At 62.5% G+C, this 115,343-nt stretch carries 89 protein-coding genes, 7 tRNA genes, 9 rRNA genes and 2 pseudogenes (2 of these 107 cut by a window edge); 39 read left to right on the top strand and 68 right to left on the bottom strand.

All coding sequences use genetic code 11. The annotated features are described in order from the left end of the window. The 12 genes from Q4S45_RS00755 to Q4S45_RS00700 all read right to left on the bottom strand — a co-directional run. On the bottom strand, positions 1-713 hold the 5' portion of the coding sequence (locus Q4S45_RS00755; RefSeq protein WP_305508212.1) for a M48 family metallopeptidase. 169 nt of this gene lie to the left of the window's left edge; 713 of the gene's 882 nt are visible here — the first part of the coding sequence; the start codon lies at positions 711-713; its stop codon lies beyond the left edge, outside the window. Beyond that, on the bottom strand, positions 710-1,954 hold the full coding sequence (locus Q4S45_RS00750) for an AmpG family muropeptide MFS transporter (protein ID WP_305508210.1): 1,245 nt from the start codon (positions 1,952-1,954) through the stop codon (positions 710-712). The genes Q4S45_RS00755 and Q4S45_RS00750 overlap by 4 nt, the downstream gene beginning before the upstream one ends. Beyond that, positions 1,951-2,565 carry a methionine biosynthesis protein MetW gene (gene metW / locus Q4S45_RS00745; protein ID WP_305508208.1) on the bottom strand — a complete coding sequence of 205 codons (615 nt, stop codon included), beginning with the start codon at positions 2,563-2,565 and terminating at the stop codon, positions 1,951-1,953. Before metW ends, Q4S45_RS00750 begins: the two co-directional genes overlap by 4 nt. Next, positions 2,562-3,689: a homoserine O-acetyltransferase gene (locus Q4S45_RS00740; RefSeq protein WP_305508206.1), complete on the bottom strand. Its 1,128-nt coding sequence runs from the start codon at positions 3,687-3,689 to the stop codon at positions 2,562-2,564. The genes metW and Q4S45_RS00740 overlap by 4 nt, the downstream gene beginning before the upstream one ends. A gap of 226 nt (positions 3,690-3,915) precedes the next feature. Next, entirely contained in the window at positions 3,916-5,667 is a 1,752-nt protein-coding gene (ptsP, locus tag Q4S45_RS00735) for a phosphoenolpyruvate--protein phosphotransferase (RefSeq protein WP_305508204.1), read from the bottom strand. Between the two features lie 38 nt (positions 5,668-5,705). Beyond that, the gene (locus tag Q4S45_RS00730; protein WP_305508202.1) at positions 5,706-5,975 is read right to left on the bottom strand and encodes an HPr family phosphocarrier protein; all 270 of its coding nucleotides are present in this window, start codon (positions 5,973-5,975) and stop codon (positions 5,706-5,708) included. Positions 5,976-6,045: 70 nt separating this feature from the next. Further along, positions 6,046-6,453, bottom strand: coding sequence for a PTS sugar transporter subunit IIA (locus Q4S45_RS00725; RefSeq protein ID WP_305508200.1), 408 nt, complete (start codon positions 6,451-6,453; stop codon positions 6,046-6,048). 1 nt (position 6,454) lies between these two features. Next, positions 6,455-7,402 carry a glutathione synthase gene (gshB, locus tag Q4S45_RS00720; RefSeq protein WP_305508198.1) on the bottom strand — a complete coding sequence of 316 codons (948 nt, stop codon included), beginning with the start codon at positions 7,400-7,402 and terminating at the stop codon, positions 6,455-6,457. Between the two features lie 104 nt (positions 7,403-7,506). After that, entirely contained in the window at positions 7,507-8,808 is a 1,302-nt protein-coding gene (gene gshA / locus Q4S45_RS00715; RefSeq protein ID WP_305508196.1) for a glutamate--cysteine ligase, read from the bottom strand. A gap of 142 nt (positions 8,809-8,950) precedes the next feature. Beyond that, the gene (locus Q4S45_RS00710; protein ID WP_305508194.1) at positions 8,951-10,483 is read right to left on the bottom strand and encodes an ammonium transporter; all 1,533 of its coding nucleotides are present in this window, start codon (positions 10,481-10,483) and stop codon (positions 8,951-8,953) included. 11 nt (positions 10,484-10,494) lie between these two features. Further along, the gene (locus Q4S45_RS00705; RefSeq protein WP_305508193.1) at positions 10,495-10,833 is read right to left on the bottom strand and encodes a P-II family nitrogen regulator; all 339 of its coding nucleotides are present in this window, start codon (positions 10,831-10,833) and stop codon (positions 10,495-10,497) included. A gap of 10 nt (positions 10,834-10,843) precedes the next feature. Continuing rightward, positions 10,844-11,587 (bottom strand): TorF family putative porin, encoded by a 744-nt coding sequence (locus Q4S45_RS00700; RefSeq protein WP_305508186.1) that lies wholly within the window; start codon positions 11,585-11,587, stop codon positions 10,844-10,846. Positions 11,588-11,851: 264 nt separating this feature from the next. Here Q4S45_RS00700 and Q4S45_RS00695 point away from each other — a divergent pair, with 264 nt between their 5' ends. The 3 genes from Q4S45_RS00695 to Q4S45_RS00685 all read left to right on the top strand — a co-directional run bounded on the left by Q4S45_RS00695 (position 11,852) and on the right by Q4S45_RS00685 (position 13,096). Further along, positions 11,852-12,106, top strand: a complete 255-nt coding sequence (locus Q4S45_RS00695) for an accessory factor UbiK family protein (RefSeq protein ID WP_305508185.1) — start codon at positions 11,852-11,854, stop codon at positions 12,104-12,106. Positions 12,107-12,302: 196 nt separating this feature from the next. Beyond that, positions 12,303-12,617 (top strand): EthD family reductase, encoded by a 315-nt coding sequence (locus Q4S45_RS00690; RefSeq protein WP_305508183.1) that lies wholly within the window; start codon positions 12,303-12,305, stop codon positions 12,615-12,617. A 32-nt stretch (positions 12,618-12,649) separates the two neighbouring features. Further along, positions 12,650-13,096, top strand: a complete 447-nt coding sequence (locus Q4S45_RS00685) for a hypothetical protein (protein ID WP_305508181.1) — start codon at positions 12,650-12,652, stop codon at positions 13,094-13,096. Positions 13,097-13,133: 37 nt separating this feature from the next. Here Q4S45_RS00685 and Q4S45_RS00680 read toward each other — a convergent pair whose 3' ends face one another. Continuing rightward, on the bottom strand, positions 13,134-13,496 hold the full coding sequence (locus tag Q4S45_RS00680) for a translation initiation factor Sui1 (RefSeq protein ID WP_305508179.1): 363 nt from the start codon (positions 13,494-13,496) through the stop codon (positions 13,134-13,136). Positions 13,497-13,513: 17 nt separating this feature from the next. Then, positions 13,514-14,059, bottom strand: a complete 546-nt coding sequence (locus tag Q4S45_RS00675) for a tetratricopeptide repeat protein (protein WP_305508177.1) — start codon at positions 14,057-14,059, stop codon at positions 13,514-13,516. A gap of 148 nt (positions 14,060-14,207) precedes the next feature. Between Q4S45_RS00675 and Q4S45_RS00670 the strand changes: the two genes are divergently transcribed. The 9 genes from Q4S45_RS00670 (at position 14,208) to Q4S45_RS00630 (ending at position 21,730) form a co-directional block, all read left to right on the top strand. Continuing rightward, complete coding sequence (locus Q4S45_RS00670) at positions 14,208-14,663, top strand: hypothetical protein (protein WP_305508175.1); 456 nt, start codon at positions 14,208-14,210, stop codon at positions 14,661-14,663. Between the two features lie 151 nt (positions 14,664-14,814). Then, a complete protein-coding gene (locus tag Q4S45_RS00665) occupies positions 14,815-15,411 on the top strand; it encodes an antitoxin Xre-like helix-turn-helix domain-containing protein (RefSeq protein WP_305508172.1) in 597 nt (198 codons plus the stop codon). After that, on the top strand, positions 15,408-15,881 hold the full coding sequence (locus Q4S45_RS00660) for an RES family NAD+ phosphorylase (RefSeq protein WP_305508170.1): 474 nt from the start codon (positions 15,408-15,410) through the stop codon (positions 15,879-15,881). Before Q4S45_RS00665 ends, Q4S45_RS00660 begins: the two co-directional genes overlap by 4 nt. Positions 15,882-16,016: 135 nt before the next feature. Beyond that, positions 16,017-17,534, top strand: a complete 1,518-nt coding sequence (locus tag Q4S45_RS00655; RefSeq protein ID WP_305508168.1) for a YifB family Mg chelatase-like AAA ATPase — start codon at positions 16,017-16,019, stop codon at positions 17,532-17,534. A 49-nt stretch (positions 17,535-17,583) separates the two neighbouring features. Next, entirely contained in the window at positions 17,584-18,117 is a 534-nt protein-coding gene (locus tag Q4S45_RS00650; RefSeq protein WP_308633165.1) for a hypothetical protein, read from the top strand. Positions 18,118-18,142: 25 nt separating this feature from the next. Continuing rightward, complete coding sequence (locus tag Q4S45_RS00645) at positions 18,143-18,880, top strand: ABC transporter ATP-binding protein (RefSeq protein WP_305508166.1); 738 nt, start codon at positions 18,143-18,145, stop codon at positions 18,878-18,880. After that, positions 18,877-20,439, top strand: coding sequence for a hypothetical protein (locus Q4S45_RS00640; RefSeq protein WP_305508164.1), 1,563 nt, complete (start codon positions 18,877-18,879; stop codon positions 20,437-20,439). Before Q4S45_RS00645 ends, Q4S45_RS00640 begins: the two co-directional genes overlap by 4 nt. An 89-nt stretch (positions 20,440-20,528) precedes the next feature. Beyond that, the gene (locus Q4S45_RS00635; RefSeq protein ID WP_305508162.1) at positions 20,529-20,873 is read left to right on the top strand and encodes a DUF1840 domain-containing protein; all 345 of its coding nucleotides are present in this window, start codon (positions 20,529-20,531) and stop codon (positions 20,871-20,873) included. Next, complete coding sequence (locus tag Q4S45_RS00630; RefSeq protein ID WP_305508160.1) at positions 20,873-21,730, top strand: alpha/beta hydrolase; 858 nt, start codon at positions 20,873-20,875, stop codon at positions 21,728-21,730. The genes Q4S45_RS00635 and Q4S45_RS00630 overlap by 1 nt, the downstream gene beginning before the upstream one ends. Before the next feature lie 98 nt (positions 21,731-21,828). Here Q4S45_RS00630 and Q4S45_RS00625 read toward each other — a convergent pair whose 3' ends face one another. The 15 genes from Q4S45_RS00625 to Q4S45_RS00555 form a co-directional block, all read right to left on the bottom strand. Then, positions 21,829-23,064, bottom strand: a complete 1,236-nt coding sequence (locus Q4S45_RS00625) for an RtcB family protein (RefSeq protein WP_305508158.1) — start codon at positions 23,062-23,064, stop codon at positions 21,829-21,831. A gap of 166 nt (positions 23,065-23,230) precedes the next feature. Continuing rightward, positions 23,231-23,343 (bottom strand): 5S ribosomal RNA (gene rrf / locus Q4S45_RS00620). Between the two features lie 141 nt (positions 23,344-23,484). After that, positions 23,485-26,357: ribosomal RNA gene (locus Q4S45_RS00615) — 23S ribosomal RNA — on the bottom strand. Positions 26,358-26,586: 229 nt separating this feature from the next. Further along, positions 26,587-26,662, bottom strand: a tRNA-Ala gene (locus Q4S45_RS00610). 22 nt (positions 26,663-26,684) lie between these two features. Next, positions 26,685-26,761: transfer RNA gene (locus Q4S45_RS00605), tRNA-Ile, on the bottom strand. 90 nt (positions 26,762-26,851) lie between these two features. Beyond that, positions 26,852-28,380: ribosomal RNA gene (locus tag Q4S45_RS00600) — 16S ribosomal RNA — on the bottom strand. Together the 16S, 23S and 5S rRNA genes with 2 tRNA genes alongside form the textbook arrangement of a ribosomal RNA operon. A 415-nt stretch (positions 28,381-28,795) precedes the next feature. After that, on the bottom strand, positions 28,796-30,001 hold the full coding sequence (locus tag Q4S45_RS00595; RefSeq protein WP_305508157.1) for a TIGR02679 family protein: 1,206 nt from the start codon (positions 29,999-30,001) through the stop codon (positions 28,796-28,798). Positions 30,002-30,004: 3 nt separating this feature from the next. Continuing rightward, a complete protein-coding gene (locus tag Q4S45_RS00590) occupies positions 30,005-34,156 on the bottom strand; it encodes a TIGR02680 family protein (protein WP_305508155.1) in 4,152 nt (1,383 codons plus the stop codon). Continuing rightward, a complete protein-coding gene (locus Q4S45_RS00585) occupies positions 34,156-35,433 on the bottom strand; it encodes a TIGR02678 family protein (protein ID WP_305508153.1) in 1,278 nt (425 codons plus the stop codon). Before Q4S45_RS00585 ends, Q4S45_RS00590 begins: the two co-directional genes overlap by 1 nt. After that, a complete protein-coding gene (locus Q4S45_RS00580; protein ID WP_305508151.1) occupies positions 35,430-36,962 on the bottom strand; it encodes a TIGR02677 family protein in 1,533 nt (510 codons plus the stop codon). The genes Q4S45_RS00585 and Q4S45_RS00580 overlap by 4 nt, the downstream gene beginning before the upstream one ends. A 161-nt stretch (positions 36,963-37,123) precedes the next feature. Then, positions 37,124-37,236, bottom strand: a 5S ribosomal RNA gene (gene rrf, locus Q4S45_RS00575). A 141-nt stretch (positions 37,237-37,377) separates the two neighbouring features. Continuing rightward, positions 37,378-40,268 (bottom strand): 23S ribosomal RNA (locus Q4S45_RS00570). Between the two features lie 228 nt (positions 40,269-40,496). Continuing rightward, positions 40,497-40,572 (bottom strand) — tRNA-Ala (locus tag Q4S45_RS00565). 21 nt (positions 40,573-40,593) lie between these two features. Further along, positions 40,594-40,670: transfer RNA gene (locus tag Q4S45_RS00560), tRNA-Ile, on the bottom strand. An 80-nt stretch (positions 40,671-40,750) separates the two neighbouring features. Then, positions 40,751-42,279: ribosomal RNA gene (locus tag Q4S45_RS00555) — 16S ribosomal RNA — on the bottom strand. 685 nt (positions 42,280-42,964) lie between these two features. Between Q4S45_RS00555 and Q4S45_RS00550 the strand changes: the two genes are divergently transcribed. Continuing rightward, a complete protein-coding gene (locus tag Q4S45_RS00550) occupies positions 42,965-44,797 on the top strand; it encodes a sigma-54-dependent Fis family transcriptional regulator (RefSeq protein WP_305512013.1) in 1,833 nt (610 codons plus the stop codon). Positions 44,798-44,817: 20 nt separating this feature from the next. On the opposite strand, the gene Q4S45_RS00545 is transcribed toward Q4S45_RS00550, so the two are convergent. Both Q4S45_RS00545 and adh read right to left on the bottom strand, forming a co-directional pair. Beyond that, complete coding sequence (locus tag Q4S45_RS00545) at positions 44,818-45,207, bottom strand: DUF779 domain-containing protein (protein ID WP_305508149.1); 390 nt, start codon at positions 45,205-45,207, stop codon at positions 44,818-44,820. 15 nt (positions 45,208-45,222) lie between these two features. Further along, the gene (gene adh, locus Q4S45_RS00540; RefSeq protein ID WP_305508148.1) at positions 45,223-46,743 is read right to left on the bottom strand and encodes an aldehyde dehydrogenase; all 1,521 of its coding nucleotides are present in this window, start codon (positions 46,741-46,743) and stop codon (positions 45,223-45,225) included. Positions 46,744-47,042: 299 nt separating this feature from the next. Between adh and Q4S45_RS00535 the strand changes: the two genes are divergently transcribed. Then, complete coding sequence (locus Q4S45_RS00535) at positions 47,043-49,160, top strand: TonB-dependent receptor (RefSeq protein WP_305508146.1); 2,118 nt, start codon at positions 47,043-47,045, stop codon at positions 49,158-49,160. On the opposite strand, the gene Q4S45_RS00530 is transcribed toward Q4S45_RS00535, so the two are convergent. Beyond that, positions 49,157-50,629: a GTPase domain-containing protein gene (locus tag Q4S45_RS00530; protein ID WP_305508144.1), complete on the bottom strand. Its 1,473-nt coding sequence runs from the start codon at positions 50,627-50,629 to the stop codon at positions 49,157-49,159. The genes Q4S45_RS00535 and Q4S45_RS00530 overlap by 4 nt on opposite strands. Continuing rightward, entirely contained in the window at positions 50,626-52,056 is a 1,431-nt protein-coding gene (locus Q4S45_RS00525) for a DUF2868 domain-containing protein (RefSeq protein ID WP_305508142.1), read from the bottom strand. Before Q4S45_RS00525 ends, Q4S45_RS00530 begins: the two co-directional genes overlap by 4 nt. A gap of 139 nt (positions 52,057-52,195) precedes the next feature. On the opposite strand from Q4S45_RS00525, the gene Q4S45_RS00520 reads away from it, so the two are divergent. From Q4S45_RS00520 to Q4S45_RS00510, 3 genes are all read left to right on the top strand, one after another. Beyond that, on the top strand, positions 52,196-53,221 hold the full coding sequence (locus Q4S45_RS00520) for an iron ABC transporter permease (RefSeq protein WP_305508140.1): 1,026 nt from the start codon (positions 52,196-52,198) through the stop codon (positions 53,219-53,221). After that, positions 53,218-53,982: an ABC transporter ATP-binding protein gene (locus Q4S45_RS00515; protein WP_305508138.1), complete on the top strand. Its 765-nt coding sequence runs from the start codon at positions 53,218-53,220 to the stop codon at positions 53,980-53,982. Before Q4S45_RS00520 ends, Q4S45_RS00515 begins: the two co-directional genes overlap by 4 nt. Positions 53,983-54,076: 94 nt before the next feature. After that, complete coding sequence (locus Q4S45_RS00510) at positions 54,077-55,081, top strand: TraB/GumN family protein (protein WP_305508136.1); 1,005 nt, start codon at positions 54,077-54,079, stop codon at positions 55,079-55,081. Between the two features lie 13 nt (positions 55,082-55,094). Here Q4S45_RS00510 and Q4S45_RS00505 read toward each other — a convergent pair whose 3' ends face one another. From Q4S45_RS00505 to apaG, 10 genes are all read right to left on the bottom strand, one after another. Further along, positions 55,095-56,759, bottom strand: coding sequence for a hypothetical protein (locus tag Q4S45_RS00505; protein ID WP_305508134.1), 1,665 nt, complete (start codon positions 56,757-56,759; stop codon positions 55,095-55,097). Between the two features lie 171 nt (positions 56,760-56,930). Beyond that, positions 56,931-57,043: ribosomal RNA gene (rrf, locus tag Q4S45_RS00500) — 5S ribosomal RNA — on the bottom strand. 140 nt (positions 57,044-57,183) lie between these two features. Then, positions 57,184-60,056, bottom strand: a 23S ribosomal RNA gene (locus Q4S45_RS00495). A 228-nt stretch (positions 60,057-60,284) separates the two neighbouring features. Continuing rightward, positions 60,285-60,360 (bottom strand) — tRNA-Ala (locus Q4S45_RS00490). A 21-nt stretch (positions 60,361-60,381) separates the two neighbouring features. Beyond that, positions 60,382-60,458: transfer RNA gene (locus tag Q4S45_RS00485), tRNA-Ile, on the bottom strand. A gap of 80 nt (positions 60,459-60,538) precedes the next feature. After that, positions 60,539-62,067 (bottom strand): 16S ribosomal RNA (locus Q4S45_RS00480). A 387-nt stretch (positions 62,068-62,454) separates the two neighbouring features. Then, positions 62,455-63,975 (bottom strand): phospholipase D family protein, encoded by a 1,521-nt coding sequence (locus tag Q4S45_RS00475; protein ID WP_305508132.1) that lies wholly within the window; start codon positions 63,973-63,975, stop codon positions 62,455-62,457. A gap of 18 nt (positions 63,976-63,993) precedes the next feature. Next, entirely contained in the window at positions 63,994-64,770 is a 777-nt protein-coding gene (locus Q4S45_RS00470; RefSeq protein WP_305508131.1) for an enoyl-CoA hydratase, read from the bottom strand. A gap of 51 nt (positions 64,771-64,821) precedes the next feature. Further along, entirely contained in the window at positions 64,822-66,027 is a 1,206-nt protein-coding gene (locus Q4S45_RS00465; protein WP_305508129.1) for a murein transglycosylase A, read from the bottom strand. A gap of 130 nt (positions 66,028-66,157) precedes the next feature. Continuing rightward, positions 66,158-66,532 (bottom strand): Co2+/Mg2+ efflux protein ApaG, encoded by a 375-nt coding sequence (gene apaG / locus Q4S45_RS00460; protein WP_305508127.1) that lies wholly within the window; start codon positions 66,530-66,532, stop codon positions 66,158-66,160. A 151-nt stretch (positions 66,533-66,683) separates the two neighbouring features. On the opposite strand from apaG, the gene rpe reads away from it, so the two are divergent. The 9 genes from rpe to Q4S45_RS00415 all read left to right on the top strand — a co-directional run bounded on the left by rpe (position 66,684) and on the right by Q4S45_RS00415 (position 74,011). Beyond that, positions 66,684-67,355 (top strand): ribulose-phosphate 3-epimerase, encoded by a 672-nt coding sequence (gene rpe / locus Q4S45_RS00455; RefSeq protein ID WP_305508125.1) that lies wholly within the window; start codon positions 66,684-66,686, stop codon positions 67,353-67,355. Continuing rightward, positions 67,356-68,054, top strand: coding sequence for a phosphoglycolate phosphatase (locus tag Q4S45_RS00450; RefSeq protein WP_305508124.1), 699 nt, complete (start codon positions 67,356-67,358; stop codon positions 68,052-68,054). A gap of 187 nt (positions 68,055-68,241) precedes the next feature. Continuing rightward, positions 68,242-69,738, top strand: a complete 1,497-nt coding sequence (gene trpE / locus Q4S45_RS00445; protein WP_305508122.1) for an anthranilate synthase component I — start codon at positions 68,242-68,244, stop codon at positions 69,736-69,738. A gap of 1 nt (position 69,739) precedes the next feature. Further along, a complete protein-coding gene (locus Q4S45_RS00440) occupies positions 69,740-70,303 on the top strand; it encodes an aminodeoxychorismate/anthranilate synthase component II (protein ID WP_305512187.1) in 564 nt (187 codons plus the stop codon). 17 nt (positions 70,304-70,320) lie between these two features. Next, positions 70,321-71,355: an anthranilate phosphoribosyltransferase gene (gene trpD, locus Q4S45_RS00435; protein ID WP_305508120.1), complete on the top strand. Its 1,035-nt coding sequence runs from the start codon at positions 70,321-70,323 to the stop codon at positions 71,353-71,355. 5 nt (positions 71,356-71,360) lie between these two features. Beyond that, positions 71,361-71,993 (top strand): LysE family translocator, encoded by a 633-nt coding sequence (locus Q4S45_RS00430; protein WP_305508119.1) that lies wholly within the window; start codon positions 71,361-71,363, stop codon positions 71,991-71,993. Between the two features lie 10 nt (positions 71,994-72,003). Continuing rightward, positions 72,004-72,804 carry an indole-3-glycerol phosphate synthase TrpC gene (trpC, locus tag Q4S45_RS00425; RefSeq protein ID WP_305508117.1) on the top strand — a complete coding sequence of 267 codons (801 nt, stop codon included), beginning with the start codon at positions 72,004-72,006 and terminating at the stop codon, positions 72,802-72,804. Positions 72,805-72,806: 2 nt separating this feature from the next. Next, positions 72,807-73,322: an energy transducer TonB gene (locus Q4S45_RS00420; RefSeq protein WP_305508116.1), complete on the top strand. Its 516-nt coding sequence runs from the start codon at positions 72,807-72,809 to the stop codon at positions 73,320-73,322. Positions 73,323-73,426: 104 nt separating this feature from the next. Next, positions 73,427-74,011 carry a hypothetical protein gene (locus tag Q4S45_RS00415; RefSeq protein ID WP_305508115.1) on the top strand — a complete coding sequence of 195 codons (585 nt, stop codon included), beginning with the start codon at positions 73,427-73,429 and terminating at the stop codon, positions 74,009-74,011. Between the two features lie 90 nt (positions 74,012-74,101). Here Q4S45_RS00415 and Q4S45_RS00410 read toward each other — a convergent pair whose 3' ends face one another. The 6 genes from Q4S45_RS00410 to Q4S45_RS00385 all read right to left on the bottom strand — a co-directional run bounded on the left by Q4S45_RS00410 (position 74,102) and on the right by Q4S45_RS00385 (position 81,279). Then, positions 74,102-75,910, bottom strand: coding sequence for a M61 family metallopeptidase (locus Q4S45_RS00410; RefSeq protein WP_305508113.1), 1,809 nt, complete (start codon positions 75,908-75,910; stop codon positions 74,102-74,104). Between the two features lie 53 nt (positions 75,911-75,963). Then, a complete protein-coding gene (locus Q4S45_RS00405; protein ID WP_305508111.1) occupies positions 75,964-76,527 on the bottom strand; it encodes a nucleotidyltransferase family protein in 564 nt (187 codons plus the stop codon). Between the two features lie 7 nt (positions 76,528-76,534). Further along, positions 76,535-78,751: a molybdopterin cofactor-binding domain-containing protein gene (locus Q4S45_RS00400; RefSeq protein ID WP_374046069.1), complete on the bottom strand. Its 2,217-nt coding sequence runs from the start codon at positions 78,749-78,751 to the stop codon at positions 76,535-76,537. 11 nt (positions 78,752-78,762) lie between these two features. Beyond that, a complete protein-coding gene (locus tag Q4S45_RS00395) occupies positions 78,763-79,221 on the bottom strand; it encodes a (2Fe-2S)-binding protein (RefSeq protein ID WP_305508105.1) in 459 nt (152 codons plus the stop codon). Positions 79,222-79,301: 80 nt separating this feature from the next. Beyond that, complete coding sequence (locus Q4S45_RS00390) at positions 79,302-80,027, bottom strand: DsbC family protein (protein ID WP_305508103.1); 726 nt, start codon at positions 80,025-80,027, stop codon at positions 79,302-79,304. A gap of 28 nt (positions 80,028-80,055) precedes the next feature. Continuing rightward, entirely contained in the window at positions 80,056-81,279 is a 1,224-nt protein-coding gene (locus Q4S45_RS00385; protein ID WP_305508101.1) for an FAD-dependent monooxygenase, read from the bottom strand. Positions 81,280-81,396: 117 nt separating this feature from the next. On the opposite strand from Q4S45_RS00385, the gene Q4S45_RS00380 reads away from it, so the two are divergent. Together Q4S45_RS00380 and Q4S45_RS00375 are read left to right on the top strand one after the other, a co-directional pair. Beyond that, positions 81,397-81,472 (top strand) — tRNA-Phe (locus Q4S45_RS00380). A gap of 178 nt (positions 81,473-81,650) precedes the next feature. After that, the gene (locus tag Q4S45_RS00375; protein WP_305508100.1) at positions 81,651-82,847 is read left to right on the top strand and encodes an integrase arm-type DNA-binding domain-containing protein; all 1,197 of its coding nucleotides are present in this window, start codon (positions 81,651-81,653) and stop codon (positions 82,845-82,847) included. Between the two features lie 420 nt (positions 82,848-83,267). On the opposite strand, the gene Q4S45_RS23210 is transcribed toward Q4S45_RS00375, so the two are convergent. The 4 genes and pseudogenes from Q4S45_RS23210 to mobC form a co-directional block, all read right to left on the bottom strand. After that, complete coding sequence (locus Q4S45_RS23210; RefSeq protein WP_374046122.1) at positions 83,268-83,771, bottom strand: DNA-primase RepB domain-containing protein; 504 nt, start codon at positions 83,769-83,771, stop codon at positions 83,268-83,270. 116 nt (positions 83,772-83,887) lie between these two features. After that, positions 83,888-84,235 carry a mobilization protein gene (locus Q4S45_RS23205; RefSeq protein WP_374046121.1) on the bottom strand — a complete coding sequence of 116 codons (348 nt, stop codon included), beginning with the start codon at positions 84,233-84,235 and terminating at the stop codon, positions 83,888-83,890. A 526-nt stretch (positions 84,236-84,761) separates the two neighbouring features. After that, positions 84,762-85,037 (bottom strand): annotated as a pseudogene (locus Q4S45_RS23200) (relaxase/mobilization nuclease domain-containing protein); the annotation flags it as partial. 79 nt (positions 85,038-85,116) lie between these two features. Then, complete coding sequence (gene mobC, locus Q4S45_RS00365; protein WP_305508096.1) at positions 85,117-85,506, bottom strand: plasmid mobilization relaxosome protein MobC; 390 nt, start codon at positions 85,504-85,506, stop codon at positions 85,117-85,119. A 1,818-nt stretch (positions 85,507-87,324) separates the two neighbouring features. Between mobC and Q4S45_RS00360 the strand changes: the two genes are divergently transcribed. Beyond that, a complete protein-coding gene (locus Q4S45_RS00360; RefSeq protein ID WP_305508095.1) occupies positions 87,325-87,612 on the top strand; it encodes a hypothetical protein in 288 nt (95 codons plus the stop codon). 474 nt (positions 87,613-88,086) lie between these two features. Here the strand turns inward: Q4S45_RS00360 and Q4S45_RS00355 are convergent, their stop codons facing one another. Further along, complete coding sequence (locus tag Q4S45_RS00355) at positions 88,087-90,363, bottom strand: PKD domain-containing protein (RefSeq protein WP_305508093.1); 2,277 nt, start codon at positions 90,361-90,363, stop codon at positions 88,087-88,089. Between the two features lie 116 nt (positions 90,364-90,479). Continuing rightward, the gene (locus tag Q4S45_RS00350; RefSeq protein WP_305508092.1) at positions 90,480-90,710 is read right to left on the bottom strand and encodes a hypothetical protein; all 231 of its coding nucleotides are present in this window, start codon (positions 90,708-90,710) and stop codon (positions 90,480-90,482) included. A gap of 295 nt (positions 90,711-91,005) precedes the next feature. On the opposite strand from Q4S45_RS00350, the gene Q4S45_RS00345 reads away from it, so the two are divergent. Next, positions 91,006-92,415 (top strand): ATP-binding protein, encoded by a 1,410-nt coding sequence (locus Q4S45_RS00345; RefSeq protein WP_305508090.1) that lies wholly within the window; start codon positions 91,006-91,008, stop codon positions 92,413-92,415. A 13-nt stretch (positions 92,416-92,428) separates the two neighbouring features. Here the strand turns inward: Q4S45_RS00345 and Q4S45_RS00340 are convergent, their stop codons facing one another. Together Q4S45_RS00340 and Q4S45_RS00335 are read right to left on the bottom strand one after the other, a co-directional pair. Beyond that, positions 92,429-93,067, bottom strand: a complete 639-nt coding sequence (locus tag Q4S45_RS00340; protein ID WP_305508088.1) for a GNAT family N-acetyltransferase — start codon at positions 93,065-93,067, stop codon at positions 92,429-92,431. A 22-nt stretch (positions 93,068-93,089) separates the two neighbouring features. After that, positions 93,090-93,854: a CPBP family intramembrane glutamic endopeptidase gene (locus Q4S45_RS00335; RefSeq protein WP_305508086.1), complete on the bottom strand. Its 765-nt coding sequence runs from the start codon at positions 93,852-93,854 to the stop codon at positions 93,090-93,092. Positions 93,855-94,028: 174 nt separating this feature from the next. Between Q4S45_RS00335 and Q4S45_RS00330 the strand changes: the two genes are divergently transcribed. Next, a complete protein-coding gene (locus tag Q4S45_RS00330; protein WP_305508085.1) occupies positions 94,029-94,964 on the top strand; it encodes a bestrophin family protein in 936 nt (311 codons plus the stop codon). Positions 94,965-95,004: 40 nt separating this feature from the next. Here the strand turns inward: Q4S45_RS00330 and Q4S45_RS00325 are convergent, their stop codons facing one another. The 3 genes from Q4S45_RS00325 to Q4S45_RS00315 all read right to left on the bottom strand — a co-directional run bounded on the left by Q4S45_RS00325 (position 95,005) and on the right by Q4S45_RS00315 (position 99,592). Beyond that, the gene (locus tag Q4S45_RS00325; RefSeq protein ID WP_305508083.1) at positions 95,005-95,541 is read right to left on the bottom strand and encodes a DUF2058 domain-containing protein; all 537 of its coding nucleotides are present in this window, start codon (positions 95,539-95,541) and stop codon (positions 95,005-95,007) included. A gap of 100 nt (positions 95,542-95,641) precedes the next feature. Next, positions 95,642-97,705: a M13 family metallopeptidase gene (locus tag Q4S45_RS00320; protein WP_305508082.1), complete on the bottom strand. Its 2,064-nt coding sequence runs from the start codon at positions 97,703-97,705 to the stop codon at positions 95,642-95,644. Positions 97,706-97,942: 237 nt separating this feature from the next. Further along, entirely contained in the window at positions 97,943-99,592 is a 1,650-nt protein-coding gene (locus Q4S45_RS00315) for a M28 family metallopeptidase (RefSeq protein WP_305508081.1), read from the bottom strand. 251 nt (positions 99,593-99,843) lie between these two features. Between Q4S45_RS00315 and Q4S45_RS00310 the strand changes: the two genes are divergently transcribed. From Q4S45_RS00310 to Q4S45_RS00295, 4 genes are all read left to right on the top strand, one after another. Continuing rightward, positions 99,844-101,013 carry a diguanylate cyclase gene (locus Q4S45_RS00310; RefSeq protein ID WP_305508080.1) on the top strand — a complete coding sequence of 390 codons (1,170 nt, stop codon included), beginning with the start codon at positions 99,844-99,846 and terminating at the stop codon, positions 101,011-101,013. Positions 101,014-101,065: 52 nt separating this feature from the next. Further along, positions 101,066-102,136 carry an FUSC family protein gene (locus Q4S45_RS00305; protein ID WP_305508079.1) on the top strand — a complete coding sequence of 357 codons (1,071 nt, stop codon included), beginning with the start codon at positions 101,066-101,068 and terminating at the stop codon, positions 102,134-102,136. Positions 102,137-102,202: 66 nt separating this feature from the next. Further along, a complete protein-coding gene (locus Q4S45_RS00300) occupies positions 102,203-103,666 on the top strand; it encodes an amidohydrolase family protein (protein WP_305508078.1) in 1,464 nt (487 codons plus the stop codon). 117 nt (positions 103,667-103,783) lie between these two features. Further along, positions 103,784-104,473 carry a DUF4197 domain-containing protein gene (locus Q4S45_RS00295; protein WP_305508077.1) on the top strand — a complete coding sequence of 230 codons (690 nt, stop codon included), beginning with the start codon at positions 103,784-103,786 and terminating at the stop codon, positions 104,471-104,473. A gap of 112 nt (positions 104,474-104,585) precedes the next feature. Here Q4S45_RS00295 and Q4S45_RS00290 read toward each other — a convergent pair whose 3' ends face one another. Together Q4S45_RS00290 and Q4S45_RS00285 are read right to left on the bottom strand one after the other, a co-directional pair. Then, on the bottom strand, positions 104,586-106,355 hold the full coding sequence (locus Q4S45_RS00290; RefSeq protein ID WP_305508076.1) for a SagB/ThcOx family dehydrogenase: 1,770 nt from the start codon (positions 106,353-106,355) through the stop codon (positions 104,586-104,588). Between the two features lie 30 nt (positions 106,356-106,385). Then, positions 106,386-106,745 carry a DUF1428 domain-containing protein gene (locus Q4S45_RS00285; protein ID WP_305508075.1) on the bottom strand — a complete coding sequence of 120 codons (360 nt, stop codon included), beginning with the start codon at positions 106,743-106,745 and terminating at the stop codon, positions 106,386-106,388. A 138-nt stretch (positions 106,746-106,883) separates the two neighbouring features. Between Q4S45_RS00285 and Q4S45_RS23195 the strand changes: the two are divergent. The 3 genes and pseudogenes from Q4S45_RS23195 to Q4S45_RS00275 form a co-directional block, all read left to right on the top strand. Next, positions 106,884-107,051: pseudogene (locus Q4S45_RS23195) on the top strand (PsiF family protein); the annotation flags it as partial. Positions 107,052-107,078: 27 nt separating this feature from the next. Beyond that, complete coding sequence (locus Q4S45_RS23190) at positions 107,079-107,315, top strand: PsiF family protein (protein WP_374046120.1); 237 nt, start codon at positions 107,079-107,081, stop codon at positions 107,313-107,315. Positions 107,316-107,375: 60 nt separating this feature from the next. Then, positions 107,376-108,077 carry a prolyl oligopeptidase family serine peptidase gene (locus Q4S45_RS00275; RefSeq protein ID WP_305508071.1) on the top strand — a complete coding sequence of 234 codons (702 nt, stop codon included), beginning with the start codon at positions 107,376-107,378 and terminating at the stop codon, positions 108,075-108,077. An 82-nt stretch (positions 108,078-108,159) separates the two neighbouring features. Here the strand turns inward: Q4S45_RS00275 and Q4S45_RS00270 are convergent, their stop codons facing one another. Then, positions 108,160-109,341 carry a serine hydrolase gene (locus Q4S45_RS00270; protein ID WP_305508070.1) on the bottom strand — a complete coding sequence of 394 codons (1,182 nt, stop codon included), beginning with the start codon at positions 109,339-109,341 and terminating at the stop codon, positions 108,160-108,162. A gap of 118 nt (positions 109,342-109,459) precedes the next feature. Between Q4S45_RS00270 and Q4S45_RS00265 the strand changes: the two genes are divergently transcribed. Then, positions 109,460-111,148, top strand: coding sequence for a M1 family metallopeptidase (locus Q4S45_RS00265; protein WP_305508069.1), 1,689 nt, complete (start codon positions 109,460-109,462; stop codon positions 111,146-111,148). 162 nt (positions 111,149-111,310) lie between these two features. Here the strand turns inward: Q4S45_RS00265 and Q4S45_RS00260 are convergent, their stop codons facing one another. From Q4S45_RS00260 to Q4S45_RS00240, 5 genes are all read right to left on the bottom strand, one after another. Then, positions 111,311-112,003 (bottom strand): AbiV family abortive infection protein, encoded by a 693-nt coding sequence (locus tag Q4S45_RS00260; RefSeq protein WP_305508067.1) that lies wholly within the window; start codon positions 112,001-112,003, stop codon positions 111,311-111,313. A gap of 74 nt (positions 112,004-112,077) precedes the next feature. Further along, on the bottom strand, positions 112,078-112,551 hold the full coding sequence (locus Q4S45_RS00255) for a GIY-YIG nuclease family protein (protein WP_305508065.1): 474 nt from the start codon (positions 112,549-112,551) through the stop codon (positions 112,078-112,080). Positions 112,552-112,636: 85 nt separating this feature from the next. Then, positions 112,637-112,960: a hypothetical protein gene (locus Q4S45_RS00250; protein ID WP_305508063.1), complete on the bottom strand. Its 324-nt coding sequence runs from the start codon at positions 112,958-112,960 to the stop codon at positions 112,637-112,639. Between the two features lie 495 nt (positions 112,961-113,455). Beyond that, on the bottom strand, positions 113,456-114,112 hold the full coding sequence (locus Q4S45_RS00245; RefSeq protein ID WP_305508061.1) for a hypothetical protein: 657 nt from the start codon (positions 114,110-114,112) through the stop codon (positions 113,456-113,458). A gap of 156 nt (positions 114,113-114,268) precedes the next feature. Then, a protein-coding gene (locus Q4S45_RS00240) for a pitrilysin family protein (RefSeq protein WP_305508059.1) crosses the window boundary here: on the bottom strand, positions 114,269-115,343 show its 3' end. The gene runs 1,685 nt beyond the window's last position; 1,075 of the gene's 2,760 nt are visible here — the last part of the coding sequence; the start codon falls outside the window, past its right edge; its stop codon occupies positions 114,269-114,271.

Raw genomic sequence — 115,343 nt, 5'->3', positions numbered from 1 at the left:
GCGGCCATCTTCTGCCACAACGCGACGCCGGCGCGCGGATCGAAGCCTGCGCGAGAGGCCAGATCCAGGCCGATCAAGTCCGCTTCGCGCTCGTCGTCGCGCGAAAACTTCAGGGCGACGACCTGTCCCGCCTTCTGCGCGAGCGAATCCGTCAGACGCGGATCGAAGCCGAAGTATGCGGCCGCAGCGGCCCCGCCAAGCCGCGCGAGAATTTGCGTGCCAGTGTTCTTGACTTCCCGCGCGCGGCCATGCTCGCGCAATGCGTGGCTGATCTCGTGTCCCATGATCGCGGCGATTTCGTCGTCGGTGAGATTCAGCGTATCGATGATGCCGCTGAAGAAAGCAATTCGCCCGCCAGGCATGCAGAACGCATTGACCTGTTTCGAACCGAGCAGGTTGACCTGCCATTGCCATTTGACGGCGTCCGGATTCCAGCGCGCGGTGTACGGGATGATGCGCTTTGCGATCGCGCGCAAGCGGATCAGCTGCGGATTATTATCCGGCGCCAGCGCATGCTTTTCCTGCGCCTTCGACATCAGTTGCGCATACTGCAGTTGGGACTCGCGTTCGAGCTTTTCTTCAGACGCGAGCACGCGATACGACGGAAGCGGCTTGACCTGGATTCCATCCTGCACGACGGGCGCCTGCGCCGCGCCGGCGCCGAAACCGACGCACAGCGCGGCGGCTAAAACGATCTGTTTGAATGTCTTCATTGCTTGTTCCATGGTGCGATTTTGGGCAGCATCATCATCGCAGGAATCGCCAGCGCGAAGCACACGATAAAAAACACAAACCATCCGGTTTGCGCGACGATAAAGCCGGTCATCGAATTCATGAAAGTGCGCGGCACCGCGGCCAGGCTGGAGAACAGCGCGTATTGCGTGGCGGTGTAGCGCGGGTCGGTCGAGCGCGAGATGAAGGCCACCAGCGCGGCCGCGCCGAGCCCCAGGCTGGCGAACGATTCGAAACCGATCACGCCGGCCAGCAGCAGCGGATTGGGCCCGACCTGCGCCAGCCATGCGAAGCCGAGGATGGCCAGCGCCTGCAGCGCGCCGAACACCCACAGCGCGCGGTTGATGCCCAATTTGACCATCCACACGCCGCCCACCACGCCGCCAGCCAGGCTGGCCCACAGGCCGGTGGCGTTGGCGGCCAGGCCGATCTGCGTGGTGGAAAAGCCCAGGTCGAGATAAAACTTGGTCGCCAGCGCGGTCGCCATGCTGTCGCCGATCTTGTACAGCAGGACAAACGCAACGATGGTCAAGGCCTGGCGCCAGCCGTCGCGCGCGATGAATTCGCGGAACGGCAGCACGATCGCTTCCTGCATGTTCTTCGGCGGCGCGCCGTACACCTGCGGCTCGGGCGCCAGCAAGGTGCAGACCAGGCCAGGCAGCATGAAGGCGCCCACCACCCAGAACACGCTGGACCAAGGCAGGCTGTCGGCCAGGATCAGGCCCAGCGCGCTGGGAACCAGGCCGGCGGCCTTGTAGGCGTTGACGATCACCGCGGCGCCGAAGCCCTGCTCGTTATCGGCCAGGATCTCGCGGCGGTAGGCGTCGATCACGATGTCCTGGCTGGCAGACAGGAAGGTCATCAGGCCCGCGGCGCCGACGATCAGCGGCAGCTGCGTGCGCGGGTCGAGCATGCCCATGCCGCCGATCACGCCGAACAGCGCCAGCTGGGTCAGCGCCATCCAGCCGCGGCGCCGGCCCAGCCGGCCCACGCTGAAGCGGTCCATGAACGGCGCCCACAGGAACTTGAAGGTGTACGGGAAGCCGACCAGCGCGAACAGGCCGAGCGCCTTGATGTCGACGCCGGACTTGGCCAGCCAGGCCTGCATCAGGTACAGCATCGTAAACAGCGGCAGGCCGGAGCTGAAGCCGAGGAACAGCACCGCCAGCATGCGGGTGCTGAGCAGGCTGCGCCAGGTTGCGGTGGCCGGCACGGCGGTCATGGCCGCGCCTTTTTCCGCAGCCGGAACACGGCCAGGCTGCCGCGCAGGTTCGGCATCACCGACACCACGTGGCCGTCTTCGGCCAGCGCGACACGTTCGAGCACTTCGAGCCCGCAGTCGGCGGCCAGTTCCTCGAAATCGTAGATGGTCGCGCAGCGCACGTTGGGCGTGTCGAACCACTGGTAAGGCAGCGATTTGGACACCGGCATGCGTCCGCGCGCGAGCGCGACGCGGTGCGGCCAGTAGGCGAAGTTGGGGAAGGAGACGATGGCCTCGGCGCCCACCCGCACGATGTCGCGCAGCAGCGGCTCGACGTGCTGCATCATCTGCAGCGATTGCAGGCACAGCACGGTGTCGAAGGAATTGTCGCCAAACAGGCCGAGCCCCTTCTCCATGTCCTGCTGGATCACGTTGATGCCGCGCTGGGCGCTTTCGAGCAGCTTGTCGTCGGCGATCTCGATGCCGTAGCCGGTGCAGGCCTTGTCGGTCTGCAGGTAGCTCATCATGGCGCCGTCGCCGCAGCCCACGTCCAGCACGTGCGCGCCGGGGCGCACCCAGTGCGCGATGAAGGCCAGGTCGGGCCGCACGATGTTCAGTTCTTCAAAATTCATGCGCGCTCCGTTTCAGTGGCGTTGAGCTGGTCCCAGATTTTCTGGTACCAGGCGCGCACCATGTTCATGTAGCGCGGGTCTTCCAGCAGGAAGGCGTCGTGGCCGTGCGGCGCGTCGATCTCGGCGTAGGTGACCTTGCGGCGGTTGTCCACCAGCGCGCGCACGATCTCGCGCGAACGCTCGGGCGAAAAGCGCCAGTCCGTGGTGAACGAGGCGAGGTAGAACTCGGCCTTTGTGCCCTCCAGCGCCCGCGTCAGGTCGCCGTCGAACGGGCGCGCCGGGTCGAAATAGTCGAGCGCCTTGGTGATCAGCAGGTAAGTGTTGGCGTCGAAGTATTCCGAGAACTTGTCGCCCTGGTAGCGCAGGTAGGATTCGATCTCGAAGTCGATCCCGAAGTCGAATTTATACTCGTTGGTCTCGGCGGCGTTGCGCAGCTTGCGGCCGAATTTTTCCGCCATGTCGTCGTCGGACAGGTAGGTGATGTGGCCGACCATGCGCGCCACGCGCAGGCCATTCTTCGGCACCACGCCGTGCTCGTAGAAGTCGCCGCCGCGGTAGTCAGGATCGGACAGGATGGCCTGGCGGGCGACGTCGTTGAAGGCGATGTTCTGCGCCGTCAGCTTGGGCGTCGATGCAATGACGACGCAGTTGCGCAGGCGGTCGGGGTACATGATCGACCAGGCCAGCGCCTGCATGCCGCCCAGCGAGCCGCCCATGACGGCGGCGAACTGCGCGATGCCCAGCTTGTCGGCCAGGCGCGCCTGCGCCGCGACCCAGTCTTCCACCGTGACCACCGGGAAGGCGGCGCCGTACGGCTTGCCGGTGTCAGGATTGGTGTGCATCGGGCCGGTCGAGCCGAAGCAGGAACCGAGGTTGTTGACGCCGATGACGAAGAAGCGATTGGTGTCGAGCGGCTTGCCCGGCCCGACCATGTTGTCCCACCAGCCGACCTTCTTCGGGTCGTCCGCGTACACGCCGGCGACGTGGTGCGAGGCGTTCAGTGCGTGGCACACCAGCACCGCGTTCGACTTGTCCGCGTTGAGGGTGCCGTAGGTTTCGTACATCAGCGTGTAGTCCGCCAGCTGCGCGCCGCTTTGCAGGCGCAGCGGGTCGGCGAAATGCATCGCTTGCGGTGACACTATTCCAATGGATGCCATGAGACTCGCAAAAAAATTTAAAGGTGGACGGACGCCGGGGTGAAATAAGCCGCGGCATCAACTCCGGGGTCAGGTCCGGCGGACCTGACCCCATTTTGATTTCGCCACAAACCTCATCCCAGCATCGTCGAGATTCCCAACATGGGGTCAGGTCCGCAGGACCAGACCCCGACGACGCGCGCGCCGCCGACTCCTAGATAACTTGTAACTGGGCGACCGCTTCGGAGATTGCCGCCGGCTCCATCGAGCGCAGGACCTTGCGGGCCTGCGGCGTGATGGTGGCCAGGTCGCAGCCGAGGATCTCCTGCTTGACCGACAGCAGCTGCGCCGGATGCATCGAGAATTCGCGCAGCCCCATCCCCAGCAGCAGGCGGGTGAGCTTGACGTCGCCGGCCATTTCGCCGCACACCGCAACCTCGATGCCGGCCTTCTTGCCGGCCGCGATGGTCATGGCGATCAGCTGCAGCACGGCCGGATGCAGCGGATTGTACAAATGCGCGACCTCGTAATCGACGCGGTCGATCGCCAGCGTGTACTGGATCAGGTCATTGGTGCCGATCGACAGGAAGTCCATGCGCTTGACGAACATCGGCAGCGCCAGCGCGGCGGCCGGGATCTCGATCATGGCGCCCACGGGAATCGCCTCGTCGAATTTCTGGCCGGCTTCGCGCAGTTGCGCCTTCGCCTGTTCGATCATCGCCAGCGACTGGTCGATCTCGAAGGCGTGCGCCAGCATCGGGATCAGGAGCTTGACCTTGCCATGGGCCGACGCGCGCAGGATCGCGCGCAGCTGGGTCAAGAACAACTGCGGCTCGGCCAGGCAGTAGCGAATCGCGCGCAGGCCCAGCGCCGGATTCAGGGCGGTATGCTCGGTCGGATCGAGCGGCTTGTCGGCGCCGATGTCGAGCGTGCGGATGGTGACCGGGCGCCCCTTCATCGCCACCACCGCCTTCTTGTACTGCTCGAACTGCTCGTCCTCGCTCGGCATCAGGTGGCCGTGCCCTGCCCGCCCCATGAACAGGAATTCGGAACGGAACAGGCCCACGCCGGCGGCGCCCGCCTCCAGCGCGATCGGGCAATCCTCCGGCAGCTCGATGTTCGCCTCAAGCAGGATCGGCGTGCCGTCGCGCGTGACCGCCGGTGTCTTCTTCAGCTTGAGCAGCTTCTTGCGCGCCTTGAGCAGCGCGGCCTGGCGGGCCCGGTACTGCTCCAGCACCAGCGGGCTCGGATTGGCGATCACCACGCCGGCGTCGCCGTCGATGATGACCCAGTCGTCCTGCTCGATCAGCTGCGAAGCCTGCGACATGCCGACCGCCGCCGGGATGTCCAGGCTGCGCGCGACGATCGCCGTGTGCGAGTTCTGGCCGCCGACGTCGGTGACGAAGCCGATGAAGGAGCGGTCGCGGAACTGCAGCATGTCGGCCGGCGAAATGTCGTGGGCGACGACGATCATCTGCGGCTGGTACTCGTCGTCGGGCGTGCGCGCCGGCGCCAACTGGGCGGTCCCCATCAGCACCTTGAGCACGCGCTCGGCGACCTGCTGGATGTCGGCCTTGCGCTCGCGAAGATACTCGTCCTCGATCTCGTCGAACTGCGCCGACAGCTCGTCGATCTGCGTCACCAGCGCCCACTCGGCGTTGTAGTGGCGGGTGCGGATGATGTCGAGCGGCGCTTCGGAAATCATCGGGTCCGACAGGATCAGCGCGTGCACATCGATGAAGGCGCCCAGTTCGGTCGGCGCGTCGCGCGGGAGGTCAGTCCACAGCGCCTGCAGCCCGCGGTGCACTTCGGCGATGGCGTCCTGCAGGCGCCGCACTTCGGCCTCGACCTGCTCCTCGGCGACCAGGTAGTGCTTGACGTCGAGCGCGGCCGGCGTCAGCAGGTGCGCGCGGCCGATCGATATGCCGCGTGATACCGGGATGCCGTGAAGCGTGAACGATGCCATCGATGGTCCTTGGGGATAGCGCGGGCTGTACGGCGGCATTACTCGCCTTCGCCGAACTTGTCGCCGATGAGCGCCGTCAGTGCGGTGATGGCATCGCCTTCGTCGGCGCCGTCGGCCTCCAGCGTGACCTTGGCGCCCTTGCCGGCCGCGAGCATCATCACGCCCATGATCGACTTGGCATTGATGCGCCGGCCGTTACGGGTGAGCCATATCTCGCTTTGGTATTTTGCTGCGAGCTGGGTGAACTTGGCGGAGGCGCGCGCGTGCAAACCCAGCTTGTTGATGATTTCCAGTTCTTGTTGAATCATGTTTTTATCGTCTTTATCCCACAGCACTGCGCCACATCGGACGGCCAATGCGGCCATCCCCAAAAAAAACCTATTCCCCTCCGAGCCGGATCCGGTTATCGACCCGCACCGCGCCGCTTTGGGCGCCGGCCAGCGCCATCTCCACTACCACGTCGAGCGTGTCGCGGCGATAGGTGATCGCGCGCAGCAGCATTGGCAGGCTGATGCCGGCGATGACTTCAACGTGGCCGGGAACCGCCAGCGAATTGCAGCAGTTCGACGGCGTGCCGCCCTTGATGTCGGTGATGACCAGCACTCCGCTGCCGTCGTCGACGCGGGCGATCGCGGCGCGCGCCAGTTCGTTCACCTGGGCGGTGTCCTGGTCCGCGGTCACGTCGATCGCCTCGAAGTGCTCGGTCTGGCCGCGAAACACGTGCGCCACGGCGGCGATGAACGCCTGTCCCAGCGGCGCGTGGGTCAACAGCAAAATACCTACCATGTCATTTTTCCGATACCTTGCGCTCGACCGCGTCGATGAACATCGCCGCCACATCGAATCCGGTCTGGTCGGTGATCTCCTGGAAGCAGGTCGGGCTGGTCACATTCACTTCGGTCAGGAAATCGCCGATCACATCTAATCCTACCAGCAACAGGCCGCGCGCGGCCAGCGTCGGGCCGATGGCTTCGGCGATCTCGCGGTCGCGTTCCGAAATCGGCTGGGCGCGGCCCATGCCGCCTGCGGCCAGGTTGCCGCGCACTTCGCCGGCCTGCGGGATGCGCGCGAGCGCGAACGGCACCGGCTTGCCGTCGATGACCAGCACGCGCTTGTCGCCGTGGACGATGGCGGGGATGTACTTTTGCGCCATGATCGTGCGGGTGCCCAGTTCGGTCAGCATCTCGACCACCGAACCGAGGTTCATGCCGTCGTCCTTGATGCGGAAGATGCCGGCGCCGCCCATGCCGTCGAGCGGCTTGAAGATGACGTCGCCGTGCTCGGCGTGGAAGGCGCGCAGGCGCGCTTCGTCGGACGACACCAGGGTCGGCGAGGTGAAATGCGAGAACTGCGCGATCGACAGCTTTTCGTTGTGGGCGCGGATCGCCGACGGCTTGTTGAAGATGCGCGCGCCCTGGCTTTCCGCCAGGTCGAGCAACTGGGTCAGGTAGACGTACTCCATGTCGAACGGCGGATCCTTGCGCTCGATGATGGCGTCGAACTCGGACAGGCGCATGCGCTTCTGGCCTTCGACGCGGTACCACTCGTCGGCGTCGCCGGTCAGCGCGATGTGGGCGACGTCGGCGCTGACGATGCCGTTTTCGAGCGCCATGTCGCGCTGCTCGAACGCGTACAAGCTGTGCCCGCGCTTCGCCGCTTCGCGCATCATGGCGAAGGTGGAGTCCTTGTAGATCTTGAAGCCGGACAGCGGATCGGCGAGAAATGCGATTTTCATGGGCTTTCCATTAAGGCTAATGCACTGATTTTAGCTGGAAATGCCGATTGCCGCCGGATGGGCTGCCAAGCCAAAATGGGGTCAGGTCCGCAGGACCAGACCCCCTAGTAGACTTCGGGATTCGGATCGGTGCGCTCCATCTCGAGCGAGGCGGCCAAGAGGCCAAGGCGCGCGACCACGCCATAGACGTAGAAGCGGTTCGGCGCGGCGGTGCCCGGTTTGGCCTTGAGGTCCGGCACCGCGTGCTGCTGCGCGAACGCCAGCGGCACGAACTGCGAGCCCGGGGCATTGAGGTTCTGGTCGACGCCGCGCTCGGCGTGGATGCGGTAGAAGCCGCCCACCACGTAGCGGTCGATCATGTACACCACCGGCTCGGCCACCGCGTCCTTCATCGTCTCGAAGGTCGGCACGCCTTCCTGGATGATCACGTCGGACACCTGCACGCCGTCCTTGATCACCGACATGCGCGCGCGCTGATTGCGGCTCAGGTCCTTGAGCTCGTTGGCGTCCTTGACGGTCAGGATGCCCATGCCGTAGGTGCCGGCGTCGGGCTTGACGATGACGAAGGGCTTCTGGTCCTTGATGCCGTATTCCTTGTACTTCTTGCGGATCTTGGCCAGCAGGGTGCTGACGTTGTCGGACAGGCATTCGAGACCGTTCTCGTCGTCGAAATTGACTTCGCCGCACTTGGCGTGGAAGGGGTTCACCATCCACGGGTCGACGTCGATCAGCTTGCCGAACTTCTTGGCCACTTCGTCGTAGGCGGCCAAGTGGTTGCTCTTGCGGCGGATCGCCCAGCCCGCATGCACTGGCGGCAGCAGCGACTGCTCGTGGATGTTTTCCAGGATCGAGGGGATGCCGGCCGACAGGTCGTTGTTGAGCAGGATCGTACACGGATCAAAGTCGATCAGGCCGACGCGGCGCCCGTTGGGCGAGCGCACCAGCGGCTCGATCACCAGCATGTTGCCGTCGGGCAGCGCCAGCGGTGTCGGCTGGGTGATGTCGGGATTGAGCGTGCCCAGCCGCACATGCAGGCCGGTCTGGCGGAAGATCTGCATCAGGCGCGCGATGTTCTGCAGGTAATGCGGGTTGCGCGTGTGCGTTTCCGGGATCAGCAGCAGGTTGCGTGCGTCCGGGCAGTATTTATCGATCGCGGCCATCGCGGCCTGCACCGACAGCGGCAGCATCTCGGTGGCAAGATTGTTGAAACCGCCAGGAAACAGGTTGGTATCCACCGGCGCCAGCTTGTAGCCGGCGTTGCGCAGGTCGACCGAGCAGTAGAACGGCGGAGTGTGCTCCTGCCATTCCATGCGGAACCAGCGCTCGATGGCCGGCGTGGCGGCCAGGATTTTCTTTTCTAAGTCGAGCAGCGGGCCGGTCAGGGCCGTGACGAGGTGGGGAACCATGTAGGACGTCCTTCAGAACTTCTATGTAATGTAGAAACCGTAAATCGGGGCGAAACCGGCAATTTAAAGGACACAAATGCAAAAAGCGCCCCGCATGGAGGCGCCCGACGGCCCGCTCGCACGGGCCGGGATCAAGCCGGAATCAGGCGTGGTAGGCGGATTCGCCGTGGCTCGTGATGTCGAGCCCTTCACGTTCTGCTTCCTCCGGTACGCGCAGGCCGACCACCAGGTCCACCAGCTTGTAGGCGATCAGGGAGACCACGGCCGACCAGATGATGGTCGTGCCGATCGCCTCGGCCTGCACCAGCACCTGGCTGCCGATCGAATAGGCATCGGCCGACATCTTGTTGGTGGTGTAGTCGAAAATCCCCTGGCCGCCCAGTTGTGGCGCAGCGAACACGCCGGTCAGCAGCGCACCGAGGATACCGCCGACGCCATGCACGCCGAATACATCCAGCGAATCGTCGGCGCCGATCATGCGCTTCAGTCCGTTCACGCCCCACAGGCAGATGATACCAGCGAGCAGGCCAATGACCAAGGCGCCCATCGGGCCGACGTAGCCGCAGGCCGGGGTGATGGCCACCAGGCCGGCCACCGCGCCGGACGCGCCGCCCAGCATCGACGGCTTGCCCTTGGTGATCCATTCGCCGAACACCCACGAGACTGTGGCGCAAGCGGTAGCCAGCAGAGTATTGATGAAGGCCAGCGCGGCGACGTCGCCCGCTTCGAGCGCCGAGCCGGCGTTGAAGCCGAACCAGCCGACCCACAGCATCGAGGCGCCGATCATGGTCATGGTCAGCGAGTGCGGGGCCATCGATTCGCGGCCGTAGCCGACGCGCTTGCCGATCATGAAGGCGCCCACCAGGCCGGCGATGGCGGCGTTGATGTGGACCACGGTGCCGCCGGCAAAGTCGAGCGCGCCCTTCTGCCACAGCCAGCCGGCCTTGGCCGTTTCGGTGGCCAGGGTGGCGCCGTCCTTGATGGCGTCGGGGCCGGTCCAGAACCAGACCATGTGGGCGACCGGCAGGTAGCCGAAGGTAAACCACAGCACGATGAACAGCAGCACCGCGGTGAACTTGGCGCGCTCGGCAAAAGCGCCCACGATCAGGCCGCAGGTGATCGCCGCGAAGGTGCCCTGGAAGGCGACGTAGACGAACTCGGGAATGACGACGCCCTTGCTGAAGGTCGCGGCGGTCGAGAACGTGGCCTTGGCCGGGTCCCAGATGCCAGACAGCAGCGCGCGGTCGAACTTGCCGATGAACGGGCTGCCCTCGGTGAAGGCGAGCGAGTAGCCGTAGATGCACCACAGGACGATGATCACGGCGAAAATCATGAACACCTGCAGCAGCACCGACAGCATGTTCTTGGCGCGCACCAGGCCGCCGTAGAACAGCGCCAGGCCGGGGATCGTCATCATGATCACCAGCACGGTGGCGATGAACATCCAGGCGACGTCGCCCTTGTTCGGGACAGGCGCGGCGGGCACGGCTGCGGCAGGCGCCGCAACCGGAGCGGCCACCGGCGCGTTGACAACCGCCGGCGCGGCGATCGGCACCGTGGTCACCGCGGTCGGTTGGGCCGGCTTCGGCGCATCCTGGGCGGCGGCGCTGAAGGCGCCGCACATGGCAACGGCCACAGCCAGGCCGGACAGCCACTTGACGATACTTTTATTCATCTGGATTCCCCTTAAAGTGCTTCGTTGCCGGTCTCGCCGGTACGAATGCGGACGACCTGTTCCAGGTTGTACACGAAGATTTTCCCGTCGCCGATCTTGCCGGTGCGGGCCGCTTTTTCGATCGCTTCGATGGCCTGCTCGACGATCGCGTCGTCCACCGCCGCCTCGATCTTGGTCTTCGGCAGGAAATCGACCACATACTCGGCGCCCCGGTACAGCTCGGTGTGGCCTTTCTGGCGTCCGAAGCCCTTGACTTCCGTGACCGTGATGCCCTGCACGTTGATGGCCGACAGCGCCTCGCGCACCTCGTCGAGCTTGAACGGTTTGATGATGGCAGTGATCAGTTTCATGGCAACTCGCTTAGAAGGTTTTGGACACGGACAACACGGCGCCGGTCTTGCCGAGGTTCTTTCCTGAAGGGCTGAAGTAGGCGTCGGTGTTGGCATGGACCGCCGCCAGGGAAACGCTGCAGATGCCGAAGTCCTTGGTCACGCCGATCTTGTAGTCGGTGTAGGACGCGGCATCGTGGCGCTTGACCTTCTGGTGGCCCGCGTGCAGGTTCAGCACCAGGCCGGTACCTATGTCGATGTTGGCGCCGACGTCGAGGTAGCCGCTGTTCTTGCTGTCGGCGAAGCCGAACAGGTTCGTCGTCGAGTGCGAGTACTTGATGTAGCCGGGCCCGTAGCCAACCTGGCCGTAGAGCTCGAAGGTGTTGGCGCTCGGCGACAGCGAGTTCGACGGGTAGAGGTAGTAAAGGCCGCCGACGTCATAGGTGATGCCCTTGGCGATCTCGCCCTTCTTGCCGCCGTAGATGTCCCATTCGATGTTGCCGTCGCCGCCGGAATCCTTGATCCAGTGGATGGTCGAGGCCCAGGTGCCCAGGTAGAAACCGGTCGGATTGTTCACGTAATCGGCGCCGCCCTGCAACGCCGGCTTCAGGCGCGACTGCGAGATGCCCCGATAACGGTAATCGGTCGTCACGGCAGCGTTGAAGCTGACCTCATTGTCGGGCTTGGCGTCTTCCGCGCGGGCGGTCGATGCGAGCGAGGACAGGGCAAGAGTGATCGCTGCGGCAAGTTTCAACTGGCTTTTCAGGTGTTTCATGGCGATTCCCCTATTGGTTTTGAACGAATGGTGCGGATGCGCATTACAATCTTGCGTTGCGAAGCTCTACGGATTCATTAGCAGATTGCATGCCAGCCGAAATTCGCCCGGCGTCGCTTGTTTTTTCGCTCTTGCGTCCCCAAATTTACAGTTAACGAACAATAATTTTTGTGCAGCGCACGATCGCCGTTGGCGCGCGCACCGATTTAATGCCCTGGATGCACCACTTTGGTGCATCTTCGCGCTCGACAACAAGGAACCATCATGGACATGAACAGCTTTTTCAACGACTTGCAGGGCAAGATCCACAACGCGATTGAGAACTCGCCGGCCAAGGACATCGAAAAGAACGTCAAGGCAATGATGACCCAGGGCTTCTCCAAGCTTGACCTGGTCACGCGCGAAGAGTTCGACATTCAGGCGCAGGTGCTGGCCAAGACGCGCGCCAAGCTCGAGGCGCTGGAAGCGAGGATGGCTGAACTGGAAGGCAAGACGGCCGAGCCGACGCCGCCGAAGTAATTTCCGCCGCGCCGCGGACGACCGCCTGGCGTTGTCGCTGGCGCTTGCCGAAGGGATGGGGTCTGGTCCTGCGGACCTGACCCCGTTTTTGTCGCCGGCGCATCTCCACGACACTGCGCGGCCTCAAGAAAAGCTTGCCAAAATTAACACATTGGTGCACCATCGATCTGCTCGTTTAACGACCAGGAGACCGCTGATGATCAAAGTGACCGCGATGTATCCGCACACGCCGGACGCCCGATTCGACCTTTCCTATTACGTCGACAAGCACATGCCGATGGTGAAAGATCGATTCGGCGCAGCCTGCACGTCCTACACCATCGACAAGGGCGTGGCCGGCATGGCGCCAGGCTCCGCCCCCACCTACGGCATCATGTGCCATTTCTTTTTCGACTCGCTCGACGCCTTCCAGTCGGCCTTCGCGCCGCATGCCCAGCAGATCCTGGGCGACATACCCAATTACACCGACCTCACGCCGGTCATACAGATCAGCGAAGTGCTGGTCGGCTGAACTTCAATCGCCTCACTTCGCGGGGAATTCACATGGCGACATCGCTTGAAGGCCAGATCCGGCATTTCGTCGGCAGCAATCACCAGAATATCGTGGCGTTGTCGAGCGCCATCTCCGCCAACAATTGGGGCGCGGTGCGGTCCGTGGTGGACCGCGTGTCGAACCTGGAAGTCACCGCCAGCATCGCCAACCTGATCAACTCGTCCACGGCTGCGTTCGAGGATTTCGTCGCACGTTTGAAAGCGAAGTTTCCGCCCGACGCGATCAAGATTGTGTTTGGCGGCGTGCTGGGCGGCGTGGGCGGCGCCGCTCTTACGGAAGCCGCTGGCCTGGCCATCGCGCTGGGAATCTCTGTCGTGTCGGTCGAGATCATCGCCATCGCAATGCTGCTGTGGGGAATTTCGATGGCCCTGCCCGCGATCTGGCGCATGGCGCACGAGAAGCTGGCGCAGATGGACGGAAATTTCGTAGCCGAATGAGTCGTCGCGGCGCGCTGCCGGATTGAGCGTCAGCGGTTTATCCGCCCGTGCGTTTCGGCTTGTGGCCCTGCTTCGTCAGCCAGTCCATCACCAGCTCGCAGTGATCGCCCTGCACTTCGATCACGCCGTCCTTGACGGTGCCGCCCGAGCCGCACGCGCTGCGCAACTGCTTGCCCAATGCCGCCAAAGCGATTGCGTCGAGGGCGAGTCCCTTGACGACGGTGACGCACTTGCCGCCGCGCCCTTTGGTCTGGCGCGACACGCTCACCTTTCCATCACCCAGGATTACCGCTGACTGTCCCCCTTTGCACGTGCACTCGCCAAGCGCGCGCCGGCAGTCCGGGCACATGCGGCCGCTTTCGGTGGAATAGACCAGGCCAGTCGTTTTGCCGCTCTTCATGAACTATTTTTCTTCCCTTATCTGGAATCGGTTTTGGCCGGATTTTTGGCGATAAATTCCCTCGCCAACTGCTCGGCCGGGGAGAGCTGATCCAATGCGAGTTTCCCTAGAATTCTGATCACGGACTCCCTCGCATCATGCCCGATCTCGTTTTCCGCATCGTCGCGCGGCACATCCGCGAATTGCGTCGCAGCGCAGCGATACCAGGCGTAAGCTTCGACCGGACTCGGCGCCTCGCCCTTGCCGGCCTCGAGCGCCTGAGCCAGATGCCATTGCGATTCCGAATGGCCGACAACGGCAGCCTTCCGCCACAGCGCGACCGCACGAGCAGGATCCGGCTCGCCGCCCAGACCGTTGTAAAGAAGGAAGCCGAGGTTATTCAACGCGGAAGTCTCGCCCTGTTCGACTGCCATCAACCAATGCGCGCGCGCGGCCGCATAGTTTTTCTCACGATAGGCCTGCACCCCGAGGTTGTACTCTGTCTCCACCGCCTGCGCGGAAGCGCATCCGAAAAGCATGACAAGGAATGCCGCAGCGAATCGGCGAGGGGAAATCAAACGCATCGGCCTGCCCTTCCTTCGTTATCAAAAGAGATATGCCTTCAAGTATGACAGAGCCATGATCCCGAGCAAGAATAATCGGCATCGCGCACACTTCTGCCCCCTCTCAATCCCTGTCCCCCCAATGACTCTATGATGCAAGTGGCAAGTAATGAGCTTGCAAGAAAGCAAAATACGCGTCTTCACTAATCTAGCGGAGCTAGTCATGTCGGACAATGGTAGGTCTTTTACCTGGCAAACAGGGGTAGCCATCGGTAGCTTAGCGGTTTCACTCTCTGGGAACTGGATCCAATATCAGAACCTTCAGAGTAAGAAGACTGAGTTAGCTCAGGCACAAACGACTCTAGACGCAACTTTGCAAAAGATGAGGGATCAAAAGGATGCCAAAGACGCTAAGCGACGCGATATGGAACTAAGGATGAGTATGCTAGACCAAAAACTTGTGGCAGCCGAAGATGAAATACGGGTGGCCTCTGCTAACGTGGTATTTGGTCGGGATAAGGTTCTTGCAAGTGCGCAGATCAGGGATGCATATGCTCAAAAGGAAGCACTCATCAATGAGAAGAAGGCTCTCCAAGAAAAGATAGATAATTTGCCAATTGACTGAGCAGTACTATTGGCAAAGAACTCCAACCACACCCACGTCTGGCCTGGACCCCGTAAGGTTGGAGATCCGTCAGCGTGCCGCCCCTGTACGGCGGCAGATCGACTGGTCATTGCCTCATTTGAGTTAAACTATTATCTCAAAGGAGACAATCATGTCAAACTCCAAAGCTATGGAAAAACCCGCTCCGGCACGCACGGCAGTCGCAAAACGCGCCGCTGCGCCAATGGCAACGCCCGATGAAACCGCGCGGGTGGCGGATCGCGCTTCCTTCGTCCCGGCGAAATCCAAGGGAAGCGGGACGGACCTGATTGACACCAATGTCTTCCTTGGCACGAACCTGTATCGGATTGATCCGCACGCCCGCATTGCCGCGATACGCAAGGGTATTCCCGCCTCGCTGGTCGGAGAGCTTTCGTCGACGATGGGTATGAGTAAAGAACTCCTGCTCGTGAGCCTCGGCCTGTCCCGCGCGACCATCAGTCGTAAAGAGAAGGACCAGACGGCATTGTCGAAAGACGAATCCGAGCGTGTCCTGGGCGTCGCAACCTTGATCGGCAAAGTGCAAGCAATGGTGGAAGAGTCCGGCGATCCGATCGGCTTTGACGCGGCACATTGGGTTGCGGACTGGCTAACCAAGCCGCTGCCGGCGCTTGGTGGAGCCACGCCGGCGAGCTACATGGACACTTTCGAGGGCCAAAAACTGGTAGCTGAATTGCTGTCCATGAGCCAGAGCGGAGCCTATGCATGACGACGCCCCTGTGGCGCATTGCCGTCGAGGCGCCAGCCTATACGGCCAATGACCTCAGCGGCGCCGGTGCCAAGATGACGGGTGGACGCTGGAATAGCGTCGGCACGCCGCTTATCTACAGCGCCACAAACATCGCGCTGGCGACGATCGAAACGGTCCTGCATGTACGCAGTGGCGGCTTGCCCTTCAATCGCTTCCTGGTGCGGATCGACGTTCCCGACGATGTCTGGGCCGCGCGGGTCGTACTCGACCCGCTGCCCGGCGGATGGGACGCTGTTCCGCCCGGCATGACGAGCCGAATGACGGGTGACGCCTGGGCCGCGTCGGGCAGTTCGGCATTGCTGCTGGTGCCGTCGGTGAGCGTGCCTGATGAATACAATGTGTTGATCAATCCGCTGCACCCGGACGTGGCGTCCATCACCGCGACAACGATCAAGCGCTGGACTTACGATCCCCGTTTCTTCTCTTGATTTCGCCCCCCCCTGACGTTTCGTACCTTGATCGCGAAACGTGCGAGCAAAGCGAACACATTTGGTCACCCGCAAAACCGCAGGCGTCGAATCCCTCTAGGCTCATCAGGTTCCCATAATCCTCTGACGAATCCGATGAGTCTTGCAGTATTGCGTAGCCGCGCGCTGGCCGGCATGGAAGCGCCGCCTGTCAGCGTCGAAGTACACTTGGCAAACGGGCTCCCCAGCTTCACCATCGTCGGTCTTCCCGACACCGAAGTGCGCGAATCGAAGGACCGCGTGCGCGCCGCGTTGCTCAACGCCGGCTTCGATATCCCCAACCGCCGCATCACCGTCAATCTCGCGCCGGCCGATTTGCCGAAGGAGTCCGGCCGCTTCGATCTGCCGATTGCGCTCGGCATCCTCGCCGCCTCGCGCCAGATTCCCGACCGCGAACTGGATCAATACGAATTCGCCGGCGAGCTGTCCCTGTCCGGCGAGTTGCGGCCCATCCGCGGCGCGCTGGCGATGACGTTCGCGATGCACCGCTGCCGCGAGCATGCGGCCCGCGGCTTCATCCTGCCAATGGCAAACGGCGACGAGGCCGCGCTGGTGGCCGACGCCGTTATCTATCCCGCCGAAACGCTGCTGCAGGTCTGCGCCCACTTGAATGCCGGCGACCCCGCCACCCGCCTCGCACGGCATCGCAACAAGGCCGCCATCGCTGTTCCGGCCTATGCCGACCTGTCCGACGTGAAGGGCCAGCAGCACGCCAAGCGCGCGATGGAAGTCGCCGCCGCCGGCAACCACAGTCTTCTGATGGTTGGCCCGCCGGGCGCGGGCAAGACCATGCTGGCGTCGCGCTTCGTCGGCCTGCTGCCGCCGATGACGGAGGAAGAGGCGTTGGAATCGGCGGCCGTGCAGTCGCTCACGCGCGGCTTTTCCGCGGCCAGCTGGAAGATGCGGCCGTATCGAAGCCCCCACCACACCACCTCGGGCGTCGCGCTGGTCGGTGGCGGCGCCATGCCGCGCCCCGGCGAAATCTCGCTGGCCCATTGCGGCGTGCTGTTCCTCGACGAGCTGCCCGAGTTCGACCGCCGCGTGCTCGAAGTGCTGCGCCAGCCGATGGAGTCCGGCAGCGTGACGATCTCGCGCGCCGCGCATCAGGCCGACTTTCCAGCGCGCTTCCAGCTGCTCGCGGCGATGAATCCCTGCCCCTGCGGCTTCCTCGGCCACGCCTCCGGCAAGTGCCGCTGCACACCGGACAGCGTCGCGCGATACCAGGACCGCATCTCCGGCCCCCTGCTCGACCGCATCGACATGCAGATCGATGTGGCGGCGATGGCGCCGGCGGCCTTGAGCGCGGAGGCCGACGGCGAGTCGAGCGCGGAGATTGCGCGGCGCGTGGAGCACGCGTTTCGGTTGCAGCTGCAGCGCCAGGACAAGTCGAACCAGCGCCTCACCACGCGCGAGATCGACCGTCACTGCAAGCTCGATGCGGCCGGCGACAAGCTGCTGCGCGAGACCATGCTGCAGTGGCACTGGTCGGCGCGCGCCTATCACCGGGTGCTCAAGGTGGCGCGCACCATCGCCGACCTGGCCGGCACCCAGCGCATCGCGCGGGCGCACGTGGCCGAGGCGATCCAGTACCGGCGCAGTCTGCGAGAACGATGAGGTGGCGCCCCCATGCGGCCCCTGCTACTATCTGCGCATGCGCAAATCCTTGATTAAATCGGCAATATTGACATTGCTGGCCACCGCCGCACTCACGGCCTGCAGCCCTACCTACAACTGGCGCGACTACAGCAGCCAGGACGCTCCCTACCGCGTGATGTTCCCCGATAAGCCATCGGTCCACAAGCGCAGCATCGACATCGGCGGCGCGACGGTCGAAATGACGATGACGGCGGTCGATGTGGACGGCGCGATCTTCGCCGTCGGCAGCGCGCAGGCGCCGGATGCGGCGAAGGCGCAGGCGGCGCTGGCGTCCATGAAGACGGCGCTGGTGAACAACATCGGCGCGACGGTAACGCAGGAGAAGACGGCCGCCGCGGCGGCAGTGAGCGGCGGCAGCGGCACGCAAGGCGCCTCGATCGACATGGAGGCGACCGGTGCGCGGAACGGCGTGCCGATGAAGCTGATCGGCCATTTCGAATCGCGCGACAAGCGCTTCTACCAGGTCATCGTGATGGGCAAGGCGAGCAAGATCCCGCGCGAACAGGCCGACCAGTTCCTCTCTTCGTTCAAGCTGCTCTGACCCTCACCCCACCAAGGAATCGCCGATGAACAATGATGCGCCCGCAGCACTCCGTCTGACCGGTCTGTGCAAGAACTTCGGCCGGCCCGCCGTAGACCATCTCGACCTGACCGTCCGCCAGGGCGAACTGTACGCGCTGCTGGGCCCTAACGGCGCCGGCAAGACCACGACCTTGCGCATGGTGGCGGGCCTGCTGGCGCCGGACGCTGGCCGCGTCGACGTGTTCGGCATCGACCTCGCCGTGGACCCGGCCGGCGCCAAGCAGAAGATAGCGTATCTGCCGGACGATCCGATGCTGTACGCGAAACTGAAGCCGACCGAGTACCTCGAATTCGTCGCCGGCCTGTGGGGCATCGGCGCGGCCGACGCCGAGCCGCGCGCGCGCCAGCTGCTCGACTGGCTGGACCTGAGCAAGCACGCGCACGAGCTGACCGAGGGTTTCTCGCGCGGGATGAAGCAAAAGCTCGCGCTGGCCGGCGCCTTGATCCACGAGCCGCAATTGCTGATCCTCGACGAGCCGCTCACCGGCCTCGATGCGGCGGCGGCGCGCCAGGTCAAGGATCTGCTGCTCGATCATGTGCGCAGTGGCGGCACGGTGGTGCTGACCACGCACATCCTGGAAGTGGCCGAACGCCTCGCGCAACGCATCGGCATCATCGAGCACGGCCGCCTGATCGCGCAGGGCACGCTGGACGAACTGCGCGCGCGCACCGACGGCGGCACGCTCGAGGATGTGTTCCTTCAACTGACGGGGCAACCGTGAGCGCGCGTCCCGGCAGTTCGCTCTGGCTGCTGAAGCATGAAGTGCGGATGTTCTTCTACAACCTGAACGACAAGGTGTCGACGGGACCCGCGCGGCGCGGCATGGGCAAGAGCACGATCGCCATTCTTGTTCTGGCCAGCCTGGCGATTCACACGCTCGCCTATAAGCTACTGGCCGACGCGTCCGATGCCGATGCGCAGGTGCTGGCGATGCTGCCTGTCGTCGCCACCGCGATACTGATCGTATTGTTCAGCATGATGATCTCGGGCGCATTGGCTGCGAGCGTAAAGGCATTGTTCGAGCGCGGCGACCTCGATTTGCTGCTCTCTTCGCCGCTGCCGACGCGCAGCATCTTCGTGGTGAGGCTGGCCGGCATCACGATCGGCGTGGCCGCGCTGTATCTATTCCTGCTCGCGCCGTTCGCCAATGCGGGACTGGTGCTCGGCCAATTCCGCTGGCTGGCCATCTACCCCGTTGTGCTTGGCGTGGCGGCGGTGGCGGCATCGGCGTCGATGCTGCTGACGCTGGGCCTGGTGCGCCTGATCGGCGTGCGCCGCACACGCACGGTGGCGCAGGTGCTGGGCGCCATCTCGGGTGCATTCATCTTCCTCGCCTCGCAAGCTCAATCGCTGCTTGGCGTCGGAGGCCGGGGCAAGCTGGCTTCCTGGATCGGTCCGATGTTCGCGCCCGGCGCCGCGCTCGGTCCGGACAGCATCGCGTGGCTGCCGGGACGCGCGATCCTCGGCGCCCCACTTTCGCTGGTGGCCCTCGCACTCGCGGCCATTGCGGCGTTCGGATTCACCGCGGCCTTCACGCATCGCTTCTTCGTGCATGGCGTGCAGCAGGCGGTGAGCGTGGTGCGGGCGGCGACCGCGCCGGCAGGCGGGCCGCGCTTCCGTTTCGACCGCAGCCTGGCGCACGCGGTCGTTGCCAAGGAATGGCGGCTGATTGCGCGTGACCCGCAGCTGATTTCGCAGGTGCTGCTGCAGCTGCTGTACATGGTGCCGCTCGGGTTCATGCTGCTATTGAGGTCCAACCAGCCGCTGGCCGGCGTCGGCGGCGCGCTGACCTTTCTGTGCGCGTCGCTGACGGCATCGCTGACCTGGATCATTGTCTCCGCGGAGGAGGCGCCGGACCTGCTGGACGCGGCGCCCTGTAACTCGGCCACGATCCGGCGCGCCAAGCTCGCCGCCGTCGCGCTGCCGGCGCCGCTGCTGGTGGCCTTGCCGCTGTTATGGATGGCCACGCGCGCGCCCGGGGCGGCGATGTTGATGGCCGCCGCTGTCCTTATTGCTGTGGCCAGTTCGGCGCAGATTGCGCTGTGGTGCGGCCGGCCGGCCAGCCGTGGTGACTTCAAACGGCGCGGCCAGACCAACGCGGTCGGCAATATCATCGAATTGATGAGCGCAGCGTCATGGGCGGGGATCGCCTATTTCATGCTCGCCCTGGTCACCGGACAGGAGATCCCCAGTTCCTTCGGCATCATTGTCAGCTGCCTGTTCGGCACCGCCCTGCTCGCTCTGTTGTCCGGCTGGATGCGGCGCCGACGGGTTCGTTGAGAAGGGGCGCCGCGCGCACGCGTGCGGCATGACTGCGCGCGCAACTCGTGTTATCGTTTCGACATTGCAGCACACCTTAGAAAGTACCTATGTTAATTACGTTTACCTCCAAAGCAGCAGCTGAAGTCACCATGTACAAAGAGCACGCCAAGCGCATCCTCGATTTGCTCGGCAAGGACGTCGATCGCGGCGTCATCACCGCCGCCGAGGCGCCGCGCGCCGTCGATGTGCTGGAGAAGGAAATCGCCGAGACGCGCCTGCACACGGCGTCGGACGACGTCCAGCGCGACGTCAACGCGCATCACGGCGAAGTGGGCGACGACACCGATCACGAAGGCATGGAAGTGGTCAGCTTCGCGACCCGCGCCTATCCTTTGCTGGAAATGCTGCGCGCAGCCAGGAACGGCGGCTACGACGTCCTCTGGGGCGTGTAATGCCACAGCTGGTGGCGCTCCAGAGCCACCAGATCAGTGCCGCCGACGGCACGCTGCTGTACGTGACGGACTACCTGCTGCCTGCCGCGCAGGCACGCGGGAGCGTCGTCGTCATGCATGGACTTGGCGAGCATAGCGGCCGATACCGGCATCTCGCCGGCTTCCTGAACGAGTGCGGCCTGTCGGTGCGCTGCTATGACCATCGCGGACACGGGCGATCGCAAGGCAGGCGCGGCGACGTCATCTATGGCGACCCGATGCTGCAGGACGCCGAGATCATCATCGAGGATTTCTCGACACGCTTTGCCGAGCCGCCCTTCCTGTTCGGCCACAGCATGGGCGGCTTGTTCGCGACACGCTTCGCGCTGGCGGCGATGTCGCCGCTGCGTGGACTGATCCTGTCGTCCCCCGCGCTCGCATTGAGAATGTCGCCATTTCAGCACCGGATGCTGAAGCTGATGTCCGCGCTGGCGCCGTCGCTTGGAGTGCCGAATGGCGTGTCGGCGGGGCTGCTCTCCCACGATCCCAAAGTCGTCGCGGCCTACAAGGCGGATCCGCTGGTGCACCACCGGATCAGTGCGCGGCTGCTGCGTTCGATGCTCTCGTCGATCGACTACTGCCAATCGCACGCAGGCGCGCTGGCGACGCCGACCCTGATGCTGGTGTCGGGCGACGATCGGGTGGTCGACATTGAAGGGAGCCGGCGCTTCCTGCTGCGCGTGCCGCCGGGGATGGCAGTCATGCGCGAATACGACCGTCTTTACCACGAGATTTTCAACGAACCCGATGCGCAACAGGTATTCGACGATCTGAAGGGATGGCTCGAGCCTTTATTGGCCGTCCGCCAGCAGCGCTAGACGGGACCAGACTCCGATACCACACAGATTGCGCGGTCATCGCCCTCCTCGAACGTGCCCGCCGCCCTCCCGGTCGATCCGTCAAGGTCCAGCATCTGTCATCCCTTGACGCAAACCACCTGTTTGAGCGTGTGCACCACTTCCATTAGGTCGCGCTGTGCGTGCATCACGGCGTCGATATCCTTGTACGCCATCGGGATTTCGTCGATGACGCCGGCATCCTTGCGGCACTCCACACCCTCGGTCGCCCTGGCGTGATCCGCCAATGTAAACCGCCGCTTCGCCTCGGTGCGGCTCATGGTGCGCCCGGCGCCGTGGCTGCAGCTGTTGAAGCTCTCCTCGTTTCCCTTGCCGCGGACGATGAAACTCCTGGCGCCCATCGAACCGGGAATAATCCCCAGCTCGCCCTTGCGGGCCGATACCGCCCCCTTGCGCGTGACCAGCACATCCTTGCCAAAATGGCGCTCTTTCTGGACATAGTTATGGTGACAGTTGACGGCTTCCACGTGGGTTTCGAACGGCTTGGTGATCACCGTGCGCACTGCTGCGATCAGGTTCTGCATCATGACTTCGCGGTTCATGCGAGCGAATTTTTGCGCCCAGCCCACCGCCTCGACATAATCGTCGTAGTGGCGCGTCCCTTCGCTCAGGTAAGCCAAGTCCTGGTCGGGCAAATTGACAAAGTGGGTGCGCATGTCCTGCTTGGCCAGTTCGATGAAATGGGTCCCGATGGCGTTGCCCACGCCGCGCGAACCGGAGTGCAGCATGAACCAGACGGCGCCAGTCTCGTCGAGGCACACCTCGACGAAGTGATTGCCGCTGCCAAGTGTGCCCATGTGGCGATAGTTGTTGGTGTTTCGCAGCTTGGGCGTTCTCGCGCAGATGACGTCGAATTCATCCTTCAGCTGGCCCCACGCCGCATCCACCGCCGCCGGCGCGGTATGCCAGGATCCTTCGTCGCGGCCCCGATATCCGCGCGTTTTCGGCGTCATGCCGTGCGGGATGGCGCGCTCGATGGCGCCGCGCAGCTTGCCCAGATTATCCGGCAGGTCGTTCGCCGTCAGCGTGGTTTTCGCTGCCATCATGCCGCAGCCGATATCGACGCCGACCGCGGCCGGGATCACCGCCCCCAGCGTCGGGATCACGCTGCCGATTGTCGAACCTTTGCCCGGGTGGACGTCGGGCATGACGGCCACGTGCCTGTAAATGAAGGGCATCTTCGCGGTGTTTGCTAGCTGCAGCCTGGCAGAGTCCTCCACCGGTACGCCCTTGGTCCACATTTTCACGGGGCGGGCGCCCTCACCGCGCATGACTTCGTAAGTCTCGTTTTTCATCTCGGATCTACCGTGTAGCCCTGCGACCAGTGTACCCGCGCCGGCATGTCGAAGGTGCACCGCACGCCCGCAAACCTGGGCCCGACTCGGCGGGGCCAGGCCATCACAAAATCAGCAGACGAAAAAAAACCCAAGCATTTCTGCTTGGGTTTTTCTCTTGTAACTAGCCTGACGATAACCTACTTTCACACTGGTTGCAGCACTATCATCGGCGTAATCTCGTTTCACGGTCCTGTTCGGGATGGGAAGGGGTGGTACCGAGTTACTATGGTCATCAGGCATAACTTGTACAGGTCTTGCTCCCGACGGGGCAGCAATTCCTAGAATCTGGAAGAAGTAAGTTTTGTATTACATGGGTAATGAGTATGAATCAGAACAAGCCACAACGGTCTTTCTCATCTCTGTACCTGCTAAGGTTATAGGGACAAGCCGTACGGGCAATTAGTATTGGTTAGCTTAATGCATTACTGCACTTCCACACCCAACCTATCAACGTCCTGGTCTCGAACGACCCTTTAAAGAGCTCAAGGCTCTGGGAAATCTCATCTCAAGGCAAGTTTCCCGCTTAGATGCTTTCAGCGGTTATCTCTTCCAGACTTAGCTACCCGGCAATGCCACTGGCGTGACAACCGGTACACCAGAGGTCTGTCCACTCCGGTCCTCTCGTACTAGGAGCAGCCCCCTTCAAATTTCCAACGCCCACGGCAGATAGGGACCAAACTGTCTCACGACGTTTTAAACCCAGCTCACGTACCACTTTAAATGGCGAACAGCCATACCCTTGGGACCGGCTACAGCCCCAGGATGTGATGAGCCGACATCGAGGTGCCAAACTCCCCCGTCGATATGAACTCTTGGGAGGAATCAGCCTGTTATCCCCAGAGTACCTTTTATCCGTTGAGCGATGGCCCTTCCATACAGAACCACCGGATCACTATGTCCTACTTTCGTACCTGCTCGACTTGTCAGTCTCGCAGTTAAGCACGCTTATGCCATTGCACTATCAACACGATGTCCGACCGTATCTAGCGTACCTTCGAACTCCTCCGTTACACTTTAGGAGGAGACCGCCCCAGTCAAACTGCCTACCATGCACTGTCCCCGACCCGGATAACGGGCCAAGGTTAGAACCTCAAACAAACCAGGGTGGTATTTCAAGGATGGCTCCACGAGAACTGGCGTCCCCGCTTCAAAGCCTCCCACCTATCCTACACAGATTGGTTCAAAGTCCAATGCAAAGCTACAGTAAAGGTTCATGGGGTCTTTCCGTCTAGCCGCGGGTAGATTGCATCATCACAAACATTTCAACTTCGCTGAGTCTCGGGAGGAGACAGTGTGGCCATCGTTACGCCATTCGTGCAGGTCGGAACTTACCCGACAAGGAATTTCGCTACCTTAGGACCGTTATAGTTACGGCCGCCGTTTACTGGGACTTCAATCAAGAGCTTGCACCCCATCATTTAATCTTCCAGCACCGGGCAGGCGTCACACCCTATACGTCCACTTTCGTGTTTGCAGAGTGCTGTGTTTTTATTAAACAGTCGCAGCCACCAGTTTATTGCAACCCTTTCATCCTTCCACAGTAAAGTGGTCAAACTACCAGGGCGTACCTTTTCCCGAAGTTACGGTACCAATTTGCCGAGTTCCTTCTCCCGAGTTCTCTCAAGCGCCTTAGAATACTCATCTCGCCCACCTGTGTCGGTTTGCGGTACGGTCTCGTATGACTGAAGCTTAGAGGCTTTTCTTGGAACCACTTCCGATTGCTTCGAGACCGAAGTCTCTCGTCTCGACCCCTTGAATTCCGCGCCCGGATTTGCCTAAGCGCCTTCTATGAGTCAAAAACCGGGACATCCAACACCCGGACAACCTTTCGCGATCCGTCCCCCCATCGCATCATACGACGGTGCAGGAATATTAACCTGCTTCCCATCAGCTACGCATCTCTGCCTCGCCTTAGGGGCCGACTCACCCTGCTCCGATGAACGTTGAACAGGAAACCTTGGGCTTACGGCGTGGGGGCTTTTCACCCCCATTATCGCTACTCATGTCAGCATTCGCACTTCTGATACCTCCAGCATCCTTTACAAGACACCTTCGCAGGCTTACAGAACGCTCTCCTACCATATCCTTGCGGATATCCGCAGCTTCGGTGACTGGCTTAGCCCCGTTACATCTTCCGCGCAGGACGACTCGATCAGTGAGCTATTACGCTTTCTTTAAATGATGGCTGCTTCTAAGCCAACATCCTGACTGTTTTAGCCTTCCCACTTCGTTTTCCACTTAGCCAATCTTTGGGACCTTAGCTGGCGGTCTGGGTTGTTTCCCTCTTGACGCCGGACGTTAGCACCCGACGTCTGTCTCCCAAGCTCGCACTCATCGGTATTCGGAGTTTGCAATGGTTTGGTAAGTCGCAATGACCCCCTAGCCATAACAGTGCTCTACCCCCGATGGTGATACTTGAGGCACTACCTAAATAGTTTTCGGAGAGAACCAGCTATTTCCAAGTTTGTTTAGCCTTTCACCCCTACCCACAGCTCATCCCCTAATTTTTCAACATTAGTGGGTTCGGACCTCCAGGGCGTGTTACCGCACCTTCATCCTGGCCATGAGTAGATCACTTGGTTTCGGGTCTACACCCAGCGACTGTCGCCCTATTCGGACTCGATTTCTCTACGGCTTCCCTATCTGGTTAACCTTGCCACTGAATGTAAGTCGCTGACCCATTATACAAAAGGTACGCAGTCACGGAACAAGTCCGCTCCTACTGTTTGTATGCACACGGTTTCAGGATCTATTTCACTCCCCTCCCGGGGTTCTTTTCGCCTTTCCCTCACGGTACTGGTTCACTATCGGTCGATTACGAGTATTTAGCCTTGGAGGATGGTCCCCCCATATTCAGACAGGATTTCTCGTGTCCCGCCCTACTTGTCGCATACTTAGTTCCACACATCGCATTTCGTATAAGGGGCTATCACCCTCTATGGCCGGAGTTTCCAATCCGTTCTACTATGCGTCGTGCTAAATCATGCAGGCTCATCCCATTTCGCTCGCCACTACTTTGGGAATCTCGGTTGATTTATTTTCCTGCAGCTACTTAGATGTTTCAGTTCGCCGCGTTCGCTTTGCATGCCTATGTATTCAGCATGCAATGACCTAAAAGGCCGGGTTTCCCCATTCGGAAATCTGCGGATCAAAGTGTGTTTGCTCACTCCCCGCAGCTTATCGCAAGCTACTACGTCCTTCATCGCCTGTAATCGCCAAGGCATCCACCATGTGCACTTATTCGCTTGTCCCTATAACGTTAACCTCTCAGCCGACTAAGCCGAAAGACGCTACAGAGATAAGAAAGTACAGCGTTGTTGCTTGTTTTGATACATACAATCATTACCCTGCCAAACCGTTTTCACGGATTGACATAAAACTTTACTTCTTCCAGATTGTTAAAGAACGAAACAGCATTGACCTCTAAAAGATCAAACCTAAGCATCTTTGCTTACGTTTGCACTTTCAAGATTTGTAGAGTGGTGGAGGATGACGGGATCGAACCGACGACCCCCTGCTTGCAAAGCAGGTGCTCTCCCAGCTGAGCTAATCCCCCAAGGATTTACTACTGACCGCGTTGGTAGGGCTGGTTGGACTCGAACCAACGACCCCCGCGTTATCAACACGGTGCTCTAACCAGCTGAGCTACAGCCCCGACTTGGACACTGCTACTGTTTCTTCTAAATTCAACAGTCGATAAGAGTGGACGCTCAATGATCGGCATCTCTGCCTGGTGCAACTCTAGAAAGGAGGTGATCCAGCCGCACCTTCCGATACGGCTACCTTGTTACGACTTCACCCCAGTCACGAATCCTACCGTGGTAAGCGCCCTCCTTGCGGTTAAGCTACCTACTTCTGGTAAAACCCGCTCCCATGGTGTGACGGGCGGTGTGTACAAGACCCGGGAACGTATTCACCGCGACATGCTGATCCGCGATTACTAGCGATTCCAACTTCATGTAGTCGAGTTGCAGACTACAATCCGGACTACGATACACTTTCTGGGATTAGCTCCCCCTCGCGGGTTGGCGGCCCTCTGTATGTACCATTGTATGACGTGTGAAGCCCTACCCATAAGGGCCATGAGGACTTGACGTCATCCCCACCTTCCTCCGGTTTGTCACCGGCAGTCTCATTAGAGTGCTCTTTCGTAGCAACTAATGACAAGGGTTGCGCTCGTTGCGGGACTTAACCCAACATCTCACGACACGAGCTGACGACAGCCATGCAGCACCTGTGTTACGGCTCTCTTTCGAGCACGCCTCGATCTCTCGTGGCTTCCGTACATGTCAAGGGTAGGTAAGGTTTTTCGCGTTGCATCGAATTAATCCACATCATCCACCGCTTGTGCGGGTCCCCGTCAATTCCTTTGAGTTTTAATCTTGCGACCGTACTCCCCAGGCGGTCTACTTCACGCGTTAGCTGCGTTACCAAGTTAATTAAAACCCGACAACTAGTAGACATCGTTTAGGGCGTGGACTACCAGGGTATCTAATCCTGTTTGCTCCCCACGCTTTCGTGCATGAGCGTCAATCTTGACCCAGGGGGCTGCCTTCGCCATCGGTGTTCCTCCACATCTCTACGCATTTCACTGCTACACGTGGAATTCTACCCCCCTCTGCCAGATTCTAGCCTTGCAGTCTCCATCGCAATTCCCAGGTTGAGCCCGGGGATTTCACGACAGACTTACAAAACCGCCTGCGCACGCTTTACGCCCAGTAATTCCGATTAACGCTTGCACCCTACGTATTACCGCGGCTGCTGGCACGTAGTTAGCCGGTGCTTATTCTTCAGGTACCGTCATTAGCAAGGGATATTAGCCCTCACCGTTTCTTCCCTGACAAAAGAGCTTTACAACCCGAAGGCCTTCTTCACTCACGCGGCATTGCTGGATCAGGCTTGCGCCCATTGTCCAAAATTCCCCACTGCTGCCTCCCGTAGGAGTCTGGACCGTGTCTCAGTTCCAGTGTGGCTGGTCGTCCTCTCAGACCAGCTACTGATCGATGCCTTGGTAGGCCTTTACCCCACCAACTAGCTAATCAGATATCGGCCGCTCCAGGAGCATGAGGTCTTGCGATCCCCCACTTTCATCCTTAGATCGTATGCGGTATTAGCGTAACTTTCGCTACGTTATCCCCCACTCCAGGGTACGTTCCGATATATTACTCACCCGTTCGCCACTCGCCGCCAGGTTGCCCCGCGCTGCCGTTCGACTTGCATGTGTAAGGCATGCCGCCAGCGTTCAATCTGAGCCAGGATCAAACTCTTCAGTTCAATCTCTGTTTGTCGGACGTTTCCGTCCGAATTCGTCCCATTGGTCCGAATTCGCTCACTCAAAATACTGACAGGCCACTTCTTGCGAAGCGCCTATATTTCTTTTTTGTGAACATTTGATAATTTAAGTATTCAGTGACCGAAGCCACTGGCACCTTCATCAAACGCCCACACTTATCGACTGTTAATTGTTAAAGAACTTATTCGGTACTGCTTGCAGCTTGTTGACAAAGCGTTTTGTTTGTCAGCCGCGAAGAAGAAAGAGTATGAAGCGTTTCGCCTACAACGTCAACTCCTTTTTTCCTACACCGTCGTTTCCGACGCACCCAAGTTCTTGTTTTTGTTAACCAATTTCTCGGGGAGGCGAACTATAGCAAAGTGTTTGCAGGCTCGGCAAGGGGTTTTCCGCACATTTTCAGGATGTGTTTTTTTGCGACAGGTCGCGCAGGAGGTCACCCGCGACGGCCTCTTCATCAATCGCCCGCCCGGCTGCTCGCATTGCCACGCCCAACACTCCATCCCAGTCCGCCTCAACCCACGCATCGCCCAAGCGGCGCGCCACGGGAATGCGGTTGGCGCCGGCGTCGTAGTCGCAGGCGGAAAAGCGCCATGGCTTCGCGCCGAACTCGCGCATCACCAGATTGCCGATGGCGATGCCCGGCCAGTCGAAGTCGCCGTGGTAGCGCAGGACGGCGCCGGCATCCCTTAGTTGTCCAAGCAAGGCGCGCTGCGCGGCGGCGGGCATGCCGTCGGTGCACACGAGCGGCGCGCATTGCGGGCCCAAGGCGTCGGCGGCGATTGCCACCAGGTTGGGATTTTCACACACCGAGACCAAGCGGCCGGCCAGCTCCCATGCGGGCGCGGAGCGCAACAGCGCGCGCAACGACAGAAACGCCGGTTCTCCCGCCGTCACTCGCGCACCCGGCAGATTCAGGAACAGCGCCGGGCGCGCGAGCTCGTTGACCATGACCCCGGCGGCAGCCCAGGTTTCGCGCACGGTTTCGTCGTTGTCCGCCTCCTCCTCATCGGCGGGACGGCGCCGCAACGCCGACAGAACCAGCCGCGCAACCGGGCGTCCCGGATCGAGGCCGTGCGCATCGCCCAGGACGTCTGCCGCCAGATGCGAGCGTGCCTGGGCCGGCACCGGAAGACGGGCCAGGACACGCGCGGCCGCCAGGCACAGGCGCTCGGCGGACTCGGGGTCGCCGCCCGAAATCCGCTTGAGCATTCCCATCGCGCGGGCATCGCCCAACAATGCCGCCAGGCGCGGCTCGCCGCACAGCGCGGCCACCCGCTCCCAGCGCGCCAGCATCCCGGCTTTTTGCGCGCTGCGTTCGACGATCGGCCCGTCCAGCAAGTGAAGCGCGTCGCGCAGCGAGTCGGCCAGACCGCCATTGCGCAGTGCCGCGTCCAGATCATCGATGTTGAAACGCAGGCTGCCACCCTGCCTGGGACGCCGCCCGAGCAAGCCGCACAGCGCCGCGCGTTCGGCGGGCGTCAACTTTCCCAGGGTGACCACTCCGTTTCCGAAGCCCCGTTCATACCGGCCGCGCAGCCGCAGCCGCAAGCGCTTCAGGCCGGCGTCGCCGAGCAACCGTTGCAGACGTTCCTGGTCGGCCATCGGTTATACCTCCGAATCGGGGAAGCGGCGTGCGCCGTCTGGCTCCGGACGGCGCGCCCGGCCGTCCCAGCTCCAGCGCGACACGTACACCGCGTCGATGCCTTCGTGGCGCTGCAACTGGCAAATCGACACGCCCGGCAGTTCGGCATAGCAGGCCCATTCGCGCTCGCTGGTCATGACGAAATCGAGATCGAACTCGCGCACCAGCGCCATGCAATGGGCGCGCGCGGCGTCGTCGATGCCGGCGAAGGCTTCGTCGAGCAGCACCAGGCGTGGCGCATGCGGCGAGCCACCGTGGCTGTAAAAGCTGGAAACCGCCGCGAACAAGGGCACGGTCAATCCCAACGCGCGCTCGCCGCTCGATGCTGGCCCGGACAAAGGGCGCCACTGGCCGTCCTGCCAGCGCAGGACGCGGAAACGGTGCCAGCGCCGGTAGTCCAGCGCCCGCCCCAGCATCTCGAGCAGGCTGCCGCCTCCGCCCTGCTCGGCATCGGCACGCGCCCGCTCGCTGCTGATCCGGTTTTGCAGCATCGCGCCCACCACCATGCGATCCTGCTCCGACCAGGCGTCGAAGCTGGTGTTGAGCAGGCGCTTGCGCGCCGTGTCAAGGCCGACCGGCGCGCCCTCGCTCCCCGCCGGCAGCGGCTCCCATACCAGCTTGAAGCGCACTCCGGTCGATGTCGGGCGCTTCGCCAGTTCGGCGTTGATCGCGTCAAGGCGTCCTTCCGCATCCTGCAGCAAGCGCTGAATCGCGGCGGCCACCTCGGCCTGCAGGTGATTCTCCAGCACTTCGGTTTCCCGCGCCGTCAGCAGTTCCTTGCGCTGAGCGATTTCTTCCGTGATGCGCAGTTCGATCAGGTCCGGGCGCTCGGGACGGTTTTGGTAAATGATGGTGACCACCAGGCCGAAATCGGTGGTGTCGGCCTGGGCCTGGTGCCCCAACGCCGTCAGTGCGGACAGCAGGTCGGGGTAGTCGCGCGAGACCAGGTTCTGGATACGGTTCCAGTCCTCGTCGTCCGCGCTGACATCCTGTAAGCCTTGCTCGGCGCGACGCGCAATATTCAGCGCCGCTTCGATCGTCCACTGCGCGCTGCCGGTATCGAGCTCCGGCAGCGCGACCGCCAGAAGGCCGGTGGCCGCGAAGCGTTCCAGACTCGCGATGGCCTGGTGGCGCGCCGCGGTGCGCTCGTCCAGTGTGGCGGCGCCATCTTTGACGCGCTGCTCGCTGCGCGCCAGCTGTCCGCTGGCCGCGATCAGCGCCGTCGTGCCGTCGCGCAGCAGCTTTTCGCCCTCCTCGACCGCTACGCGGCTTGCGGCAAGGCGCTGCATCAGTTCCTCGACCTTGACACCGACCGTGGCGCGCAAAGTTTGCAGACGTGCCGCCATCTCGTCGAGCTCCTGGCCGGCCTGTTCGCGCCGCAGCCGGCGCCCGGCGACATCCGCGGCCGCTTCGCTCGCGCGCTCAAGCTGGCGCGCGTGCTCCGGCAGCGCGTGGCGCAAGTTGTTCACTTCGATCAGCAGCGCCTGGACGGCCGCCTCGAAGCGCATCAGCCCAGCTTCGGTACTGGCCAGCCCCCCGGCGTCCACCGGCAGGCGCAGATCCTCACCGTCCTGCAGCAGTTGTGCCCGCGCGATTTGCCAACGTTCGTCGGCGGCGGCCAGCCGGGCCTGCGCTTGTGCGAGCCTGTCAACGAGTGCGCGCCGCTGGCGTTCCAGGCCACTCGCGTTTACATGCGCGGCGCGCACAGCCTCGTCGGAGGGCGCAAGCCGCCACTCGTCGGCGGCACGCATCTGACGCACAGCGGCGTCTTCTTCCTGTGCGCGCGACGCCGCGAGCTTGCCGAGCAGGTCCGCAATCAGCGAAGTCAGTTCGTCGAGCCGGCGTCGGCGTGCCAGCGCGCGGCTGGCGGCGCCGATATATTCGGCTGCCGGTTTGTTCCATGCGCCGCGCAGGGGGCCGAGGCGAAACCGGCCGTCCGGCGCGACCCATGCCTCGGCGTCGACAGCCTCGCTTTCACCGCAGGCGATTGAGCGAAGCAGGCGCGCAACCAGTGCGGGATCTACCGGGGCGCCGGATGCAGGCTCGAGCCAGTCGGCCAGCGACGGGCTTTGCGATGTGCGCGCGACCAGCATGGTGTCGAAGCCATCGGGCGACAACAGCACGCCTTCCGGCGTAACCCAGGCGTCAAGCAGGCCGGCCGCTTCCAGCGCCGCTTCCAGGCCGGCGCTGGCGCCTGAGGCTTCGCGAAACTCGACCAGCTGCCAAAGCGGCGCGCCCGGTTTTGCGGCCGCCCGCGCTGACGCGTCGCGATGGTAGGGCGCGGGCGGGCGCTGGTCCTCGCCCCGATCGAGCGCTTCCTGCTCGGCGCGCAGCTCACCGAGTTGCGCTTCCAGAGCGGCGAATTGCTGACGCGCCTCGGCCAGCTGCAGGGCCAGGCGTTCACTGGCCTGCTGCTGCGCATGGAGCAAGGCCGCCAGCGCCGGATCTTCGCCTTCCAGCGCGCGCACCCAATCGGCCAGTGATGCCAGTACGGCGTCCGCATCGTCGAGGCGCAGTTCGCGCAACGTGCCGGCGTGGTCCTGCCACGCGCCGACCAGCGCGGCGCCGCACTGCTCTATCTGCAGTTCGGCAGCCGCTACTTGCGCCACCATGTCGGCCAGTTCGTCGGCCAGGCGATCACGCCCTTCACGGTCCTGCTGGCGTTCGCGTTCGGCAGTCTCTAGCGCCCGCAGGCGGCGCCGCAAGGCGGCCAGGTCGTCGCGCCGCCGCGCGGCCAGGGCCAGCAGGCTTTGCTGGATCCGCGCGACGGCGCCCGCGTCCGCCTGCGCCAGCAATTCGGGCGCGCCCAGCAGGGCTATCGATTCACGGCAGTCGTCGCGGTCGGCCAGGCCGGCGTCTGCCGCCGCCAGCGCCGCTGGTTCCAGCGCCCGGTCCAGCGCGGCGCGCGCGGCGCCTGCGCGCTCGCCGCTGCGGGCAGCTGCCTCGTCCTCGCGCCGCTGGCGCAGGAAGGCCTCCTCGAGTGCGGCCTGGGCCAGCATCATGTCGCGCCGGCGCAGGTCGGTGTGGCGCGCGGACTCCTCCAGCCGGTGGGCGTCGCGCATGGTCGGATCGGCCTGCAATTCAGCCAGCGCGGCGCGCTCCCGCAACAGCATTGCATCGGCGCTGGCGATCTGCGCCTGCAGCTTCGCTTCGGCCTGCTGCGCCGCCTGCAGCGCCGCACGCGCATCGTGCAGGTCGCGGCTGGCGTTGTCGAAGCCGGTTTGCGCCGTGCGCAGCGTGCGGGCGTGGCGCCGCGCGTCGATCCGCGCGTAGACCTGATAGCTGCGGTTGAACTGGGCGATGGCCTTGTGCAGCGCGATTAACTCCTGCAACTGCGCGCGGTATTCTTCGAGCTGGCTCATGGCCTCGGCCACGTCGCCGAGCAGGTCGTCCGGCAGGGGCGGCAGCGCTTCGGTCAGCGCGCCCGACAGGTTGTCCTCGTTCGGTTTCCTGGATAACTGCGGCTGGCGCAGCTGGATCAAGGTATCCATCAGCGCGCCATACCGAACTTCACCCAAGTGAAACAGGCGTTCGTCGACCGCGCGCCGGTAGGCGCCGGCGGTGTCGAAGACCTGGCCGTGGACGCCCAGGGCAGCGCCGAGCCGGTCCTTGGTCAGCACTGCGCGCTGCGGATTGATCAGCCACAGGTCTTGTCCCATGCGCTGCCGCTCGGTCATGAAGAACCAGCTGTCGACGCCGGTGCGCGCGGCCAGCGCCGCCATGCCGCATCCCAGCGTCAGATATTCCGGCTGGCCGTCGTCCGCCAGCCGCCCGAACTCGACCCAAGTGTAGCCAAGTCGGCGTTCGTGCTTACCGAGCAGCAGGTTCCACGCCATTTTTTTGCCCGCGTCGCCATCGGGCTCGATGCGCGACGACTTGAGCTGGGCGTCAAACAGGAATGGCAGTGTCAGCGACAAGACTTTCGACTTGCCGGTGCCATTATTGCCGCGCAAGAGCAGGTGGCCGTCACGGAACCAGAATTCCTCGCTGTCGTAATGAAATAGCTCGACCAGGCCCATTCGCAGCGGCTGCCAGCGCAAACGGGTCGGTTCGGGCAGGGCCGGCAGCGCGGCGGGCGTGGCCTGGTCCGGGGCGGTTAGAAAAAGGTCGTTCATTAAAAGAGCGTCGCCTGAGTGTCGGGGGCATCGGTGCCGGGCGCACCGGGAGGGGCCTTGCGGGCGATGATTTCGGTGTCGCCGAGGGAGAAACGGGCCAATGCCGGGAGGCCGCGCGCACCGCCGGCATCGTGCCGAATCAGGCGCAGCATGGCCAATCTGCCCAGCGCGTCGCGCGCCAGCTCGGCCTCGGCGCCCGGCTCGCGCGCCGCCTTGCGCCAGTAACGCCCGTACTCCGGGGCCGCCGCACGGATGAAATTCGCGACCTCGGTATCGGTCACGCAGCGGCCAGCCTGGCTGGCGCCGGCCAGGAACTCAGCGACCAGCAAGGTGACGTGGGCGGACGTGCCTTCGGCCGGCATGACGGCGTCGGTCAGCTCTCCGCCCTCGTCGACCAGGGCCAGGCCCTCGGCGCGCTGTTCCGGCGCCAGCCCGGTCGCCTCGCACAGGCGCGCCGCCAGCGGTCCGCGCTGCGACTGGAAATAGGCGAGCAGCGCGGGATCGTTCTCGAACTCGGCGAAATACACCACCGGGTCGTCCAGCAGGCGGCGCGCCAGATGGTGGCGCATGGCGCTGCGGCGGCCCTCCTCGCTGTCGGCGGTGTATTCGTCGACCAGGGCCCGCAAGCGCGCATCGAGGGTGGCCGGTGCGCTGTCGGCCGGCCAGGTCGAGGGACCGCGGGTTGCGGCCAGCAGGCCGGCCAGCACGCGCCGCTGCACGTCATACAGGGCGTCGCCGGCGCGCGCGACGAAGGCATCCTCGTCGCCGGCGACCCGGTGCAGCACGCCCAGCCCGAGCAGGAAGCGGCATACCGCGACCAGCTCGCGCCGCTCGTGCTGAGCGTCGAGCAGGAAGGTGAAGCCGCGCGCGGTCAGTTCCGGCTCGGCCGCCAGAGCCAGCAGCTTTTCGCCCAGCGTGCGCAAGGTGATTTGCGGGTCGGCCCGCTCCAGTGCGGCGCAGGCCAGGCAAAACAGCAGGTAGCGGCGGCGGTCGAACTGCGGCGCGCCCCGGCTGGCGTCACCGAGGTCGGCCGGTCGCTTGTACAGGCGCGCGCAGTCGCGCTCGACATGCAGGATCCAGCCGGTGCTTTGGGAGAACCAGTCGCGCAAGGCGTCCGCGTGGCGGCGCACCGCGCCAAAAGCCGGGTGCGCCGCCGTCATCAGTGGCGCCATCAGCATGGCGCGCAAAGCGTCGCGCCGCTCCTCGTCGTGGTGCCGGCTCAAGACATCGCGCACCGCGTGCGAATCGGGCCGCCGCGGCGTGGACGACGCGTTCATATCGCCTCCATCGTCGGCGTGATGGTGAGCAGGTGATCGCGTCCGGAAAAGGTGCCGAGGCCGGTCTCGATGCGGGCGTGGGAATCGGCGGCGAGCGGTTCGAGGCGGATCCGCAGCAAGCCGTCGGCGGTCTGGCGCGACACGCTTTGCTCAGGCGAACCCTGGGCCGACAGCGCCTCGCCGAGCAAGGACAGGAACAGGCGGAACGCGTGCGGATCGAGCTGCCCCAGCTGCGACAGGCGGATCGGGGCGCCGGTGGCCAGTGCGGCGCGCGCCGCCTCGACCTGGCTTCTCTCCTCGCTGATTTGTAAGGCAAGCATGGCGCGCTCGCCCGCGCGATCGCGTACGTGGGGCGCGGGCCCGCGCGCAGCCACCTCGCCGCGCTCACGCAAGCGCGGGTGAATGGCGACCGCCGGCGCCTCGGCCCAGGGCGTCGAGGCCGGGACCGGATCGCCGCGCGTCCCCGGCTCGCTGAGCAGGCTCAGATGACGGGCCGGATTGAGGGCGAAGGCGGCGCGCCACAGGCGGTGCGCGTCGGCGTCGCTGTCAGTCTCGGCGAACCAGCGCGCCAGGATGCGGAAGTCAGCCGAGCGGTCGCTGCGGCCGCTGCGGCGTTCGTTGAGCGCGGCCACCGCCGCCAGCAATTGCGGAATCGCCGAGCGTGCCTTTGCCCGCAGCAATTCCGACTGGGCCTGGATGTGGCCGTCGCTGATGAACCAGCGAGACAGGCCTTGCCAGCGTTCGCGCCAGCTCGCGACGCGTTGTTCGAACGCTGCCACCTGCGCGTCGTCGCCGCCAGGCGCCGCGTCGCGCGTTTCGCGCTGCGCGGCCAGTGCGAGCAAGGGTTCGATCCGGGGCGACAACTCGGCCAGCGCTTGCGCGATCGCGCCGGAGCGTCCCACCAGGTCACCCACGAAGCGCTGCAGATAGTCGATAAGCCTTTGCTTGAACGCCATGACAGCGTTGGGATCGGCTTGCTGCAATTCGATGGTGCGCGCCACGCCGGCCATGAAAGCCTGGGCGTTGTCGGCCAGGCCTTCGAACACGCGCACCAAGTCGCGCAGCACGCCGTGCACCTTGGCCGGGTCGATTACCGGCGCGGCCGCCAGCGCGCGCAGTGCGCCCAGTTGAGTCAGAATATCTTCGAGCGCGACCGTTTGCAATTCGCTGCGCCGCGCCAGCGCTTGCGCGAACGTAACAAGCGCCGACTCGACCGCCTCGCCGCCCAGCGACAGGCGATACAGGAATCGGGCGCGGTAAAAATCTTCGATGCTGGCCACCCGCGTCGTGTCCGGCTGCGATTCCAGGTTGCCCCAGTCGGCCAGTTGGGACAGCGCGAGCTGAATTTCCTCGATCGGCGGCGGCGCGCCTTGCCATGCGGCCTCCAGCCGTACCTCGTCCGGGCGAAGCTGCAGGCGGAACTGGCGTTTGGCGGCCGCAAAAGTGTCCATGATCTGGCGGTACAGCCGCGCCTTGTCCGCACTGACGTGGCGAAACAAATCTCCGGCGGCGTGCGGGATATGGTTCATCGGATTGGGCGACTGGTCGGCAAATCGACAACAATGCCATTGTAGCAGCCCCGCCGAAGCCGTCGGTGATGGGACAGGTCCGCAGGACCAGTGCCAGGATTGCTTTTCGACAGACGAAAAAAAACCCAAGCATTTCTGCTTGGGTTTTTCTCTTGTAACTAGCCTGACGATAACCTACTTTCACACTGGTTGCAGCACTATCATCGGCGTAATCTCGTTTCACGGTCCTGTTCGGGATGGGAAGGGGTGGTACCGAGTTACTATGGTCATCAGGCATAACTTGTACAGGTCTTGCTCCCGACGGGGCAGCAATTCCTAGAATCTGGAAGAAGTAAGTTTTGTATTACATGGGTAATGAGTATGAATCAGAACAAGCCACAACGGTCTTTCTCATCTCTGTACCTGCTAAGGTTATAGGGACAAGCCGTACGGGCAATTAGTATTGGTTAGCTTAATGCATTACTGCACTTCCACACCCAACCTATCAACGTCCTGGTCTCGAACGACCCTTTAAAGAGCTCAAGGCTCTGGGAAATCTCATCTCAAGGCAAGTTTCCCGCTTAGATGCTTTCAGCGGTTATCTCTTCCAGACTTAGCTACCCGGCAATGCCACTGGCGTGACAACCGGTACACCAGAGGTCTGTCCACTCCGGTCCTCTCGTACTAGGAGCAGCCCCCTTCAAATTTCCAACGCCCACGGCAGATAGGGACCAAACTGTCTCACGACGTTTTAAACCCAGCTCACGTACCACTTTAAATGGCGAACAGCCATACCCTTGGGACCGGCTACAGCCCCAGGATGTGATGAGCCGACATCGAGGTGCCAAACTCCCCCGTCGATATGAACTCTTGGGAGGAATCAGCCTGTTATCCCCAGAGTACCTTTTATCCGTTGAGCGATGGCCCTTCCATACAGAACCACCGGATCACTATGTCCTACTTTCGTACCTGCTCGACTTGTCAGTCTCGCAGTTAAGCACGCTTATGCCATTGCACTATCAACACGATGTCCGACCGTATCTAGCGTACCTTCGAACTCCTCCGTTACACTTTAGGAGGAGACCGCCCCAGTCAAACTGCCTACCATGCACTGTCCCCGACCCGGATAACGGGCCAAGGTTAGAACCTCAAACAAACCAGGGTGGTATTTCAAGGATGGCTCCACGAGAACTGGCGTCCCCGCTTCAAAGCCTCCCACCTATCCTACACAGATTGGTTCAAAGTCCAATGCAAAGCTACAGTAAAGGTTCATGGGGTCTTTCCGTCTAGCCGCGGGTAGATTGCATCATCACAAACATTTCAACTTCGCTGAGTCTCGGGAGGAGACAGTGTGGCCATCGTTACGCCATTCGTGCAGGTCGGAACTTACCCGACAAGGAATTTCGCTACCTTAGGACCGTTATAGTTACGGCCGCCGTTTACTGGGACTTCAATCAAGAGCTTGCACCCCATCATTTAATCTTCCAGCACCGGGCAGGCGTCACACCCTATACGTCCACTTTCGTGTTTGCAGAGTGCTGTGTTTTTATTAAACAGTCGCAGCCACCAGTTTATTGCAACCCTTTCACCCTCATGGAGTAAACCAATCAAGCTACCAGGGCGTACCTTTTCCCGAAGTTACGGTACCAATTTGCCGAGTTCCTTCTCCCGAGTTCTCTCAAGCGCCTTAGAATACTCATCTCGCCCACCTGTGTCGGTTTGCGGTACGGTCTCGTATGACTGAAGCTTAGAGGCTTTTCTTGGAACCACTTCCGATTGCTTCGAGACCGAAGTCTCTCGTCTCAACCCCTTGAATTCCGCGCCCGGATTTGCCTAAGCGCCTTCTATGAGTCAAAAACCGGGACATCCAACACCCGGACAACCTTTCGCGATCCGTCCCCCCATCGCATCATACGACGGTGCAGGAATATTAACCTGCTTCCCATCAGCTACGCATCTCTGCCTCGCCTTAGGGGCCGACTCACCCTGCTCCGATGAACGTTGAACAGGAAACCTTGGGCTTACGGCGTGGGGGCTTTTCACCCCCATTATCGCTACTCATGTCAGCATTCGCACTTCTGATACCTCCAGCATCCTTTACAAGACACCTTCGCAGGCTTACAGAACGCTCTCCTACCATATAGATCAAGTGATAAATCACGAGAAATATATCCGCAGCTTCGGTGACTGGCTTAGCCCCGTTACATCTTCCGCGCAGGACGACTCGATCAGTGAGCTATTACGCTTTCTTTAAATGATGGCTGCTTCTAAGCCAACATCCTGACTGTTTTAGCCTTCCCACTTCGTTTTCCACTTAGCCAATCTTTGGGACCTTAGCTGGCGGTCTGGGTTGTTTCCCTCTTGACGCCGGACGTTAGCACCCGACGTCTGTCTCCCAAGCTCGCACTCATCGGTATTCGGAGTTTGCAATGGTTTGGTAAGTCGCAATGACCCCCTAGCCATAACAGTGCTCTACCCCCGATGGTGATACTTGAGGCACTACCTAAATAGTTTTCGGAGAGAACCAGCTATTTCCAAGTTTGTTTAGCCTTTCACCCCTACCCACAGCTCATCCCCTAATTTTTCAACATTAGTGGGTTCGGACCTCCAGGGCGTGTTACCGCACCTTCATCCTGGCCATGAGTAGATCACTTGGTTTCGGGTCTACACCCAGCGACTGTCGCCCTATTCGGACTCGATTTCTCTACGGCTTCCCTATCTGGTTAACCTTGCCACTGAATGTAAGTCGCTGACCCATTATACAAAAGGTACGCAGTCACGGAACAAGTCCGCTCCTACTGTTTGTATGCACACGGTTTCAGGATCTATTTCACTCCCCTCCCGGGGTTCTTTTCGCCTTTCCCTCACGGTACTGGTTCACTATCGGTCGATTACGAGTATTTAGCCTTGGAGGATGGTCCCCCCATATTCAGACAGGATTTCTCGTGTCCCGCCCTACTTGTCGCATACTTAGTTCCACACATCGCATTTCGTATAAGGGGCTATCACCCTCTATGGCCGGAGTTTCCAATCCGTTCTACTATGCGTCATGCTAAATCATGCAGGCTCATCCCATTTCGCTCGCCACTACTTTGGGAATCTCGGTTGATTTATTTTCCTGCAGCTACTTAGATGTTTCAGTTCGCCGCGTTCGCTTTGCATACCTATGTATTCAGTATGCAATGACCTAAAAGGCCGGGTTTCCCCATTCGGAAATCTGCGGATCAAAGTGTGTTTGCTCACTCCCCGCAGCTTATCGCAAGCTACTACGTCCTTCATCGCCTGTAATCGCCAAGGCATCCACCATGTGCACTTATTCGCTTGTCCCTATAACGTTAACCTCTCAGCCGACTAAGCCGAAAGACGCTACAGAGATAAGAAAGTACAGCGTTGTTGCTTGTTTTGATACATACAATCATTACCCTGCCAAACTGCTTTCACAGATTGACATAAAACTTTACTTCTTCCAGATTGTTAAAGAACGAACAGCAATTAATCTCTAAAAGATCAAACCTAAATCCCGGCGCCATCTGCGCTGATTTACGTTTGAACTTTTGGTGGAGGATGACGGGATCGAACCGACGACCCCCTGCTTGCAAAGCAGGTGCTCTCCCAGCTGAGCTAATCCCCCGTGGGTAATACGCGCTAAAACTGGTAGGGCTGGTTGGACTCGAACCAACGACCCCCGCGTTATCAACACGGTGCTCTAACCAGCTGAGCTACAGCCCCAAATGCTGTTCTTTATCTTTATTAACAGTCGATAAGAGTGGACGCTCAATGATCGGCATCTCTGCCTGGTGCAACTCTAGAAAGGAGGTGATCCAGCCGCACCTTCCGATACGGCTACCTTGTTACGACTTCACCCCAGTCACGAATCCTACCGTGGTAAGCGCCCTCCTTGCGGTTAAGCTACCTACTTCTGGTAAAACCCGCTCCCATGGTGTGACGGGCGGTGTGTACAAGACCCGGGAACGTATTCACCGCGACATGCTGATCCGCGATTACTAGCGATTCCAACTTCATGTAGTCGAGTTGCAGACTACAATCCGGACTACGATACACTTTCTGGGATTAGCTCCCCCTCGCGGGTTGGCGGCCCTCTGTATGTACCATTGTATGACGTGTGAAGCCCTACCCATAAGGGCCATGAGGACTTGACGTCATCCCCACCTTCCTCCGGTTTGTCACCGGCAGTCTCATTAGAGTGCTCTTTCGTAGCAACTAATGACAAGGGTTGCGCTCGTTGCGGGACTTAACCCAACATCTCACGACACGAGCTGACGACAGCCATGCAGCACCTGTGTTACGGCTCTCTTTCGAGCACACCTCGATCTCTCGTGGCTTCCGTACATGTCAAGGGTAGGTAAGGTTTTTCGCGTTGCATCGAATTAATCCACATCATCCACCGCTTGTGCGGGTCCCCGTCAATTCCTTTGAGTTTTAATCTTGCGACCGTACTCCCCAGGCGGTCTACTTCACGCGTTAGCTGCGTTACCAAGTTAATTAAAACCCGACAACTAGTAGACATCGTTTAGGGCGTGGACTACCAGGGTATCTAATCCTGTTTGCTCCCCACGCTTTCGTGCATGAGCGTCAATCTTGACCCAGGGGGCTGCCTTCGCCATCGGTGTTCCTCCACATCTCTACGCATTTCACTGCTACACGTGGAATTCTACCCCCCTCTGCCAGATTCTAGCCTTGCAGTCTCCATCGCAATTCCCAGGTTGAGCCCGGGGATTTCACGACAGACTTACAAAACCGCCTGCGCACGCTTTACGCCCAGTAATTCCGATTAACGCTTGCACCCTACGTATTACCGCGGCTGCTGGCACGTAGTTAGCCGGTGCTTATTCTTCAGGTACCGTCATTAGCAAGGGATATTAGCCCTCACCGTTTCTTCCCTGACAAAAGAGCTTTACAACCCGAAGGCCTTCTTCACTCACGCGGCATTGCTGGATCAGGCTTGCGCCCATTGTCCAAAATTCCCCACTGCTGCCTCCCGTAGGAGTCTGGACCGTGTCTCAGTTCCAGTGTGGCTGGTCGTCCTCTCAGACCAGCTACTGATCGATGCCTTGGTAGGCCTTTACCCCACCAACTAGCTAATCAGATATCGGCCGCTCCAGGAGCATGAGGTCTTGCGATCCCCCACTTTCATCCTTAGATCGTATGCGGTATTAGCGTAACTTTCGCTACGTTATCCCCCACTCCAGGGTACGTTCCGATATATTACTCACCCGTTCGCCACTCGCCGCCAGGTTGCCCCGCGCTGCCGTTCGACTTGCATGTGTAAGGCATGCCGCCAGCGTTCAATCTGAGCCAGGATCAAACTCTTCAGTTCAATCTCTGTTTGTCGGACGTTTCCGTCCGAATTCGTCCCATTGGTCCGAATTCGCTCACTCAAAATACTGACAGGCCACTACTTTCGTAGCGCCTATATTTCTTTTTTGTGAACATTTGATAATTTAAGTATTCAGTGACCGAAGCCACTGGCACCTTCATCAAACGCCCACACTTATCGACTGTTAATTGTTAAAGAACTTATTCGGTACTGCTTGCAGCTTGTCGACAAATCGTTTTGTTTGTCAGCCGCGAAGAAGAAAGAGTATGAAGCATTTCGCCTACATCGTCAACTCCTTTTTTCCTACACCGTCTTTTCAGACGTCCCCAAGTGCTTGTTTTTGTTAACCAATTTCTCGGGGAGGCGAACTATAGCAAAGCGAACTCGGCCCTGACAAGGCTTTTTGCGGCGTTGCAACAACGACCATGGCGCTTGGCGTTCAACCGCCGCTTGACTTGCCGCGCATCTGGGAAGACATTGAAGGCAAGGCAGCAACCCAGGTGATTAGACTATCAATTTGCGTGTTCATTCCTGGAGCACGTGTAACAAGGTGGAACTTCGGCATCCCGACGAAAGAGTCCCGTGACGAGGGCTCACATGGAGACAACGGATCATGCACCAAGTAACTGCGCAAGGCCGGAAAGGGGCGAGTCCGCTGTCGCCCGCTTCAAGTTGGGATCACGACATGCCGGTCATCATCGAATCGTCGCACCAGCGCTCGCGTTCCTACGGTCTGGGTCCCGACACTCGGCCCGACTTCAGCCCGCTGGCACGCAACGACCTGTCGCTGCTGATCGAACAGAACCGGCTGCTGCATACGCACGCGGCGCCCGTGATGGAGGCGCTGTACCAGCAGATCGTCAACACCCACCACATGGTGATTCTCACGGATGCGAAAGGCGTCATCGTCCATTCCCTGGGCGACGACGATTTCCTCGCAAAGGCCAGCCGCGTTGCGTTGCAGCCGGGCGTGGCCTGGTCCGAGCAGAGCAAGGGCACCAATGCGATCGGCACCGCGATCGCGGAGCAGGCGCCGGCGCTCGTGCACGCGGACCAGCACTACCTGGCCGCGCACCACTTCCTGACCTGCTCCGCCGCGCCGATTACCGACCATCAGGGCAAAGTCATCGGAGTCCTGGACGTGTCCGGCGACCAGCGCAGCTTCCACAAACACACCATGGCGCTGGTGCGGATGTCGGCGCTGATGATCGAGAACCAGCTGTTCTCGGCCAGCTTCGAAGATGCGATCACGCTGCACTTCCATGCGCGGCCCGAATGCATCGGAACGCTCATGGAAGGCATCGCTTCGTTTACGCCTGGAGGGCGCTTCCTGTCGGCGAACCGCAATGGCCTGTTCCAGCTTGGGCTGTCGTTCCCGGCGCTGCAGTCGCATACCTTCAGCTCCCTGTTTGGCATACCGGTGTCGGCCATGTATGACCACTACCGCCACCCCGCCCCCGGGCTTCTGCAGCTTTCCATGCACAACGGGGTCCGCGTCCACGGGCGCGCCCAGCTGCGGGTGATGAGCGAGGTCCGTGCGTTTTCAGGGCCGGGCGAGCGGGTTAGTGCGCGACGCCGCCCCGGGCTGAGCTGCCTGAACACCGGCGATCCCCAGCTCGAGCAGGTCATCGCCAAGGTCACCAAGGTGCTCGGTCACGACATCCCCATCCTGGTGACGGGCGAGACCGGCACCGGCAAGGAACTGCTGGCGCAGGCGATTCACAGCGACTCGCCGCGTGCGACAGGCCCGTTCGTGGCGGTCAATTGCGCGTCGATCCCGGAAACGCTGATCGAATCGGAGCTGTTCGGCTATGAAAACGGCGCCTTCACCGGTGCGCGCAAGAAGGGATCGATCGGCAAGATCGTGGCGGCGAACGGCGGCACCCTCTTCCTCGACGAGATCGGCGACATGCCGCTCGGTCTGCAGGCGCGCCTGCTGCGGGTGCTGCAGGAACGCGTGGTGACTCCGCTCGGCGGCGGCAAGCCGATCGCCGTCAACGTCGAATTGATATGCGCGACTAACCACAATCTGCGCGAGCGCATCGCCAAAGGCCTGTTTCGCGAGGATCTCTACTATCGGCTGAACGGCCTGGTGGTCAAACTTCCGCCGCTGCGCGAACGCACCGACCTCGAGACGGTCGTCAAGAAGATCCTGGCGAGCGAATCGAACCACGGACACCACACGGTGTCGGACGAAGTGCTGCGCATGTTCGTGCGCCACAAATGGCCGGGGAACTTCCGCCAGCTGACCAACCTGCTGCGCACCGCGGTGATCATGGCCGGCGACGAGCTTGAAATCGGCCTGCGCCATATGCCCGACGACTTCCTCGACGACATCGACATGCAACCGGCCGCCGATTCCGACAAGATGATCGCCGCTGGCGCCAACCTCGAGGAAATGGAGCAGTCGATGATCGTCAGGACGCTGGGCGCCCATGGCGGAAACGTGTCGGCAACGGCGCGCGCGCTTGGGGTGTCGCGCAACACCATCTACCGCAAACTGCCGCACCTGAAATAGGAGCCTGCCGGCGGCCCGCTCTATCGTTCGCGCCGATCCACCGGCTGGTTGCTCAAAAGGCGAAACTCTTCATCGGTGAACAGGCGCGAACGCGTGAGAAAGCGCCGCCCTGTTCCGTTATCGAGGGAGAACATGCCGCCGTTACCGGCGACGACATCGATGATCAGCTGCGTATGCTCCCAGTACGCGAACTGCTCCAGTCCCATGTAGAAAGGCGCGCCGCCCAGGTTGCCGAGATAGACGTCGGTGTCGCTGAGATTGAATTCGCCAGCCGGATAGCACATCGGCGTGCTGCCGTCGCAGCAGCCGCCGGACTGGAAAAACATCAGCGGCCCGTGCCGCCCGCGCAGCTCGTCGATCATCTGCAGCGCGGATTCGGTCGCAATCACCCGGTCAAGCGTCTGAGTCATGGCGCGCCCCTTTGGTCAGAAGAAGCCCAGCGCTTTCGGGCTGTAGCTCACCAGCAGGTTCTTGGTTTGCTGGTAGTGGTCGAGCATCATCTTGTGGTTCTCACGGCCGATGCCCGACTGCTTGTAGCCGCCGAAAGCGGCGTGCGCCGGATACAAGTGGTAGCAGTTGGTCCACACCCGCCCGGCCTGGATCGCGCGGCCGACCCGGAATGCGCGCGATCCGTCGCGCGTCCACAGGCCGGCCCCCAGGCCGTACAGGGTGTCGTTGGCGATGCGCAGCGCGTCGGCTTCGTCCTTGAAGGTGGTCACCGACACCACCGGCCCGAAAATCTCCTCCTGGAAGATGCGCATCTTGTTATCGCCCTTGAACACGGTTGGCGTCACGTAGTAGCCGCCGGCCATGTCGCCGCTTTGCATATTACGCGCGCCGCCGGCCAGCACTTCGGCGCCTTCCTGCTTGCCGATGTCGAGATAGGACAGGATTTTTTCCAGCTGCTCCTGCGACGCCTGGGCGCCGATCATGGTGGCGGTATCGAGCGGATTGCCCTGCTTGATCGCAGCGACCCGGGCCAGCGCGCGCTCGATGAATTTTTCATAGATCGACTCCTGGATCAGGACGCGCGACGGGCAGGTGCACACCTCGCCCTGGTTCAGCGCGAACATGGCGAAGCCTTCGAGGCACTTGTCGAAGAAGTCGTCGTCGGCGTCCATCACGTCTTCGAAGAAGATGTTGGGTGACTTGCCGCCCAATTCCAGCGTGACGGGGATCAGGTTCTGCGCGGCGTAGCCCATGATCAGGCGCCCGGTCCCGGTTTCGCCGGTGAAGGCAATCTTGGCGATGCGCTTGTTGGACGCCAGCGGCTTGCCCGCTTCCAGGCCGAAGCCGTTCACGATATTCAGCACGCCTGGCGGCAGCAGGTGGCCGATCAACTCGACCAGCACCATGATCGACGCCGGGGTTTGCTCGGCCGGCTTGAGCACCACGCAGTTGCCGGCTGCGAGCGCCGGCGCCAGCTTCCACACCGCCATCAGGATAGGGAAATTCCACGGGATGATCTGGCCGACCACGCCGAGCGGCTCATGGAAGTGATAGGCGTAGGTTTCATGGTCGATCTGGGCGACCGAGCCTTCCTGGGCGCGGATGCAGCCGGCGAAGTAGCGAAAGTGGTCGATCGCCAGAGGGATGTCGGCGGCCGTCGTTTCGCGGATCGGCTTGCCGTTGTCGATGGTTTCGGCGGTCGCGAGCAGGGTCAGGTTCTGCTCCATCAGGTCGGCGATCTTGTTGAGGATGTTGGCGCGCTCGGCCTGCGAGGTCTTGCCCCAGGCGTCCCTGGCTGCATGCGCGGCATCAAGCGCCGCTTCGATGTCCTCGGCGCCCGAGCGGGCGATCTCGCAGAACGGCTGGCCAGTGATCGGCGTGATGTTGGGGAAGTACTCGCCCTTCACCGGCGCGACAAATTTGCCGCCGATGTAGTTGTCGTAGCGCTGCTTGAACGGGTTGGCGACGCCGAGTTTGCTGATGTCCGCGAGATTCATGTCATCCTCTGATTGGTGTAGTTATCGAGCCGCCGCTGCCGGCGGAGTGTGTTGGCCACACCCGGTATTTCGCAACTACCGTGCCAGCACACCGTGGGCAACGCTGTCATAGCGGCGCAATGCAGCGCGCATGCCGGCGTGTCTGTCACACCTGCTCCAGAATGGAACAGGTGTCACGCGACGACTCACCGGATCATCACGTCTAAGGCAATTCGCCGGTATATTGCTGATGGAGGATCGGGACCGGCAGGCGCGAGCGGCGACCAGCTGGCCACGATTCCAATCAATGGAGACCCGTCATGCCGCACCCGTTTCGCCTGAAGGCCATCGCCAGCCTGTTCGCCGCCAGCGCCCTGGCAGCATCGGCTCGCGCCGCGGATACGCAGCCTCTGGTCGACGTGGTGGTGATCAGCGCCAGCCGCGTCGAGCACACCAGCTTCGACCTGCCGGCCGCCATCGACGTGGTCGGCGCCGCGCGGATTCGCGACGGCCAGATGCGGGTGAATGCTTCCGAGGCGCTTGCCGCAGTGCCTGGGCTGGTGGCGCAAAACCGCGGCAACTACGCCCAGGATCTGCAGATCTCGTCGCGCGGCTTCGGCGCCCGATCAGCGTTCGGCGTGCGCGGCGTGCGCCTGGTCAGCGACGGCGTCCCGGCCAGCATGCCGGACGGCCAGGGCCAGCCATCGGCCTTCAACCTCGACATGGCAGAACGCATCGAAGTGCTGCGCGGGCCGTTTTCGGCAATCTACGGCAATCACTCCGGCGGCGTGATCCAGCTGTTCACGCGCGACGGCCAGGGCCGGCCCACACTGGATCTTTCCCTATCCGCCGGCAGCGACAGCGCGCGCAAGGCCGACATCAGCGCCCAAGGCGCCAGCGGCGCAATCGGCTATGTCATCGACGCCTCCCGTTTCGAGACGGACGGCTTTCGCACGCACAGCGCCGCCACGCGCGACCAGGGTTTCGCCAAGCTGACCATGCGGCCCGCCGACGGCGGCAAGCTGACGCTGGTGGCCAATTCGCTGCGCCAGTTCGGGACCCAGGATCCGCTCGGCGTGAGCTGGGCCACCTACCAGCGCGATTCGCGTGCCGGCGAGATCGATGCGACCGATACCGCGACGCCCCAGCGCACCTTCGCAGAACGCTACGACACGCGCAAGAATATCGAGCATCAGCAGATCGGGATGGCCTACGATCAGCACTTTGGCGATGACCGCCTGCACGTGATGATTTACGGCGGCAACCGCCGGGTGACGCAGTACCAGCCGTTTTCGAAAGGCTTTCAGGCGCCGGCGACGCATTCGGGCGGAGTAGTGGACTTCGATCGCGATTTCTACGGCGCGGATGTGAATTGGGTCGCGGTGCGGCGTCTGGGCGGCGGCAAACTGACGGCGACGGCCGGAATCGACTACGGCCATTCGAACGACGACCGCAAAGGCTATGAAAACTTCATCGGCAACCAGTTCGGCGTGCAGGGCGCGCTGCGGCGCGACGAGCAGGACCTTCTGTCCAGCCTCGATCCCTACCTCCAGGCGGAATGGCAGGCCGGCCCCTGGGTACTCACCGCCGGCGCCCGTCACACGCGCATGACGGTGAGCGTGGGCGACCGTTTCCTCGTCAACGGCAACGACAGCGGCGGCGTCGAATATCGCCACACGACGCCGGTGATCGGGGCGCTCTACAAGATCGGCACCACGCTCAATGTGTACGCCAGCGCGGCGCGCGGCTTCGAGACGCCGACCTTGAACGAACTGTTCTACTCGGGCGTGGGAGGAGGATTCAATTTCGGGCTGCGCGCCGCGGAAAGCACGCACGTCGAAGCTGGCGTGAAGGCGAGCATCGGCGACCACACGCGCGTCAACACCGCGCTGTTCCAGGTGCGTACCACCGACGAGCTGGTGGTCGACAGTTCGTCCGGCGGGCGCACCAGCTACAAGAACGCGGGCAAGACCCTGCGCCAGGGCGCCGAACTGTCGCTCGACACCACGCTCGCTGGCGGCTTCACCGGGCGCCTGGCGCTGACCGCGCTGCGCGCCGTGTACGATCAGGGGTTCGGCAACGTGCAGGCCGGCAGCCGTCTGCCGGGCGTGCCGAATGCGAACCTGTTCGCCGAGCTGGCGTGGAAGGATCCGGCCGGGCGCCTCGGCGCCGCGGTGGAATCGGTCGCGAACAGCCGGATCTATGCTGAAGATGCGAACAGCGAGATCCCGGCGCCGGGCTACGCAATCATCAATGCGCGCCTGACCGCCAATGAGCAGATGGGCGCATGGCGCTTCAAGCAGTTCGTTCGGGTAAACAACCTGGCGGACCGAAAATACGTTGGGTCGTTGATCGTCGGTGACACGAACAAACGCTATTACGAGGCCGCGCCGGGCCGCAACTGGATGCTCGGCGCCAGCGTGGCGCACGTGTTCTAAATCGTCGCGCGGCCAGGTACGGCAGTCACCGAGGGATACAGCTGTTCCAGCGTGCGGGCCGCAACTGCCGTCACAAGCTGATCTAGCCGCGCCTTGGCCTTGACCGCATCGGGCTCCATGCGGGCCTCCCGCCAGGCAGGGCCGAGAACGTCGTCGTGCATCGCCACCGCGCGTTCGACTTCGGCCTGCCAGAAGGCCGGCGCCTCGCTGTCGACAAAATTTCCGCGGCCGCGGCCGAAATGGGCGACCGCGAGATAGCGCAGGATGCTGGACACCAGCAGCGACTTGAGGAAGTCGTCGGCGAACTGCACTGTCGGATGGTTGCGGTCGGTGCTTGCGTTGAAGCCCCAGGCGGCGCCGGCAAACGTGAGCGCGCCCACCAGGCCGCCCAGCAGCGCGCCGCCGCCGAGCGTCAAGCCGCCCGCCATCAGGTCGGCCGACAAGCCCGTTGCGGCGCCCGAGACGATGGCGCCGATCAGGCCCGCCTGCGCCTTGTCGACCGGGGCGCGAATGGCGAAATTCTGCCGCACCCGCGCATTGATCTTCGCCGCTTCGCCCGGATCGAGCTGGTGCAGCGCCAGCAGGCGTCCGGTGGCCGCGCCGACTTGTCCATTGAGGCGTTCGAGCATGGCGGCCATGGCCTTTTCCGCGCGCTTTTCGGCGTCCTTGCGCAGGCCGACCGCATTCATCGCCGAACGCAGCACGCTCTTTTTCTCCTCCTCGACCGGTTCGTTGTCGCGCGCCGCGGCCAGCAACTGCTGCGTGGTGATGTCCATCGCGCGCCGGAAGCGGTCGGTGTTGTTCGCCTCCCAGGCGGCGAACAGGCGCGCATACCCTTCCCGGCCGGCCGGCTCGATCAGCTTGCCGACCGCTTCGTAGAACACGCGCTCATGCACCCAGCAACGCGCGAAGGCGTCCAGCGCGAGCACCTCGCGCACGATCGGGTACTGGGCCAAGTGCTGCTTCCAGGTGGCCTGCTCGGCCAGTTCCTCCGGCGCGGGACGCGGTGGGCCCATCTGGTTCAGCAGCACCACGACCGGCTTGCCGAGCCACTCGAGGATCTTCATCTCGGCTGGCAGATAGCCGGCGTCGCGCGGATGTTCGGACGAATTGACCAGGTAGAGCACCACGTCGGCCGCGTCGCGGGCGGTGCGCAGCGCATTTTGGCTAAGCCAGAAAGTGCGGTCGCGGTAGCGGTCCACCACCTCGCGCAGGAACCAGCCGATCGGATTGCCAGCCAGCGCGAGCCGGCGCAGCAGGCGCACGGAGTCGCCGAAGCCAGGCGTGTCCCACAGCTGCAACGAGTCGCCCTGGCTTGTTGTCAGGAGCGTGTGCGATTCGGCGAACACTGTGACATGGGCTGCGTCGCGCACTTCGCCAACATCCATTCCCACCAAGGTGCGCGCCAGCGTGGTCTTGCCATTGTTGGTGTGCGAAATCAGCGCGAACTGGATCGTCACCCCGCTCATGCCGCTTGCTCCAGCGGGCGCGCGTGCGGATCGAGCAGGTTCACCACCGTCGCGCTGGCGTGGTGATGCGCACAGAACTGCTGCCACAATATGATGCGCTCGTCGATCCGGCTTCTCCCCGCCTGCGCGCCGAGCCGCTCGGCCAGCGACGATTCGTCGATAAGCACCATTGTGCGCGGCGATTGGCGCACCAGGTGTTCGATGAAGGCGCCGTGATTTTCTTTCTCCGGCGTCGCGGCAAGGTTGAACAAGGCTGCGGTCAGGCTGACGTTCGCATCGCCGAACACATCGCCCGGATCATCGCCGTATGCGCTCGATGGGCGCAGCATCACGCTGGCCTGCTCGCCGAGCAGCATCGCGGCCACCGTCGCCAGCCCGCGGTCGCGCGCTTCGTCCAGCGTGAAGCTGTAAGGCAGCACGCGCAGCACGCCGGGCGGGCCGCCCATCTTGCCGCGCAGCCTGCGAAAGTATGGCTCGTCCAGGTCGAGCGGAAAGTGCCTGGCCATGCGGCGCGCGCGCCAATGGGCCAGCGCCGCGAGGGCGAGGCGCGGCAGCACCACCAGCAGCATCAGCGTCGCGGCGTACAGCAGCACCCAGCGCCGGCCGCCGGTCATCGAAGGTGCGTGAGAAAACCGCAACGCCTCGATGTCGGCCACGGAAAATCCCGGCAGCTGAAAAACCCAGGTGGCGGGTGCGAACAGGACCGCCAGCACCGCATGCACCTGGGGCGCGTCGAGAAAGGTGCTCTCCCAGCCGGCGACATACTGCGTCAGCAGGCCGCGCGCCAGCAGCGACACAATTGCGCCGGCCGCGAACAAGGCTGCGGCCAGGTGCATCGTGCGCGCAAGACGCGCGTGTGTGAGCCTGGCGCTCAGGCGCGTCCATTCGGCCATGAACTCGACCAGCGCCGCGGTCAGCGTCGAGGGCAGCTTGCGCGGCAGCGCCGCCCTGCCGGCAGCCAGCCGGCGCAGCATGCCCGCGCTGGCCCAGCCGCTCTTCGATCCCGGCACCAACAGCCACGCCAGCAGCACCAGGTACACGACCAGGTTCCAGCCGATGATCGCGAGCAGCGGCGCGGATAACAAGTCGACGCGATGCGGATCGCTGATGCGGTCGACACCGGCGCCGACGATCAGCGCGAGCAGCGGCAGGCCGGCCGAGAGCAGCGTCCAGCCCGTGCCGCGCTCCTGGAATGCGCGGAACGGCGGCATGCGCTCGGCCAGCCGCTTGAGTATCAGTTCCGCGCGCTGCTGCAGAAAATGGTCGGGCGTGACCGCCGACTTGCTGTCCGCCGCAGCCCACTCCGCCAGTTCCTTCGCGCTGCGGCTGGCGTACAGTCGGTCGTCGTCGCTGAGGATCTCGTGGTTCCGATCCATCGTCTCGATTGCGCGCACCAGCACGACATCCCTCGCCACCTTTTCGTTCATGTCCGTTCCGGGTTGGATACAACGACAATATTGATGTGCCAATTGTGCCGTACTTTGGCCGCGCATGGTGCGGCGGCCCGGCTTGCATTTGTCGCAAGGCCGTATAATGGCCGGGTTTTGTGCCCGCCCATGGATCTCGATGCATCCGATTTTCCACGACCCGCGCCAACGGTCGATCCTGGTCGTCGGCGCGCTCGCCGCGCTCGCCATTTGTAGCCTCGGCCTGTCCGGCATGACCGGCTCGGTCGGCGTCGCGCCGTCCGAACTGCCCGGCGCCCTATCCCAACTCCTGCACGGCCGCGCCGATTCGATGGCCGCGACCTTGCTCGAACTGCGCCTGTCGCGCGCGGCGGTGGCCTTCGTCACAGGCGCCGCCCTGTCGCTGGCCGGCGTGATGATGCAGGCGCTGCTGCGCAATCCGCTCGCCGACCCCTATGTGCTGGGCATCTCGGCCGGCTCGTCGGTCGGCGCGCTGGTCGCACTGCTGACGATGGGCGCCTTGTGGATGGTCGATGCATCGGCGTTCGCCGGCGCGGTGGCCGTGTCGATGATGCTCTACCTGCTGGCGCGGCGCGACCTGGCCGGCGGGTCCGCCGCGGCGGGCGGCGCATCGGTGCTGCTGCTGACCGGCGTGATCCTGTCGTCGGCATGCATGGCGATGGTGACGCTGCTGCTGTCGATCGCGCCCGAAAGCCGCCTGCGCGGCATGGTGTTCTGGATGATCGGCGACCTCGCCGGCGCGCCAGTGCGCGTGCTGCCGTGGGTGGTGCTGGGCGGCGCGCTGCTGTTCGCATTGCGCAGCGCGCGCTCGCTGAACGTGCTTGCGCTGCACGCGGAAGCCGCGGCGACGCTCGGTGTGCGGGTCGGCGCGCTGCGCAAGGGATTGTTCTTCTGCTCCGGCATCCTCACTGCCAGCGCCGTCACCAGCGCCGGCAGCATTGGCTTCGTCGGCCTGATCGTGCCGCACGCCTGCCGCTTCGCGATCGGGCCGGATCACCGACTGCTGGTCCCGGTCGCCACGCTCGCCGGCGGCACCTTCCTGGTGCTGGCCGATATCGTGGCGCGCACCGCGCTGGCGCCGCAACAGCTGCCGGTCGGCGTGGTCACCGCGCTGGTCGGCGCGCCGTTCTTCCTCTACCAGCTTCACCAGCTGCGCCGCTCATGATCGCTACCGAATCGCTTTGCCTGCAAGCCGGCGCGCGCGTCCTCGTCGATCAGCTTAACTGGCGCGTGAGCGCCGGCGAGTGCTGGTGCGTGATCGGCCGCAATGGCGCCGGCAAGAGTACCCTGATGCGCACGCTGGCCGGACTGCGCCAGCCCGATGCGGGCCGCGTGAAGATCGCCGGCCGTCCGCTTGCCGACTGGCCGCTGGACGAACTGGCGCGCCAGCGGGCGTATCTTCCGCAAACGCGCAGCGATGCCTTCGCCTACCGCGTGCTCGAAACCGTGCTGGCGGCGCGCCACCCCTATCACGGCCAGCGCTATTGGGAGGACAGCGACGATCACGCGATCGCGATGGCGGCGCTCGCGTCGATGGAAGTGGCGGAACTGGCGCAGCGCGACGTGCGCAGCCTGTCCGGCGGCGAGCGGCAACGCGTGGCCATCGCCGCCATGCTGGCGCAGGACACGCCGCTGCTGCTGCTCGACGAGCCGGCCAACGCGCTGGACCTGGCGCACCAGGTGGGCATGATGCAGCTGATCGCGAAGCTGTGCCGCGAGAAGGGCAAGACGGCGGTGATGATCGGGCACGACCTGAATCTCGCCGAGCAGGCCTGCAGCCATGCGCTGCTGCTGATGGGAGACGGCTCGTGGGAAGCCGGTCCGATCGGCCAGGTCATGACCGCGCCTACGGTCAGCCGCTATCTTGGCCATCCGGTCGACATTGTCGTGCACGAGGGCCGCCGCATTTTCGTTCCGGCGCGATGAGCATGTATGCATGCCATAGTAACAACATGTTACTCACTTAAACGCAATGATGAGGAAACGGTAATATCGCTTGTCACCATCACCGGGGAACCCGATGCTCGACCACCGTTTGACCGTACTTTGCTTGTGCCTGCTCGCTGTGCCGGCATGGTCGCAGAACGAACCGCCCCCGCCAGTCGCTGAAGGCGAGAAAATCCTGGTCGTCGGCCAGCGCCCTGGCCCGGGTCTATGGAAGGTCACCAAGGACGACCACGTGCTGTGGATTTTCGGGACCTATTCGCCGCTGCCCAAGAAGATGACGTGGCGATCGGCGCAGGTGGAGAAAATCATCGCGCAATCCCAGGAATTCCTCGGCTCTCCCTCGGCCGGCATCGGCGTCGGATGGGCAAACTCCTTCAATATCGTGACAGCCCTGCCATTCGTGATCGGCTTCAAGAAAAATGCGGATGGCGCGCATCTGAAGGATGTCGTTCCCGCCGATGTCTACGCCCGATGGACGGTGCTGAAAGCGAAATATATCGGCGACGATTCCGGCATCGAGTCCGAACGGCCGATCTTCGCCGCCGGTGCGCTGTTCGACAAGGCACTGGACAAGTCCGCGCTGGGAAGCGACCGCGAGGTGCAGGAGCAGATCAAGAAGATCTCCAGGCAAAACAAGATCAAATTTACGGCGACGGGATTCTCGATGCAGCTTGAGAATCCCCGCGGCGCACTAAGGGATTTCAAGAAGTCCTCGCTCGACGACCTGGCCTGCTTCACCAAGACGATCGACCGGCTCGAGACGGATCTCGAGGCGATGCGCGTGCGTGCAAACGCGTGGGCGGTGGGCGATGTCGAAGTAATGCGCAAACTGACCTATCCGGACCAGGTGGAAGCCTGCAATTCGGCCGTGTTCAACAGCGCGTGGATGATAAAAACGCTGCCGGCCGCAGGCGCAATCGAGCAGCGCCTGCGCGATTCGTGGGTGGCCGCGGCCGAAAAAGCCCTGGCGACGAACCAATCGACGTTCGCAGTGCTGCCGGTAGCCCAAATCCTCAATCCGAACGGCATGGTCGCGGCATTACAGGCAAAGGGCTACCAGGTCGAACAGCCGGATTGAGCGGGCCACTCATTTACGTTTTGGCCGTGGCTTTCTTCTTGCGGCGCCTCCACAGGGCGCCCCCTCCAAACAGACCGGCCGCGCCGATGGCCGCAACCGGCAGCGGCACCACCGACGTCGCCGCAGGCAGCGCCGTTCCGCTCTCGCGCAGCGCCGCGGGGAACGGCCGCGGCGCTACCGGCACGACCTTCCACTTCGCATGGTCCGCCGGCACGCGCGCCATGTACTCGTCGAAAGAGAACGCCGGGCTGGAACCGGCTACACGGCTCGAAGGAATCTGCGGAATCTTGACCAGGATGATGGCGTCGACGTCTTCCGCGAGCTGCTGTTCGTATGGCGTGCGCACTCTCGGCTTCGCGGCCATGGCGCCGACCAGCTCGAGCAGATCCGCACCGGCCGCCTCGAACGCGATGCCCGGATAAAGACGCGTGGTTTCCTCCGTCAGGTAATCGTAGATGCTGCGGCCCTTTTTCAGGCTCGCTTCCTTCGCGGCGACGTAGGCGTAAGCCCCGAGCGCCTTGATGTGGCCCGTCGCACCACGGGTGGGCACGTTCCAGCCCAACGCACGGAACACATCCATGCTGATCCCCGCACAGTTGTTCGCGGCGTGCGCATAAGTGAGGTCGTGCCGGTAAAAGTGGTTCATGGTGCGCTGGACGCCACCCTGGTAGGCAACCGCGGTGCGGTCCTTGTTGAGGATCGCGACCAGCATGTACGAGGGCCGGTAATACTGCTGCCCGCTGTTCAGGTCCATCAGGTAGTTATCCATCGGCAGGGTCGCCGCGACGATGCCCTTCTCGCTTACCGAATCGAGGTTGTAGAAATTGTTGACGGCCCAGTCGGCCCACTCGCCTTTGGCGCCGAAGCGTCCGGTGGCGATGGCGAAATGCCCTCCCATCGCCTCGTCGTCATCGCCTTGCGCGCCGTTCAGCATGAAGCCGAGGACCGGCTTGCCGGCCAACTGCCGGCCGGCGCCGGGCGAGCGTTCCCACACCAGGCGGCTCGACAGCGTCCCGTCGCGCCCGAGGCTATCGTCACGAACGAAGCCGCGCAAATCGGCGATGCCCGCCAATGGTTTGAGCGGCAGGCGGACGGCGTCGATCGCGTAGTCGGTCGGCCAGATGGTGCGCGCGACGAAGGTTGGCTTGCCATTTTTTTCGGTCATGGCGCCGCGCATGCGCAGAGGGCGCTGATTGAAATACCGGATCGTCGACGCATCGGCGTAGGACCGGTTGGTGGACAGCTTCGGCGTCAGGGCCAGGGCGATCGCCTGGCCGCCGGCGGGAGTCACGGCGGCGCCGGCGGAATCGATGGCCGCGCTGTCGATGATCTGAGGAGAGCCGATCCAGGTCACGGATGGGTACACAAGCTCGCGCGCCGGGGCGGTGGCGGCCCACTGGCGAACATCGTCATTGCGATCGAGCTGCGCATTCACGCCGGCAGCGACCGCGGCCGATGCGGGGGCGGCGATCAGATCGTCCTCGAAATACCATAACGATTGGCGTGAGCTGGCGCAGTCGCGGCACTTCCCGTTGGTCAGCCTGAGTCCGCCTGCATCCAGGAGGCCGATGCGTTCGCCGGCCAACGCGTCTTTCACGCCGCCCGGTAGCGCGTGCGCGTGCAAGCTCGCGGAAAACAGCACGATACTCGCAATGGGAATCGATCGGAACGGAGTCATCTGCGGCGTCCTTTCTGAAGAGAAAGTCAGATAGTGCCTGCTTTCTCAGGAAAGAGCTTGATTTGAAGCATTTCCGACCGGGTCTGGCCCGCAAGCGGGAGCACTTTCCCCCAAAACCGCCAGACGAAAAAAAACCCAAGCATTTCTGCTTGGGTTTTTCTCTTGTAACTAGCCTGACGATAACCTACTTTCACACTGGTTGCAGCACTATCATCGGCGTAATCTCGTTTCACGGTCCTGTTCGGGATGGGAAGGGGTGGTACCGAGTTACTATGGTCATCAGGCATAACTTGTACAGGCCTTGCTCCCGATTGGGCAGCAATTCCTAGAATCTGGAAAAAGTAAGTTTCGTATTACTGGGTAATGAGTATGAATCAGAACAAGCCACAACGGTCTTTCTCATCTCTGTACCTGCTAAGGTTATAGGGACAAGCCGTACGGGCAATTAGTATTGGTTAGCTTAATGCATTACTGCACTTCCACACCCAACCTATCAACGTCCTGGTCTCGAACGACCCTTTAAAGAGCTCAAGGCTCTGGGAAATCTCATCTCAAGGCAAGTTTCCCGCTTAGATGCTTTCAGCGGTTATCTCTTCCAGACTTAGCTACCCGGCAATGCCACTGGCGTGACAACCGGTACACCAGAGGTCTGTCCACTCCGGTCCTCTCGTACTAGGAGCAGCCCCCTTCAAATTTCCAACGCCCACGGCAGATAGGGACCAAACTGTCTCACGACGTTTTAAACCCAGCTCACGTACCACTTTAAATGGCGAACAGCCATACCCTTGGGACCGGCTACAGCCCCAGGATGTGATGAGCCGACATCGAGGTGCCAAACTCCCCCGTCGATATGAACTCTTGGGAGGAATCAGCCTGTTATCCCCAGAGTACCTTTTATCCGTTGAGCGATGGCCCTTCCATACAGAACCACCGGATCACTATGTCCTACTTTCGTACCTGCTCGACTTGTCAGTCTCGCAGTTAAGCACGCTTATGCCATTGCACTATCAACACGATGTCCGACCGTATCTAGCGTACCTTCGAACTCCTCCGTTACACTTTAGGAGGAGACCGCCCCAGTCAAACTGCCTACCATGCACTGTCCCCGACCCGGATAACGGGCCAAGGTTAGAACCTCAAACAAACCAGGGTGGTATTTCAAGGATGGCTCCACGAGAACTGGCGTCCCCGCTTCAAAGCCTCCCACCTATCCTACACAGATTGGTTCAAAGTCCAATGCAAAGCTACAGTAAAGGTTCATGGGGTCTTTCCGTCTAGCCGCGGGTAGATTGCATCATCACAAACATTTCAACTTCGCTGAGTCTCGGGAGGAGACAGTGTGGCCATCGTTACGCCATTCGTGCAGGTCGGAACTTACCCGACAAGGAATTTCGCTACCTTAGGACCGTTATAGTTACGGCCGCCGTTTACTGGGACTTCAATCAAGAGCTTGCACCCCATCATTTAATCTTCCAGCACCGGGCAGGCGTCACACCCTATACGTCCACTTTCGTGTTTGCAGAGTGCTGTGTTTTTATTAAACAGTCGCAGCCACCAGTTTATTGCAACCCTTTCACCCTCATGGAGTAAACCAATCAAGCTACCAGGGCGTACCTTTTCCCGAAGTTACGGTACCAATTTGCCGAGTTCCTTCTCCCGAGTTCTCTCAAGCGCCTTAGAATACTCATCTCGCCCACCTGTGTCGGTTTGCGGTACGGTCTCGTATGACTGAAGCTTAGAGGCTTTTCTTGGAACCACTTCCGATTGCTTCGAAACCTAAGTTTCTCGTCTCAACCCCTTGAATTCCGCGCCCGGATTTGCCTAAGCGCCTTCTATGAGTCAAAAACCGGGACATCCAACACCCGGACAACCTTTCGCGATCCGTCCCCCCATCGCATCATACGACGGTGCAGGAATATTAACCTGCTTCCCATCAGCTACGCATCTCTGCCTCGCCTTAGGGGCCGACTCACCCTGCTCCGATGAACGTTGAACAGGAAACCTTGGGCTTACGGCGTGGAGGCTTTTCACCCCCATTATCGCTACTCATGTCAGCATTCGCACTTCTGATACCTCCAGCATCCTTTACAAGACACCTTCGCAGGCTTACAGAACGCTCTCCTACCATATCCTTGCGGATATCCGCAGCTTCGGTGACTGGCTTAGCCCCGTTACATCTTCCGCGCAGGACGACTCGATCAGTGAGCTATTACGCTTTCTTTAAATGATGGCTGCTTCTAAGCCAACATCCTGACTGTTTTAGCCTTCCCACTTCGTTTTCCACTTAGCCAATCTTTGGGACCTTAGCTGGCGGTCTGGGTTGTTTCCCTCTTGACGCCGGACGTTAGCACCCGACGTCTGTCTCCCAAGCTCGCACTCATCGGTATTCGGAGTTTGCAATGGTTTGGTAAGTCGCAATGACCCCCTAGCCATAACAGTGCTCTACCCCCGATGGTGATACTTGAGGCACTACCTAAATAGTTTTCGGAGAGAACCAGCTATTTCCAAGTTTGTTTAGCCTTTCACCCCTACCCACAGCTCATCCCCTAATTTTTCAACATTAGTGGGTTCGGACCTCCAGGGCGTGTTACCGCACCTTCATCCTGGCCATGAGTAGATCACTTGGTTTCGGGTCTACACCCAGCGACTGTCGCCCTATTCGGACTCGATTTCTCTACGGCTTCCCTATCTGGTTAACCTTGCCACTGAATGTAAGTCGCTGACCCATTATACAAAAGGTACGCAGTCACGGAACAAGTCCGCTCCTACTGTTTGTATGCACACGGTTTCAGGATCTATTTCACTCCCCTCCCGGGGTTCTTTTCGCCTTTCCCTCACGGTACTGGTTCACTATCGGTCGATTACGAGTATTTAGCCTTGGAGGATGGTCCCCCCATATTCAGACAGGATTTCTCGTGTCCCGCCCTACTTGTCGCATACTTAGTTCCACACATCGCATTTCGTATAAGGGGCTATCACCCTCTATGGCCGGAGTTTCCAATCCGTTCTACTATGCGTCGTGCTAAATCATGCAGGCTCATCCCATTTCGCTCGCCACTACTTTGGGAATCTCGGTTGATTTATTTTCCTGCAGCTACTTAGATGTTTCAGTTCGCCGCGTTCGCTTTGCATACCTATGTATTCAGTATGCAATGACCTAAAAGGCCGGGTTTCCCCATTCGGAAATCTGCGGATCAAAGTGTGTTTGCTCACTCCCCGCAGCTTATCGCAAGCTACTACGTCCTTCATCGCCTGTAATCGCCAAGGCATCCACCATGTGCACTTATTCGCTTGTCCCTATAACGTTAACCTCTCAGCCGACTAAGCCGAAAGACGCTACAGAGATAAGAAAGTACAGCGTTGTTGCTTGTTTTGATACATACAATCATTACCCTGCCAAACTGCTTTCACAGATTGACATAAAACTTTACTTCTTCCAGATTGTTAAAGAACGAACAGCAATTAATCTCTAAAAGATCAAACCTAAATCCCGGCGCCATCTGCGCTGATTTACGTTTGAACTTTTGGTGGAGGATGACGGGATCGAACCGACGACCCCCTGCTTGCAAAGCAGGTGCTCTCCCAGCTGAGCTAATCCCCCGTGGGTAATACGCGCTAAAACTGGTAGGGCTGGTTGGACTCGAACCAACGACCCCCGCGTTATCAACACGGTGCTCTAACCAGCTGAGCTACAGCCCCAAATGCTGTTCTTTATCTTTATTAACAGTCGATAAGAGTGGACGCTCAATGATTGGCATCTCTGCCTAGTGCAACTCTAGAAAGGAGGTGATCCAGCCGCACCTTCCGATACGGCTACCTTGTTACGACTTCACCCCAGTCACGAATCCTACCGTGGTAAGCGCCCTCCTTGCGGTTAAGCTACCTACTTCTGGTAAAACCCGCTCCCATGGTGTGACGGGCGGTGTGTACAAGACCCGGGAACGTATTCACCGCGACATGCTGATCCGCGATTACTAGCGATTCCAACTTCATGTAGTCGAGTTGCAGACTACAATCCGGACTACGATACACTTTCTGGGATTAGCTCCCCCTCGCGGGTTGGCGGCCCTCTGTATGTACCATTGTATGACGTGTGAAGCCCTACCCATAAGGGCCATGAGGACTTGACGTCATCCCCACCTTCCTCCGGTTTGTCACCGGCAGTCTCATTAGAGTGCTCTTTCGTAGCAACTAATGACAAGGGTTGCGCTCGTTGCGGGACTTAACCCAACATCTCACGACACGAGCTGACGACAGCCATGCAGCACCTGTGTTACGGCTCTCTTTCGAGCACACCTCGATCTCTCGTGGCTTCCGTACATGTCAAGGGTAGGTAAGGTTTTTCGCGTTGCATCGAATTAATCCACATCATCCACCGCTTGTGCGGGTCCCCGTCAATTCCTTTGAGTTTTAATCTTGCGACCGTACTCCCCAGGCGGTCTACTTCACGCGTTAGCTGCGTTACCAAGTTAATTAAAACCCGACAACTAGTAGACATCGTTTAGGGCGTGGACTACCAGGGTATCTAATCCTGTTTGCTCCCCACGCTTTCGTGCATGAGCGTCAATCTTGACCCAGGGGGCTGCCTTCGCCATCGGTGTTCCTCCACATCTCTACGCATTTCACTGCTACACGTGGAATTCTACCCCCCTCTGCCAGATTCTAGCCTTGCAGTCTCCATCGCAATTCCCAGGTTGAGCCCGGGGATTTCACGACAGACTTACAAAACCGCCTGCGCACGCTTTACGCCCAGTAATTCCGATTAACGCTTGCACCCTACGTATTACCGCGGCTGCTGGCACGTAGTTAGCCGGTGCTTATTCTTCAGGTACCGTCATTAGCAAGGGATATTAGCCCTCACCGTTTCTTCCCTGACAAAAGAGCTTTACAACCCGAAGGCCTTCTTCACTCACGCGGCATTGCTGGATCAGGCTTGCGCCCATTGTCCAAAATTCCCCACTGCTGCCTCCCGTAGGAGTCTGGACCGTGTCTCAGTTCCAGTGTGGCTGGTCGTCCTCTCAGACCAGCTACTGATCGATGCCTTGGTAGGCCTTTACCCCACCAACTAGCTAATCAGATATCGGCCGCTCCAGGAGCATGAGGTCTTGCGATCCCCCACTTTCATCCTTAGATCGTATGCGGTATTAGCGTAACTTTCGCTACGTTATCCCCCACTCCAGGGTACGTTCCGATATATTACTCACCCGTTCGCCACTCGCCGCCAGGTTGCCCCGCGCTGCCGTTCGACTTGCATGTGTAAGGCATGCCGCCAGCGTTCAATCTGAGCCAGGATCAAACTCTTCAGTTCAATCTCTGTTTAATGTCCTTGCGGACAGATCGCTCACTCAAAATACTGACAGGCCACTACTTTCGTAGCGCCTATATTTCTTTTTTGTGAACATTTGATAATTTAAGTATTCAGTGACCGAAGTCACTGGCACCTTCATCAAACGCCCACACTTATCGACTGTTAATTGTTAAAGAACTTTGTTCGGTACTGCTTGCCCTGCGTTTCGATGAAGCGTTGTGTTCATCAGCAGAGAGGCGAGATTATGAAGCATTTCGCCGATCCTGTCACGCCCTTTTTTTCGTGTGCCGCTTCGGTCCGAGACCTCCGCTACACCTTCAAAGCGCCCCGCGATTTGCGGGGAGGCGAACTATAGCAAACGCCGAAATAGCCTGCAAGGCTTTTCTGTCACAACAGCCAATCGATCGGCAGCCACGACAGGACCTGCACAGCCACCCTGCGCCAGAAGCTCGCGCCTGGTTCGGTGTCGTGGCGGATTGCGACGCCTTGCTTTCGCTCGATCCAGTACAAGCGGCCATCCGGAGCCAGGCGCACTTCGTAGGCCCGCTCGGCGACACTGCGATCGAGCGTCGCCGCCAGTTGCCGCGCCATGGCGGGGCTGTCGATCACCAGCCCCATCTCCGTATTCAGGCGCGCCGATCGCGGATCGAAATTGAAGGACCCGACAAATACGCGTTCGCCATCGACCGCGAAGGTCTTGGCATGCAGGCTCGATCCCGAACTGCCCAGCGAGCCGGCCAGCCTGGGGCCGACATCCTGCGGCCAGGAGCGGCGCAATTCGTAAAGCTTCACGCCGGCCGCCAGCAAAGGCTTGCGCCACTTGGCATAGCCCGCATGCACCGCGGCGACGTCGGTGGCCTCCAGCGAGTTGGTCAGCACGCGCACCGCGACTCCGCGTACGGCAAGCGCCGACAACGCTTCGGTGCCGGTTTTCCCAGGCACAAAATACGAGGACACCAGATCGACGCTGCGCGCGGGTTCGCCGATCGATTCCCTCAGCTGCGGTCCGACCCGGCTCTCCCGCGCCTCCCGCTCCAGCGCCTTGGCGGGATCGTCGCTGACCAGGCGGGTCGCAGCCCACTCGAGCGGAAGGTGGCGTGCGACCAGCTCGGCGACGAAGTTCGATTCGCGCATCGCCACCAGATAGGCTTGCGCCGCCGGCGCCGGTTCGATCGATGCCGAGGCGACCGCGGCATCCGGCGCGGCGACGATCAGCTTCAGCGGATACGCCGACGCGCTGTTCCAATAACGATCGAAATCGTCCGATACCGATCGCACCACCGGGCCGACGGCCAGCACATCGAGGTCCGAAAACAGCACGTCGCCGGCGGCGCCAAAGTATTCGTCGCCGATATTGCGCCCGCCGATGATGGTCGCCTGGCCATCGATGGTGAACGATTTATTGTGCATGCGCCGGTTCAGGCGCGCGAAGTCGGTGAGATAGCCGAGCAGGCGCGCGCGCCGCATCGCAAACGGATTAAACAGGCGCACTTCGATATTCGGATGGGCGTCGAGCTGCGCCAGAGTGGCATCGAGCCCGGACGTGTTGTTATCGTCCAGCAGGAGCCGCACCCGAACGCCGCGGGCCGCAGCGGTGCGCAAGACATCGAACAGCAGCGCGCCGGTAATGTCGTTGCGCCAGATGTAGTATTGAATGTCGAGGCTGCGCGTGGCCGCATTCGCCAGGACCGCCCTGGCGGCGAACGCATCGCGTCCGTCGGCCAGCGCGTACACCCCGGACTGCCCGGGATGGGCCGCGACCAGCGGCGCTACCGCCATCCCAAGCGGCGCGCCCGCCGTGTCGGTGAATGCCCTCGATGCGCCGCGCCCTTCCAGCGAAGGCAGGCCGGCGCAACCGGCGCTCAGGATCGCGGCCAACAGGCCGGCAGCAAGCCACCGCGCGCGCATGGGTGGCCTGGCGTCCGGCTACAGCCCGCCGAAGTTCGGCGGACGCTTGGCCAGGAAGGCCGACATGCCCTCCTTCTGCGCCGGCGTGCCGAACGCGGCGTGGAAATAGCGGCGCTCGTAGCGCACGCCTTCGGTCAGGGTGGTCTCGAAGGCGCGGTTGACGCTGTCCTTGATCGCCATCGCGACACTGACCGACATCGACGCGACAACCGTGGCCGCCGCGATCGCCTCTTCCATCAGCTTGTCAGCCGGGACCACGCGCGACACCAGTCCGGTGCGCTCGGCTTCCGCGGAGTCGATCATGCGCGCCGTCAGCAGCAGGTCCATCGCCTTCGATTTGCCGATGGTGCGCGGAAGGCGCTGCGTGCCGCCGGCGCCGGGCGTGACGCCGACCTTGATTTCAGGCTGGCCGAAGCGCGCGCTGTCGGCGGCGATCAGGAAGTCGCACATCATCGCCAGTTCGCAGCCGCCGCCCAGGCAGAAGCCGGCCACCGCGCCGATCACCGGCTTCCTCACGTTGAGGATGTGCTCCCAGTTGCGGCCGATGTAGTTGTCCGGGTAGGTGTCGGCGTAGGTGTACTCCGCCATCGCCGCGATATCGGCGCCGGCTGCAAAGGCCTTTTCGCTGCCGGTCAGGACGATGCAGCCGATGTCCTTGTCGGCATCGAACTTGTAGAGCGCGTGACCGAGCTCGTTCATCATGTTGTCGTTCAGGGCGTTGAGCGCCTTCGGACGGTTCAGGCGGATCACGGCCACGCGGCCGTGGGTCTCGATCAGCAGGTCTGTGTATTCCATGGGCTATCCCCTCTTATGTTTGTGAAGAAGTCAATCCGCGATTGTAGCCGGTCAGCGCGCCGCGGCCTTCGGCAGCAGCACCCATATCTGGCCGCGCTGCTTCATCAGGCCGGCGCTGTCCGCCGCATCCTTGCCGAAGCCGTAGAAGAAGTCGGCCCGCACCGCGCCGCGGATCGCGCCGCCGGTATCCTGCCCCATCATCAGGCGCTGCATCGGCGCCTCGCTGCCGGCGCGCGTGGTCGCCAGCCAGATTGGCGCCCCGAGCGGCAGGAACTGCTGGTCCACCGCCACCGAGCGCGCAGGCGTCAGCGGCACGCCGAGCGCGCCTTTCGGGCCGACCGACGGATCGGGCAGACGCTCCTCCTTGAAGAAGATGTAGCTCGGGTTGGCGTTGAACAGTTCCTGGCGGCGCTCCGGATGGCTGGCGATCCAGGACTTGATGCTCTGCGCGGACACCTGCGCCGCCGGCAGCTCGCCCTGCTCGACCAGCCAGCGGCCGATTGCCTTGTACGGATGGCCGTTCTGGTCGGCGAACGCCACGCGCACGATTTCGCCGGTGTCCATCAGCTGCACGCGGCCCGATCCCTGCACCTCGAGGAAGAACGCCTCGACCGGATCGTCCACCCACAGCAGCTCCTTGCCCGGCATGACGGCGCGCTCGATCTCCGCGCGGGTGTTGTACGGGACCACCTTCTTGCCGACCAGCCGGCCGCGCAGGCGCATGTTCTTCAGCTCCGGATACACGCCGCCCAGGTCGACGGTCAGCAGATCGTCCGGCACCTTATACAGAGGGGTCTGGAACGATCCGCCGCGCTTGCGGGCGCCGCGCAGCATCGGCTCGTAATAGCCGGTGATCAGGCCCGTGTCGGCGCCGTCGGCCGCACGCACCTGGTTCGGCACGAAGCGGCTTTCGAAGAAGGCGCGGATCGCGGCGCCGTCGGCCGGATCAACGCCAGCCGACGCGGTGCACGCCTCGCGCCAGTCATCCTTGCGCACCAGGACCTTGCAGGAGTTGACGAAGGCCGGCCAGGCTTCGCGCAGGTCGTCCTGCTGCCAGCCGGGCAGCGCTTCGAAGGTGGTCGGCGTCATCAGCGGCGTGGCAACCGGAGCCGGCGCGGGAACCGCGGTCGGGCCCACAGGCGTGGGCATGACCACCGGCGGGCGCGGCTCCGGTTTGGGCGGCGCCGTGGTGCAGGCTGACATTGCGAGGGCGACGGCGCCCAGCGAAGCGAGTAAACTGCGGCGAGTAGAAATCATAAGGATAATTATGTGGCTATTAATTCTGGAAGCAGGCGTGGCGATGTGCCTGCTGGTGTTTATCGTGTGGTGGACCATGTACCAGGGGCCGAAGCCCGGCCACGACGAATCCGAAGACGAAAAGCGCTGATCAGTGCAGCGTGTGCGGCATGGTGAGCACGAACTCCGGGATCGTTGCCTCGAACCGGTGGCCGTCTTCAGCGACGCAGAAGTATTCGCCGGTCATCGAGCCTTGCGGCGTCGCCAGCTGGGTGCCGCTGGTGTATTCGAACTGCTCGCCCGGCTGCAGCAGCGGCTGGTGGCCGACCACGCCGAGCCCGCGCACTTCCTGAATATGGTTGTTGGCGTCCGTGATGACCCAGTGTCGCGAAATCAGCTGCGCGGCCACGGTGCCGGTGTTCTTGATCGTGATCGAATAGGTGAACACGTAATTGGTGCGGTCCGGGTCGGACTGCTCCGGGATGTATTGAGTCCTGACGGAAACAGTAAAGTCGTAGGCGGCCATCGCGTTTCCTCGTATTGTTGTTGATTAGATGCATCGGCAGCGTGGCCGGGACATCCATCATACATTGCACAACAAAACCGGCTGGCGCGCAAGGCAACGGCCGGCAACAGCGTAAAATAGCGCATTCCATTTTTTTGCTTTGCACTTTGCCATGACCAAATTCCAGATCGCCCCCAGCATCCTGTCCGCCGACTTCGCCCGTCTCGGCGAGGAAGTGCGCAACGTCGTCGCCGCCGGCGCCGACATCATCCACTTCGACGTGATGGACAACCATTATGTGCCGAACCTGACCATCGGCCCGCTGGTATGCCAGGCGATCCGCCCGCACGTGCAGGTGCCGATCGACGTGCACCTGATGGTCAAGCCGGTCGACCGCATCATCCCGGACTTCGCCAAGGCCGGCGCCGACATCATCACCTTCCACCCTGAAGCGTCCGAGCACATCGACCGCACCCTGCAGCTGATCCGCGACAGCGGCTGCAAGGCCGGCCTGGTGTTCAACCCGGGCACCCCGATGCACTACCTGAACCACGTGATGGACAAGATCGACATGATCCTCATCATGTCGGTGAACCCTGGCTTCGGCGGCCAGTCGTTCATCGGCGAAGCGCTCAAGAAGCTGACGATCGCGCGCCGCATGATCAACGAATCGGGCCGCGACATCCTGCTGGAAGTCGACGGCGGCATCAAGGTCGACAACATCGCCGCCGCAGCGGAAGCTGGCGCCGACACCTTCGTGGCCGGCTCGGCGATCTTCGGCCAGCCCGACTACAAGGGCGTGATCGACGCGATGCGCGCCGAACTGGCCAAGGTCGGCAAGTAAATGAAAGCCGGGCACGCGGCGATCCGCGGCGTGATCGTGGACCTGGACGGCACCATGCTCGACACGGTGCCGGACTTCCACGTGGCGATCAACCGCATGCGCGCGGACTTCGGCCTGGACGCCATCAGCCACGAGCGCATCGAGCAGCTGGTGGGCAAAGGCTCGGAGAACCTGATCCGCGGCGTGCTGGCGATCGATTTCGATGGGGCCGGCGTGGAGCAGCGCATCAGCGACGCGATGGCCGCCTACCAGCGCCACTACCTCGCCATCAACGGGGACCACAGCGCGCTGTACGACGGCGTGCTGGCCGGCCTCGATGCCATGAAGTCCATGGGCCTGCGCATGGCCTGCGTGACCAACAAGCCGATCGCGTTTGCCGCGCCGCTGCTGGAAAAGAAGGGCCTCGCGTCCTATTTTGAAGTTGTCTACGGCGGCGAGTGCCTGCCGCGCAAGAAGCCCGACCCGATGCCGCTGCTGCAGGTGTGCGCCGATTTCGCGCTGCCCCCTGGGCAGGTGGTGGCGATTGGCGACTCGTCGAACGACGCCGAAGCGGCGCGCGCGGCCGGCTGCTTCGTGCTCACTGTGCCATATGGTTATAACCACGGGCAGCCTGTACACGAAATCGAATCCGATGGTATAGTGGAATCGCTGCTGCAAGCGGCAACCCTGATAAGTTCGCATAACCACACCGCAAACTGACGCAAACACACATGTTTTTCACCAAAAAACACACTGTCAACCAACCCGGCGCCCTTGAGGCCTGGCTTTGGCGACGCTGGCAATCCTGGGCTAAGTAACCCCCGTCGATTGCTGCCTGCGCTCGCGCGCCGGCAGGTTTTTTGAAACCCAACGCTGCCATCCCTCCCCCGGCGGCCTGGAGAAAAGCATGACCGAACTCGAATTCAAATCGTTGGCCAACGAAGGCTACAACCGCATTCCGCTCATCTCGGAAGCGTTTGCCGACCTCGAAACCCCGCTCACGCTGTACCTGAAGCTGGCCCAGACCCAGAACACCGGCAAGAACACCTTCCTGCTCGAATCGGTGGTCGGCGGCGAGCGCTTCGGGCGCTACTCCTTCATCGGCCTGCCCGCCAACACGGTGCTGCGCAACTTCGGCACGCGCACCGAGATCGTCAGGAACGGCAGCGTGATCGAGACCCACGAAGGCAATCCGCTCGACTTCATCGAAGCATTCCAGGCGCGCTTCAAGGTGGCGCTGCGTCCGGGCCTGCCGCGCTTCTGCGGCGGCCTGGCCGGCTACTTCGGCTACGACACCGTGCGCCACATCGAGCGCAAGCTGGCGGGCAGTGCGCCGAAGGACGACCTGGGCCTGCCCGACATCCAGCTGATGGTCACCGAAGAACTGGCGGTGATCGACAACCTGTCGGGCAAGCTGTACCTGATCGTGTACGCCGACCCGACCCAGCCCGAGGCCTACGCGAAAGCGCGCCAGCGCCTGAAGGACCTGCGCATGATGCTGCGGCGAGGCGTCGATGCGCCGGTCACATCGAGCTCGGTGCGCACCGAGGCGATCCGCGACTTCGACAAGGCGGACTACCTGAAGGCGGTGGCGCGCGCCCACGAATACGTGATGGCCGGCGACCTGATGCAGGTGCAGATCGGCCAGCGCATCCGCAAGCCCTACGTCGATTCGCCGCTAACCTTGTACCGCGCGCTGCGTTCGCTGAATCCGTCGCCGTACATGTACTACTACAATTTCGGCGACATGCAGATCGTCGGTGCCTCGCCCGAGATTTTGGTGCGCAACGAGACCGCGCCGGACGGCGGCAAGAAGGTCACGCTGCGCCCGATCGCCGGCACCCGTCCGCGCGGCAGCACGCCCGAGCGCGACGCCGAACTGTCGAAGGAGCTGCTGGCCGACCCGAAGGAAATCGCCGAACACGTAATGCTGATCGACCTGGCGCGCAACGACCTCGGCCGCATCTCGCAGACCGGCAGCGTCAACGTCACCGAGCGTCTGGTGGTGGAAAAATACTCGCACGTGCAGCACATCGTATCGAACGTCGAGGGCAAGCTGAAAGACGGCATGTCCAACCTGGACGTGCTGCGCGCCACCTTCCCCGCCGGGACGCTGACCGGCGCGCCGAAGGTGCGGGCGATGGAGATCATCGACGAACTCGAGCCCACCAAGCGCGGCATCTACGGCGGCGCCTGCGGCTACCTGAGCTTCGGCGGCGAGATGGACGTGGCGATCGCGATCCGCACCGGCGTGATCAAGGACGGCATGCTGTACGTGCAGGCGGCAGCCGGCATCGTGGCCGATTCGATCCCCGAGATGGAATGGCAGGAAACCGAAAACAAGGCGCGCGCGGTTCTGCGCGCGGCCGAACAGGTCCAGGACGGCCTGGATGGAGAGCTCTGACATGCTGCTGATGATCGATAACTACGACTCGTTTACCTACAATCTGGTGCAGTACTTCGGGGAGCTGGGCGAGCATGTGCACACGGTGCGCAACGACGAAATCACGCTGGCCGACATCACGGCGATGAATCCGGACCGGATCTGCATTTCGCCCGGGCCGAAGACGCCGGCGCAGGCGGGCATCTCGGTCGATATCCTGCGCGAATTCAAGGGCAAGCTGCCGATCCTGGGCGTGTGCCTCGGCCACCAGGCCATCGGCGCCGCGTTCGGCGGCAACGTGATCCGCGCCAAGCAGGTCATGCACGGCAAGACCTCGCTGATCGCGCACACCGGCGTCGGCGTGTTCAAGGGCCTGCCAAGCCCGTTCACGGTGATCCGCTACCACTCGCTGGCGATCGAGCGCTCGTCGCTGCCGTCCTGCCTCGAAGTGACGGCGTGGACCGACGACGGCGAGATCATGGGCGTGCGGCACAAGGAGTTCGACATCGAGGGCGTGCAGTTCCACCCCGAGTCGATCCTGTCCGAACACGGCCACAAGCTGCTGCAGAACTTCCTCGAACGCTGACACCACCGGAAACCGCCATGAAGATCACCCCACAAGAAGCCCTGCTGCGCTGTATCGAACACCGCGAGATTTTCCACGACGAGATGCTGCACCTGTTCCGCCAGATCATGTCGGGCGAAATGTCGCCGACCCTGGTCGCGGCGCTGATCATGGGCCTGCGCGTGAAGAAGGAAACCATCGGCGAGATCGCCGCGGCCGCGCAAGTGATGCGCGAATTCTCGACCAAGGTGCCGATGGCCGACACCACCAACCTGCTCGACATCGTCGGCACCGGCGGCGACGGCGCGCACACCTTCAACATCTCGACCGCGTCGATGTTCGTCGCCGCGGCGGCCGGCGCGCGCGTGGCCAAGCACGGCGGACGCAGCGTGTCGTCCTCGTCCGGCAGCGCCGACGTGATCGAATCGCTGGGCGCCAACATCAATCTGAAGCCGGAGCAGATCGCCCAGTCGATCGCGCAGACCGGGATCGGCTTCATGTTCGCGCCCAACCACCACGCGGCGATGAAGCACGCGGCGCCGGTGCGGCGCGAACTGGGCGTGCGCACCATCTTCAACATCCTCGGTCCGCTGACCAATCCGGCCGGCGCGCCGAACATCCTGATGGGCGTGTTCCACGCCGACTTGGTGGGCATTCAGGTGCGCGTGCTGCAGCGCCTCGGCGCCCAACATGCGGTGGTGGTGTACGGACGCGACAACATGGATGAAGTGTCGCTCGGCGCGGCCACCATGGTCGGGGAGCTGATCGACGGCGAAATCCGCGAATACGAAATCCATCCGGAAGACTTCGGCCTGCAGATGATCGCAAGCCGCAACCTGAAGGTGTCCGATTCGGCCGGGTCGAAGGCGATGATGATGGAGGCGCTGAACGGCGAGCCGGGCGCCGCCTACGACATCGTCGCGCTCAACGCCGGCACCGCGCTGTATGCAGCGGGCGTGGCCAGTTCGATCGAGGACGGCCTGGCCAAGGCGCGCGCGGCGATCCAGTCGGGCGCGGCGCGGGCGAAGCTCGCGCAGTTCGTGCAGGTCACGCAGCAGCTCGGCCAGGGTTGAGCGCCATGTTCGGCATCCATGACCTTGGCGTGTTCGTCGTTTCGGGACTGCTGCTGAACATCATGCCGGGGCCGGATTCGCTCCTGATCATGACGCGCAGCGCCACCCAGGGCGCGCGTGCCGGCTGCACGGCGGCGCTGGGCATTGGCGCCGGCACGTTTGTGCACATCTTCGCGGCGGCGCTGGGACTGTCGGCGATCCTGTCGACTTCCGCCACCGCCTTCAGCGTCGTCAAATACATCGGCGCCGCCTACATCCTGTACCTGGCGTTCGGGCTGGTGCGCAGCAAGCCGCGCGACGCGGTGGCGCCCGTCGCGCTGGCGCCCCTGCCCTACTCGAAAATCTTCGCGCAGGGCTTCCTGACCAATGTGCTGAACCCGAAGGTGGCGCTATTCTTCCTCGCCTTCGTGCCGCAGTTTATCGACGCCGACGCGCCGCACAAGGCGGTCGCCTTCATCATCCTGGGCTGCATCTTCAACATCAATGGCATGTTGTGGTGTAACGGCCTGGCGCTGTTCACGGCGCGCGCCAGCTCACGCCTGAAACTCAATCCGCGCGCCTCGCTGTGGCTGAACCGCGCCACCGGCGGCCTTTTCGCATGGCTCGGCGTCAAGCTGGCCCTGTCCAAAATTACTTGAGTAGTCAACTATGTCCGATATCCTCAACAAGATCCTCGCCGTCAAGGCCGACGAAGTCGCCGCCGCCAAAAAATACCGCGGCCTGGCCAGCCTGCGCGGCGAGGTCGAAGGTGACGCCGGCCTGCGCGCCGGCCTGCGCGGCTTCGAGGCGAGCCTGCGCCGCCATATCGCGGACGGCCGCGCCGGCGTGATCGCCGAAGTGAAGAAGGCGTCGCCGTCGAAGGGCGTGCTGCGCGCGGATTTCCGGCCGGCGAACATCGCCGAAACCTATGCGCGCCACGGCGCCGCGTGCCTGTCGGTGCTGACCGACGTGCACTTCTTCCAGGGCTCGGTGGACTACCTGAAACAGGCGCGCGCCGCCGTGGACATCCCGGTGATCCGCAAGGACTTCATGATCGACATGTACCAGGTGTACGAAGCGCGCGCGATGGGGGCCGACGCGATCCTGTTGATCGTCGCTGCGCTCGATCATGGCCTGATGGCCGAATTAGAAGCCTGCGCAATGGAACTCGGCATGGATGTGCTGGTCGAAGTACATGATGGCGATGAGTTAACGGCGGCGCTGAAACTGCGTTCGCCACTGGTCGGCATCAATAACCGAAACCTGCGCACCTTCGAGACTTCGCTCGACACCACGATCGGCCTGTTGCCGCGCATTCCGGCCGACCGGCTGGTGGTGACCGAGTCGGGCATCATGGCGCGGGAAGACGTCAGGCGCATGCGCGACGCTGATGTGCATGCATTTTTGGTCGGCGAGGCCTTCATGCGCAAACCCGACCCCGGGATGGAACTTGCCAGGCTGTTCGACTGATCATGAAACCCGTAGTGAAGTACCAGGCAGCATGCGCGGGCATGCTGCTGCTGGCCGCGTGCGGCCATCAACCGCCGGCGGCCGTGCCGGCGCCGGCGCCGGCGGTAGCTGAAGCGCCGCATGCCGCGGTGGAGGCGCCGGTTTCCGCGCCCGCACCGCTTCCGGGCCAGCGCACCTCGTTCGACAGCGTGGACGCATACAAGGCCGACGTCGCCGAGCAGATCATGCGCCTGAACGCCGCCCACACCTTCAGCGGCAAGCTGCCGCCGATGCTGCCGGCGGTCGTGGTGCTGAGCATCACGGTGGACCACACAGGCACGCCGACCAAAGTATCCGTGCAGCGCTCGCGCGACGACGATGCTTCGAAAGTCGCGCTGGCGTCGGTGCAGCGCTCGGGGCCGCTGCCCAAGCCCTTCAATCTCGCTAGCGGGCCCGGCCAGTCGCTGACGTTTTCCGAGACCTTCCTGTTCAACGCCGATTACCGATTCCAGCTGCGGACGCTGGCGCCGGTGCAGTAGGCGCATCGCGGCGAACAAAATGGGGTCAGGTCCGCAGGACCAGACCCCATTTTTCCGTTCGTGCTACATTAACAATTGGTTAATCACCGCATGAGCCCCTCACAATGATCGACGCCCCCGCCAGCCCCGATATCCCGGAAGCCGACGTGCCACACGTCGTGCAGGCCGACCGGTTCTACATCGTCGCGAAGCGGAAATTCACGATCCTGTTCCTCGCGACGATGGGACTGTATTCCATCTATTGGATGTACAAGCAGTGGTCGTGCTACAAGGTCAGCTCCCCGCCGGACGCGAAGGAGCGCAAGTTCTGGCCGGTGGCGCGGGCGATTTTCGGGATCTTCTTCTTTCATTCGCTGTTCCGGCGGGTCAGGGCGCACGCGGGCGGATCGCTGGACGAATGGGAGAACGGCGCGCACGCGACCTTCATGGTCATCCTGATCCTCATCGCCAGCGTGCTCGACAAACTGGCGCGGAAATCGATCGGCTCGCCGGTGACGGATTACCTGTCGATGGCGATGATCTTTCCGCTGTGGTTTTTCTATTTCAAGGCGCAGTGCCTGATCAATGAAAGTTGCGGCGATCCCGAGGGGACACGCAACAGCAGGCTTACCGGAGCGAATTACGCGTGGATTGCGCTTGGCGTGGTGCTGTGGATTTCCGCGGCAGTCGGCATTGCGCGGCCGGCGTGAGCAACATGGGGTCAGGTCCGCGGGACCAGACCCCGATACGCGGCGGCCGCACACTTGGGGTCAGGTCCCGCGGACCTGACCCCGTCTTTTTTACGCGCTCGGGCGTTTGAGCTTCTTGTCGCTGCCCGTCACTTCAAGCGCGATGCCGGGAACGCGGTCGCCCATCAGCTTCACATTGAACGTCATCAGCTCGTCGCGCCGGAAGGCGTGGACCTTGACCGTGTCGCCGACGCTGTAGCGGCCCAGCAGCGAGTCGAGATTGGACGGATTGCCCGCCACCCGCACGCGGTCGAGCGCGGCCAGCACGTCGCCGGCCGACAATCCCGCCCGATGCGCCGCGCCGCCTTCGTGCACCTGCGTCAGCTTGCAGTCGGCGCCGTCGCGGCCGGTGGCCACATCCAGCGACGGCTTCGCCACCTTGCGTTCGTCGGCCAGCTTCACGCCGAACGGCGCGTACAGCTTGGCCAGCGGCAGGTCGTCGGTGCCGCGCACGTAGCGATCGAACAGCGGCTTGAGTTTCAGGCCGCTGATTTCGTCGAACAGCGCTTCGACTTCCGCTTCCGTGACGCCGCGCGCTTCCGCCGCATAAAAGTCGCGGCCGAAGCGCTGCCACAGCGCCAGCATCACGTCGTCCAGCGTCTTCTTGCCGCTGGTCTTGGCGCGGATGGTCAGGTCGAACATCAGCGCAACGAGCGAACCCTTGGTGTAGTAGCTGACGATGGCGTTCGGCGCGTTCTCGTCCTGGCGGTAGTATTTGCTCCAGGCGTCGAAGCTCGAATCGGCCACGCTCTGCTTGGTGCGGCCGCTGCCGCGCAGGACGCTGGCCACCGTCTTGGCCTGCAGCTTGAGATAAGCCTCTTCGGTGACGAGGCCAGCGCGCACCAGCATCAGGTCGTCGTAGTAGCTGGTGAAGCCTTCGAACAGCCAAAGCAGCGGGGTGTACGTTTCGGCCTGCAGATCGTATGGCGCGAAGGCGGCCGGTTTGATGCGCTTGACGTTCCAGGTGTGGAAGTACTCATGGCTGCACAAGCCCAGGAATTTCAGGTAGCCGTCGGCCGCCCCCAGCCGCTTCGGCGTATTCGCCACCGGCAGGTCGGCACGCGCGCAAATGAGCGCGGTGGAGGCGCGGTGTTCGAGGCCGCCGTAGCCGTCGCCGACCGCCAGCGTCAGGAAGACGTAGCGATCCATCGGCGCCTTCTTCGATTTCGGCTCGAAAAACGCAATCTGGGTTTCGCAGATCGCCTTCAGGTCCGCCTGCAGGCGCGCCATGTCCAGGTTCGGCACGCGGCCGGTGATGACGATGTCGTGCGGGACGCCATGCGCCTTGAAAGTGGCCAGCGCGAAGTCGCCCATTTCGACCGGATGGTCGATCAGGTCGTCGTAATCGGCGGCGATGTAGGTGCCGAAGCCGTAACGCTTCGCGCCCAGCTCGGGCAGCGAGGTCGCAACGCGCCACGATTTCGCGGCCGGGTCGTGCGGACGCTGGATGTCGACCTGGTGCGCCATGTGCTCCTGCCCCAGCACGCGCAGGTACACGCTGGTGCCGTTGAAGAAGCCGTGGGTCTGGTCGAGGTGGGCGGCGCGCACCGACAGGTCCCAGGCATAGACTTCGTAGCTCACCGTCAGCGGACCGTCGACGGGCGCGGCGCGCCACGAATGCTTGTCCACCTTGGCCAGCGCAACCGGCTTGCCGTGCGATTCGGCGCGGATGCGGATGATGTTGCGCGCGAATTCGCGGATCATGTAGCTGCCAGGGATCCAGGCCGGCAGCGCGAACACCTGTCCGTCAGGCGACGGCAAGGCGACGGTCACGGTCACATCGAACAGGTGGCCGGCCAGGTCCCGCGGCACGATGGTGTACTGGATGGCGGGCTGCTTTTTTGGGTTTGTTTTTTTCATGGTGTGTTTTCTCCCGCTGAGGAGTCGCTAGTGTAGCCGGATTTTTCCGGCAGCTACAGGACGGACGGCTGGTCGATGTCGGCGAAGATGCCCGGATCGTCCACCGGCACTTCGGTCACCGGATGCAGCTTGAGCACGCCGCGCGCGCCCTGGTCGCCTTCCAGCGCCAGCAGGTCGTCAAGGCATGCATGGCCGAACGCCACCGGATTTCCGCGGCGGCCGGCAGCGACAGGCGCCGCGATGGCCGCGCCGCGGGCCACCGCATCGGACAGCGCCCGGATGGTCGCTTCGCTCACGTGCGGCATGTCGCCCAGGGCGATCAGCCATGAGCGCGCGGCGGGCAGGGAATGACGCACCGCGTGGACCAGCGAGCGCGCCATTCCCTGATCGGCATCGGTGCAGACGGTCACGTCGCAGCCGGCCGCACGCAGCAGCGTCGCGACGTCGTCGTCGCGCACCACCGCGATCACTTTCGGCAGAACGGCGAGTAGCGAACGCGCACTGGCGACGACGACTGGCTCGCCGCCGGCCAGCGGCTGCAGCAGCTTGTTGCGCTGTCCGGATGGATCAAAGCGACGGCCCCTGCCGGCTGCAAGCAAAATGCCGACAGGGGTCATGCGAGGCTTACGCCGCCGTCAGGTCGAAGGGCAGCTTGCGCAGGCGCTTGCCAGTCAAGGCGAAGATAGCGTTGGCGAACGCCGGCGCCAGCGGAGGGACACCCGGCTCGCCCATGCCGGTCGGCGCGTCGCCCGATGGCACGATGAACACATCGACGTGCGGCATGTCAGGCATGCGCGCCACCGTGTAGTCGCTGAAGTTCTGCTGTTCGACGACGCCGTCCTTGAGGGTGATCGCCGCGCCCGGCAGTGTGGTCCCCAGCGCCATCAGCACAGCGCCCTGCACTTGCGCCTCGATGGTCAAGGGATTGACGGCGAGGTTGCAGTGTACGCCGGCCGTCACCTTGTGCAGCTTCGGCACGCCCTTGACCACCGATGCTTCGACCACGTAGGCGACGACCGAATTGAACGATTCGTGCAGAGCGACGCCGTACGCGCGGCCCTTCGGCAGCTTCTTCTTGCCGTAGCCGGACTTCGCGACCGCGAGATCGAGCGCGGCCAAGTGGCGCTGGTGCTTCGCGCTGATCAGCGTCTTGCGGTACGCGACCGGATCCATACCCGCGATGTGCGCGGCTTCGTCGATCAGCGTCTCCATCACGAACGCGGTGTGGGTCGAGCCGACCGAGCGCCACCACAGCACCGGTACATTGGCTTTGGCGGTATGCGCGGTCAGGTTCAGGGGAACGTCGTACGGCGCCCCCATTCCTTCGACCATCGTGCCGTCCACGCCGTTCTTGACCATGAACGCTTCGAACGGCGTGCCCGCCATGATCGACTGGCCCACGATGGCGTGATCCCAGGCGACGATCTTTCCATGCTCGTCGAGCCCGATATCGGCGCGGTGCACATGCGACGGCCGGTAGTAGCCGCCGCGGATATCGTCTTCGCGGCTCCAGATCACTTTCACCGGGCCTGTCTTGCCGGCGGCGCGATACGCCTTGGCGACATTGACGGCTTCGACGATGTAGTCGGAGGTCGGCACGGCGCGCCGGCCGAAGCCGCCGCCGGCCATCATGGTGTTGACCGTCACCTGTTCCGGTTTCAGGCCCGTGGTCGCGGCGACGGCAGCGTGGTCGGCGGTCTGGAACTGGGTGCCGGCCCACACGGTGCAGCTGTTGGCGGTCAGATCGACCACGCAGTTGAGCGGCTCCATCGGCGCGTGCGCCAAATATGGAAATTCATAGATGGCCGATATCTTCTTCGGCGCCGCGGCCAGTTTCGTGGTGTCGCCCTTGATGGCGACGGCGCCGGGCGTTTTCGTCATCGCCAGGAAATCGGCCATCTGCCTGCTCGAATTGACCTTCTCCAGGCTGCCGGTATCCCACTCGATGGCGAGCGCATCGCGGCCCTGCTTCGCCGGCCAGTAGCCGTCGGCGATCACCGCCACGCCGCGGCCGCCGCGGTCGGTCAGCACTTCCAGTACATCGATCACACCCTTGATCGCCTTCGCCTTGCCGGCGTCGAGTTTGGCGACCCTGGCGCCGAACACCGGCGGACGCGCCACCACCGCGACCTTGGTGTTCGGCGGCATGAAGTCGATGCCGAACTGCTGCTTGCCGGTCGACTTTGCGCGCGCATCGATGCGGCGGGTCGGCTTGCCGATCACCTTGAAGTCCTTTGGATCCTTCAGCGCCACTGTGGCGGGGACAGGCTGCTTCATCGCCGCGTCGGCGAGCGATCCGTAGCTGGCCTTTTGGCCGGCGGGCCCCATCACCACGCCCTTGGACGTGGTGCACTGCTCCGGCCTGACTTTCCACTGGTCGGCCGCGGCGGCGATCAGCATCGCGCGGGCCTTGGCGCCGATTTCGCGGTACTGCAAATAGGAGTGCGCGACGCTGCCCGAGCCGCCGGTCATCTGCATGCCGAACGCCGGATCCTTGTACGCGTCGCCGGCCGGCGCCAGTTCGCCGCGCATCTGCGACCAGTCGCAATCGAGGTCCTCCGCCAGCAGCATCGGCAGCGAGGTATGCACGCCCTGGCCGAATTCAAGCCTGTTGACCATCACGGTGACGCTGTTGTCCGGCGCGATGCGCAGGAAGGCATTCGGCGCATAGACCGGTTTTGGCGCATCGGCCGCGCGCGCGAACTTGTTCGCCCCGGGCATGAAGAAGCCCAGCACCAGGCCGCCGCCGGCGACCGCGCCGGCCTTGATGAAACTGCGGCGCGACATGCCGCCGTCAAGCGGGCGCACCAGCGCCTCGGGATTGATCCATTCGACTCTCACGATCGCTCTCCTCAGGCCAGGGTTTTCGCCGCGTCCTTGATGGCCGCGCGGATCCGTTGATAGGTGCCGCAGCGGCAGATGTTCCCGCTCATCGCGCCATCGATGTCGGCGTCGCTCGGCGCCTTGTTGGTGCGCAGGAGCGCGGTGGCGCTCATCACCTGGCCGCTTTGGCAGTAGCCGCACTGCGGCACGTCGTGCTTCACCCAGGCGTCTTGCACCGCCTTGCCGACCTTGTCGGACTCCATCGCCTCGATCGTCGTGATTTTTTTTCCGGCGACCGACGAAATCGGCGTGATGCACGAGCGGATCGGGGCGCCGTCCAGATGCACGGTGCAGGCGCCGCACAGCGCCGCGCCGCAGCCGAATTTGGTGCCCGTCATATGGAGGTTGTCGCGCAGCGCCCACAGGACCGGGGTGGATGGATCCGCGTCCACTTGCATGTCGCGGCCGTTGATGTTCAGTGTGACCATGTCGTTCCCCTGGTTTTGGCGCTGCGCGTCTGATTTATTTTTATATCAGGGTCTGACCCCGCGAGATCAGACCCAAAATCTTACTGCTTGATGCTGGAGAGCTTCGCTTCGAGCGTCTTGGCGTCCACTGCGCCTGGAATGCGGCTGCCATCGGCGAAGAAGATCGCCGGGGTGCCCTGGATGCGCAGCTTCTGGCCCAGCGCGAGCACCTTGTCGTTCGGCGTGGTGCAGTTGGCCGGCGCGGCGGGAGCCGCTTTACCGGAGATCATCCAGTCGTCCCAGGCCTTGGCGCGGTCCGGCGCACACCAGATGTTCTTCGACTTGACGAAGGAATCGTCGGACAGAATGTTGAACATGAAGGTGTAAATGGTGACGTTGTCGATTTCCTTCAGCGTGGTCTGGCGCAGGCGCTTGCAGTAGCCGCAGTTCGGGTCTTCGAACACGGCGATCACGCGCTTGCCGTCGCCCTTGACCTGCTTGAGCGCCGACTCGAACGGCAGGTCGGAGAACTTGATCTTGTTGATCTCGTCGATGCGCGCCTTGGTCAGGTCCTCGGTGGTCTTGGCGTTGTAGACGTGGCCGATGATCAGGTACTCGCCCTTCTTGTCGGTGTAGAGGATGTCGCCGGCGGCGCGCACTTCATACAGGCCCGCGTATGGGGTTTCCTTGACCGAATCGATCTTTACGCCGGGACCGAGGCGCGGCTCGACGACCTTCTTGATGTTCGCTTCGACCGGCGACTCGGCGCCGGCGCATGCTGCCACCAGGGTGGCGGCGAGCAGCACCGCGATTTGTGATTTACGCATTATTTTCCCGTCTTCGTTACTAAAATGTTCATTTGCCCATCGCCTGGGCCATCAGCCGACGCTTGAGCATGGGCAACTTATCCAGCAAGTTTAGCCCCAAATTGCGCACCACGCGCACCGGTTCGAGATCGGTGCCAAACAGGCGCGCCAAACCGTCGGTGGCGAGCTGCATCAGCAGCACGTCTTCCTTGCGCGCGCGGGCGTAGCGCGCCAGCACGCGCTCGTCGCCGATGCTGCGATGGCCTTCGCGCGCGGCGATGGTGTCGAGCAGCGCGGCGACGTCGGCGAAACCGAGGTTCATGCCGTGGCCGGCCAGCGGATGCACCACGTGGGCCGCGTCGCCCACCAGCGCCACGCGCGGCGCGGTGATCGCGTGCGGGCGGATCAGCGCCAGCGGCAGGTCCTTCACGCACTCGGGCTGCAGCGGCCGCAGCGCGCCCAGCTTGTCCTCGCTCAGCACCGCCAGGCGCACCGCCAGTTCCGACAGCGTCTCGCGCATCAGGGTCTCGGCCAGCGCATCGGGAGCCGACCATACCAGCGAGACGCGGTCGCCGGGCAGCGGCAGCAGCGCGACGATGCCCTCATGGCCGGTGAACCACTGATAGGCGACGCCGTGGTGCGGCTTCTCGCAGCTGAAATTGGCGACCACGGCGCGCTGGTGGTAGGAGCGGTAATCGAGGCCGATGTCGCAATGGCCGCGCACCCAGGACTGGCCGCCGTCGGCGCCCACGATGAGCGCGCTGGCGATGACGGCGCCGTCATCGAGCGTGACGGTGGCGCCGTCCGCATTGGCGGCAAGGCCGGTGGCGCGGCCGCTGACGATGTTGACGTTCGGTGCGAACTTGAGCGCGGCGTCCAGCGCCTGGTTCAGGTTGCGGTCCTCGACGATCCACGCCAGCGAGCCGACGTGCGCGCCGAATGCGTCGAACGCCAGGTCGCCCGGCTGTTTGCCGTCGCCGTTGATGACCATCGACTCGACCGGCGCCACGCGGGCCGCGTCGAGCGCGCCCCATACTTTAAGAGAAGACAGCAGCGTGTGCGCAGTGTGGTTGACGGCATAGACGCGCACGTCCCAGGGCTGTTCGGCGCCAAGCTGCGGCGCGGGCGGCTGGGGGGCGGACGGCGGAATGAGCAAGGTGACGCGGTGGCCGGCCTGGGCGAACCCGAGCGCGGTGGTCTTGGCGATCGCGCCGTTGCCGACGATGCAGACGTCGCTGTCGTGCCGCGCGGTGGAGGTAGGTTGGCTGTTCATCCGACGCATTATAGCGGCTTGAAAGGCGGCGGTTTTGCGCCGACCGGCAGCAATTATTAAAGAAGTTGTCGCCCGGACTTGCAAAGATGGGTTGGGCTGTCTATAATCATGCCTCTTGGCCTGGTAGCTCAGTCGGTAGAGCAGAGGATTGAAAATCCTTGTGTCGGTGGTTCGATTCCGCCCCGGGCCACCAAGAATTATGTTCAGCCCGTCTCGGGTGAACGCAAAAACCGCATTTCTCATAGGAGAATGCGGTTTTTTTACGTCCGCATAAGTCCGCCACGGTCCGCCAACTTCCAGTCACTTTTTGGGGCAACATCAAGAGCAGTTGCCCCAGCCCGGATAAAGTTGCCCCAACCTGGAGGTGTGACATGCCCCTGAACGACTTGGCGATACGCGCGGCAAAGCCAGCCGACAAGAACTACCGGCTGTCCGACAGCCCAGGCCTTTACCTTGAGGTAGCCGTCAGCGGCGGTAAGTGGTGGCGCTTCCGATACCACTTCGACGGAAAGGAGAAGCGCCTATCCCTCGGCGTATATCCGAAGGTCGGCCTAAAGGCAGCGCGCATGAAACGCGATGAAGCCCGCCAGCTGTTGGACGATGGCGTCGACCCCGGCGCGCAGCGCAAAGCGAAGAACAAGGTGACTTGCAGGGACGGAGATCCTGACAGCTTCGAATCCGTCGCACGCGAGTGGTTCGCGAAGTTCTCTCCGAATTGGGCCGAGTCGCACGCGGTGCGGATCATTCGTCGGCTGGAGCGCGATGTCTTCCCCTGGATCGGATCGAAGAACGCGGGGCAGATTAGTCCTGCGATGTTGCTGGCGGTCCTGCGCCGCATCGAGGAACGCGGCGCCATCGAGACGGCACACAGGGCGCGTGAAAACTGCAGCCAGGTGTTTCGCTATGCCGTGGCCACGCAACGCGCCGAGCGCGATCCTACGGTGGATCTGCGCGGCGCAATCCCGCCGGCGAAGGTACGCCACTTCCCCGCCGTGATCGAGCCGGACGAAGTGGCCCTGCTGCTGCGAACCCTGCACGGCTATAAGGGAAGCTTCATCGTGTCGTGCGCGATGCGCTTGGCGCCGTTGGTGTTCGTCCGGCCGGGAGAATTGCGCACAGCGAAGTGGGCGGACATCGACCTCGCAAACGCTCTGTGGCGCTTTACCTCCAGCAAGACCAAGACACCCCACATTGTGCCGCTTTCACGCCAGGCGATCGCCATCCTCTCGGAACTGCGGCCGCTCACAGGGACGGGCATCTACGTCTTCCCCTGTGGCAGAACGACCGACCGGCCAATGAGCGACAACGCGATTCTCGCCGCCATGCGTCGCATGGGGATCGAGCGTGACGTGATGACCGGGCATGGCTTTCGCGCGATGGCGCGGACGATCTTGGACGAAGTGCTGGGGGTTCGTCCAGATTTGATCGAGCACCAGTTGGCTCATGCCGTGCGCGATCCGCATGGCCGCGCCTACAATCGCACCGCGCATCTTCCGGAGCGTACTGCGATGATGCAGCAATGGGCAAACTATTTGGACACATTGCGCTCGGGTGAGGTTGCCCAATAATTGAGTTCGACGGTTGGAGCTGGTCGCCAACGGGTTTAAATGCAAAAAAGCCACCTCGAGGGTGGCTAATTTGCTAAATCGGCATAGAAGTGCAGGGTAATGACCACACTTCCAAGTAGCGACAGAATCCGAGCACTCCCCCACCCTTTGAAACCAGTCTTACGATTGGATTTATTTGCCATGGTGGGCTCCTTTACAAGTAGAGTTGAGTTTTTTACTACGCTTCTTTGATCCTTTATGGTTGTCACTATGGGGAATCGGACCCCGCCGTGTTACACCTTCAGCTGTAATGCTTGCCTTTGCTTTGAAATTGATATTAAGGGAAGCGCTGAATTCGGCTGCTGCAAGTCTATGCCGACTTAAGCCGTGAGAATATAGCATGAGACGAGCGAAATGTCCAGGGTTGCCGCCAAAATTGGTTCATCGCGATGGCCCCCGCTCGCGCTGCGCGGTTCGGCCGGTAATTTGAGGCTCGTTAAGCTTGTTCCTTTCCTGCGCGGGCGGTGCGACAGGGCGGCCGTTGCTCACCTCAAGAGCGTCGACTAGTTTTTTACCGCTTTCCGCGACCGCACCACCCGCCGTGCGCGCAATCACGAACCTGCTCGGGCCGCGGTCCCTCAATGCCGCCGTGTGATTCGTCAGACCGGCAAGGTACCCATACGGGTTGATGTCGCTGCCGGTCTCACAAAGTTTCAGGTGGCGTCTTGCGCCGGCCAAAATGGCGGCCCGAATGTTATCCGTTACCGGCGTATCGGATAGCTTGATCCATGCATCATATTCGTTCGGACTGGTCTCCAAGGTGACTGCCGGCGAAAGTCCCAAGGCTCGCACCTTCACCAGCGTTGCTCGATCGAGATTCGAGATCAGAATGAGTCCATGCGGGTCCGAGGGACGAAGCCCGATATCATGACCCAGCGCGTTCATTCGCTTCAGCCAAGGAACGCTGCGTCGCAACTCCTGCCGAGACCAATTCCGCTCCATTCGCGTTCCTCGCGCGACGTTCGTAATTCGCACATCAAAGTGCTCAATCCCCATCGCTGCTATTTGCCTTTCGATGGCTTCAAGGCTGCGATCTCTGGCTTTAGCTGACGCACGATCTCCCCCACGTCCACCTGGTTGTTGATTATCGGCGGGGCCAGCCAAAGCCAGAATACGCTCACGAGGATCGCGCTCGTCACTCCCGTCGCCAGCGCGATCAGATGGCGGCTCCAGATCGATCTCCGGCTCTCCTCGGCTAGGCGGCCGGCCGCGATGTGCGCCATCGTCGAAGCCTTCTCCAAAGACGCCGTCGCGGCTTGCGTCTCTCTCTGAAATTGTTCGCCGAGCTGACGGCTGCGCTGCCCGATTGTCGACAGTGTCTCGGTCGTCTCGACCGCCAGCGCGGCCATCGATCGCGCCAACGGCTCGAGCATCTCCGCCAATTGCTCCGCGCTCTCGATGCGCGCCCTCCGCAATGCTGCGATCTGCTGCCCCATTTCCGCCAATCGCGCTGCGTTCGATGCTGCGGCTAACTGCTTCAAGGTCTCGCTCTTTGACATACCCTACTCCTAGCTTCGATAGTCCGGCCGGGCTGTAGCGCTTGCCCAGATCGCTCCCTTTCATCATGACGCCATCCAGGCGGTACGAAAGGCCCGACAACTTCGATCCCTCTAACTGCGTTACCGGCAACAGGTCCACACCAGCTGCTTCGAGTCGCGACGCGTATTCCGTGAAGCTTGGGCAGCCCCGCGCCGCGGCATCACAAAGCTGCTGCAGTTGCTGGCGCGTCGACGGAATGCCGGTGCGCAGCCCCTCCTCTATCTCGCCACGTGTCGCCGCATGTCGCTCCGCTTGGAACGACAACGCTACCTGGCGCAGTCCCATGTCTCGCTCCACTTCGCGCATGATCAACTGCTGGCGGCGGTAGTCGTGACTGTCGCTCGTGACGTCGCCGTTGAATTGAATGCGATTCACGATCAGGTGAATATGCTCATGGTCCGTATCGACGTGGCGCGTGGCGACGTACTGATTCTGGTCCAGACCCATTCCATTCAAATAGCGGTGGGCTATTTGCGTCCATTGCGTGTCATCCAGATGTTCGCCAGGTGCGGCAGACAACGAGACGTGCAGTACCGCTTTGCCAAGCCCCGGGCGCAACTTCCTAATCTCGCCAAACTCCGCGGCCAGGTCGCGTGCATTGCGGCCTTCCATATTGGTGTCGATGATGCGGCTCTGGTCCTTCTCCAAGTCGTATTGAAGGACCCCACGAAATCCAGTCCCCTTCACTGCCTTAGCGATCATGGTCTGCTTCGATCCCGAGCAGGGCCAGGCGTAATCGCTTGGTCTCTGCGCCGATGGCCATGAGCAGCGTCTTTGCAACGGTGACTCTCGCGCCTTCATTGGCAAGCTTGGCCAGCTGATTGATGTTTGCGGACAGCCTGGCCAATTCGGCGTACTGCTCGCGATTAATCGCAGCGACCGGGGGAGATGGCAGGCGCCGTGCAAGGGCCGCCTCGCGCAGCCACTGGGCCGGCGCCATGTGCATTCGTGCGGCTTTGGCCCGCAGCATTGCGTACTCGCCGGCTGAAACACGGACGCCGATCGTTGCGCTGCGAACAGCTGCGGGGTCGCCCTTGGGACGGCCGCCGGCGGATTTGGGCGTGGAGACATCGGGCGGCATGATGCGCGGACGGATGATTTTTATTTTGGGTTCTGGCGAGCGCAGCGAGAGATGGCCCCGCAGGGCAAGCCGTTTGAGCGAAGCGAAAACATGGCTTGCTCCTAACCAGCGACTCGTCGACCACCACTGTAATCGGACTGCACCGGTGGCTGATGAGCTGCATCAAGCGGCGTTAGCAATTCCACAACAGCAAATTTCCCGCGGGCGACACTTGCGCTATTGACACCGCCGACAGAAAATCACGCGACGGCCTCAACACGAAGCCGGGTTCAAGAGGCAGCAATGATCAGATCACATGTGATCTCGCCAAGCTGTCCTTTCTCCCGCACAGCATGCGAACGCAAACGCAAATTCATTCGACGGCCTAAGGAACACCATGCGCCGTCCGGCATCGCCCAGCGGACGGTGCTCTCGAGGAGCACCGTGATACGCGGGGGTGCGCCCTAACGGGCTTCCTCGCCTTCGCTCGGCTCGAATCGCCCCCGCGGGCAGATTTACCGGTACAAGAGTTTGCAAAGTCGAGTACGGCAGAAACGCCTACCTGCCGGATCGTTCGTCGCCCGCGCCTATTCTCTCCCCGCCAACGGAATCGAATTAAAACTGCAGAACCGGCAGGTAAGACCGATTGCGTACAGGTGTTGAAGGAAACACCGAAATTTGAGTCGGTAAAAACACCGTTGGATTAGTAACATCAGGCTCGATTTAGCATCTCCAACAAGACCAGCGATTTACCCAAAAGGCAACAAATGACGTAGACTGAAGCGTGCCGAACTTCCGCTTCCGGCCAGAAGCAGACGATCAAACTCGCCAAACCAGCTTTTGAGGATTTTAGTACGGGAAGAGTCTCCGTTCTCGCGGGCGTGGCACACGATATTGCGCATCATGCGGCAAGCGGGTTGAGCTATATTTCCCCTCATTTAGCGTTAGCTCTGCGGGAGGCAGGACTTCAAACGACAAGCATTGAACTTTTAGTCGCTGAACCCTATCCCGATCATATTGCGGAACTCCGCCCGCTTCGACTCGCGTTGGCATCGCTCCACTCAACAACCCTTGCGATATTGCGCAAGCATGAGTTTGAAGAAGCAGATGTGTCGTCGGTGGTATTGCATGCAACCCCGGCGCCTTGGGGTGTTCAAGGGTACTCCCTGCACACCAGAGTTATTATTAAAGCGCGTGCCGGGCGGTCATTCGATTCAGGCTGGCTGAGCGGCACTTGAATGTCCGCTTCGGGCCAGAAGGCGCCGGTGCCGCTCAACAGTGCGAACGGGTACAAGCGGCCAGGAGCCGTCATTCGATATTCAAGGTGACTTCGTGTCCGACCGAATAATTTATCTCCATCTGGAACCTGAATCATCGCTCCCCGAAATCGCCAACGAGCCAACTCGGATGGTCGTAATTGCTGATGCGGAAGTGTCGCCCGAGTGGCAGTCATTGGTAAGCGATTGGATTGTTCGGTCTGGCTGCCTAGGCGCGGGGAACCGAGTGCAGTTCTTGGGATGACTCAGTAGACTGGGCGAATATCGATAAGTATAGCGAGGAACCAATTCCGGATGACGGTTTCGTCACAACCACCTGGCACACAGATGAGCCATTGGAGGAAGTTTTTTGGTTTTCCAAGAACGTCGCAGTCCATTCGATCGTCGATCTACAACGTACGATACTTCTTCACATTTCCACGGCGCAGTGTGAGGATCAACTGATCAAAGCGTATGAAACTGCATGACCGCCCGCTTCGGCGGAAGCGGACACAGCCAGCCGGGTGTTGAGTACAATAGTCAGCAAACGGCCAGAAGCGGACTTAGAAAGACAAGGAGACCAATGATTTCTCTCGACTGCTCAGGCGTGCATTTTGGTTCGCAGCTCGACGAGAGGCATATGTTTGAGTGGGCAACCCAGATTCCTGGCGTTCTTCGGTGGGAACAAGATTCATTGGTTGTCAGAACGAACCTCTCACAGGCGTCCCTCAGAGACCTGTTAGCTTTGTTCAGTCGCTATCAAATACCGATGGCTCAACTTGCTCAATTCCGAACGACCAAGAATGAAAATTGGTTTGCCGCACCCCAAATGTACTGGCATGCTCGCGTGTTCGGTGAGGCTGCCCTTTAATCGCGTTGCTGCGCGAGGTCCCCTATGGGTCGGAAGCGGAATTTAGAGAACGGCAGCGATCAGCTACCGATTTAGCCTGTCGCCGCAACCCTGCGTTGTAATTGATGCGCTTGTCGATCATTTTTCTTATTTTCATAGACATCTTTTACAAGTATCGCCGTACTGAGCACTGTACATCGACTTGAAAAATCTCCCTGTGGCATCTAACATGAGTAAGGATTCGACCGACGTTGGAAGATGAATTTCGTGAATCGAATTTGCTAGAGAGTTGGTAATTGGGGCAACTTTGATGGGGCAACTCACTATGGAACACGATCGTAGCCTTAGAGCGGGCTTGCGTTCGGTTGCGCCCCGGGCCACCAAGAACAAATAAAACGCCACCATCGGGTGGCGTTTTTGTTATTGGAACGCGCATTCCGCCGCCAGTGCGCGCAGCACCGTTGCGGCGTGTGGCGCGTAGCCGCTAAACGCTGGCTACTCCAGCAGCATCCGCCCCTCCACAATTGAACCAGTGGCGACTCCCTGGCGCGCCCCTTGGCTATCGTAATCGACCACGTCTTTCCTGGTCGCGGGGTCGGTATGCCAGATCTTCAGGCTGAAGCGCCCTCGGTCGCCCGGATTCGCCGCTGCGCCTGCCGTCGTGGCCAGGGTGAACTTGTAGCCGCCGGCGCCATTGACCGCGCCGCTGCCCTCGAACTGTCCAGTCACTCCCTTCAGCGCTACCGTTCTTACATTGTTGCTACGAAAACTCAGCCCGGCAACGTCAAAGTGCAGCTGCGCTTTGCTGCCCGTGAGCTGTGCACTCATGTTCAATGGCCCGGCGAAACTAAAGCTCGCCCTGCCGGCCTGGATAGGTGCCTTTTTGACCGCCCCCTGCGGCGACATGACCACGCCGCTGCCCCCAACAAAGCCGCCGGACGGCTCGTAGACGATGACCTTGCGGCTGACCGCCGCGCTGTTGCCGGCTTTATCGACCACCGTGGCCCGCACCGAATAGATGCCCGGCGCGGCGTAACTGTGGCTGGCCGTGGCATTGCCGGCGCCGCCGCTCTCGCGCACTTTGCCGGCCTGGCCGCCGCTGCCGTCGCCCCAGGACCAGGTGACGCCGCGCGTGCCGACCAGGTCTTCATCGGCAAAGCTGACCGATGCGTCCAGCGGCGCGCCCACCTTCACCAGGTCGGCCGCCGCTATCGGGCCGAGCGCGTGCGGCCCCTTGCGGCCGTCGACGGGCTGCAACAACACCAGCCCGGCGTTCGAGGTTGCCACGATCGCACCGTTGTCGTTGATCACCACTGCCGCGTCCACCACGAGGCCTACGGGAGCGTTCCGCAGGCGCTTGTTCAGGTCGACCATGCCTTGCTTGGCGGTCCAGAGAAACGCGCGGAAATCGCCGCTCTTGTCGCTGGCCGAGCCAACTATTTGCCCGTAGTTGTTGATGCCGAGGGCACGCGAGGACGCTCCGCCAAGCGTGCCGATATCCACCATTCCGCCAGACCGCGTCCATGTCATCGCATGCTGATCGCCGCTGGCGAGATTGATGACACCGGTCACGTGTCCATCAGAGCTCATCGCCAGCACAAACGATTCTGTGCCCCCCGCCGTTCCGAGATCGAGCATGCCATTCGCGCGGGTCCACAAGGATGCGTGGTAAGCGGTGGGACTGCCCGGCACAGGGACAGCGATCGCGCCGCCGACTTGCCCCTTGGCGTCGACTGCGACAGGCAGGGCTGCGACGCTGCCCGCAGGGGAGATATCGATCAGCCCGCGCCCCGGCGTCCACACGAATGCGTCCAGGTTCAGGTCGGCGGTGGACGAAGTGCCTGCTATGAGGCCCGGATCGTTGAGCGCTACGGCGTTGGAGAAGCTGTCAATTCCTGGCGTGAACGCGCCCAAATCTTCCATGCCGCCAACGGCGCTCCACCGAAACGCACGCGTGGGAGTAAATGGCACCCCGTCTGAATTGCCGACCACAACGCCGCGGTTATTGATCGCATTCGCACCTGAACTGTCCCGCTGCGGGAGGGTGCCAAGATCGATCAGGCCGCCGGCGCGGCTCCACACGAACGCATGGCCGAAACCGGCCGGGGTCGTGGAGCTGCCGACTACCTGCCCCGCGTTGTTCAACCCGACCGCATAGGTGGTGCCACCGCCCAGCGTGCCAATATCCCGGGAGGCTTTGCCGTCATAGAAGAACCCTGCAACGCCGACGTCGGTTTGCAGCGAGAAAGACACCTGGCCACTGTCATTGATTGCCGGCAGCGTGGCAATATCCCCCGCGCCGAGGTTGATGACGCGATAGGTCGTCGGCGCGGCAGCGCGAATGTCGGCCCCCGCGTCGGCCTGCGTTGGGGCCTGCCCGGCGCCGGCCGCACCTGCGATCGCGAGGGCCGCAAGCAAGCACGGCAGCAACCAGATCGAGCGCCGTCCTGTTCCTTCTGTTGAACTCATGGATCGCATTTTTTTCCCCAGGTGAAGGATGAAGAACCCGTCTTCGGCAGCCGCGTTGCGGTGTCCCGACAGCACAGGATAATCATGCTCCGACCGAGGATCGGCGCATGGATGCGCCCGTACCCCGATAACCGCGATGCGCGTGATCCGAAATACAGGACGCTTCACTTTGACCCGGAACTGCAGGGCTGAGTTCTGCGCGCGCCGATGAGCTTCGTCAACGCGGAGCGGAAAATGGCTTGAGTGCGGGGTCTGGGAGAGGGCAGCGCGGCGCATCGCCGGCAACGCAAAAGCGGTGCGCAAATGTGTACCCGAAAGAAGCTTTGGTTCGCTGGCACGCTTGCCGTCAGGGACAAGACTCCCGGCGCATCGCTGAGATTCGAATGATCGCGTTCGATACCAACGTCGTTGCCGCGTCGTCAACCACCATTCAATAATTGCTCCAGCGCGGGCGCTTCCGGGGCCCGTGCCCGAGATCGCTCGTAGACATCGCCGATCTCACCCAACGCGCGCATTAGATCGAGGACATAGCGACCGTGATAATCATGATCCTCATCCGATAACTGATCGCCCATCTGCGCTTTATGATGATCAATATCTCGTTGCAGAGCCTTAATCGCAAGCATCAGTGAATGCACTGAAATATCCATCGCCCACTCCAATTATTCTGTTTCGATCGCCCCCTGCCACGAACTCATATCCTAGACAATTGTTTCCGATCATGAAGTGTACTTCGCTTGTTGCTGCGTACGCTTGACTGGAGGTTGCACGGGTTCATCCAGAGCAAAAGAAGCTCCCAACACCGTCCACTGTATAATCCCTTCGATTGGCGCAGGGATTCGTCCGATGCATCCCGCCAGTCAAGCAGCACCTCGCGCGACCGGAAAGGTCCCATTGAAATATCTCCCCCGTAAGACCACTGGACCGCATGTCCTTCTACATCGGTTGTACGCCCGCACGGGCTCATGCACCACGACGCCGCCAAAATTCACCGCCCCCGTCGCCAAGGACCGCGCGGCGCAGGCGTATCCGATCCTCAGCATCAGGATCAAGAACGAACACGACGTCTTCGCCTCGCGGCAGCGCGCGAAACAGATCGCGGCCTTGCTGGGGTTCGCGATGCTGGACCAATCGCGCATTTCGACCGTGGTCTCCGAACTGGCGCGCAATGTCTTTCAGTATGCGGGGACGGGCGCCGTGGCTTTCTCAATCGTGCAGCCGGGCGCGATCCAACAGCTGGTGGTGACGGTGCGCGATGAGGGACCAGGCATTGCCGATCTCGATGCGATCATCGAAGGCCGCTACCGCTCCGCCGCCGGACTGGGCGTGGGCATTCTTTCGGCGCGCCGGCTAATGGACCGCTTCGAAATTAAGACCGAGGCTGACGTCGGCACGGAAATCATCGCCGCCAAGACCCTGCCGGCAAACGCGGCGCGCGTCAGCGATCGCACCATCGAAACACTATTGGCGCAACTGGGAGAACTGCCCAACAACCTGGCGCTGTCCGACGCGCGACAGCACAATCGCGAACTCGAGACGGCGCTCGGCGATCTGCACACGCGCCAGGAAGAATTGATGATCGTCTCGGCGCGCCTCGAAGAGACCAACCAGCGCATCGAAACGGTCAACGCGGTGCTGGCGCAGAAAGCGCGCATGCTGGTGGCGGCCGACGACAGCAAGAACGAGTTCATGTCGATCCTCAGCCACGAGCTGCGCGGCCCCTTGTCCGCCGCCGGCATGGCGGCGCAGGTGCTGCTGGCCGGCCCCTCCGCGGAGCGCGCGGCGCAGGTCGGGAAGATCGTCGCGCGCCAGGTCGGGCACATGACGCGCCTGGTCGAAGACCTGCTCGATATTTCGCGCATCAGCCGCGGCCAGGTGCTGATCGAACGCGCCGCCATCGACGTCAATGAGGTCATCAACGATGCGATCGAACAGGTCACGCCATTTGCGGGCCGCAAGGATCATACCCTCCACATTGCCATCCCTTCGACGCCATCGATCGTGCACGGCGATCGCACGCGCTTGCTCCAGGTGGTGGGCAACCTGCTGACCAACGCCGTTCGCTATACCCCGGAGGGCGGCCGCATCTCGCTGAACCTCCAGGTGATCGACCGCGTCGTGGTCATCACGGTCGCCGACAACGGCATCGGCATTGCGCCGGACCTGATGCCGAACCTGTTCGAACTGTACGTCCAGGCGGAGCGGCCGAAAAACGGTCGAGAAGGCGGACTCGGACTCGGCCTGGCGCTGGTCCGGAACTTGGTGGAAGCGCACGATGGCACCGTGACTGCCGAAAGCGCCGGCGTCGATCGCGGAAGCTCGTTTTCGGTGCGCCTGCCGATGCCCACACTCTGAGCTGCGAAGCTGGTTACGGCGGCCCAGCGAAGACTGCGGTCGAATACGGCGCCAGCACCTGCCATCCGAGGCGCTCGTACAGCGCCCTTCCCTCCGCGGTCGCGACCAGCAGCCGTTCGACCACGCCGGCTTCTGCCGCCAGGGCGTCCAGTTCGCGCATCAAAGCGCTGCCCAGCCCCTTGCGGCGATGGGGCGCGAGCGTTTCGATGCGGTCGAAGATCGCCGTTCCCTGATTCAGCACGACATACCCTGAAGCCGCCGCCTGGCCATCCGCGTCGGCGATGCGCACAACGCCCACGCCGTTTTCCTTTCCCACGAAAGCGCGGTAACCAGGTGGAAGCGCGCCCCGCCTCTCCATCGCCGAAGGACAGCTCATCACATAGCGCGCAGCGTCAAGTTGCCAGTGCGCGGGCAGCGCGCGCCGCATGGCGTCCGCATCGACCGCGGCCTTCAGGTGGATGAAAGGAGCGTGGATGCGCGCCGCGCATTCCTGCAGCGCGCGGCCGGCATCGACGAACACGTGGCGGCGCAGCTGATCCGGCCAGCCGACTTCGACCACCAGTCCGCCGCCGGCGCGCGCAGGCAGCGGCAGTCCCCGCGACAAGCTCCATCCCGCCAGCCAGCGTTCGAGCAGATCCAGGTCGACGCTCATGGTTCGCCTCCTTCGTCGCTGCTTATTGAACGCTGGCTGAACGAACCTGCACCAGTTTCTCGCGCGCCGATCCCATGAAAATCACGTACGCGGTCAGGGCAATCTCGAACCCGTACGCCACGCGCTCGGCGATCAGCAGCGCGTTCGGACCGGCGGCAAATTCGATGTTCGAGTAGATTTTGCACAGGTTCAGCACCATGTGCAGGACGATGACAAGCCACAGGCTGCCCGTGCCATAGCGCACCGCCGCGAACATCGCACCGGACAGGCAGGTCGCCGCCGCCCACCACATCGCGTGATTCCAGTTGCCGTCCATGAAGCCATGCATCAGGTGCATGGCGCCGAACAGGACACCGGAGATCACGATGGCCTGCCAGCGCGGAAGGCTCAGCAGGATCGCGAATATGACGCCGCGGAACAGCAGTTCCTCGCCAAACGCGTTGATGAACTGGATCAGCACTTCGGGAGCGAACGGATGCTGGTCGTTCGCATGAAAGCCCATCGACGCGAACAGGACGCACAGCAGCATGCTGGCGAAGAAGACGTGGCCAGGCCGCGCCTTGCTCCATTCAAGGCCGACCTGGCGCCACAGCCCGAGCGCCTGCGCCATCGCCAGCGGAAAAATCACGGTGGACGCGAAGGCCACCAGTTTGACCTTGCCGAAAGCGGCCGCGGGCGCGAAGGCGATTCCCGCCTGGATGATGAGTCCCGTGATCAGGAACTGGAGGCCGGCGCACAGCACGGCGGCAAGGACGGGACGCTGTGCTGCAATTTGACGGAGGGACATGATCTTCACCTTATTGTTGTAATTGATGAGCGATATTTTGTCTGCACGCGCCGTTTTTTTCCCGCGATGTGCGACAGATTGCAGAATTGAAGGAATGGGCCGTCGATGGCATGGCATTTTCCAAAACCAGCGCCAGCGGCCATAATCGTCATTCCGAATTCGATGGAGTCCACCATGATCGTGCGTGACCGCCCTTCCGGGCTGCGGCTGTTCCTGACGATGCGCGGCTCGATCCTGGGGCGGATCTGGAAAAGCCTGCTGGTGACCACGCTGCTGGCGATCGCCGTGACCTGGACCGGCGGCGCGCTGCTGCACCACAAAATCACGCTCACCACGATTCCCTTCACACTGATGGGATTACCGCTGGCGATTTTCCTCGGCTTTCGCAACAACTCCGCCTACGACCGATATTGGGAAGGACGAAAGCTGTGGGGGGATGTGGTGCTCAAAAGCCGCAATCTCGCGCGGCAGTGCCTGAGCCTGATCGACACCGGCGTGCCGGTCGAATGCGCGCTGACCGATGTTCGCGCGCGCATGATCTACCGGGCCATCGCCTACGCCCACGCGCTGCGCCACCGCCTGCGCGAGACCAGCGCCGCCGGGGATCTGAAGCCCCTGCTGGCGGCGGGCGAGTGGGAGGATTTGCAGAAGGCGTCGAACCAGCCACATTTCCTCATGATCCGGATGGGCGCGGACCTGCGCGACTGCATCCGCGCCGGCCAGGTGGACAGTTGCCTGGCCGCGTCGATCGACACGACCATGTCGGGACTCGTCGGCTCGGGCGCCGCGTGCGAGCGCATCAAGAACACGCCCATCCCGTTTTCGTACACCCTGCTGCTGCACCGCACGGCCTACCTGTACTGCTTCCTGCTTCCGTTCGGCCTGGTGGACACGATAGGCTTCATGACGCCGTTCGTGGTGGCGATCGTGGCGTACACCTTCTTTGGGCTGGACGCGCTGGGCGACGAGATCGAGGAACCGTTCGGGGCCGCCGCCAACGACCTGGCGCTCGATGCGGTCTGCCGCACCATCGAGATTGACTTGCGCGAAGCGCTAGGCGACCCCGACGTGCCGGCGCCGCTGAAGCCGGTGGATTACTTCCTGTCGTGATACCGGGGCCTGGTCCTGCAGGCCTGGCCCCATTTTGCCTCTACCACATCAGATCATCGGGGATCTGGAATGCGGCGTACGGATCGTCCTCCTCCACCGCGGTGCTGGCCTTCTTGACCCGCACCACCAGCGCAGGATCGCGCTCTTCGATCTTGTCGGCGATAACCCGCGGCACCAGCTCGGTGGTGTCGCCGAGGCGCACGATCACCAGGCGCCCTGCCTTCAGGTGCTCCTGCACCGCCGCCGACACATAGATCCGCTCGATTTTGGTGCCGTGGGTGAAGTTGTAGGCGATGTCGCCTGCGCCCTTGCTCTGGCGGTTCTTCTGCACCATCTGCGCGATTTGCGCGGCGATCGCCTTCTGATTGGCGGCCGCGTCGCGCTGGGCATTCGCTTCGCGCGCGCGCTCGGCGTTCTTGCGCTGCATCTCGAGGGCGGCCAGGCGCGACTCCTCGACGGTCTGCGTGCCGGTGCGCCGCTCGACCTTCTTCTGCTTGCTCTTTTCCTGGTTGGCCTGCTTTACCTTGTTCTTGTCGACCAAGCCGGCTTTCAGGAACTGCTCTTGTAACGAAACCATTTTGCTACTCCGTGATTGGATTTTCCGACAGCATAGCAAAAGATGGCGGCTACACCAGGGTCTGACCCCGCGGGGTCAGACCCCAGACCCACGGTCCGAGTTACCAGAAGATGACGCGCTGCTCCGGCGCCAGGTACATCTTGTCGCCCGGCTTGACGTCGAAGGCCTCATAGAAGCCCGGGTGGTTGCGCAGGCTGCCGTTGACGCGGAATTCGGCGGGCGAATGCGGGTCCGACTTCACTTGCGCGATCAGCGCCGGATCGCGCGCCTTGCCGCGGCGCGCCTGGGCCAGCCCCATGAACAGGCGCTGTTCGGCCGTGAAGCCGTCGATCACCGGCGCCGGCTTGCCGTGCAGGGAGATCTTGTAGGCGCGCGTGGCCATGATGGCGCCGGCATTGTCGGCGATGTTTTCGCCCAGCGTCAGCTCGCCGTTCAGGGTGTAGCCAGGCAGCGGGCTGTAGGCGCCGTACTGATTCACCAGCACCTTGCCGCGCGCGGCGAACTGCTTGCGGTCTTCGTCGCTCCACCAGTTGCGCAGGTTGCCGTCGCCGTCGAACTGCGCGCCCTGGTCGTCGAACGCATGGCTGATCTCATGGCCGATCGAGATGCCGACCGCGCCGTAGTTGATCGCCGGCTCGGCGTTCGCATCGTAGAGCGGCGATTGCAGTCGCGCCGCCGGGAACACCACTTCGTTCATCTCCGGATTGTAGTAGGCGTTGACGGTTTGCGGCGTCATGCCCCACTCGTCGCGGTCGACCGGCTTGCCCAGCTTGTTGATGTCGAAATGGTGCGCGAACTCGCGCGCGCGCATCACGTTGCCGACCACGTCGTCGCGCGCGATCGCCAGCGCCGAGTAGTCGCGCCAGCGGTTCGGGTAGCCGACCTTGACCTTGATCTTGGAAAGCTTCACCTGCGCCTGCTTCTTGGTCGCCTCGGTCATCCAGTCCAGCGTCTCGATGCCTTCCTTGAACGCGGCCAGGAAGTTCTGCACCATCGTTTCGACCTGCTGCTTGCGCTCGGCCGGGAAGTGATGCTCGACGTAGGCCTTGCCGACCACTTCGCCCAGCGAACGATTGACTTCGGCGATCGCGCGCTTCTGCAGCGGACGATTGACCTTGGCGCCCGACAGCACCGCGCCGCGGAACGCGAAGCTCTCGTCGACGAACGGCTGCGACAGGTACGGCGCGTAGGCGCTGATCAGGCGGAATTCGAAGTAGGACTTCCACGCATCGAGCGGCGTCGCCTTCACGACGGCGTCGAGGCGTTGCAGGTAGGTCGGCTGGCTGACGATCAGCGAATCGACCTTGCCAGCCACGCCGGCGCCCTTGAGGTAAGCGGTCCAGTCGATGCTCGGCGCCAGCGCCTTCAGCTGCGCGATGCTGACCTTGTTGTAGGCCTTGACGGGATCGCGGTTCTCGACCGCGCTCCATTGCGCTTTCGCGATGTCGGTCTCGAGCGCGACGATCTGCGCCGCTTCGGCGGCGGCGTTGGCGTGGCCGGCCAGCGCCAGCATCTTCTCCACGTGCGCCTGGTACTTGGCGCGGGTGTCGGCCAGCTTGGCGTCGTCCGGCGTGATGTAGTAGTCGCGGTTCGGCATGCCCAGGCCCGACTGCGCGATATCGACGACGTAGCGGGTCGATGCCTTGTTATCCTGGTGGACGCCCATCTCGAACGGAGCGCCCACGCCGATCTTGCCGAAGCGGGCGGCCAGCGCGCCGAGCTCCTTCTTGTCGCGCAGCGCCGCCACGCGGCCCAGCTCCGCTTTCAACGGCGCCAGGCCTAGTTCATTGCGGCGCTGCTCGTTCATGTAGCTGGCGTAGAAATCGCCCATCTTCTGGGCGTCGGAGCCGGCCTTCTTGTTCTTGTCCTGGTCCGCCTGCTCGATCAGCGTGCGGATCTGGGTTTCCACCGTGTCCTGCGCGATGTTGAAGGCGCCCCAGCTCGCGCGGTCCGACGGGATCTCGACGTCCTGCAGCCACTTGCCCTGCGAGTAGCGGAAGAAATCGTCCTGCGAGCGCACGCTGCGGTCGATCGACGCCACATCGACGCCGGAAATCGGCGCGGCGGCGCTGGCCGCGACGGTCGCCGACGGAGCGGCCGCATTGGCGTACGCCATGCCGGCCAGCAGGCCCGCGATCACGCTGCTGCACAAAGTTCGTTTCATTATATTTTCTCCAATATGATTCAAGGCCGGGCACCCCCAGCTTGCAAGGCAGGCACTGTAGCGGATCGCGCACCAGCCCGCCAGTTTGGCGCGACAGAGTGCAGTTTTGTGGGAACAGGCGGATCGGAGGGCGGGGTCTGGTGCTGCGGAGCGACGGGGACGCCGAGTCCCCATGTTGCTGTTACGTCGCACTTCGAGATGGGGTCATGTCCGCAGGACCAGACCCCCACTCCACTCTTACTTGCGCTGCGCCGCGCTCTCGTCCCGCTTGGCGCGGAATTCGGAATCCTGCGACCAGTTCGGCCACGCCTTGGAATTGGCGAGGTCCGCGCCGAGCGCGTACAGGATCTCCAGGTCGCGCGCCATGCCGGTGAAGCTCCACTTCGCGCTCCACTCGTCCGACGGTTGATGGTAGTGATTGGTCGTGTAGCCTTCGATCCAGGCCTTGCCGGCCTTGACCCCGCCATCGACCCAGTCGTTCCCGGACCCGAACGAAATCGCCGGCACGCCTTGCCTGGCCATCGGGAAGTGGTCCGACCGGAAGAAGTAGCCCGCTTCCGGCTTCGGATCGGGCGAATACACCAGGTTCCACTGCTTCGCCTTCGCCGTCAGCTGGTCGAGCAGGTCCAGCTTCGCATTACCCGAGATGGTGAAGTTGCGCGACGGCCCTTCCGGATTCAGCCCATCCATGTTGATCATGGCCGCGGTCGCGGCCAGCGGATACAGCGGATTGGACGCATAGTATTCCGATCCGAGCAGGCCCTTTTCTTCCGCCGTCACCGCCAGGAACACCACGCTGCGCTGCGGCGCCGGCTGCTTCGCGAAGCCGCGCGCCAGTTCCAGCAAGGCCGCCACGCCGGTGCCGTTGTCGATCGCGCCGTTGTAGATCCTGTCGCCCTTCGCATCGGGCAGGCCAACGCCGAGGTGATCCCAGTGCGCGCTGTACAGCACGTACTCGTTCGGGCGCTCGCTACCTTCGCGCAGCGCCGCCACGTTCTTCGACTTGATCACCTGCGCATCGACCGCGTAGTGCGCCGACAGCGTCACGCCTTTCAGCTCCACCGGCTTGAAGTCGCGGCTTTGCGCCTGCTTCTTGGCGGCGTCGAAATCGAGGCCGGCGCGCTTGAACAGATCGGCGGCCGCATCGCGCTGGATCCACGCTTCCATCGCGCCGTGCGCCTTGGCAGGCTCCTTGCGCACGATGTCGTACATGACGTTGGTGTTGGAGTTCTTCACCGTCGCCCAGCCGTACGAGGCCGGCGCCGTTTCGTGCACGATGATCGTGCCGAGTGCGCCGCGCCGCGCCATCTCTTCGTATTTATAGGTCCAGCGGCCGTAATAGGTCATCGCCTTGCCGCCGAATTCGCCCTCGCCCGTTTCGAAATCGGGGTCGTTGATCAGCACCACCGCCAGCTTGCCCCTCAGGTCGGCGCCCTTGAAATCGTCCCACTTGCGCTCCGGCGCCGTGACGCCGTAACCGACGAACACCAGCGGCGCGTTCTTGAAGTCGACCATGCGTTCGCCGTTCATCGCCGCGCGCACGGCCATCTCGGCGCCCTGCGTGTACGACTGGCTGCGCTTGCCGTCGTTGACGGTCAGCTTGACCGGTCCCTTGATCTCGAACCGGCCCAGCGGCACGTCCTGGGTCCAGCCGCGCTTGCCGTCGACCAGCTCGCCGCCCGGCTTGAGGCCTGCCGCCTTGAACTGCGCGATCAGGTAGGCGACGGTCTTGGTTTCGCCCGCGGTGTGCGGTCCGCGGCCCTCGAATTCATCCGAGGCCAGGACCTTGACGTCCTGCGACAGGCGGTGGGGGTCGAACCTGGGCGCGTCGGCGGCGCCGGCGCTGGCCGCGGCACAGGCAAGAAGAACGAGGGTGGCGTTTTTCAAAAGGTGTCTCCGATTAAAATTGGGTGCACACAGTATCTTCGTTGGCGCCTCAGCCGTCAAACTAGAAAAAAGGGATGTCCCAGGCGCGATTCGCACAAATAAAACCCGCCCATATGTTTCCGGCTGGATTAACATGTTACTATTAAGTAATAGATAACGAGTCGCCGAATAAGCCTTTATATCGACGACAACAGTGCGGACCGCGCTTCAGGATATTGCGCGGCGCGTGGACCAACGGGACAGAAATATCCATGAAAAATCCAGGTTCACACTGGATGCGCCGCTATGTGCTGGCCATCGAGTGGTTCATTCCGCCAGCGGCGCGGCGCTCGCCCGAGTTGCTCAGCCGCGCGCAGAATGTGGTCAACGCCGCGCTGATGGCGGCGCTGTCCGGGCCGTTCTACGCGCTGCTCTACTATCTCCTCGGATTCCCCGTCGCCACCGTCGAAATCCTCGCCTGCTGCGCCTTCATGTTCGCCGCGCCCTTCCTGCTGCGCGCGCGCGGCAGCATCTTCCTGGCGCGCGAGATGTTCGTCAGCGCCGCCTTCTTCAATTTCGTCTGGCTCAGCTACCACCTGGGCGGCGTCAGCGCGCCGACCACCAGCTGGCTCATCACCCCGCCCGTGGCGGCGATGCTCATTGGCGGCATCGGCACCGCGATGTTCTGGCTGGCCATGAGCTGCGCGGCAATCATCGCGCTGCACGTGCTGCCGCTGATGGGCGTGGCGCTGCCGCCAGTGCCGGTCGAGAACATGGCGCTGCTGCGCATCCTGTGCGAACTGGGACTGTTCGTGATCGTCGTGAGCTTCGTGCTGCTGTTCGAAGTGACCAAGACGCAGGGCTTCGTCAAGCTCGAAAAGGCGCTCGACTACATCAACGCGCTGGCCATCCGCGACGAGCTCACGGGCAGCCATAACCGGCGCCACCTGCTCGAACTGATCGAACGCGAGCAGCACCGCAGCGCGCGCGCCGGCCGGCCGTTCTGCGTCTGCCTGCTCGATATCGACTTCTTCAAGCGCGTCAACGACACCTACGGCCACTCGGCCGGCGACACCGTGCTGCGTACGTTTGCCCACGCCGTCGCGGCGCAGGTGCGCGACATCGACTCGTTCGGGCGCTACGGCGGCGAAGAGTTCCTGCTGATGCTGCCCGAGACCCGGCTCGATGCCGCCTGCCTGCTGGTCGAACGCATCCGCGCGCACGTCGAAACGCTGGCGTTCCCCGATATCCGCGAAGAGCTTTGCCTGTCGGTGTCGATCGGCGTGGCCCAATACCGCGACGGCGAAACGATCGCGCAGATGATCGCGCGCGCCGACGAGGCGCTGTACCTGGCCAAGTCCGGCGGGCGCAATCGCGTGGTCTGCAACAGCGGCCACCTCGCCGTCCGCGCGGGAAGGACCGCCCCCGAATTCGTCATCTGAGCCGCGCCCTCGGCTAGAATGACCGGCTGGAACTGCCGGAGAAGGCCGATCGATGACGCGCCCGAACAAACTGCAATCGCTGCTGCTGGCCGAGCTGCGCCATTTGACTGCCTTCCATCCCAGCGACCGCGTATGGCAGATGCCGTTCGCCGCGGCGCTCGCGTCCGGCTTGCCCTTGCTGATCGGCGCCTGGTTCGACCACATGGCGTACGGACTGGCGTCGTCGCTCGGCGGCCTGGTGTTCCTCTACCTGCCCGCCACCCCGCTGCACCACCGGATGGTCGCGGTGATGGCCTCGTCGTTCGCGCTGACCGGGTGCTACACGCTCGGCGTGATGAGCCATTTCTTGCCCTGGTCGATGATGCCGGTGCTGGTGTTCACCGCGATCATGGCGACCATGGCCTGCCGCTTCTACGGCGTGGGCCCGCCGGGCAGCCTGTTCTTCATCATGGCCGCGGCGATCGGCGCCTACTCCCCGCTCGATGTGATGCAGCTGCCGACCTTCGTCGGCCTGGTCGCCCTCGGTTGCCTGCTGGCCTGCCTGGTCGGCTTCTTCTACAGCCTGTTCATGCTGCGCCGCCACCCGCCCAAGCCCGTGGAGCCGCTGCCGCAGCCCGGCTTCGACTTCCTCGTGGTGGACTCGGTGGTGATCGGCCTGTTCGTGGGGATCTCGCTGGCGCTCGCGCAGGCGTTCCGGCTGGAGAAGGCTTACTGGGTGCCGGTCAGCTGCCTGGCGGTGATCCAGGGCCAGTCGCTGCGCGCGGTATGGAACCGGCAGCTGCACCGTGTGACCGGCACCGCCATCGGGCTGCTGCTCGCCTGGGCGATCCTGCTGCTGCCGCTCGATAAATGGACGGTCTCGCTGGCCATGATGGCGCTCGCCTTCATCGTCGAAATGACCGTCGTGCGCAACTACGGTGTCGCCGCCATCTTCATCACGCCGCTGACGATCCTGCTGGTCGAAGCGGCCACGCTCGGCCAGGGCAAGGCGCACGCGCTGATCCAGGCGCGCTTCTTCGATACGGTGCTGGGCTGCTCGGTGGGCTTCGCCGGCGCCGTCTGCCTGCACAGCCCGCGCTTTCGCGCAGTCGCCGCGGCGATGCTGCGCCGGCTCGTGCCCTGAGCCGCTCTATTGCCTTGCGCCCTCTTCCGTGGGACGATGCGCTCCTGACTTTTTCGGGAGTGCGCAATGCGATTCGGCGGCAAACTGGTTTTCCTGGCGGCGTTCATCAGCGCCGGCGCGGTGGCGCAAACGGCGTCTCCCGAAGTGCGCAAGTTCATCCGCTTCGACCAGCCGCTGATCGCGCTGGCCGACGTGACGGTGATCGACGGCACCGGCGCCCCGGCCCGTGAACACCGCACGGTCATCCTGAAGAACGGCCGCATCGAGGCCATCACCGACGCCGCGCAGGCGCCGCCGGCCGGCGCCCATGTGATCGACCTGGCGGGACGCAGCGTGATGCCTGGCCTGGTCGGCATGCACAACCACCTGATGTACACCGCGTCGATCAACATGGACGAAGACGACAAGATCCCGCCGCCCGGCTTCTTCGTCACCGAGCTGGCGTTCAGCGCACCGCGCATGTACCTGGCGGCCGGCGTGACCACCATGCGCACCACCGGCAGCATCGAACCGTACACCGACCTGAATATCCGCCGCATGATCGATGCGCAGCAGATCCCCGGGCCACACATCGACGTCACCGGCCCCTACCTGGAAGGCCGCGACAGCTTCTTCCCGCAACTGGCCCTGATGGAAGAAACCGGCCAGGTGCGCAAGACCGTCGCGTTCTGGGCCGGCCAGGGCATGACCTCGTTCAAGGCCTACATGAACATCTCGGCGCCGGTGCTGGGCGCGGCGATCGACGAGGCGCACAAGCACGGCACCAAGGTGACCGGCCACCTGTGCGCGGTGGACTGGCGCCAGGCCGCGGCGCTCGGCATCGACAACCTCGAACACGGCCCCATCTTCACCGACAGCGAATTCGTCTCCAACCGCAAGAAGGACGTGTGCCCGTCCGGCGCCGCGATTGCCGCGTCGTGGGAGTCGCGCGACCTGGCCAGCGAACCGGTGCAGGCGCTGATCCGCGACCTGGTCGCGCGCAAGGTCGCCGTCACGTCCACGCTGCCGGTGTTCGAGTCGTTCGTCGCAACCCGGCCGCTGCTGTCGCGCCGGCAGATGGCGATGATGTCGTCCGAATCGCTGCGCAGCCATCTGGCGGCGCGCGCCGCTGCCGCCACCGCGCCCGAGCGCGCGGCGAAGGCGGAAGCGGCGTTGAAAAAGGAGATGGCGTTCGAACTGGCGTTCGTGCGCGCGGGCGGCCTGCTGCTGGCCGGCCCCGACCCGACCGGCAACGGCGGCGTGCTGCCCGGCTTCGGCGACCAGCGCGAACTGCAGCTGCTGGTGGAAGCGGGCTTCACGCCGGTCGAAGCGATCCGCATCGCCACCGCCAACGGCGCGCGCTACCTGGGCCGGCTGGACCGCATCGGCACCATCGAGCCGGGCAAGCAGGCCGACATCGTGGTGCTAAAGGGCGATCCGTCCCGCCGCATCGCCGACGTCGAGAACGTCGAAATCGTCTTCAAGGACGGCGTCGGCTACGACCCGGCGAAGCTCAACGCATCGGTGCGCGGGATGGTCGGCATCCGCTAGCGGCCGCATGCCGGGGTCTGGTCCTGCGGACCTGACCCCATTTTCAGCGCAGGCGCCGCTTGCCCTGGCGTCGAATCGGAGTAGGATGAATTGTCCTCAGACCGAAACGGAGCCAATATGTCGATGCGCCAATTTCCCCGTGCCTGGATGATGTCGCTCTGCCTGGTCGCGACGGCGGCCTCGGCGCTGTCGCTGGCCGACCTGTCGAACCAGGACGCCAGCAATGGCCTCAAGGCCGCGCTGGAAAAAGGCTCGCTGGCGGCCGTGGCCAAGCTCGGCGTCGAGAACGGTTTCCTGAATAACGACAAGGTAAAGATCGGCCTGCCCGGGCCGCTCGAGAAAGCGCGCCCCCTGCTCAAGATGACCGGGCGCGGCCAGCAGCTCGACGATCTTGTGGTGGCGATGAACCATGCGGCAGAGGCTGCGGTTCCGCTGGCCAAGCCGATGCTGCTAGACGCCGTACGGTCGATGTCGGTGACCGACGCCAAAAATATCCTGACCGGCGGCGACACCTCGGTGACCGATTTCTTCCGCGCCAAGACGGCGCCCCAGCTCACCGTCAAATTCCTGCCGGTGGTGAAGAAGGTCACCGACCGCTCCGACCTGTCGGCCAAGTACAACGGCGTCATGCGCCAGGCCGGGCCGCTCGGCGTCGGCGGGCAGCAGGCGACGGTCGAGGACTACGTCACCCAGCGCGCGCTCGATGGCCTGTTCACCATGATCGGCGAAGAAGAGAAGGCGATCCGGCGCGACCCGATCGGCAGCGGCAGCAAGATCATCGGCAAGGTGTTCGGCGCGCTGCGCTAGCCGCCCCCGCAGGCAGTCCGAGGGCGGCCCAGTGCAGCGATAGTTGAGAGGCCAAACCAAAATGGGGTCAGGTCCGCCGGACCTGACCCCGGCCCTTGGTCTGCGGCTTGAACTATGTCGCAGGCAGGCCCAGTGCCGCGAAGTGCAGCACCCATTGCCGCTTCGGGTCCACGCCGATCAGCGCCGCGGCCTCGTCGTCGTAAAACGCACCCACCGGGCACGCCGCCAGCCCGTGCGCGACCGCACCCAGCAACCAGCGTTCGCCCACCATGCCCGCTTCCAAGTAGCCCTGCCGATAGCCGCGCGCGCCCTCTCCCAGCATCGGCGCGCGCTCGGCCGACAGCACCAGCACCACCGCCGCGCCGCCAATGACTTCCTGCGACAGCGCGGCCGACTGCGCCGCGGCCGAAAAGTCGCCCGCGCGCACGCGTTCGAGCGCGTGACGCGCGAGATAGCGGTAGACGCCGGGCTCCAGGCCGTCCACGCGGTTGACGACAATGTGGATGCGAACCGCGTCCGACAGCTGCGGCGGCTGCGCCATGCCGGCCAGAATAGCCGACAGCGCGGCGAGCGGCACCGGGCCGGCATGGAAGCGGCGCTGGCTGCGGCGCTCGCCGATCGCACGCCGCAGCGGCATGGCGGCCGGCCGCGGCGCCGGCAGCGCGATCGCATTATCAGCGTCCCGGTCCGCGGCCAAGCGCAGCGATGTCGCCTGCTGCACCGCGCCCCTCACGCCAAGCGCGCCAGGCGCCCCGGCCGTCGTCCCCACCAGGCGCGGCGCCGGCGCCCGCGCTTCGCCGCGCCGCAAGGCCATCGCCGCCAGCACGCCCTCCTCCACGCCGTCCACGCCCACCGCGCGCGCCAGCTGCGCCTCGTCGAAGCGCGCGACCGGCTCCGCCTGCATCCCCGCCGCGCGGCCAGCGAGGCGCAGGTTCTCCAGAAGGTGGCCGGTGTCGGCTGTCACGTAACGGTAGGCGCGGTCGCGGTACTTGTAGCCGGTGCGGCGAAACACGGAGGTGGCGACGATGGTGGCGTCGGCGTCCGCCAGCGCGGGCGCCGGGCCGATGGCGTCGAGGCGGTGCTGGTCGGGATCGTAGTGATACACGCCGGCCGGAAGACCATCGACCTCGCGCGCCAGCACATACAGTTCGCTCGAAAACAGCGCGCCCGAGGAAGGCGCCGCGCGCAGCGCATTGCCGCCGCGCTGCGCCGTGACGCCGGCCGACAAAAACAGGATGTCGCCCAGTTCTGCCAGCCGCAAGGGCGCCATGCGTGGCCGCACCGTGCGCAACGCCTCGCCCAGCGACGTCGATCCGACTTCATCGCGCGGCAGCGCAATGTGGCGCGCGCCGGGATAGGCCTTGAACATGGGTGGCGGCGCGCCCCAGTCGATCCCTGGCGCGCGCGCGAACACGCTGCGGCGCGAATCGGACGACAGCTCGTGATAGCGCACCATCGCGTCGGCCGCCGGCAGCGGCGCGGCGGTGTCGCCGCCCTGGCGCGTCCCGAGCAGGAACGCCGCAACCAGCGCTGCCGCCGTGACCAGCGCCTTGAACAAGCCGTCGCCGGCTGCCGACGCGTGCGCGCGCTTCGGTCCGCGGAGCCAGCGCCACGCCAGCGGGAAGTTGAACCACAGGTGAATCGAGACCAGCAGCACCGTGCAGTAGCCGAACAGGTAGTGCCAGTCGAAGACGGGCAGCTGCTGGTTGGCCACCCAGAAAATGCCCAGGCCCGCCGTGGTGAGCAGGTAGGCCATCAGCAGCAGGCTGGTTTGCACGTTGAACGACTGGCGCGACGGCAGCCGTCCGCGCGCGGCCGCCAGCGCCAGCAGCGCGCCGTACGCGATCAGCGGCGCGAGAACCCAGGCGATTTTCGGGACCATGGCCAGATGATCCCGTGGTGGACGGCGGCGCTACAGGTCGACCATCGTCTCGAAGCCGCCGTAGATCATGCGCTTGCCGTCGAACGGCATGTTCTCGGGCTTCATGACGTCGGCAAGGCGCGGGTCCTTCATCACCTTTTCGTTGATCGCATCGCGTTCCGCGCGGTTGTTATATTCGATCCAGGAGAACACCACCACTTCGCCCTCTTCCAGCTTCACGCTCTGCGGGAACGAGGTCCACTGGCCGGGTTTCACATCGTCGGCGACGCACTCGCGAAACCGCAGCGCGCCGAATTCCTTCCACACTTCCCCGCACCGCTGCGACATGGCGCGGTAGGCATCGAGCTTTTCCCTTGGCACCGGGACCACAAATCCGTCTACATATGGCATGGCGATTCTCCCTGATTGTCCGTCGATCGAATGGAGAGTCTAGGTTAGCAGCCATTGACGAAAAGGCAAGTGGCCGCTGCCGTGCGCGCGCTGGTGGAGTCAACGGTGTTTCCCTTGAGATTTTTGTAGATTGGTTGCATGATGACTTTTCATCATCTTGCTCAATCACCACGGGAAAACACCATGAAACAACTCTTCATTGCTTGTATCGCGTTGTCGATGTCCGCCGCCGCATTCGCCGCCGCACCGGCCGTCCAGACCGCGCAGCAATCCAAAATGGCGACCTGCAACGCCGACGCGGCCGGCAAGAAAGGCGACGAGCGCAAGACCTTCATGAAGGAATGCCTGAGCGCGAAACCCGCCATGACGGCGCAGCAGGAAAAAATGAAGGCCTGCAATACCGATGCCGCCGGCAAGAAAGGCGACGAGCGCAAAGCCTTCATGAAGACCTGCCTGAGCGACAAGCCAATGACGCAGCAGGAGAAAATGAAGGCCTGCAATACCGAAGCGACCGGCAAGAAAGGCGACGATCGCAAGGCCTTCATGAAGACCTGTCTGAGCGCGAAATAGTCCTCAGGGGTCTGGTCCCGCGGACCTGACCCCATCTGGCTTGCGATCATGATCAAATCCATGCTCTTCCATATACTTGGCGCCGGCCGTGCGTTGACGATTGTCCCGTCAGCGCCCGCGGCGCCTCGACAGAAACCCCACACCATCGGCGTGCATTCGAAGGTCAGCTACCTGGCCTTCCTGCCAAAGACCTACTCACCGACCGGCGCCGGGGTGCCGCTGATTATTTTCCTGCACGGGTCCGGCGAGCGCGGCACCGACCTGAACAAGGTGAAGGCGTGGGGCCCACCCGCGCTGGCGGAAAAGGATCCGGACTTCCCGTTCATGGTGGTATCGCCGCAGGCGCCCGACGGCGAATGGTTCCACGCCATCCTGCTCAAGGAAATGCTCGACGAGGTGCTGGCCAAGTACAACGTGGACCGCAGCCGGGTCTACCTGACCGGCCTGTCGATGGGAGGATACGGCGCCTGGGACCTGGCGATCCGCTATCCCCATTATTTCGCCGCGGTCGCGCCGATCTGCGGCGGCGGCAACGCCGTGATGGCGGGCGCGATGAAGCGTGTGCCGACCTGGGTGTTTCACGGTGCGAAGGACGACGCGGTGCCGGAGTCGGAATCGGCGCGCATGGTGGCCGCGCTGAAGGCGGCCGGCGGGGATGTGAAGTACACGGTGCTGCCGGATGCGGGCCACGTGGACGCCTGGGTCTACGCTTACGGTCCCGAGGCCGGGCTGTTCGACTGGTTCCTCAAGCACCGCAAATGAAGTCGCTCCTGCGCAGGCAGGAGCCTATGCTGAAGGTGAGCACACTCAGCATGGGTTCCTGCCTCCGCAGGAATGACGGGCTCTAACGTCCCATGCCCGCTTGCGCGGCGAGCGTGCCCAGCTGCCCATACAGCGGCAGGATATTCGCCTTGTCATCCGGATAAACGCGGTTCGACAGGAACACGTAGAAGGTGCGCGAGGTCGGATCGACCCACAGGATGCAGCCGGTGAAGCCGGTGTGGCCGTAGCTGCCGATCGGGAACAGCGCGCCGCGCGGGCGCGCGAACGGCGAATCGATGTCCATGCCCATGCCGCGCAACTGCGCGATGCCCGGCGGCGACTGCACCGTCGTCAGCAGCCGCACGCTCTCGCGCGACAGCACGCGCACGCCTTCCAGCTCGCCGCCGGCCAGCAGCATGCGGGCATAGCGCGCCAGGTCGTGCGCGGTGGTAAAGACGCCGGCCGATCCCGCCACGCCGCCCATCCGGCGCGAGGTCGGGTCATGCACCACGCCCTGCAGCACTTCGCCATGCTCCAGTTCCGGGTGCAGCGCCTTGTCCTCCACCTTCAGCGGCGACACGTGGGTCGGCGCGATCCGGCTCGCCGGGAACCGCGCCAGCGGCAGGTAGCCGGTGTCGGTCATCTTCAGCGGCGTGAAGATATTGCGTTGCGCGAACTCGTCGAGCGGCATGCCCGAGACCTTCTGCACCAGCTGACCCAGCAGGATGAAATTGATGTCGGAATAGCGGAACGCCGTGCCGGGCGCGTCGGTGATTTCACGCGCGCAGGCGAGCGCGTGCGCCGCCGCCTGGCCTTCCCACGCCGGCAGTGCCGGAATGCCCGCCGGCAGGCCGGAGCTGTGGGTCAGCAGGTGGCGGATCGTCATGCCGTCCTTGCCCTTGCCGCCGCATTCGGGGAAATAGCGGATCAGCGGCGCTTCGAGGTCGATCTTGCCCTGCTCGGCCAGCAGCAGGATGGACGGCGCGGTCGCAACGATCTTCGACAGTGAGGCGGCGTCGTAGATGGTGTCGGGGCGCACTTTTGGCGCATTGCTATCGTAGCTGACCGACCCGTACGCTTTCTCGTACGACTCGCCGTTGCGCTCGAGGTGGAATACCGCGCCCGGCATGCGCTTGTCGGAAATCACCGTCTCGATCGCGCGGTCGATCTCGGCGAAGCGCGCATGGTCGAGTTGCGGGCCGGCCGCGCCGGGCAGCTGGGCGCAGCCGGCGGCCAGCAGGGTGGTCGATACGCTAGCAATCATGAGCGCGCGTTTGGCAAGGTGCGTACATACAGTCATCGTGGACAGCCTGAGTTCTTCAAGCGCAATACTGTATCAGACCTGTGGTAAATTTCCGCAACCCATCACTTGCCCGCCTCCCATGAAAAAGACTTTGATCGCTTGCGCCTGCCTGTTGTTGACCGCCTGCGCCAGTCCGCCGGTACTGACCGAACGCACCCTCGCTTCCGGCGCCGAGCGCGCGCCCGAACAGCTTGCCGTCGTGTTCGACAAGGCCGACCTGGCGCTGCGCATCGAACCGTCCTCGCGCACGATCCGCGGCGACGCCACCCTGACCTTCATGGCGACGGCGCCGCTGTCGCGCTTCGTGCTCGACCTCGACAACAACTTCACCATCGACGCGGTCGCGGTCGATGGAGTGGCGGCCGCGTACAGCAATCCGGACGGCCGCCTGGCGATCACCCTGCCGCATCCGGTCGCGGCCGGCGCGCAGTTCGGCGTGCGCGTGCGCTGGCATGGCGCGCCGCACGTGGCGAAAAAGGCGCCGTGGGACGGCGGCTTCGTCTGGTCCACCACGCCGGACGGCCAGCCGTGGGTGGCCAGCGCCGTGCAGGGCGAAGGCTGCGACCTGTTCTGGCCCTGCATCGATCATCCGCAGGGCAAGGCGCGCGTGATCGATCAGCACATCACCGTGCCGGCGCCGCTGGTGGCGGCCGGCGCGGGCGTGGCGATGGGCATGGACGAAGCCGCCGGCTGGCGCACGTACCACTGGCGCGCGAAGAACCCGAGCACCTACGGCATCTCGGTGAACGTCGGCCCGTACAAGCTGCTGTCGGAGGACTACCGCAGCCGCTTCGGCAATACCATCCCGCTGCGCTTCTGGTATCTGCCGACCAGCGAAGCGAAGGCGAAGGAGCTGATGAAGGAATTCACGCTGGTGCTCGATTTTTTCGAGAGCAGCATCGGCCCCTACCCGTTCGGCGACGAAAAGATGGGCGTGGTCGAAACGCCGCACCTGGGCATGGAGCACCAGACCATCAACGCCTACGGCAACGGCTACGCCAAGACCATGTACGGCTACGACGAACTGCTGCAGCACGAGTTCGCCCACGAGTACTTCGGCAACCAGGTGACCAACGCCAACTGGGACGACATGTGGATCCACGAAGGCCTGGGCAGCTACATGCAGCCGCTGTACATGCAGTACCTGCGCGGCGACCAGGAATTTTTCTCCACCCTGATGAAGATGCGCTCGACCGTCTCCAACAAGGCGCCGATGGTGTCGGGCAAGCCGCGCGCCGAGGAAGACGTGTACGACCAGAAACGCGGCGGGCCGGGGCAGGACATCTACGTCAAGGGCGCGCTGGTGATGCACACGCTGCGCGGGCTGGTGGGCGACGAGGCGTTCTTCCGCGCGGTGCGCGAGCTGGTGTATGGTACCGATGCGCCGGCGCCGGGCAAGAATGCGCCGCGCTACGGCAGCACGCGCGAGTTCATCGGCTTCGTCAACCAGGCCAGCGGGCGCGACCTGAACTGGTTCTTCGACGTGTACATGTACCAGAAGGAGTTGCCGGAGCTGGTGGCTACCCCAAGCGACGGCAAGCTCGCGCTGCGCTGGAAGACGGAGGGCGACAAGCCGTTTCCGATGCCGGTCGACGTGCGCATCGCCGGCAAGGTCCAGACCGTCGAGATGAAGGATGGACAGGGCAGCGTGGCGCTGCCGGCGGGGGCGACATGGACGCTCGACCCGCATTCGAAGGTGCTGCGCAGGCTGCAGCATATCGAGCAGTTCCAGGAGTACGAGAAGGCGAAGAAGAAAAAGACCAGCTAGAAGTGAACAGCATAGGCTGAGCAGATACCAGACATAAACGCGTCAGATGTCGGGCAGCATCCCAAATCGGACCTTGGGGCTCGCTGAAGGGCCGAGCTCAAATTATGGTTGATGGGCGGCTCGATCGACGAAACTCGAGCAAACTGTTCGTGTAAGGCCAGATCACTCCCTTGGGAACAATACGCCTATGTTGATAAAGCGCTCCATTTCGTTGGCGCCCTTTGGGCGAAGGCCTGCAGCCTGCATCGCCGCATACCAATTCACTAGGGCGTTCTGACTTTCGCTGAGATCATCTCTCGGCGCAGCGCCTACAAATTGAACCCACAATTCAATTTCTTGAACGGTAGTTTCGCGTTTCCCAACGAGTGTTTTGGCGGTCTGGATTAGGTTGCGAGCAAGCTCTTCGTCGATCACCTCCAACGGTATTGACCAGTGCTGATTGCCAAGGCAGTCTGTGTAGAATCCAAGTTGCTTAATTTGGTCAAGAACGAAGGGGTGCTCCGCATCTTTTTCGAAGAGGGGCCGCAGATCATCAAGCTTTCTTGCCCCACTAGCTGCGAGGTCAGGCAGAATCCAAAGCGCATTCTTGTGAGTGTGCGAGCGATAGCTTTTCCAGGCTGCCGCAACTTCGTCCTTTGAGGTAGCTGTTGAGAGTTGCCTCAAAATAGATACCTTGCCCGCCTCTTCAATCGAAAGCGAAGCTAGAGAGGCAGCGGATGGAACTCGGCCTGAATTCAGCAACACCTCGGCATCCTCCACAAGACGCAGAGCATTTGCGTTGGCTGCGTTTATTCCTGCGGCGATCTCCGTGGCAGACAGTGCTCCTCGATACGCTTGAAGTTTCTTTGAAGCCATGGATTTCTAACGTGGTTGGTCAGCGGAAGCCTTTGGAATTAAGCGACGTGCTGCTGCCTGGCTTGAATGAGTTCTTAGCCCTTTGCCCGGAAGCTAAGGCTTTTCCCTGTAATGTGACGAGCCCCCAGGTAGCCGGAAAAGCTGACGCGGTGAGCAGGCGTACGCGTACCCTGCACGTTAAGGAGCCTATGCCCTTCGGTAAGAGCGTGATCGATCAGCGCCTTTTCAATCAGACCGATGCACTTCTTTGTACTCTGTCCAGGTTTCGGTGAGAACTCCCCTAGGATCAGTACCCGCCTGCCACTTGCGGCCTTCTTTATTCCGTTCATCAGGCGGGTGTTGGACCTGAAGTGCTGCCATGCACGCGCCCCGAGCTTCTCCGCTTTCCCGATGTATAGAGGACACACCTGGTTATCGAAAATTCTGGCAAACATATACACGCCTGGCAAGTCGTGCCAATCTTCTAGCCCTTCAGCCACATAGATGAGGTTCTGTCCGTCGCCGTCGAGTAAATTGATAGGCGCTTGCCACTTGACACTCAAATCCATTGATCTCTCCAAAAAGAACTAACGTCACTGCTCGGCGGCGGCCCGCCAGCGCCTTCCACCGAAGTCAATTGTTGGGTCGACATAGTTAGGCGCTTCCAAGAAATGCCATCGCCTGCTCAATCGCTGCTTCGGCCGAAGCGCGATCGGTCCACCCAAGATTGGTGAAGACAACCCAAATACGGAAATCGTCCGGAGCTGTCGTAAACTTTCCGTTCGCCACTGGATATGAACGCTGAAGATTCACCGCTTCTTCAATATATGCCGAAGTGCTGAAGCGACCGCTCTTCGGGTCTAGGAGTGCATCGATTCGGAATCGACGGGTTTCACCACCGTACTGTTGGAAGAATACGACTGACTTTGCGACTTCGTAGAACTCGGAACATCCGCTGTAGCTATTCGGGTTTATCACACTTCATCCTTAAATAAATTTTCTTGTTGAGCTCAACGTTAGACCGCGCAGGCGCCGATAGCGGACCCCGTCACCTTACTTGTTCTTTCCCTCAGGCCTAATGACTTCCACAGAACCGCCGTATCACGGCCAACGCCACCCGCTCCGTGGTTAGAGTCGCTATACATTCCTATACATTCAAAATGCCGGAATAACGGCGAATAGCTGAATGATCATCCCCCCGCGCCCATCCACCGCGCTTGTCAACCTCGCTTCCCCATCCCGGCACAACGCGAATGAGCCAACGAACAACGGTGTCAAGTCTGCCATTCAGACACGGACTGGTCAGTATCACCCGTATAGGTCCATCTGCGCGATGTGCCTTGCGCAGTCGGCGCTAATTGGCAGTGTTGAAGCACCTGAGATGACAGAGGCCCTGTCGGAATGGCAGGCATGACCCCATTGCTCTTGTGAGCCCCTATTAACGGTTTTCGGAAAATTAAGAACTCATCTACGTCAGGGCGCCACTACGCCCATTTTAATAGCGATTTTGAGATTATTTGCATAATCTGGATCCCCTCTAGCCAACTCCCTTTCCGATCGATCGAGCATTTGTTCTTTAGAGCTCAGCAGTTGTGGCAACGCCTGGAATTGTCGCGACCGAAATTGAACATCGACCGGAATATTCTGCGCGTCTTTCGCGATGAACAGATTGTTTAAAATATTAACCATCGCACGCTCTTTCGAGACCGGACACGACACCGCAATCTGGCGAATTTTTGCAATTTCGTCCCTATCTTTAAAGGAGGAGAGAATAGATTCATCGGGGAAACAGACGAGCTCGCCTAACGGCATACTTACAGCCACCAAATCGGCTTTATACGAAATCATCCGCGCAATCTTTCGACGCCGCTCGGCATGGTTTTTAATTTCTGGGGCACGGATTATTGCATCGTTCAGCGCATAATAAATTCGCCTAATTTTCCCAAGGCCTTTTGCAAATTGCGCAATGGAAGCTAGCGATAACTGAGCAGTGTCGTGCAAGAGACCCCAGCCCTCTGTTCCATAAAAAATATAGACGATACAAGACTCAACTTTATTTGTATAAAAGCCATCAACTCCGTCATTGTAATTTGAACAACCGGCCCCGTCCTGGGAGATAGCTACATACATTCTCGTGTCCTCACGTTTCGTAGATTGGGTCTTGCTTTTTTGATTGGGAAGTGTCCTAAATGCGACAGCGAATCGACAAACTATCCCCGGAGTGTCGAAGGATGGGCTTACTAACCGCAATTAGAGAGCCCACCCCGGTGCTTTAGCTTTGGACGCTTACCTTATTTCGTTCCCATCAGCGTCGATCTTGTGCACTTCGCCCAGCTTCAGCTCGCGAATGCCCGGCTCGACCTTGCTCATGTCACCGACCACCACCCACACCAGCTTGCCCGGCATGAACGACTTAGCCGCCAGCGCGTTGGCCTGCTCCGGCGTCATCGCCATCACCGTGCCGGTGAAGTTGTTGTAGTAGTTTTCCGGCAGCTTGTACTGCAGGATGGTCGAGTACGCATTGCTCAGCTGCGAGGCCGATTCGAACGAACCCGGCAAGCCGAGCGTCTCGTTGGTCTGCGCATCGAGCAGCTCGGCCGCGGTGATCGGCTTGGCGCCGGCGATGTAGCCATACTCCGACACCAGTTCATGCAACGCTTCGCGCGTCTTGTCGGTCTGCACCGGCGAGCTGCTGACGAACAGCCGCTGGCCCACCGCCGGCGGCAACTGCGAACGCACGCCATACGACCAGTGCTTGTCTTCGCGCAGGTTCATGTTGATGCGCGAGCTGAAGCTGCCGCCGAAGATGTTGTTGACCACGCCCAGCTGCACCGCGTCCGGCGAGTTGCGCGGCGGCGCCAGCTGCACGCCGTAGATCACGCTCTGCAGCGCGCCCGGGCGGTCCATCAGGTACACCACGGTCTTGGCCGGCTGCTGCACTTCGACCACGTTCTTCTTCGGCACGTCGCCCGCCTTCCAGCCGGCAAACGCCTTCTCCAGCAGCGGAGTCAGCTCGGCCATCGTGGTGTCGCCCACCACCAGCAGGGTCGCGTTGTTCGGCTTGAACCAGGTGTGGTGGTACGCCACCAGGTCGTCGCGCTTGATCTTCGCAACCGCCGCTTCGGTGCCGGTGCCGGTCATCGGCAGCGAGTACGCATGGCCCTTGCCATACAGCAGGCCAGGAATCACGCGCAGCGCCATCGCGTTCGGATTGACCTTTTCGCGCTGGATCGCCGCGAGCTGGTCCTTCTTCAGGCGGTCGATCTCGTTCTGCGCGAACGCCGGATGCAGGATGATGTCGGCGTACACGTCGAGCGCCTTGGGCATCGTCGCCTTCAGCACGTCCATGCGCACGGCGGCG

This window comes from Massilia sp. R2A-15 (assembly GCF_030704305.1).
Lineage (GTDB): Bacteria > Pseudomonadota > Gammaproteobacteria > Burkholderiales > Burkholderiaceae_D > JAFCUW01.
This window is presented reverse-complemented; position numbering and strand designations above follow the sequence as displayed.

Coding starts and splice junctions, on each gene's coding strand:
- Q4S45_RS00750 (WP_305508210.1), bottom strand. CDS start 1,954: ATGACCGCCGTGCCGGCCACCGCAACCTGGCGCAGCCTGCTCAGCACC.
- metW (WP_305508208.1), bottom strand. CDS start 2,565: ATGAATTTTGAAGAACTGAACATCGTGCGGCCCGACCTGGCCTTCATC.
- Q4S45_RS00740 (WP_305508206.1), bottom strand. CDS start 3,689: ATGCATTTCGCCGACCCGCTGCGCCTGCAAAGCGGCGCGCAGCTGGCG.
- ptsP (WP_305508204.1), bottom strand. CDS start 5,667: ATGGCATCGTTCACGCTTCACGGCATCCCGGTATCACGCGGCATATCG.
- Q4S45_RS00730 (WP_305508202.1), bottom strand. CDS start 5,975: ATGATTCAACAAGAACTGGAAATCATCAACAAGCTGGGTTTGCACGCG.
- Q4S45_RS00725 (WP_305508200.1), bottom strand. CDS start 6,453: ATGGTAGGTATTTTGCTGTTGACCCACGCGCCGCTGGGACAGGCGTTC.
- gshB (WP_305508198.1), bottom strand. CDS start 7,402: ATGAAAATCGCATTTCTCGCCGATCCGCTGTCCGGCTTCAAGATCTAC.
- gshA (WP_305508196.1), bottom strand. CDS start 8,808: ATGGTTCCCCACCTCGTCACGGCCCTGACCGGCCCGCTGCTCGACTTA.
- Q4S45_RS00710 (WP_305508194.1), bottom strand. CDS start 10,483: ATGAATAAAAGTATCGTCAAGTGGCTGTCCGGCCTGGCTGTGGCCGTT.
- Q4S45_RS00705 (WP_305508193.1), bottom strand. CDS start 10,833: ATGAAACTGATCACTGCCATCATCAAACCGTTCAAGCTCGACGAGGTG.
- Q4S45_RS00700 (WP_305508186.1), bottom strand. CDS start 11,587: ATGAAACACCTGAAAAGCCAGTTGAAACTTGCCGCAGCGATCACTCTT.
- Q4S45_RS00695 (WP_305508185.1), top strand. CDS start 11,852: ATGGACATGAACAGCTTTTTCAACGACTTGCAGGGCAAGATCCACAAC.
- Q4S45_RS00690 (WP_305508183.1), top strand. CDS start 12,303: ATGATCAAAGTGACCGCGATGTATCCGCACACGCCGGACGCCCGATTC.
- Q4S45_RS00685 (WP_305508181.1), top strand. CDS start 12,650: ATGGCGACATCGCTTGAAGGCCAGATCCGGCATTTCGTCGGCAGCAAT.
- Q4S45_RS00680 (WP_305508179.1), bottom strand. CDS start 13,496: ATGAAGAGCGGCAAAACGACTGGCCTGGTCTATTCCACCGAAAGCGGC.
- Q4S45_RS00675 (WP_305508177.1), bottom strand. CDS start 14,059: ATGCGTTTGATTTCCCCTCGCCGATTCGCTGCGGCATTCCTTGTCATG.
- Q4S45_RS00670 (WP_305508175.1), top strand. CDS start 14,208: ATGAGCTTGCAAGAAAGCAAAATACGCGTCTTCACTAATCTAGCGGAG.
- Q4S45_RS00665 (WP_305508172.1), top strand. CDS start 14,815: ATGTCAAACTCCAAAGCTATGGAAAAACCCGCTCCGGCACGCACGGCA.
- Q4S45_RS00660 (WP_305508170.1), top strand. CDS start 15,408: ATGACGACGCCCCTGTGGCGCATTGCCGTCGAGGCGCCAGCCTATACG.
- Q4S45_RS00655 (WP_305508168.1), top strand. CDS start 16,017: ATGAGTCTTGCAGTATTGCGTAGCCGCGCGCTGGCCGGCATGGAAGCG.
- Q4S45_RS00645 (WP_305508166.1), top strand. CDS start 18,143: ATGAACAATGATGCGCCCGCAGCACTCCGTCTGACCGGTCTGTGCAAG.
- Q4S45_RS00635 (WP_305508162.1), top strand. CDS start 20,529: ATGTTAATTACGTTTACCTCCAAAGCAGCAGCTGAAGTCACCATGTAC.
- Q4S45_RS00630 (WP_305508160.1), top strand. CDS start 20,873: ATGCCACAGCTGGTGGCGCTCCAGAGCCACCAGATCAGTGCCGCCGAC.
- Q4S45_RS00625 (WP_305508158.1), bottom strand. CDS start 23,064: ATGAAAAACGAGACTTACGAAGTCATGCGCGGTGAGGGCGCCCGCCCC.
- Q4S45_RS00595 (WP_305508157.1), bottom strand. CDS start 30,001: ATGGCCGACCAGGAACGTCTGCAACGGTTGCTCGGCGACGCCGGCCTG.
- Q4S45_RS00590 (WP_305508155.1), bottom strand. CDS start 34,156: ATGAACGACCTTTTTCTAACCGCCCCGGACCAGGCCACGCCCGCCGCG.
- Q4S45_RS00585 (WP_305508153.1), bottom strand. CDS start 35,433: ATGAACGCGTCGTCCACGCCGCGGCGGCCCGATTCGCACGCGGTGCGC.
- Q4S45_RS00580 (WP_305508151.1), bottom strand. CDS start 36,962: ATGAACCATATCCCGCACGCCGCCGGAGATTTGTTTCGCCACGTCAGT.
- Q4S45_RS00550 (WP_305512013.1), top strand. CDS start 42,965: ATGCCGGTCATCATCGAATCGTCGCACCAGCGCTCGCGTTCCTACGGT.
- Q4S45_RS00545 (WP_305508149.1), bottom strand. CDS start 45,207: ATGACTCAGACGCTTGACCGGGTGATTGCGACCGAATCCGCGCTGCAG.
- adh (WP_305508148.1), bottom strand. CDS start 46,743: ATGAATCTCGCGGACATCAGCAAACTCGGCGTCGCCAACCCGTTCAAG.
- Q4S45_RS00535 (WP_305508146.1), top strand. CDS start 47,043: ATGCCGCACCCGTTTCGCCTGAAGGCCATCGCCAGCCTGTTCGCCGCC.
- Q4S45_RS00530 (WP_305508144.1), bottom strand. CDS start 50,629: ATGAGCGGGGTGACGATCCAGTTCGCGCTGATTTCGCACACCAACAAT.
- Q4S45_RS00525 (WP_305508142.1), bottom strand. CDS start 52,056: ATGAACGAAAAGGTGGCGAGGGATGTCGTGCTGGTGCGCGCAATCGAG.
- Q4S45_RS00520 (WP_305508140.1), top strand. CDS start 52,196: ATGCATCCGATTTTCCACGACCCGCGCCAACGGTCGATCCTGGTCGTC.
- Q4S45_RS00515 (WP_305508138.1), top strand. CDS start 53,218: ATGATCGCTACCGAATCGCTTTGCCTGCAAGCCGGCGCGCGCGTCCTC.
- Q4S45_RS00510 (WP_305508136.1), top strand. CDS start 54,077: ATGCTCGACCACCGTTTGACCGTACTTTGCTTGTGCCTGCTCGCTGTG.
- Q4S45_RS00505 (WP_305508134.1), bottom strand. CDS start 56,759: ATGACTCCGTTCCGATCGATTCCCATTGCGAGTATCGTGCTGTTTTCC.
- Q4S45_RS00475 (WP_305508132.1), bottom strand. CDS start 63,975: ATGCGCGCGCGGTGGCTTGCTGCCGGCCTGTTGGCCGCGATCCTGAGC.
- Q4S45_RS00470 (WP_305508131.1), bottom strand. CDS start 64,770: ATGGAATACACAGACCTGCTGATCGAGACCCACGGCCGCGTGGCCGTG.
- Q4S45_RS00465 (WP_305508129.1), bottom strand. CDS start 66,027: ATGATTTCTACTCGCCGCAGTTTACTCGCTTCGCTGGGCGCCGTCGCC.
- apaG (WP_305508127.1), bottom strand. CDS start 66,532: ATGGCCGCCTACGACTTTACTGTTTCCGTCAGGACTCAATACATCCCG.
- rpe (WP_305508125.1), top strand. CDS start 66,684: ATGACCAAATTCCAGATCGCCCCCAGCATCCTGTCCGCCGACTTCGCC.
- Q4S45_RS00450 (WP_305508124.1), top strand. CDS start 67,356: ATGAAAGCCGGGCACGCGGCGATCCGCGGCGTGATCGTGGACCTGGAC.
- trpE (WP_305508122.1), top strand. CDS start 68,242: ATGACCGAACTCGAATTCAAATCGTTGGCCAACGAAGGCTACAACCGC.
- Q4S45_RS00440 (WP_305512187.1), top strand. CDS start 69,740: ATGCTGCTGATGATCGATAACTACGACTCGTTTACCTACAATCTGGTG.
- trpD (WP_305508120.1), top strand. CDS start 70,321: ATGAAGATCACCCCACAAGAAGCCCTGCTGCGCTGTATCGAACACCGC.
- Q4S45_RS00430 (WP_305508119.1), top strand. CDS start 71,361: ATGTTCGGCATCCATGACCTTGGCGTGTTCGTCGTTTCGGGACTGCTG.
- trpC (WP_305508117.1), top strand. CDS start 72,004: ATGTCCGATATCCTCAACAAGATCCTCGCCGTCAAGGCCGACGAAGTC.
- Q4S45_RS00420 (WP_305508116.1), top strand. CDS start 72,807: ATGAAACCCGTAGTGAAGTACCAGGCAGCATGCGCGGGCATGCTGCTG.
- Q4S45_RS00415 (WP_305508115.1), top strand. CDS start 73,427: ATGATCGACGCCCCCGCCAGCCCCGATATCCCGGAAGCCGACGTGCCA.
- Q4S45_RS00410 (WP_305508113.1), bottom strand. CDS start 75,910: ATGAAAAAAACAAACCCAAAAAAGCAGCCCGCCATCCAGTACACCATC.
- Q4S45_RS00405 (WP_305508111.1), bottom strand. CDS start 76,527: ATGACCCCTGTCGGCATTTTGCTTGCAGCCGGCAGGGGCCGTCGCTTT.
- Q4S45_RS00395 (WP_305508105.1), bottom strand. CDS start 79,221: ATGGTCACACTGAACATCAACGGCCGCGACATGCAAGTGGACGCGGAT.
- Q4S45_RS00390 (WP_305508103.1), bottom strand. CDS start 80,027: ATGCGTAAATCACAAATCGCGGTGCTGCTCGCCGCCACCCTGGTGGCA.
- Q4S45_RS00385 (WP_305508101.1), bottom strand. CDS start 81,279: ATGAACAGCCAACCTACCTCCACCGCGCGGCACGACAGCGACGTCTGC.
- Q4S45_RS00375 (WP_305508100.1), top strand. CDS start 81,651: ATGCCCCTGAACGACTTGGCGATACGCGCGGCAAAGCCAGCCGACAAG.
- Q4S45_RS23210 (WP_374046122.1), bottom strand. CDS start 83,771: ATGAACGCGCTGGGTCATGATATCGGGCTTCGTCCCTCGGACCCGCAT.
- Q4S45_RS23205 (WP_374046121.1), bottom strand. CDS start 84,235: ATGGCCGCGCTGGCGGTCGAGACGACCGAGACACTGTCGACAATCGGG.
- mobC (WP_305508096.1), bottom strand. CDS start 85,506: ATGCCGCCCGATGTCTCCACGCCCAAATCCGCCGGCGGCCGTCCCAAG.
- Q4S45_RS00360 (WP_305508095.1), top strand. CDS start 87,325: ATGATTTCTCTCGACTGCTCAGGCGTGCATTTTGGTTCGCAGCTCGAC.
- Q4S45_RS00350 (WP_305508092.1), bottom strand. CDS start 90,710: ATGGATATTTCAGTGCATTCACTGATGCTTGCGATTAAGGCTCTGCAA.
- Q4S45_RS00340 (WP_305508088.1), bottom strand. CDS start 93,067: ATGAGCGTCGACCTGGATCTGCTCGAACGCTGGCTGGCGGGATGGAGC.
- Q4S45_RS00335 (WP_305508086.1), bottom strand. CDS start 93,854: ATGTCCCTCCGTCAAATTGCAGCACAGCGTCCCGTCCTTGCCGCCGTG.
- Q4S45_RS00330 (WP_305508085.1), top strand. CDS start 94,029: ATGATCGTGCGTGACCGCCCTTCCGGGCTGCGGCTGTTCCTGACGATG.
- Q4S45_RS00325 (WP_305508083.1), bottom strand. CDS start 95,541: ATGGTTTCGTTACAAGAGCAGTTCCTGAAAGCCGGCTTGGTCGACAAG.
- Q4S45_RS00320 (WP_305508082.1), bottom strand. CDS start 97,705: ATGAAACGAACTTTGTGCAGCAGCGTGATCGCGGGCCTGCTGGCCGGC.
- Q4S45_RS00310 (WP_305508080.1), top strand. CDS start 99,844: ATGAAAAATCCAGGTTCACACTGGATGCGCCGCTATGTGCTGGCCATC.
- Q4S45_RS00305 (WP_305508079.1), top strand. CDS start 101,066: ATGACGCGCCCGAACAAACTGCAATCGCTGCTGCTGGCCGAGCTGCGC.
- Q4S45_RS00300 (WP_305508078.1), top strand. CDS start 102,203: ATGCGATTCGGCGGCAAACTGGTTTTCCTGGCGGCGTTCATCAGCGCC.
- Q4S45_RS00295 (WP_305508077.1), top strand. CDS start 103,784: ATGTCGATGCGCCAATTTCCCCGTGCCTGGATGATGTCGCTCTGCCTG.
- Q4S45_RS00290 (WP_305508076.1), bottom strand. CDS start 106,355: ATGGTCCCGAAAATCGCCTGGGTTCTCGCGCCGCTGATCGCGTACGGC.
- Q4S45_RS00285 (WP_305508075.1), bottom strand. CDS start 106,745: ATGCCATATGTAGACGGATTTGTGGTCCCGGTGCCAAGGGAAAAGCTC.
- Q4S45_RS23190 (WP_374046120.1), top strand. CDS start 107,079: ATGAAGGAATGCCTGAGCGCGAAACCCGCCATGACGGCGCAGCAGGAA.
- Q4S45_RS00275 (WP_305508071.1), top strand. CDS start 107,376: ATGCTCTTCCATATACTTGGCGCCGGCCGTGCGTTGACGATTGTCCCG.
- Q4S45_RS00270 (WP_305508070.1), bottom strand. CDS start 109,341: ATGATTGCTAGCGTATCGACCACCCTGCTGGCCGCCGGCTGCGCCCAG.
- Q4S45_RS00265 (WP_305508069.1), top strand. CDS start 109,460: ATGAAAAAGACTTTGATCGCTTGCGCCTGCCTGTTGTTGACCGCCTGC.
- Q4S45_RS00260 (WP_305508067.1), bottom strand. CDS start 112,003: ATGGCTTCAAAGAAACTTCAAGCGTATCGAGGAGCACTGTCTGCCACG.
- Q4S45_RS00255 (WP_305508065.1), bottom strand. CDS start 112,551: ATGGATTTGAGTGTCAAGTGGCAAGCGCCTATCAATTTACTCGACGGC.
- Q4S45_RS00245 (WP_305508061.1), bottom strand. CDS start 114,112: ATGTATGTAGCTATCTCCCAGGACGGGGCCGGTTGTTCAAATTACAAT.